General features: G+C 57.5%; 104 protein-coding genes and 1 pseudogene (1 of these 105 running past the window's edge). 39 read left to right on the forward strand and 66 right to left on the reverse strand.

Features of this window, described 5'->3' with window-relative positions; translation table 11 throughout:
- The 3 genes from JFT66_RS01090 to JFT66_RS01100 form a co-directional block, all read right to left on the reverse strand.
- On the reverse strand, positions 1-217 hold the 5' portion of the coding sequence (locus JFT66_RS01090) for a L,D-transpeptidase family protein (protein ID WP_198858617.1). The gene continues 746 nt to the left of window position 1, outside the view; only the first 217 of its 963 coding nucleotides appear in the window; its start codon is at positions 215-217; its stop codon lies beyond the left edge, outside the window.
- A 96-nt stretch (positions 218-313) separates the two neighbouring features.
- Entirely contained in the window at positions 314-607 is a 294-nt protein-coding gene (locus JFT66_RS01095) for a hypothetical protein (RefSeq protein ID WP_016972348.1), read from the reverse strand.
- A gap of 58 nt (positions 608-665) precedes the next feature.
- Positions 666-1,271, reverse strand: coding sequence for an arylesterase (locus tag JFT66_RS01100; protein ID WP_034118845.1), 606 nt, complete (start codon positions 1,269-1,271; stop codon positions 666-668).
- Positions 1,272-1,281: 10 nt separating this feature from the next.
- Between JFT66_RS01100 and JFT66_RS01105 the strand changes: the two genes are divergently transcribed.
- Both JFT66_RS01105 and JFT66_RS01110 read left to right on the forward strand, forming a co-directional pair.
- Positions 1,282-1,965, forward strand: a complete 684-nt coding sequence (locus JFT66_RS01105) for an ABC transporter ATP-binding protein (protein ID WP_005786391.1) — start codon at positions 1,282-1,284, stop codon at positions 1,963-1,965.
- Positions 1,965-4,475 (forward strand): ABC transporter permease, encoded by a 2,511-nt coding sequence (locus tag JFT66_RS01110; RefSeq protein WP_153870577.1) that lies wholly within the window; start codon positions 1,965-1,967, stop codon positions 4,473-4,475. Before JFT66_RS01105 ends, JFT66_RS01110 begins: the two co-directional genes overlap by 1 nt.
- 44 nt (positions 4,476-4,519) lie before the next feature.
- Here the strand turns inward: JFT66_RS01110 and greB are convergent, their stop codons facing one another.
- Both greB and JFT66_RS01120 read right to left on the reverse strand, forming a co-directional pair.
- Positions 4,520-4,993 (reverse strand): transcription elongation factor GreB, encoded by a 474-nt coding sequence (greB, locus tag JFT66_RS01115; protein WP_034118843.1) that lies wholly within the window; start codon positions 4,991-4,993, stop codon positions 4,520-4,522.
- A gap of 112 nt (positions 4,994-5,105) precedes the next feature.
- Positions 5,106-6,104: a hypothetical protein gene (locus JFT66_RS01120; RefSeq protein WP_198858618.1), complete on the reverse strand. Its 999-nt coding sequence runs from the start codon at positions 6,102-6,104 to the stop codon at positions 5,106-5,108.
- Between the two features lie 241 nt (positions 6,105-6,345).
- On the opposite strand from JFT66_RS01120, the gene JFT66_RS01125 reads away from it, so the two are divergent.
- The 3 genes from JFT66_RS01125 to JFT66_RS01135 are packed head-to-tail and all read left to right on the forward strand — an operon-like array spanning position 6,346 to position 9,752.
- On the forward strand, positions 6,346-7,272 hold the full coding sequence (locus JFT66_RS01125) for an ABC transporter ATP-binding protein (protein WP_153837799.1): 927 nt from the start codon (positions 6,346-6,348) through the stop codon (positions 7,270-7,272).
- The gene (locus tag JFT66_RS01130; RefSeq protein ID WP_034118840.1) at positions 7,269-7,994 is read left to right on the forward strand and encodes an ABC transporter permease; all 726 of its coding nucleotides are present in this window, start codon (positions 7,269-7,271) and stop codon (positions 7,992-7,994) included. The genes JFT66_RS01125 and JFT66_RS01130 overlap by 4 nt, the downstream gene beginning before the upstream one ends.
- 15 nt (positions 7,995-8,009) lie before the next feature.
- Entirely contained in the window at positions 8,010-9,752 is a 1,743-nt protein-coding gene (locus tag JFT66_RS01135; RefSeq protein WP_153837797.1) for a Gldg family protein, read from the forward strand.
- A 4-nt stretch (positions 9,753-9,756) separates the two neighbouring features.
- Here the strand turns inward: JFT66_RS01135 and JFT66_RS01140 are convergent, their stop codons facing one another.
- From JFT66_RS01140 to JFT66_RS01150, 3 genes are all read right to left on the reverse strand, one after another.
- Positions 9,757-10,065, reverse strand: coding sequence for a hypothetical protein (locus tag JFT66_RS01140; RefSeq protein WP_034118951.1), 309 nt, complete (start codon positions 10,063-10,065; stop codon positions 9,757-9,759).
- A 261-nt stretch (positions 10,066-10,326) separates the two neighbouring features.
- Positions 10,327-10,761 carry a DoxX family protein gene (locus JFT66_RS01145; protein ID WP_034118838.1) on the reverse strand — a complete coding sequence of 145 codons (435 nt, stop codon included), beginning with the start codon at positions 10,759-10,761 and terminating at the stop codon, positions 10,327-10,329.
- A 102-nt stretch (positions 10,762-10,863) separates the two neighbouring features.
- Complete coding sequence (locus tag JFT66_RS01150; RefSeq protein ID WP_198858619.1) at positions 10,864-12,285, reverse strand: transglycosylase SLT domain-containing protein; 1,422 nt, start codon at positions 12,283-12,285, stop codon at positions 10,864-10,866.
- A 236-nt stretch (positions 12,286-12,521) separates the two neighbouring features.
- Between JFT66_RS01150 and JFT66_RS01155 the strand changes: the two genes are divergently transcribed.
- From JFT66_RS01155 to JFT66_RS01195, 9 genes are all read left to right on the forward strand, one after another.
- Positions 12,522-13,328, forward strand: a complete 807-nt coding sequence (locus JFT66_RS01155) for a TatD family hydrolase (RefSeq protein ID WP_034118836.1) — start codon at positions 12,522-12,524, stop codon at positions 13,326-13,328.
- Between the two features lie 96 nt (positions 13,329-13,424).
- Positions 13,425-14,906, forward strand: a complete 1,482-nt coding sequence (locus JFT66_RS01160; protein WP_034118835.1) for a methyl-accepting chemotaxis protein — start codon at positions 13,425-13,427, stop codon at positions 14,904-14,906.
- Positions 14,907-15,104: 198 nt separating this feature from the next.
- The gene (locus JFT66_RS01165) at positions 15,105-19,799 is read left to right on the forward strand and encodes an RHS repeat-associated core domain-containing protein (protein ID WP_198858620.1); all 4,695 of its coding nucleotides are present in this window, start codon (positions 15,105-15,107) and stop codon (positions 19,797-19,799) included.
- Complete coding sequence (locus JFT66_RS29695; protein WP_233096979.1) at positions 19,799-20,431, forward strand: hypothetical protein; 633 nt, start codon at positions 19,799-19,801, stop codon at positions 20,429-20,431. Before JFT66_RS01165 ends, JFT66_RS29695 begins: the two co-directional genes overlap by 1 nt.
- A gap of 47 nt (positions 20,432-20,478) precedes the next feature.
- Entirely contained in the window at positions 20,479-21,120 is a 642-nt protein-coding gene (locus JFT66_RS01175) for an Imm50 family immunity protein (RefSeq protein WP_198858621.1), read from the forward strand.
- A 151-nt stretch (positions 21,121-21,271) separates the two neighbouring features.
- Positions 21,272-21,697, forward strand: coding sequence for an Imm50 family immunity protein (locus JFT66_RS01180; protein ID WP_153837791.1), 426 nt, complete (start codon positions 21,272-21,274; stop codon positions 21,695-21,697).
- 144 nt (positions 21,698-21,841) lie between these two features.
- On the forward strand, positions 21,842-21,946 hold the full coding sequence (locus JFT66_RS30130) for an HNH/endonuclease VII fold putative polymorphic toxin (protein WP_198858684.1): 105 nt from the start codon (positions 21,842-21,844) through the stop codon (positions 21,944-21,946).
- Positions 21,947-21,996: 50 nt separating this feature from the next.
- The gene (locus tag JFT66_RS29700) at positions 21,997-22,233 is read left to right on the forward strand and encodes an Imm50 family immunity protein (protein ID WP_233096992.1); all 237 of its coding nucleotides are present in this window, start codon (positions 21,997-21,999) and stop codon (positions 22,231-22,233) included.
- A gap of 229 nt (positions 22,234-22,462) precedes the next feature.
- Positions 22,463-22,825 (forward strand): Mpo1-like protein, encoded by a 363-nt coding sequence (locus tag JFT66_RS01195; protein ID WP_198858622.1) that lies wholly within the window; start codon positions 22,463-22,465, stop codon positions 22,823-22,825.
- Between the two features lie 3 nt (positions 22,826-22,828).
- Here the strand turns inward: JFT66_RS01195 and JFT66_RS01200 are convergent, their stop codons facing one another.
- The 3 genes from JFT66_RS01200 to JFT66_RS01210 form a co-directional block, all read right to left on the reverse strand.
- Positions 22,829-23,626, reverse strand: coding sequence for an acyl-CoA thioesterase (locus tag JFT66_RS01200; RefSeq protein WP_034118774.1), 798 nt, complete (start codon positions 23,624-23,626; stop codon positions 22,829-22,831).
- A 90-nt stretch (positions 23,627-23,716) separates the two neighbouring features.
- Entirely contained in the window at positions 23,717-24,478 is a 762-nt protein-coding gene (locus JFT66_RS01205; RefSeq protein WP_034118773.1) for a CHAD domain-containing protein, read from the reverse strand.
- Between the two features lie 44 nt (positions 24,479-24,522).
- Positions 24,523-24,801, reverse strand: a complete 279-nt coding sequence (locus tag JFT66_RS01210; protein ID WP_012722962.1) for a hypothetical protein — start codon at positions 24,799-24,801, stop codon at positions 24,523-24,525.
- A gap of 216 nt (positions 24,802-25,017) precedes the next feature.
- Here JFT66_RS01210 and JFT66_RS01215 point away from each other — a divergent pair, with 216 nt between their 5' ends.
- Entirely contained in the window at positions 25,018-26,055 is a 1,038-nt protein-coding gene (locus tag JFT66_RS01215) for a patatin-like phospholipase family protein (protein WP_043047421.1), read from the forward strand.
- A gap of 138 nt (positions 26,056-26,193) precedes the next feature.
- Here JFT66_RS01215 and JFT66_RS01220 read toward each other — a convergent pair whose 3' ends face one another.
- The 6 genes from JFT66_RS01220 to kdpF form a co-directional block, all read right to left on the reverse strand.
- Complete coding sequence (locus JFT66_RS01220; RefSeq protein WP_034118771.1) at positions 26,194-26,883, reverse strand: response regulator; 690 nt, start codon at positions 26,881-26,883, stop codon at positions 26,194-26,196.
- Between the two features lie 46 nt (positions 26,884-26,929).
- Positions 26,930-29,581, reverse strand: a complete 2,652-nt coding sequence (locus JFT66_RS01225) for a sensor histidine kinase (protein WP_034118770.1) — start codon at positions 29,579-29,581, stop codon at positions 26,930-26,932.
- Positions 29,582-29,662: 81 nt separating this feature from the next.
- Entirely contained in the window at positions 29,663-30,208 is a 546-nt protein-coding gene (kdpC, locus tag JFT66_RS01230) for a potassium-transporting ATPase subunit KdpC (RefSeq protein ID WP_153837786.1), read from the reverse strand.
- A 40-nt stretch (positions 30,209-30,248) separates the two neighbouring features.
- Positions 30,249-32,306, reverse strand: coding sequence for a potassium-transporting ATPase subunit KdpB (gene kdpB, locus JFT66_RS01235; RefSeq protein WP_198858623.1), 2,058 nt, complete (start codon positions 32,304-32,306; stop codon positions 30,249-30,251).
- Between the two features lie 20 nt (positions 32,307-32,326).
- Positions 32,327-34,027: a potassium-transporting ATPase subunit KdpA gene (kdpA, locus tag JFT66_RS01240; RefSeq protein ID WP_153837784.1), complete on the reverse strand. Its 1,701-nt coding sequence runs from the start codon at positions 34,025-34,027 to the stop codon at positions 32,327-32,329.
- 10 nt (positions 34,028-34,037) lie between these two features.
- Positions 34,038-34,127, reverse strand: a complete 90-nt coding sequence (gene kdpF, locus JFT66_RS01245) for a K(+)-transporting ATPase subunit F (protein WP_003218754.1) — start codon at positions 34,125-34,127, stop codon at positions 34,038-34,040.
- Between the two features lie 398 nt (positions 34,128-34,525).
- On the opposite strand from kdpF, the gene eat reads away from it, so the two are divergent.
- Together eat and JFT66_RS01255 are read left to right on the forward strand one after the other, a co-directional pair.
- On the forward strand, positions 34,526-35,890 hold the full coding sequence (gene eat / locus JFT66_RS01250) for an ethanolamine permease (protein WP_198858624.1): 1,365 nt from the start codon (positions 34,526-34,528) through the stop codon (positions 35,888-35,890).
- 111 nt (positions 35,891-36,001) lie between these two features.
- Positions 36,002-36,169 (forward strand): DUF2897 family protein, encoded by a 168-nt coding sequence (locus tag JFT66_RS01255; protein ID WP_153870561.1) that lies wholly within the window; start codon positions 36,002-36,004, stop codon positions 36,167-36,169.
- Between the two features lie 8 nt (positions 36,170-36,177).
- Here JFT66_RS01255 and JFT66_RS01260 read toward each other — a convergent pair whose 3' ends face one another.
- From JFT66_RS01260 to JFT66_RS01270, 3 genes are all read right to left on the reverse strand, one after another.
- Positions 36,178-37,026 carry an urea carboxylase-associated family protein gene (locus JFT66_RS01260; protein WP_198858625.1) on the reverse strand — a complete coding sequence of 283 codons (849 nt, stop codon included), beginning with the start codon at positions 37,024-37,026 and terminating at the stop codon, positions 36,178-36,180.
- A gap of 14 nt (positions 37,027-37,040) precedes the next feature.
- On the reverse strand, positions 37,041-37,685 hold the full coding sequence (locus JFT66_RS01265) for a GntR family transcriptional regulator (RefSeq protein ID WP_153837782.1): 645 nt from the start codon (positions 37,683-37,685) through the stop codon (positions 37,041-37,043).
- Positions 37,686-37,826: 141 nt separating this feature from the next.
- The gene (locus JFT66_RS01270; protein WP_034118763.1) at positions 37,827-38,159 is read right to left on the reverse strand and encodes a ComEA family DNA-binding protein; all 333 of its coding nucleotides are present in this window, start codon (positions 38,157-38,159) and stop codon (positions 37,827-37,829) included.
- Between the two features lie 623 nt (positions 38,160-38,782).
- On the opposite strand from JFT66_RS01270, the gene JFT66_RS01275 reads away from it, so the two are divergent.
- Positions 38,783-39,343, forward strand: a complete 561-nt coding sequence (locus JFT66_RS01275; RefSeq protein ID WP_034118762.1) for an acyltransferase — start codon at positions 38,783-38,785, stop codon at positions 39,341-39,343.
- A gap of 258 nt (positions 39,344-39,601) precedes the next feature.
- Here the strand turns inward: JFT66_RS01275 and JFT66_RS01280 are convergent, their stop codons facing one another.
- From JFT66_RS01280 to mtnA, 23 genes are all read right to left on the reverse strand, one after another.
- Positions 39,602-41,596 carry a polysaccharide biosynthesis protein gene (locus JFT66_RS01280; protein WP_034118761.1) on the reverse strand — a complete coding sequence of 665 codons (1,995 nt, stop codon included), beginning with the start codon at positions 41,594-41,596 and terminating at the stop codon, positions 39,602-39,604.
- Between the two features lie 128 nt (positions 41,597-41,724).
- A complete protein-coding gene (locus JFT66_RS01285) occupies positions 41,725-42,903 on the reverse strand; it encodes a DegT/DnrJ/EryC1/StrS family aminotransferase (protein ID WP_198858626.1) in 1,179 nt (392 codons plus the stop codon).
- 106 nt (positions 42,904-43,009) lie between these two features.
- Positions 43,010-43,633, reverse strand: coding sequence for an acetyltransferase (locus JFT66_RS01290; RefSeq protein WP_153837779.1), 624 nt, complete (start codon positions 43,631-43,633; stop codon positions 43,010-43,012).
- A complete protein-coding gene (locus tag JFT66_RS01295) occupies positions 43,630-44,226 on the reverse strand; it encodes a sugar transferase (RefSeq protein WP_034118758.1) in 597 nt (198 codons plus the stop codon). The genes JFT66_RS01290 and JFT66_RS01295 overlap by 4 nt, the downstream gene beginning before the upstream one ends.
- An 85-nt stretch (positions 44,227-44,311) precedes the next feature.
- Positions 44,312-45,463, reverse strand: coding sequence for a glycosyltransferase (locus tag JFT66_RS01300; RefSeq protein WP_153837778.1), 1,152 nt, complete (start codon positions 45,461-45,463; stop codon positions 44,312-44,314).
- A gap of 17 nt (positions 45,464-45,480) precedes the next feature.
- Positions 45,481-46,455: an NAD-dependent epimerase/dehydratase family protein gene (locus JFT66_RS01305; protein ID WP_198858627.1), complete on the reverse strand. Its 975-nt coding sequence runs from the start codon at positions 46,453-46,455 to the stop codon at positions 45,481-45,483.
- A gap of 55 nt (positions 46,456-46,510) precedes the next feature.
- On the reverse strand, positions 46,511-47,563 hold the full coding sequence (locus JFT66_RS01310) for a hypothetical protein (protein WP_198858628.1): 1,053 nt from the start codon (positions 47,561-47,563) through the stop codon (positions 46,511-46,513).
- A gap of 52 nt (positions 47,564-47,615) precedes the next feature.
- Positions 47,616-48,878: a glycosyltransferase gene (locus tag JFT66_RS01315; RefSeq protein ID WP_034118755.1), complete on the reverse strand. Its 1,263-nt coding sequence runs from the start codon at positions 48,876-48,878 to the stop codon at positions 47,616-47,618.
- Positions 48,879-48,911: 33 nt separating this feature from the next.
- Entirely contained in the window at positions 48,912-50,144 is a 1,233-nt protein-coding gene (locus JFT66_RS01320; protein WP_153837911.1) for an O-antigen translocase, read from the reverse strand.
- Positions 50,145-50,211: 67 nt separating this feature from the next.
- Positions 50,212-51,348: a dTDP-4-amino-4,6-dideoxygalactose transaminase gene (gene rffA / locus JFT66_RS01325; RefSeq protein ID WP_153837775.1), complete on the reverse strand. Its 1,137-nt coding sequence runs from the start codon at positions 51,346-51,348 to the stop codon at positions 50,212-50,214.
- A 180-nt stretch (positions 51,349-51,528) separates the two neighbouring features.
- Entirely contained in the window at positions 51,529-52,401 is an 873-nt protein-coding gene (rfbA, locus tag JFT66_RS01330) for a glucose-1-phosphate thymidylyltransferase RfbA (protein ID WP_034118752.1), read from the reverse strand.
- A gap of 540 nt (positions 52,402-52,941) precedes the next feature.
- Positions 52,942-54,252, reverse strand: coding sequence for a Wzz/FepE/Etk N-terminal domain-containing protein (locus JFT66_RS01335; RefSeq protein ID WP_198809593.1), 1,311 nt, complete (start codon positions 54,250-54,252; stop codon positions 52,942-52,944).
- A gap of 348 nt (positions 54,253-54,600) precedes the next feature.
- Positions 54,601-54,831: a LapA family protein gene (locus JFT66_RS01340; protein ID WP_034118751.1), complete on the reverse strand. Its 231-nt coding sequence runs from the start codon at positions 54,829-54,831 to the stop codon at positions 54,601-54,603.
- Positions 54,832-54,855: 24 nt separating this feature from the next.
- The gene (gene ihfB / locus JFT66_RS01345; protein WP_003189779.1) at positions 54,856-55,152 is read right to left on the reverse strand and encodes an integration host factor subunit beta; all 297 of its coding nucleotides are present in this window, start codon (positions 55,150-55,152) and stop codon (positions 54,856-54,858) included.
- 131 nt (positions 55,153-55,283) lie between these two features.
- Complete coding sequence (locus JFT66_RS01350; RefSeq protein ID WP_034118750.1) at positions 55,284-55,568, reverse strand: lipoprotein; 285 nt, start codon at positions 55,566-55,568, stop codon at positions 55,284-55,286.
- A 160-nt stretch (positions 55,569-55,728) separates the two neighbouring features.
- Entirely contained in the window at positions 55,729-57,414 is a 1,686-nt protein-coding gene (gene rpsA / locus JFT66_RS01355) for a 30S ribosomal protein S1 (protein ID WP_034118749.1), read from the reverse strand.
- 119 nt (positions 57,415-57,533) lie between these two features.
- Complete coding sequence (gene cmk, locus JFT66_RS01360) at positions 57,534-58,223, reverse strand: (d)CMP kinase (RefSeq protein ID WP_198858629.1); 690 nt, start codon at positions 58,221-58,223, stop codon at positions 57,534-57,536.
- Complete coding sequence (locus tag JFT66_RS01365) at positions 58,220-60,430, reverse strand: bifunctional prephenate dehydrogenase/3-phosphoshikimate 1-carboxyvinyltransferase (protein ID WP_233096993.1); 2,211 nt, start codon at positions 60,428-60,430, stop codon at positions 58,220-58,222. Before JFT66_RS01365 ends, cmk begins: the two co-directional genes overlap by 4 nt.
- Before the next feature lie 28 nt (positions 60,431-60,458).
- Positions 60,459-61,571, reverse strand: a complete 1,113-nt coding sequence (gene hisC / locus JFT66_RS01370; RefSeq protein ID WP_034118748.1) for a histidinol-phosphate transaminase — start codon at positions 61,569-61,571, stop codon at positions 60,459-60,461.
- A 9-nt stretch (positions 61,572-61,580) separates the two neighbouring features.
- Positions 61,581-62,675 (reverse strand): prephenate dehydratase, encoded by a 1,095-nt coding sequence (pheA, locus tag JFT66_RS01375; protein ID WP_003172650.1) that lies wholly within the window; start codon positions 62,673-62,675, stop codon positions 61,581-61,583.
- Entirely contained in the window at positions 62,675-63,760 is a 1,086-nt protein-coding gene (gene serC, locus JFT66_RS01380) for a 3-phosphoserine/phosphohydroxythreonine transaminase (RefSeq protein WP_034118747.1), read from the reverse strand. The genes pheA and serC overlap by 1 nt, the downstream gene beginning before the upstream one ends.
- 110 nt (positions 63,761-63,870) lie before the next feature.
- Positions 63,871-66,525, reverse strand: coding sequence for a DNA gyrase subunit A (gyrA, locus tag JFT66_RS01385; protein WP_034118746.1), 2,655 nt, complete (start codon positions 66,523-66,525; stop codon positions 63,871-63,873).
- Between the two features lie 424 nt (positions 66,526-66,949).
- Entirely contained in the window at positions 66,950-68,020 is a 1,071-nt protein-coding gene (gene mtnA / locus JFT66_RS01390; RefSeq protein ID WP_153837773.1) for an S-methyl-5-thioribose-1-phosphate isomerase, read from the reverse strand.
- A 109-nt stretch (positions 68,021-68,129) separates the two neighbouring features.
- On the opposite strand from mtnA, the gene JFT66_RS01395 reads away from it, so the two are divergent.
- The 4 genes from JFT66_RS01395 to JFT66_RS01410 all read left to right on the forward strand — a co-directional run bounded on the left by JFT66_RS01395 (position 68,130) and on the right by JFT66_RS01410 (position 71,830).
- Positions 68,130-69,461: a TRZ/ATZ family hydrolase gene (locus tag JFT66_RS01395; RefSeq protein ID WP_198809591.1), complete on the forward strand. Its 1,332-nt coding sequence runs from the start codon at positions 68,130-68,132 to the stop codon at positions 69,459-69,461.
- A 64-nt stretch (positions 69,462-69,525) separates the two neighbouring features.
- Complete coding sequence (gene ubiG, locus JFT66_RS01400; RefSeq protein ID WP_003172645.1) at positions 69,526-70,224, forward strand: bifunctional 2-polyprenyl-6-hydroxyphenol methylase/3-demethylubiquinol 3-O-methyltransferase UbiG; 699 nt, start codon at positions 69,526-69,528, stop codon at positions 70,222-70,224.
- Positions 70,225-70,228: 4 nt separating this feature from the next.
- The gene (gene mupP, locus JFT66_RS01405) at positions 70,229-70,900 is read left to right on the forward strand and encodes an N-acetylmuramic acid 6-phosphate phosphatase MupP (protein ID WP_162524826.1); all 672 of its coding nucleotides are present in this window, start codon (positions 70,229-70,231) and stop codon (positions 70,898-70,900) included.
- A 189-nt stretch (positions 70,901-71,089) separates the two neighbouring features.
- Positions 71,090-71,830 (forward strand): YciK family oxidoreductase, encoded by a 741-nt coding sequence (locus JFT66_RS01410; protein WP_198858631.1) that lies wholly within the window; start codon positions 71,090-71,092, stop codon positions 71,828-71,830.
- A 69-nt stretch (positions 71,831-71,899) separates the two neighbouring features.
- On the opposite strand, the gene JFT66_RS01415 is transcribed toward JFT66_RS01410, so the two are convergent.
- From JFT66_RS01415 to JFT66_RS01440, 6 genes are read right to left on the reverse strand one after another with little or no spacing between them, the layout of a single operon-like run.
- Positions 71,900-73,414: an ABC transporter substrate-binding protein gene (locus tag JFT66_RS01415; protein WP_153837770.1), complete on the reverse strand. Its 1,515-nt coding sequence runs from the start codon at positions 73,412-73,414 to the stop codon at positions 71,900-71,902.
- Positions 73,415-73,446: 32 nt separating this feature from the next.
- The gene (locus tag JFT66_RS01420) at positions 73,447-74,418 is read right to left on the reverse strand and encodes an ABC transporter ATP-binding protein (protein ID WP_153837769.1); all 972 of its coding nucleotides are present in this window, start codon (positions 74,416-74,418) and stop codon (positions 73,447-73,449) included.
- On the reverse strand, positions 74,415-75,371 hold the full coding sequence (locus JFT66_RS01425) for an ABC transporter ATP-binding protein (RefSeq protein ID WP_034118739.1): 957 nt from the start codon (positions 75,369-75,371) through the stop codon (positions 74,415-74,417). The genes JFT66_RS01420 and JFT66_RS01425 overlap by 4 nt, the downstream gene beginning before the upstream one ends.
- Positions 75,368-76,225: an ABC transporter permease gene (locus JFT66_RS01430; RefSeq protein ID WP_034118738.1), complete on the reverse strand. Its 858-nt coding sequence runs from the start codon at positions 76,223-76,225 to the stop codon at positions 75,368-75,370. The genes JFT66_RS01425 and JFT66_RS01430 overlap by 4 nt, the downstream gene beginning before the upstream one ends.
- Complete coding sequence (locus JFT66_RS01435; RefSeq protein ID WP_153837767.1) at positions 76,222-77,169, reverse strand: ABC transporter permease; 948 nt, start codon at positions 77,167-77,169, stop codon at positions 76,222-76,224. Before JFT66_RS01435 ends, JFT66_RS01430 begins: the two co-directional genes overlap by 4 nt.
- A 3-nt stretch (positions 77,170-77,172) precedes the next feature.
- Positions 77,173-78,060, reverse strand: a complete 888-nt coding sequence (locus JFT66_RS01440) for a proline iminopeptidase-family hydrolase (protein WP_153837766.1) — start codon at positions 78,058-78,060, stop codon at positions 77,173-77,175.
- A gap of 183 nt (positions 78,061-78,243) precedes the next feature.
- On the opposite strand from JFT66_RS01440, the gene JFT66_RS01445 reads away from it, so the two are divergent.
- Both JFT66_RS01445 and JFT66_RS01450 read left to right on the forward strand, forming a co-directional pair.
- Complete coding sequence (locus JFT66_RS01445) at positions 78,244-79,008, forward strand: LuxR family transcriptional regulator (protein ID WP_034118735.1); 765 nt, start codon at positions 78,244-78,246, stop codon at positions 79,006-79,008.
- 92 nt (positions 79,009-79,100) lie between these two features.
- Positions 79,101-80,033, forward strand: a complete 933-nt coding sequence (locus JFT66_RS01450) for a proline iminopeptidase-family hydrolase (RefSeq protein ID WP_198858632.1) — start codon at positions 79,101-79,103, stop codon at positions 80,031-80,033.
- A 37-nt stretch (positions 80,034-80,070) separates the two neighbouring features.
- On the opposite strand, the gene JFT66_RS01455 is transcribed toward JFT66_RS01450, so the two are convergent.
- Positions 80,071-81,573 carry a nucleobase:cation symporter-2 family protein gene (locus JFT66_RS01455; protein ID WP_034118733.1) on the reverse strand — a complete coding sequence of 501 codons (1,503 nt, stop codon included), beginning with the start codon at positions 81,571-81,573 and terminating at the stop codon, positions 80,071-80,073.
- Positions 81,574-81,731: 158 nt separating this feature from the next.
- On the opposite strand from JFT66_RS01455, the pseudogene JFT66_RS01460 reads away from it, so the two are divergent.
- Positions 81,732-82,565: pseudogene (locus JFT66_RS01460) on the forward strand (nucleoside-binding protein).
- Positions 82,566-82,694: 129 nt separating this feature from the next.
- Here the strand turns inward: JFT66_RS01460 and punC are convergent.
- Positions 82,695-83,879 carry a purine nucleoside transporter PunC gene (gene punC, locus JFT66_RS01465; protein WP_198858633.1) on the reverse strand — a complete coding sequence of 395 codons (1,185 nt, stop codon included), beginning with the start codon at positions 83,877-83,879 and terminating at the stop codon, positions 82,695-82,697.
- Positions 83,880-84,001: 122 nt separating this feature from the next.
- Between punC and punR the strand changes: the two genes are divergently transcribed.
- Entirely contained in the window at positions 84,002-84,916 is a 915-nt protein-coding gene (punR, locus tag JFT66_RS01470; protein ID WP_034118730.1) for a DNA-binding transcriptional activator PunR, read from the forward strand.
- Between the two features lie 121 nt (positions 84,917-85,037).
- Here the strand turns inward: punR and JFT66_RS01475 are convergent, their stop codons facing one another.
- Positions 85,038-86,207, reverse strand: a complete 1,170-nt coding sequence (locus tag JFT66_RS01475; RefSeq protein WP_198858634.1) for an acetylornithine transaminase — start codon at positions 86,205-86,207, stop codon at positions 85,038-85,040.
- A gap of 102 nt (positions 86,208-86,309) precedes the next feature.
- Between JFT66_RS01475 and JFT66_RS01480 the strand changes: the two genes are divergently transcribed.
- Positions 86,310-87,215: a LysR family transcriptional regulator gene (locus tag JFT66_RS01480; protein WP_198858635.1), complete on the forward strand. Its 906-nt coding sequence runs from the start codon at positions 86,310-86,312 to the stop codon at positions 87,213-87,215.
- Here JFT66_RS01480 and JFT66_RS01485 read toward each other — a convergent pair.
- Positions 87,212-87,835 carry an HAD family hydrolase gene (locus tag JFT66_RS01485; protein WP_198858636.1) on the reverse strand — a complete coding sequence of 208 codons (624 nt, stop codon included), beginning with the start codon at positions 87,833-87,835 and terminating at the stop codon, positions 87,212-87,214. The two genes, JFT66_RS01480 and JFT66_RS01485, sit on opposite strands and share 4 nt — an antisense overlap.
- Before the next feature lie 226 nt (positions 87,836-88,061).
- Positions 88,062-89,255, reverse strand: coding sequence for an enoyl-ACP reductase FabV (gene fabV, locus JFT66_RS01490; protein WP_198858637.1), 1,194 nt, complete (start codon positions 89,253-89,255; stop codon positions 88,062-88,064).
- A gap of 275 nt (positions 89,256-89,530) precedes the next feature.
- Here fabV and JFT66_RS01495 point away from each other — a divergent pair, with 275 nt between their 5' ends.
- From JFT66_RS01495 to JFT66_RS01510, 4 genes are all read left to right on the forward strand, one after another.
- Positions 89,531-90,355, forward strand: a complete 825-nt coding sequence (locus tag JFT66_RS01495; RefSeq protein ID WP_034118726.1) for an aspartyl/asparaginyl beta-hydroxylase domain-containing protein — start codon at positions 89,531-89,533, stop codon at positions 90,353-90,355.
- Between the two features lie 148 nt (positions 90,356-90,503).
- Positions 90,504-91,877, forward strand: coding sequence for a nucleotide 5'-monophosphate nucleosidase PpnN (gene ppnN / locus JFT66_RS01500; RefSeq protein WP_034118725.1), 1,374 nt, complete (start codon positions 90,504-90,506; stop codon positions 91,875-91,877).
- 175 nt (positions 91,878-92,052) lie between these two features.
- Positions 92,053-92,310 carry an AbrB/MazE/SpoVT family DNA-binding domain-containing protein gene (locus tag JFT66_RS01505; protein ID WP_034118724.1) on the forward strand — a complete coding sequence of 86 codons (258 nt, stop codon included), beginning with the start codon at positions 92,053-92,055 and terminating at the stop codon, positions 92,308-92,310.
- Complete coding sequence (locus JFT66_RS01510; protein WP_034118723.1) at positions 92,307-92,702, forward strand: PIN domain-containing protein; 396 nt, start codon at positions 92,307-92,309, stop codon at positions 92,700-92,702. Before JFT66_RS01505 ends, JFT66_RS01510 begins: the two co-directional genes overlap by 4 nt.
- A gap of 199 nt (positions 92,703-92,901) precedes the next feature.
- Here JFT66_RS01510 and mqo read toward each other — a convergent pair whose 3' ends face one another.
- Positions 92,902-94,548 (reverse strand): malate dehydrogenase (quinone), encoded by a 1,647-nt coding sequence (mqo, locus tag JFT66_RS01515; RefSeq protein WP_034118722.1) that lies wholly within the window; start codon positions 94,546-94,548, stop codon positions 92,902-92,904.
- A 482-nt stretch (positions 94,549-95,030) separates the two neighbouring features.
- Between mqo and JFT66_RS01520 the strand changes: the two genes are divergently transcribed.
- Entirely contained in the window at positions 95,031-96,218 is a 1,188-nt protein-coding gene (locus JFT66_RS01520) for an MFS transporter (protein ID WP_034118721.1), read from the forward strand.
- Between the two features lie 100 nt (positions 96,219-96,318).
- On the opposite strand, the gene JFT66_RS29705 is transcribed toward JFT66_RS01520, so the two are convergent.
- The 3 genes from JFT66_RS29705 to JFT66_RS01525 all read right to left on the reverse strand — a co-directional run bounded on the left by JFT66_RS29705 (position 96,319) and on the right by JFT66_RS01525 (position 98,795).
- Positions 96,319-96,537, reverse strand: a complete 219-nt coding sequence (locus JFT66_RS29705; protein WP_167524249.1) for a hypothetical protein — start codon at positions 96,535-96,537, stop codon at positions 96,319-96,321.
- 144 nt (positions 96,538-96,681) lie between these two features.
- Positions 96,682-96,975, reverse strand: coding sequence for a DUF6124 family protein (locus tag JFT66_RS29710; protein WP_332875110.1), 294 nt, complete (start codon positions 96,973-96,975; stop codon positions 96,682-96,684).
- 176 nt (positions 96,976-97,151) lie between these two features.
- Complete coding sequence (locus JFT66_RS01525) at positions 97,152-98,795, reverse strand: ABC1 kinase family protein (RefSeq protein ID WP_153870537.1); 1,644 nt, start codon at positions 98,793-98,795, stop codon at positions 97,152-97,154.
- Positions 98,796-99,352: 557 nt separating this feature from the next.
- On the opposite strand from JFT66_RS01525, the gene JFT66_RS01530 reads away from it, so the two are divergent.
- Entirely contained in the window at positions 99,353-101,683 is a 2,331-nt protein-coding gene (locus tag JFT66_RS01530) for a TonB-dependent siderophore receptor (RefSeq protein WP_233096981.1), read from the forward strand.
- Positions 101,684-101,893: 210 nt separating this feature from the next.
- Here the strand turns inward: JFT66_RS01530 and JFT66_RS01535 are convergent, their stop codons facing one another.
- The 3 genes from JFT66_RS01535 to JFT66_RS01545 form a co-directional block, all read right to left on the reverse strand.
- The gene (locus JFT66_RS01535; RefSeq protein WP_034118718.1) at positions 101,894-102,907 is read right to left on the reverse strand and encodes an AraC family transcriptional regulator; all 1,014 of its coding nucleotides are present in this window, start codon (positions 102,905-102,907) and stop codon (positions 101,894-101,896) included.
- A gap of 14 nt (positions 102,908-102,921) precedes the next feature.
- Positions 102,922-103,749 (reverse strand): oxidoreductase, encoded by an 828-nt coding sequence (locus tag JFT66_RS01540; protein WP_034118717.1) that lies wholly within the window; start codon positions 103,747-103,749, stop codon positions 102,922-102,924.
- A 482-nt stretch (positions 103,750-104,231) separates the two neighbouring features.
- Positions 104,232-105,146 (reverse strand): LysR family transcriptional regulator, encoded by a 915-nt coding sequence (locus JFT66_RS01545; protein WP_198858638.1) that lies wholly within the window; start codon positions 105,144-105,146, stop codon positions 104,232-104,234.
- A 64-nt stretch (positions 105,147-105,210) separates the two neighbouring features.
- On the opposite strand from JFT66_RS01545, the gene JFT66_RS01550 reads away from it, so the two are divergent.
- A complete protein-coding gene (locus tag JFT66_RS01550; protein WP_034118716.1) occupies positions 105,211-105,834 on the forward strand; it encodes a LysE family translocator in 624 nt (207 codons plus the stop codon).
- Positions 105,835-106,032: 198 nt separating this feature from the next.
- Complete coding sequence (locus JFT66_RS01555; RefSeq protein WP_198858639.1) at positions 106,033-106,536, forward strand: GNAT family N-acetyltransferase; 504 nt, start codon at positions 106,033-106,035, stop codon at positions 106,534-106,536.
- 230 nt (positions 106,537-106,766) lie between these two features.
- Here the strand turns inward: JFT66_RS01555 and JFT66_RS01560 are convergent, their stop codons facing one another.
- Entirely contained in the window at positions 106,767-107,216 is a 450-nt protein-coding gene (locus tag JFT66_RS01560) for a GNAT family N-acetyltransferase (protein ID WP_198809589.1), read from the reverse strand.
- Between the two features lie 897 nt (positions 107,217-108,113).
- On the opposite strand from JFT66_RS01560, the gene dusA reads away from it, so the two are divergent.
- On the forward strand, positions 108,114-109,109 hold the full coding sequence (gene dusA / locus JFT66_RS01565; protein WP_034118713.1) for a tRNA dihydrouridine(20/20a) synthase DusA: 996 nt from the start codon (positions 108,114-108,116) through the stop codon (positions 109,107-109,109).
- Between the two features lie 79 nt (positions 109,110-109,188).
- On the opposite strand, the gene JFT66_RS01570 is transcribed toward dusA, so the two are convergent.
- A complete protein-coding gene (locus JFT66_RS01570) occupies positions 109,189-109,938 on the reverse strand; it encodes a hypothetical protein (RefSeq protein ID WP_034118712.1) in 750 nt (249 codons plus the stop codon).
- Between the two features lie 404 nt (positions 109,939-110,342).
- Between JFT66_RS01570 and tal the strand changes: the two genes are divergently transcribed.
- Positions 110,343-111,269, forward strand: coding sequence for a transaldolase (gene tal / locus JFT66_RS01575; protein ID WP_034118711.1), 927 nt, complete (start codon positions 110,343-110,345; stop codon positions 111,267-111,269).
- Positions 111,270-111,465: 196 nt separating this feature from the next.
- Here the strand turns inward: tal and rssC are convergent, their stop codons facing one another.
- Entirely contained in the window at positions 111,466-111,948 is a 483-nt protein-coding gene (gene rssC, locus JFT66_RS01580) for an anti-sigma factor antagonist RssC (protein WP_010566476.1), read from the reverse strand.
- Entirely contained in the window at positions 111,948-113,129 is a 1,182-nt protein-coding gene (gene rssB, locus JFT66_RS01585) for a two-component system response regulator RssB (RefSeq protein ID WP_014717527.1), read from the reverse strand. Before rssB ends, rssC begins: the two co-directional genes overlap by 1 nt.
- Positions 113,130-113,405: 276 nt before the next feature.
- Here rssB and JFT66_RS01590 point away from each other — a divergent pair, with 276 nt between their 5' ends.
- A complete protein-coding gene (locus tag JFT66_RS01590; protein ID WP_162524825.1) occupies positions 113,406-113,702 on the forward strand; it encodes a PilZ domain-containing protein in 297 nt (98 codons plus the stop codon).
- A 62-nt stretch (positions 113,703-113,764) separates the two neighbouring features.
- Here the strand turns inward: JFT66_RS01590 and JFT66_RS01595 are convergent, their stop codons facing one another.
- Entirely contained in the window at positions 113,765-114,454 is a 690-nt protein-coding gene (locus JFT66_RS01595) for an MlaA family lipoprotein (protein WP_034118708.1), read from the reverse strand.
- 194 nt (positions 114,455-114,648) lie between these two features.
- On the opposite strand from JFT66_RS01595, the gene JFT66_RS01600 reads away from it, so the two are divergent.
- Positions 114,649-115,257, forward strand: a complete 609-nt coding sequence (locus tag JFT66_RS01600) for an HAD family phosphatase (RefSeq protein ID WP_153837753.1) — start codon at positions 114,649-114,651, stop codon at positions 115,255-115,257.
- The last annotated feature ends 86 nt before the right edge of the window (positions 115,258-115,343 follow it).

Consider the following 115,343-nt stretch of genomic DNA (forward strand, 5'->3'; position numbering starts at 1 on the left):
CACCCGGGTTGGCCGCGACCATTTCCGAATAGCCCAAGTCGTAGGTGGTGCCCAGGTCGGCAAAGGTGTCTTCGTACTTGGCCTTGATCACCTGGACCTGACCGACAATGTCCTCGCCTGGCGGCGGCAAGGGCAACTGCAAGGCTGCCGCCGACCCGGCCGCACAGAGCGCAGCGAGAGACAGGCAGCAGGTGACGACGGAAAGGCGCGACAACATCCGGAAAATCCTTCGCAAGACGACGGGTAGGTTAAAACAAGCTGCAAGCTACAAGCCGCTAGCTTACAGCTTATAGCTTAAAGCTTGCAGCTGCTTCTATAGCTCGAAACGCAGCTCCGGCCAGATTGGCGGCGTGCCGCGCTTTTGTGATTCGAGAATCGCCCGGCACAACGGGCACAGGCGCTGGTCCTGGAAAATCGAACGATCTACCGAGGACCAGCGTGGCTGTGCAGGCAATAACGTGCCGCAAAGCGTGCGGTCGATCGAGCCGCCCAACTCCAATTGGCGCGCCACCAAATGCACCCGCACTTCCTGGCAGGCAAACAGATCCAGCTGCTCGTCCGGCTCGATCAGTTGGTAGTTAAACAGGGACCAGGCAGGGCGCGACATCGAGGGCTCCAGATCAGGGGGGCGCCACCTTAGCCGAAAGCCTGCCGGTAGAAAAGCGTCATAGCAGCGGTTTTAGCGTCGGCCAGACATTTTCCAGCAACTTGTCCTGGGCTGCGACCGCCGGGTGCAGTTGATCAGCCTGCATCAGTTCCGGGTGACCCCCCACGCCTTCAAGGAAAAACGGTACCAGCGGGATATTTTTTTCCTTGGCCAGCGCGCCAAAGACGTCGGCGAAGGCCGTGGTGTATCGCGGGCCATAATTAGGCGGCAACTGCATGCCCAACAGCAGCACCTTGGCACCGCCAGCCTTGGATTGGTCAATCATCGACGCAAGATTTTGTTTCAATTGCGCCGGCGGTTGCCCGCGCAAGCCGTCATTGCCCCCAAGCTCGATAACAACCACGTCGGGCTTATGCTCTGCAAGCGCCGCGGGTAGCCGCGCGAGGCCTCCTGCACTGGTGTCGCCGCTGAGCGAAGCATTGACGACTTTATCGTCAAACCCCTCCTTCCTGAGGCGTTGCTCCAGCAGTGCAACCCACCCTTTGCGGGTATCCAGGCCGAAACCGGCACTGATACTATCGCCAACGATCAGGACTGTACCCGCCGCTGCGTTCTGGGCCATGCACATCAAGGCCAGGCCAGCACTCAAAAACCACATTCGCATCGGATTCTCCATGGGCGCAAGCATTCTCACCGCGCGGAACCTTAGCAAAGTGGTTCCCAGCGCGGAAGGTGAACTGACTATCCTGCACGAACTGAGCCTGGAACTGAACAAGGGCGATAGCCTGGCTATCGTAGGCAGTTCCGGTTCCGGCAAATCCACACTCCTGGGCCTGCTGGCCGGCCTTGACCTGCCCAGCAGCGGCGAAGTCACCCTGGCCGGGCAAGCCTTGAGCACCCTTGACGAAGACCAGCGTGCGCGCATCCGTGCCGAACATGTGGGTTTTGTATTTCAATCCTTCCAATTGCTCGACAGCCTTAACGCACTGGAAAACGTGATGTTGCCGCTGGAGCTGGACGGCCGCAAGGACGCCCGCGAGCGTGCCAGGCATCTACTGGAACGTGTCGGCCTGGGTCAACGCCTGACCCACTCGCCACGCCAGCTGTCCGGTGGCGAGCAGCAACGGGTGGCCATTGCCCGCGCGTTCGCCGCCGAACCGGACGTGCTGTTTGCCGACGAACCCACCGGCAACCTCGACAGCCACACCGGCGAGCGCATCAGCGACCTGCTGTTCGAGCTCAATAAAGAGAGCGGCACGACCCTGGTACTCGTCACCCACGACGAGCGCCTGGCCCACCGTTGCCGACGCCTGATCCGCCTTGAAGCCGGCCTGATGGTCGCGCCCCTGGAGCCTTGATGGCACGCCTGCCGCTGCTACGCCTGTTCAGCCTTGCCATGCGCCAGTTACTGCGCGATGCCCGCGCAGGCGAACTGCGCGTATTGTTCTTTGCCTTGCTGGTGGCCGTGGCGGCGAGCACCGCCATCGGCTACTTCGGTGCCCGCCTCAACGGCGCCATGCTGCTGCGCGCCACCGAGTTCCTGGGCGCCGACCTGGTGCTCGAAGGCAGCTCCCCAGCCCGCCCCGAGCAAATCAGATCGGGAACCGAACTGGGTCTGGATCACGCCCGCATCGTGGAGTTCTCCAGTGTTATCGCCACGGACAATGGTATCCAGCTCTCCAGTATCAAGGCAGTCAACGAGCAGTACCCATTGCGCGGCGAGCTGAAAAGCAGCGCTGAGCCCTTCGGAACACAAACTCCGGGCGGCGGCCCCAAACCCGGCGAAGCCTGGGTGGAAGCAAGGCTGCTGACCGCGCTGGACCTGAAAGTCGGCGACAGCATTGATGTCGGCATGAAGACCTTGCGCCTGGCGCGCATCCTGACCTATGAGCCTGACCGCGCCGGCAACTTCTACAGCCTCACGCCCAGGGTGATGATCAACCTTACTGACCTGGACGCCACCGGTGTGGTCCAGCCGGGCAGTCGTGTGAGCTACCGCGAACTGTGGCGCGCACCGCAAGGCAGCACCGCACTGCAAACCTATCGCGACCTGGTCAAGCCAGGCCTTGCCGCCAACCAGCGCCTGCAAGACTCCCGTGATGGCAACCAGCAGATCGGCGGCGCCCTGGGCAAAGCCGAGCGCTACCTGAACATGGCCAGCCTGGTGGCGGTGCTGCTGGCTGGCGTGGCCGTGGCGCTCTCGGCCAACCGCTTCGCCAGCCGACGTTTCGATGCCAGCGCGTTATTGCGTTGCCTGGGGTTGTCGCGGCGTGAAGCCATGTTGCTGTTCAGCCTGCAACTGAGCGTACTCGGCCTGCTGGCGAGCCTGGCCGGCGCCCTGCTCGGCTGGCTTGCTCAATTTGGCCTGTTCTACTTCCTGCACGATCTGCTACCCGCCGACGTGCCTGCGGGTGGGCTGCTGCCGGCGGTTGCGGGGATCGGTACCGGGCTCGTTGCCCTCGCCGGCTTCGCGCTGCCGCCGTTGGCTGCGCTGGGTCGCGTACCGCCGCTGCGGGTATTGCGCCGCGATTTACTGCCGATTCCATCAAGTACCTGGATGGTCTACGGCGCGGCGCTCTTCGCCTTGGGCCTGATCATGTGGCGCCTGAGCCTGGACCTGGTATTGACCTTCGCTTTGCTGGGTGGCGGCGTGGTGGCGGCGTTGATCCTTGGTGGCTTGCTGCTGTTGCTGTTGCAAAGCCTGCGACGGTTATTGGCTCGCGCCTCCCTACCCTGGCGCCTGGGCCTGGGCCAATTGCTGCGCCACCCGCTGGCGGCGGCAGGCCAATCCCTGGCATTTGGCTTGATCCTGCTGTCGATGGGGTTGATCGCGCTGTTGCGAGGCGAGTTGCTCGACACCTGGCAAAACCAATTGCCCAAGGACGCGCCGAACTACTTCGCGCTGAATATCCTGCCCGCCGACAAGGACGCCTTTGGCGCCCGCCTGTTGGAGGTACAGGCGCAAGCAGCGCCGCTGTACCCGGTGGTGCCGGGGCGGTTGATCAGCATCAATGGCGAGCCCGTGCAGGAAATCGTCAGCAAGGACTCCAGCGGCGACCGTGCCATTCAACGCGACCTGAGCCTGACCTGGGCTGCCGACCTGCCGCCGGGTAACGTCCTGACGGCAGGCGCCTGGTGGTCGGCGCAACCGAGCGATGAAATTCCTGGCGTGTCGGTGGAAGCCAAGGTAGCCGAGAGTCTGAAACTCAAGCTCAACGACCACCTGTTATTCACCATAGGCGGGGAAAACCGCGAGGCACGGGTCACCAGCCTGCGGACCATCAACTGGGATAACTTCCAGCCCAACTTCTTCATGATTTTCCAACCGGGCACCTTGAAGGATCTGCCCGCTACCTACCTGACCAGTTTCTATCTGGCGCCCGGGCATGACCAACAGATCGTCGACCTGTCACGGGCCTTCCCGGCCGTCACCATCCTGCAGGTGGAAGCTCTGCTGGAGCAGTTGCGCAGCATCCTGGCCCAAGTGACCCTGGCGGTGGAGTACGTACTGTTGTTTGTGCTGGCGGCGGGAATGGCGGTGTTGTTCTCCGGCCTGCAGGCCACCCTGGATGAACGAATCCGCCAAGGTGCGCTACTACGTGCACTGGGTGCCGAGCGCAGGTTGCTGGTCAAGGCGCGCCGCATTGAGTTCGGCCTGCTCGGCGCCGTCAGCGGCCTGCTGGCGGCACTGGGGACGGAGCTGGTGACCTGGGTACTGTACCGTTACGCCTTTGACCTGGCGTGGCATCCCCACCCGTGGCTGTTGCTGCTGCCCGTGATCGGTGCCTTGCTCATCGGTGCAGCCGGTGTATTCGGGACCCGCCGCGCACTGAATGCCAGCCCGCTGACCGTATTGCGCGAAGGCTGATACGCAGAGGGTCCGTACCCTGCCCAGAGCACGGACCCTCACCGCTATTTCACATATTCGATCTTAGTGATCCACCAACACACTTCACCACCGGGTGTCTGTACGATTGCCTCGTCGTCCACCTCCTTGCGCAGCAGGGCGCGGGCCATGGGTGAGTCGATGGAGATGTAATCCATACGGTCGTAAATCTCGTCATAGCCCACGATGCGAAAACGCTTGGTATCACCCGCTTCGTTTTCGATTTCGACCCATGCACCGAAAAACACCTTTCCCTCCTGCTCGGGCATGTACTCCACCACGCGCATGTCTTCCAGGCGTTTACGCAGGTAGCGCACCCGCCGGTCGATTTCACGCAGCAGCTTCTTGTTGTACTGGTAATCCGCGTTTTCGCTGCGATCCCCCAGGGACGCCGCCCACGTCACTTTACGAGTAGTGTCTGGACGCTTTTCACGCCATAGGTAATCCAGCTCTTTTTTAAGCGCTTCATGGCCTTCTTTGGTAATCAGCTTGGTACTCAAACGCTTGCATCCCCAGGCAGTGTCCAATGGTGCCAATACGCCAAGGCGTCATGCCCAGGTGTTGGCTGGAGGGGAGTGATGATAAATGAACCCGGGCGGCGAGCCCATCGGCTTATCCCTGGCCATCCAGGACCTGATTCAATCCGAGGAGCGTACCCTGCAGGTGCTGGCGCATGCCTGACAGTTGCGACATCATCATCGCCAACTTTTCAGCCTTCTGGCTAACCTCTGACTCCTGATCCTGCAGTTGAGTATGGAGCTGCTCCAATTCACGATGCTTTTCATCCAACTGGTTTTGCTGCTGTTGCAGCCGAGCCTGCCACTGTTCAAGCATCTCTTCTTTTTCCAGGACAGCACGCCTTTTCTGCGTCAGCTCCTGAGCGACCTTGGCGAGATTACTCAACGTGCTGTCCATCTCAAGCAAAGACTCTTGCTCCAATGGCGCAGGTTCTTTGGGCAGTTCTATTTCGGGTTGCTCAACCTGAAAAGGCACGGTACTGGCCTCAACTTGCGACTCCGGTATCGCGACAAACGATCGCACCGGCTCTTCTACGTAATCTTCATCCACAGGCGGTGGCGCGATCTTCGGGTGACTCGTGTTTCTGGGCGGTGCAACCATTTGCGATGAAAAGCGAATAGACGGCACGATCACCGTATTGCTTTCGATTGCGGGCAACGCGGGGGCTGACATGCCCAACGTGATCACCTTCATGACCAGTGCTTTCTTGATAATGACCGAGTGATGATCCTCGGGTCGGGCAGGCGGTAACCTGCACCCCTTCAAGTCAATGAAATGAAAGGGAACCTGTGGTTCGGCCATCGGGCTTGTCCTGGAGCCCGATGCAGCCGCCGGCATCAGAATTTGCTTGAAGACTTGCATCGCAACCTGCAAATCCTCTTTCGAATCAACGCCGCTCAGGAAGTAGCGCTCGAGCTTTTTACGCAGAACGGCGATGTAGACCCTGGAGTGACCGGGTTCGGCCTCTTCATCGAGGCTATACACAAGAAAGTTCGAGGCCGTTTGAGCGACAGCAAACCCACAGAGCAGCGCGCCGTTCACGGGCGCCTCCTCATTGTCGCGTTCAAGAACAAGGGTACGTAGAAGCATCATGGCAATCAGGCCTCATTACAAAAGATAGAACTTTATATAAACACCAGATAAACATCCGAATATTAATAAGCGTTCAAAACGAAACAATTGTTTCAGCGAATTATCGATCCGAACGTAGGATTCTTCTTATTAGTCGCGCCTCGCGTTCCCAAGCACAACTATTAAACGTACCCTTTTTAAAGCTCCTCCTAATACAACAGGCACCTTCTAACGCGCCCCGGCAAACTTATTCGGTAAACATATGATCGAGATAAGCAACCTGACAAAAAAGCTGGGCAGAACAAGCGTAATCAACAACTTCTCCTTCAGTGCCAAGCGCCAGGAGTGTCTGGGCCTGCTGGGAGAGAGTGGTGCAGGCAAAACAACCCTGCTGAGCTTGATCGCCGGTGTGATCAAACCGACTTCAGGGCAAATCAGTATCCAGGGTTTCAACACCCAGACCCATTCACTTCAAGCCAAAAAAGCCGTTGGCTACCAACTCCAAGGCGGCCTCAACCATCACACGATGTCCGTCAAAAGTGTGATCAATTTTATTGCTGGCATTCGAGGTTTGAGCGGTGTCGAAAAGCGCAGCCAAGTAGAGCGGGTAGCCACGCGGCTGGAGCTGCTGCCCGTGCTCAACTGCCCCCTCGGCGTACTTCCCCTTGGCGTGAAGCGCAGAGTTGCAATTGCTCAGGCTCTTCTGCATTCCCCAACCCTGCTGCTGCTGGATGAACCCACAGACGGGCTATGCCCTGACCAGCGGCTTAAATTCAGGACTCTCGTCCAGTCCCTGACCGAGGACATGACGGTCATTATCGCGTCCCGCCAGTACAACGAGCTGGCGGACATCTGCACCCGTGCCTTGGTTATCGCCAGTGGGCGCATGGTGGCCGACGCCTCACTGCCTGATTTGCAGCGCAGCTCCCGGCATTACCAGGCGGTGACCCTGGCAGCAGACACCCCTCTGGATCTGCTGGCACTTGCCGTGTTGCCCGGCGTTGCAGGAATCGAAGAAGACCGGCACTCACCAGGCAGGGTGACTGTTCTGGCCATGCCCGGGCACAACATCTTCCCGTCAATCAACGCGCTCATCACACACAGAGGCTGGAACATTACGTCACTGAATCTAGAGCCAGGTCGCCTGAACGACGTCGTTCATCATCTGAGCCAAGAGGTAACATCTTGAGACTGCTACCCATCATTTTCACACGACAACTCGCCAGCTACGCCTCTTCACCCACCACTTATCTGAGTGTGGCGGTTTTCCTCGTGCTGAGTGCGACGTTGGGACTACACACCAATCACTGGATGGAGCGAAACAGCAGTGATTTGCAGGCATTCTTCGAGCTACACCCCTGGCTCTACCTACTGCTGGTACCCATTTTATCGACGCAATTGTGGTCGGATGAATACAACACCGGTTTTGACGACACGCTCAAATCCTTGCCTGTCACCTCGATGGAACGGGTAATTGGAAAGTTTATGGCGGCATGGACCGTATGTGGCATCGCGTTGCTGTTTAATTTCCCCTTGGTGATCGCCGTCAATTACCTAGGCACGGCTGACAATACCGTTATCGCGTCACAGTTCCTGGCCAGCTGGTTACTGGCCGGAAGTTATCTGTCTGTAGGTTGCCTGATATGTGTGATTGCGAACCAACGCATCATGATTTTCCTGTTCACGCTGGGCTTGTTACTGACCGCCAGTGGGCTTTCCTCAATGCTGGATGCACTTGAATACCAAACACCGATTTGGATCGTCGAGAGCTTGATGTCCCTTGACCCTATTGCCCGCTTCAGCACGATGGATAACGGCAAGCTGACACTGCATGACAGCCTGTATTTCATAAGCCTGATCATTGCTTTTCTTTCTGCGACGACCATCACACTCAACTACAAAGACAGCTGAGAAGGAAAGCCACTGATGGGATCCGCTATTCGCGCGGGTATGACATTGATTGTCATATCACTACTGTTCCTGGCCTTCAATCTAGTCTGGGTACCTAAACTACCCAATATACGCTGGGACTTTTCACAAGAAAAAATCCACACCTTATCGCCAGCGGCGCGGCAACTGCTCACAACACTTGAAAGCCCACTGGACCTGTATTACTTCAACGCGCTCAATGCCCCTCAAAAAAACCAGGTTTTGAAACGTTATGGCCGACGCGTGGAAGACTTGCTCAAGACGTTCGAAAAAGCTGCCAACGGCATGATCAATCTACATATTATCGACCCCACTCCGTTTTCCGAAGACGCGTACAAAGCCGGCCTGTTTGGTCTTGATGGAGCACAAGGGTTCCTTGGCCTTATCGGTACGCGTGCCGGCCACGGCACCCAACGCATCGAAGTGTTCAGCCCCGAGCATGAGTCGCTTCTTGAATATGAAATCAGCCACCTTATCCATAAATTAATGCACCCTGAACGCCCCACCATCGGCCTGTTGTCGGGGTTGCCGTTAGATCAACCTGCCGGCGAGTTGTTGGAACAGATGCGCGAACAATTCAATGTGGTGGAGCTGGCATCGGACATCGTTCAAGTGCCTCCATCGATAAGTACCTTGATGGTCGTACAGCCACGCGCCCTACCCCAGCGGGCGCTGTACGCCATCGATCAATCGGTATTGAGAGGCACCAAGCTGATGATCTTTATCGACCCCGTGAGCGAGATAGGAGCGGACGCCGTATCGGCTAACACCCTGCTGGAGGGGCTGCTGACCGCTTGGGGCATACAAATGCCTGCGGACAAGCTGTTGGTCGATAATCTCTATGCCTTATCAGCCACGCCAGGCCCCGGAATGCCGACGGTACTGCACCCGGCCAGGCTAGAACTGCCACGACAGGCAATGACCGCGACGGATATCAGCGCCTGGAGACTGGGTGCCGTAACCGTATCAAGCAGCGGTGCGCTCTCCTTGACCACAAAGAACCGTATGCGATTCACCCCCCTGCTACAGAGCTCCCGGCAGTCCGCGCTGTTGGACGCAAAGCGCTTTGCGTCTGCTACCTCGTTTGATTCACTTATCGATGAAACCGCTACTTCAGGGCAGCACCATGTGATCGCCGCCCGCCTTGAGGGGCCCGCCTATTCGGCGTTCCCCGACGGGCTCAAGGGCCAACCGCCGAGCCTGCAAAGGGCTGAGCAGATCCAGATGGTGGTCGTGGCCGACACCGACTTGCTCGCGGACGCTGTCAGCAACGCCCGTCCCAACAGCAACGTGCAGTTTGTATTGAATACATTGGATAACCTGGCGGCGCCCGAGGTACTCAGGCGTATTCGACCCCGTGTCGTGACCCAACCACTGCACAGGCTCGATCTCATGCGCGACGCCGCTGCCCAAAGTTATCGAAAAAGTTCGGGTGAGCTGGAACGACGACTCGAGCATTCAGAGAAAGCCTGGGAAAGGTTGAATCCACCGCATGCAAGCCTCGTCACGCAGGTTGTGGATACCAATACCCACTTGCAGGCACTCAACAAGGAGCGCCTGCAACTGCCCATCGAGTTGCATGCACTCAAGACCGAGGCATACGCGTCGTTGCACCGCTTCGAACAAACGCTGAAATGGCTGCTGGTCACAGCGATGCCGCTACTGTCAGGCCTGATCGCCTTGTTCCTGTTTCTGTATCAACGTCGACGTCGGGCCTTTGCAATCGCAGCCGTCCACTGACTCCTCAGCGACGAGCAATCAGCCCTTGCCGGGCAATGCGTGTCAATTGGCGGATTACCTCATTGGCTTCGTCAGCACTGGGCGCCTGGATGACTGCAAGGTCGAAACTGTTCGTGGCAAAACGCGCCAGGGAGTCGCCGTCTTCAACAAACTGGATCAGGAAGGCCGAAGGCCGACCGGAGCGGCGTGGCCAGCCGTCCAGGTAACGCAGCAATGTCGGCTGGTGCTTACCGCCCAGCAGGATTTTCGGATTGCGTTGTGTCAGGTCCGCGGTGATCGGGGCCAGGCGTATGAGGGGGCGTAGTGCATTCATCATCTCGTGTCTCTGCCTCAAAAGTCTGCGGGCAGGTGAGAGGCAACACCGAACCAGCGCTTTAGCGGTATTTCAAAGTGTTCCCTGCAGGAGGGAGCGTACTTCTGTCGGGGCTGCATCGAGTCCCAGTGGCGCCCCGCAATTAGCTGTTTAAATCGGCGCATGAGCAGCATCCTAGAGAAGCCGGTGGGGCAGTGTCACGAATCCCGAGCAACGAAAAGGCCCGCACATGCGGGCCTTTTTGCGCAGCTTGCGAAACGATCAGTGAGCGATCGCGCGGTCGACAGACAGTTTACCGGCGCCTTCCAGCAACACCGCCAGCGCCCCGCCGAGCAAGGCCAGTGCGAACTCATAACCGTTGTTGGCCATGAACAAACCGTTGTGGATGTGCACCGAGAAGATCGCTACCAGCGTCAGGAAGGTCAGGCCCAGCGCCGCAGGGCGAGCGAGTAAACCGATGATCAGGGCCAGGCCGGCGAAAAACTCGGTACCGCCGGACAGCACCGCCATCAGGGTGCCCGGCGCCAGGCCGATGCTTTCCATCCATTGTGCGGTACCCGCCAGGCCGCCACCGCCAAACCAGCCAAAGAGCTTTTGCGAGCCGTGGGCGGCGAATATGATGCCGACAAAAATGCGCAGAATTGTCAGGCCGTAGCCAGCGCGGGTGGACAGAACGCGTGTGATCATTGGGCTCATGTCGTAAATCCTTTTCCAGGTAGGGTTGGTTGGCCGCTATATTAATCAGTTTAAGCAATAACAAAAGCCGAAATAATGCCTTATTAATATCGATAAAATCGATTATTTGCGAGAGGCGATTTTCGGCGCTGGCGGTTCCAGGGACTCTCGCTCCCGATCGAACGCCAAGTAATACTTGTTGACGCTATTAACATAGCTGACACCGCCCATCCCTACCTGCTCCATGGCGATACGTTCAACCTGGAAGAACCACTGATTAGGGTTGAGCCCGCGGCGCTTGGCCTCGGTACGCATACCCTGCACCCGCTCCGGCCCCATGTTGTAAGCCGCCAGCACAAAGGCCATGCGCTCGCGCTCGTTGAGCTTGGGGCTGGAGAAAAATTTACGCCGGATCATCGCCAGGTAACGCGCGCCAGCTTGCACGTTAGTGTCGAGACTCTCGATATTGTTGACCCCCACCCGCTGCGCCGCCGAAGGCGTGATCTGCATGAGGCCGGTCGGGCCGCCGCTATTGCGAGCACCAGGGTCCAGGGAAGACTCCTTGAACGCCAATGCAGCCAGGTTCAACCAGTCCATGCCTTGCTCACGCGCATGTTTTTGCAGGACCGGGCGCAGTTTTTCCAGGCGCTGGCGGTCGGCGCGCGCCAGCGGGTTGCGCACCTGGTAGAGGCGTCGATAGATACGCTGGAATGCCACATCCTGATCGGAAGGGGTTCGATAGGTCTTGAGGAATCGATCGATGCTGGCCCTGAGCATCGACGCATCCTGACGCACAAACCAGAACTCGTCGCCCGGCTCGCTGATCACGACCTGTTTGTCAAAGCGCAACTTGGGCAGGATTTTCGACCAGCGTTCGGCAATCGGTTTTTCCACGATGGTCAGGTGAAAGATGCCGGCCTGGACCATCTCCAAGACGTCTTCCACCGCCAGGCTCGGGTCCACCCATTCGACTTTCACTGGCGGGCGCTTGTGCAGCGCCAGTTTCTGATTGACCTGACTGATGGCATCCGCCGCCGCACTGCCAGTGGTCAGGGTCAGCGTGCGACCAGACAGTTGCTCCAGCTTGGTAAACCGTCTCTCCCCCTTCACCCCGACCAACCACAGCGGCACATCGCTGACAATCGGGTCGCTGGTACTGATCTTGTGCGCAGCCTTCACATCCAGCAACTCACCAGGCGCCACCAGGTCGCCTTCGCCACGGGCCAACGCGCCGAGCAGTTGGTCCTTGGCCTTGGGGATGATCTTGAGGTTGATTTCCTGCCCATCGCGGGCATGGCCATTGAGGTATTGCTCGAAGGCGCGCAACCGATGGTATTCGACACCGATGGCCTGGCCCTGCACTTCACCGGAGCTGTTGCGGCTCTGGTTGACCAACACCCGCAGGGTACGACTGGAACGAATTTGCGCCAGGTCACGCACCTTACCGGGCTTGGTCACTTCCAGCGGCCCGTCCAGACGTGCGACCGCCGCCATGGGCAGCACCAACGTCAAGCACAACACAAACAACGCCGAGAATCGGATCATCCGCTCTCCGGAAAGAAAACTGGCCAGCGCCTTCGCGAATAACGGAGTGCTGGAGGTCAGAAACAGAGCGCTTCATGCGCTGGCAAGGCACGCAATGGCGGCACGGTGACGAGCAACAGGCTAATCACAATGTCGCTTGCGACGTTCAAAGACAGCGATAACGCGTTGTAGTTCTTGGTTTTTCTTATAAATCTACAGCTCTGATATGCTTTCCGGCCGCAGGCGGAGATAGCACCATGCAACTCATTGATATCGGCGTCAACCTGACCAACCCCAGTTTCGACGAGAGGCACCAGGCCGTTCTCGAGCGTGCCTACGCCGCTGGCGTGCAGCAATTGGTGCTCACGGGTACCAGCGTCGAGGGCAGCGAACAGGCGTTGGAGCTATGCGTAAAACTCGATGAAAGCGGCCAGCGCTTGTTCAGTACCGCCGGCATCCACCCTCACTCCGCCAGCGACTGGAATGGCGACAGCGCCCAACGCTTACGCGGCTTGCTCGGTGAAAGCCGAGTGCGCGCCGTGGGTGAATGCGGGCTGGATTTCAACCGGGACTTTTCCCCTCGTCCACAGCAGGAAAAGGTTCTCGAAGAACACCTGGCCCTGGCCGTCGAGCTGAAACTGCCGGTGTTTCTTCACGAACGCGACGCCAACCAGCGCCTGCTGGATATCCTCAAGAGCTACCGCGACCACCTGCCAGCCGCCGTGGTGCACTGCTTTACCGGCGAACAAGCGGCGCTGTTCAGCTACCTGGACCTCGACTTGCACATTGGCATTACCGGCTGGATCTGCGACGAGCGCCGTGGGACACACCTGCATCCACTGGTCAGGGAAATCCCCCGGGGCCGTCTGATGCTGGAAAGCGACGCCCCCTACCTGCTGCCACGCACCCTGCGCCCCAAGCCAAAGAACGGCCGCAATGAACCGGCGTACTTGCCGCAGGTACTGCGCGAGGTTGCCCTGCACCGCAACGAAACCATGGAAGACCTGGCAGCCCATAGCACCGCCTGCGCCCGTCGCTTTTTCGGCTTGCCTGCCGTGGCGTGATGGGGCGCATTGACCCATGTCAAAACCCCTTTCCTGAGTAGCGGCACAATAATGGCACCTTGCCAATACTGTTTCCGCTATCAGAGAAAACCTTCCATGGGTGCCTGGCTTAGCAATATCTCGCTCAAGTACAAATTCTGGGCCGTCAACGCGGTCGCCTTCATCACCACTCTGTTGCTGGTGCTGTACGCCGTACAGCTCGAACAACAGGCGCGCAGCCATGCGTCCCAGGCATCGGCCCAGGCCCAGGGGCGATTGCTCAGCGCGTGGCCAGCCGACCAAGCCCTGCCCGCTGGCGAGCATTGGCTCACCTATGCCCAAGGGCAAATCCCACAACTTGCCGACCTGGATCTTTCAGCCTTGAGCACTGCCAGCGGTTGGGTCGAAATCAATCACATGCCATTGTTCGGCGAAAACCCACTGATGGGCGCCGAGGTGATCAGCCGCGCCGACGGTCAACACGTCGCCGTACTGGCCTACGCGCCAAGCCTGAGCCAAGTGTTCAGTGAACGCTTCGCCAACTACGCCGTCGCCGTGGCTGTTCTGATGCTGGCCATGCTCGGCGCCTCGCAGTTGTTGATCCGCTTCCTGCTCAGCCAACTCAACACCCTCAAGGACGTGATGCTGCACGTTGAGAAAACCGGCGACCTGTCGGCGCGCGTGCCCTTGGCCTGCAAGGATGAAGTCGGCCAGATGGCCAGCGCCTTCAATGCCATGCAAGCCGGCTACCAGCGGGTGGTCAATACCGTGGCACGCACCGCCCGGCAACTGGATGACGGTGCCGCACGCCTGGCCAGCAGCATGAACGAGGTTCAGCACGGCATGCTCGGCCAGCAAAGCGAAACCGACCAGGCCGCCACTGCCATCAACGAGATGACCGCCACCGTTTACCATATCGCCCAGCACGCCGGCGCCACCCGCGACTTGTCCCAGACCGCCGACACCCTCGCCGGCAGCGGCCAGGAAGTGGTGACCCGGGTACAGCGCTCGATCGCCGGGCTGTCCACCGGCGTGCAACAGACCGCCGAAATGATCCAGAAACTCGCCGAAGACAGCCAGAAAATCAACGGCGTGGTGGGGGTGATCCACAGCATCGCCGAACAGACCAACCTGCTCGCCCTCAACGCCGCCATCGAAGCCGCCCGCGCCGGGGAAATGGGCCGAGGTTTTGCCGTGGTCGCCGACGAAGTACGCAACCTGGCCAAGCGCGTACAAAGCTCCACCGACGAAATCACCCGCATGGTCTCGGCACTGCAAGCCGGCACCCGCGACGCAGTGGACTTCATGCAGGAAAGCTCGTTCAAGGCCGATGACTGCGTGCAACAAGCACAGGAAGCGGGTGCCGCACTGGCTGAAATCACCGCTGCCGTGGCGCAGATGCGCGAGAGCAATACCCAGATCGCCGTGGCCGCTGAACAGCAAAGCCATGTCGCCGAAGAGATGAACCGCGCCGTGGTGAGCATTCGCGATGTGACCGAAAACACCGTGCAGCAGACCGTGGCGTCGGCAACCACCAGCAATGAACTGGCGACGTTAGCCGGGGAGTTGAGCAAGGCGATTGGGCAACTGAAGCTGTAAGACCAATCAGCCTGTAATCCAACTCCTACGTTTACCCCTCTGTTTATCCGAAGCTTTAGCGAAACCTCCTAGCCTTCTCAGCGGATAACGCCGGCTTCTTTTACCCGCCAACCTCTCCAAAGTCTCTCGCCTGATCATTCAGTGCGAGGGACCGCCGATGTACTTCTCTGTCAATGCCTTGCCCCCAGGGGCCGACGTTTGATCCCGGTCATTGGCAAGTTCGTCCTGACCCCGATGAACGCCAAAACGCCGGATGTTGAAAGCGTTTTTCGAGACTTGCGCGATTGCCTGAATACGTTTGACCAATGGGCCGAGAGCTTCTGGAGCTTTTCTGCGCTAGAGGTCGAGCAGGTATTCATGGTCGGGGATGAGGTGGCGCTGGTTGCGCCTATTTCTTCCACCACTCCAAGTCGCACCACCGCCATGTGCAAGGCCCAGGGCTCGTTGACTCTGGTGCATCTGTTCGAAAGTGCGCAGTTCGTACCGATCGGCAACACGCCAGTGATGTTGCAAGCCATTGCCCGGAATGGCAGCCCAGTGGGCGCACCGATCCACCGGACCATCGGCCCCAGCGGGATTCTTGAAGTCAGCGACTGTAGCCGCGACCAGCAATACCAAATCACCTTTTACCCCAACGTCTCCAAGGATCACGTCAAGGCGCTGTATGCGTCTTATCAGTCAGTGATTGGCGAGTTGGAAGTGCGTTTGCGCGAGGAATGGACAAACACCTTCCAAGCCCAATGGGTAGATTTTTCCAAGGCCCCGCCCTTCAAGCGCAGTGCGATGCAAGGTGTGGCCTTTTCAACCGGGCTTGCCAAGGCCCTCTACAACCTGTGGGACAACCTCACACAGTTGCATGACCTGCTGGCAAACCTTAAGCCCAACAGCGAGAAGCTGCTGCACTACCTCTCTCAAGCTGAACTCGATGAGCTGCTGAAGCTCGGCAAAGATGCGGTTGCCAATGGCCTGCTGATACTCAGTGATGAGCCGCTGCTGTTCATTTATCTGTCGGCGGTGGTTGGCTGGATACGCATGCTACCGCCGCCAGAGATGTATGAGCTGCTGGGTGAGATAACCGGCGAAGTCTTGATCAACTTGTTGCTGATCTGGGCGACCCGGGGAATGGGCGTGCAGGTTCGTCTGGGCACGCAGGTGCTGGGGCATATCAAGTCCGGACGCGCGCGGGCCTTGCTGGAATTGCTGGCCAAGCAGCTTGTAGGGCCGGGGTTGGGGCCGCATGTGGAGGCGGCCAAGCCGTTGTTGTTGGGGAGTGCGGTGACGCCGGTCAAGGTGGTGCCGGCTGTACCGTTGAAGGCTGGAGATCAACTGGTTTCGAACCCGGTGCCGGCGGTACGCAGCAAGGCCAGGCAAACCGTATTGGTCCGGCAGGAGCACGTCGACGATGCGCCTGTCATGGCTTCGAATCCGAAGGGAGATGCGGCGGCCCCAGCAGATAAGACGCTCACTAACGGCTGCCCGGTGTCGATGGTTACCGGCGAGGAACTGCTGACCCTCACCGATGGTTCGCTGGACGGGATCTTGCCGTTTGAGTGGACGCGGTTGTATCGCACTAGTGCGGTGGAACTGGATCGTGGGTTGGGGTTTGGGTGGAGTCATTCGCTGGCCCATCGGCTGGTCGTTTCTGGCGACTCGGTGGTGTGGACCGACCACGAGAATCGCCGTACTCAGTTTCCATTGCCCACCGATTCTCGACCCGCGATCACCAATAGCCTGGCGGAAGCGGCGATCTACTTGGGCTCGGCTCCTGATGAACTGGTGCTGGCCCAGGCGTCGCGGTTTTATCACTTTCGCGATGGTGTGCTGGTTTCGATCAGCGATGCGTATGACAACCGCCTGCGCATTGGCCGTGATCGTTCAGGGCGGATTGAGCGGCTGGATAACGGCGTCGGTCGCTCGCTTTTGTTGCGCTATGAACTGGATCGCATCGTCGCGGTGGACTACCAGGTTCATCGCGCAAAAGGGCGTGAGCCCTACGTCTGGGTGACCGAGCGAAACGTTGTTTCCTACGCCTATGACGAAGATGGACGACTGGTTTGCGCGACCAATGCCGTCGGTGAAAGCGAGCGTTACCGGTACGACGAGCAGCACGTCATTGTTGAGCGGCAGTTGGCCGGTGGGGCGAGTTTCTGTTGGGCGTGGGAAGGCTCCGGCAAGGCGGCGCGCTGTGTCCGGCATTGGGCGAGTTTTTCGCAGATGGACACGCGCTATGCCTGGGGTGATGACGGGCGCGTCACCGTGCATAACGCCGATGGTAGCCAGGAAGTCTATGTTCACGATGACCGGGCGCGGTTGGTACAGCGCATCGATCCCGACGGCGCCCAGCATTTCAAATCCTACGATGAAAAAGGCCGGCTGACTGTCGAGCAAGATCCGCTGGGGGCGGTGACGGCGTATCAGTACGACGAAGCTGGGCGCTTGGTGGCGTTGTTTCCGGGGGATGATGAGCCGACGTCCTACGAGCATGACAACGGCTTCGTACGGGTTGTACGGCGTGGCGAGGCGGTCTGGAAATATGAGCGTAATAACCAGGGCGACGTTACGCGCAGGACCGATCCCGATGGGCAGGTTACGGACTACAGCTACAACAAACATGGGCAACTGACCGGGGTTTGGTATCCCGATCACAGTTGTCATCGGTTGGTGTGGAATGAGCGTGGGCAGCTCGTTGAAGAACAACTGCCCAATGGCGCGATCAAGCGCTATCGCTATGACGACCTTGGACGGCAGATTGCCCGTGAGGATGAGCATGGCGCGCTGACCCAGTATCAATGGGACGCCGCAGGTCGCCTGCTGAAACTGACCCAGCCCGGCGGTGCTTGCCGAGAATTCAGCTACAACCCCTACGGAAAAATCATCGCCGAACGCGATGAACTGGGCCACGTCACCCGCTACGAATACGCCGACGGCCTGCACCTGATCAGCCGCCGCATCAATGCCGACGGCACCCAGGTCAAATATCGCTACGACAATGTTCGGCTGCTGCTGACCGAAATCGAAAACGAAGTCGGCGAAACCTACCAACTCGACTACCACCCCAACGGCCTGATCCAGCAGGAAACCGGCTTCGACGGCCAACGCACCGCGTATGCCTACGACCTTAACGGCAATCTGCTGGAAAAGACCGAACACGGCGACGATGGCAGTCAGCTAGTTACCCGCTACGAGCGCGATCACGCCGGACGCCTCGTACGAAAAACCCTGCCCGATAACAGCGTTGTCGACTATGCCTACGACCGCCAAGGCAATCTCCTCAGCGTCGAGGACGGCCACTGGGCGTTAGCCTACGAGTACGACCGCCAAAACCGTCTCACCGCCGAACACCAAGGCTGGGGCACCTTGCGCTACGGCTACGACGCCTGCGGCCAACTGAAAAACCTGCGCCTGCCGGACAACAACCGCCTCACCTTCAACCATGACAAAGGCGGCCAACTCGCCACCGTCGAACTCAACGGTGAAGAGCTCACCTCGCATCTATTCCACAGCGGTCGCGAACATCAGCGCCAGCAAGGCCAACTCCTCAGCCACTACCACTACGACGACCAGAACCGCCTGCACGCCCACGCGGTTACCCAACAGCAAAACCACCTCTATCAACGCCAATACGACTACGACAAAAGCGGCAACCTCACCCGCCTGCTCGACACCCGTAAAGGCCAGCACGACTACCGTTACGACCCGCTCGCCCGCCTGACCCGTGCTAATCATTCGCAGGACGTGCAGGAACGCTTCGGCCACAACCCGGCGGGCAACCTGCTCATGCAAGATCGCCCCGGCCCGGACATCGTTGCCGCTAACCGCCTGGTGATCCAAGGCGACCGCCATTACGACTATGACGCCTTCGGCAACCTCATCCGCGAACGGCGCGGCAAGGGCCATCAACTCGTCACTGAATACCGCTACGACTGCCTGCATCGGTTAATCAGCATCACAAAGCCGAACGGCGAAACCGCCAGTTACCGCTATGACCCGTTTGGGCGGCGCATCAGCAAGACCGTAGATGACAAAACCACGGAGTTTTTCTGGCAAGGCGACAAGCTGATTGCCGAGCATCATGCGGACTGTCATCGCAGCTACATCTACGAACCAGACAGCTTCCGCCCGTTGGCACTGCTGGAAGGGTTTGGTCCAAAAGAAACAAAGCCCTACCACTACCAACTCGACCACCTCGGCACACCGCAAGAACTCACCACGCCCGAAGGCGAAATCGCCTGGTCCGCCCACTACCGCGCCTACGGCCAGATCGCCCGTCTCGACGTAGGCAAAATCGACAATCCACTGCGTTTTCAGGGTCAATACTTCGACCAGGAAAGCGGACTGCACTACAACCGCCATCGCTACTACAATCCGGATATTGGTCGTTACCTGACGCCGGACCCGGTGAAGTTGGCAGGTGGGATCAACGGGTACCGGTATGTGCCCAATCCCACGGGGTGGGTGGATCCGCTGGGGTTGAACTCGTGTCCTGGCAGGGATGGCTGCAAACCAACTCATAATGTCGATGATTCGACAAAACACGCGAAAGCTAACAACGGCGAGCCAACGCTGCCCGCACCAGCCTCAACGCCAGAGAGAACGGTTCGGGTTAGGCACTACACAAACAGGAAAGGATCGAAAGGAATTGAAAAAGATGGCGTGATATTGGCTCAAGATAACAATAGAGTGTATCTCGAGCCTGCGAAAAACAAGATACTTAGTCCTGTCGATGCCCAAGACAAATACCAAATCGAAAAAAGCAAGGGCCGAGACTACATTGAGATGGATGTACCTGAATCAAGATTAGAATGGGTGAAAAACCCTAGGTATAACGTCATGGAGCTAACCGTAAGAGGGAATTTAGAAATAAACAACCCTAAGTTCACGAGAAGAAAGTAATGCTAGAGAAAAATAAAGAAATAGTACTTGCAGGCGAAGAAGCGCTTGAAGCATTGAAAGAAATTGAATTCGTATTGATATCCCTTCACAAAATTGGCAGCTTTTATGCTAACAAACCTGGCGCGGTGGAAGAGTATAGAAGAACAACTACTGACTTCATCGACAACTGCGAGATCACAAAACGTCTTGCAAGGGTTCGCACGATAATTTCTCATCATTTTGACGACTCTATCGGCGACGATGATATGGATGACATGGAAAGACATTTCCTAGACTTGAAATTCTGGAAGCCAGCATCAACAGAAAGAAATCATTACAACGCAGAAAACTTCTCTTTCTCAGATGGAGTCATCGATCAACTAACCGCTAAACGAGATGAGCTATTAATGGTCTTTACGGACCAGCAAGAACAACTTTTCCTGATTACCTTCCACAGATTAATTTCCTTTCATGGATTAAGCCCAGCGGGTAGTGAAGTATGCGATATGCATGAGGAAAAAGCCTCTACTCTTTCACAGAAGAACGTGTGTATTGACCCAAATGAAAAAGTTACAACTTACTATTTCAAGTCTGGCAGTGGTGAGACTGTTCTTGCAGTCGTTGCAAGCGGCTACAGCGTTGAACGCATATGACAACAGTGGGTACTTTTAAGAAATGATTAGTAAGGCACCCCTAGTCTTTGAGCCAAATCCGGCAACGACCGGAATTACCCGACAGATCTATTGACACAAAAATTTATCAATTTACGAGATCAAACGGCTCAAACATTTTTATCCAAGACTACTCAGCAGGCCATAAATTTTGGAAAGCAGATGGCATTGTGGATCAGTCATCACGCTTCAACTTAAGACCCATTAAAAAGCCTCGACAAGGTTATCTTGAAGACGCAAAAAATATCTATTCAGGAAATAATATGAAGCACTGGAACGAATTAGATGGAAGCATATTTCTTAGCAAAATCTTCAGCTATCCTGTCGAAATTGGAAAGATAGCGCTTTTTTCTTTTACGATAGAAAATGACCAACCTAGTATTTCCATGGATTTCGACATACCCGAATTCCCAGACAATTTACCTGAAAAATGGAAAAGCACAGCGTACAACATGTGCAGAACTGGTATCACTTGCAATGATATTAAAGACCTAAAAATCTTAAATCTCCCTGTACATGAGGTGTTCACGGTACAAATCAATAGAGAAAATGACTACTTCACATTCGAAGCCATCAGCGACGGCGCCTCCATCAAATTCAATACAAAATTCATTTCAATTACCGAACCCACTGTTTACATCAATGGACCGAACGACTACTACTTCAAATAATACAAAAACATGATTACGACTCGCAGAGACACATCCATGCGTGCCATACCAACAATCCACCTTGAAAAAGAAATACAGCTTTAATACATCCGCCCTCTTACATCGGCAAGGCACCAAGAACAAAAGACCATTATGTATTCAAGGATAAAAAATGAAAAACTGGAATGATCTTGATGGCTCTATCTTTTTCAACAAAGTATTCAGTCAGCCTACTGAAATCGGGAAAGCTTACATTCATTCACTGGGAATAGAAAATGACCAACCCTCTTTTGGAATAGGTTTTGACATACCAGATTTCCCTGATGTTCTGCCTGAAAAATGGAAGAACAAAGGATATAACACGTGCAGAATTGCACTGAGCTGTTCCGAAATTAGCAACTTAAAAATAGTAAATCTCCCGCGCAGGGAGATTTTCAGAATAAATATAAAGCGAGAAAATGGGTACTTCTTTCTCAGCGCAAATTCAAAAAACGCTTCTATGGAACTCAAAGCCAAGTGGCTTTCCATGAAGGGGCCGACAGTTTATATAAATAGCCCCGAACCAGGAGACCATAACTGGGCAGACAATACTCTATAAAAATCAAAAACGTGATTTACGCAACCGTTTCTATGAATGCTATAGCGAGTTCCTCACGAGCAAGTACGAGTTCACTCGCGAGAACAGTCAGAGAGTTGTTATCCAAGAGCACAGCGAGGACATAAATTTGGAGCGCCCGGAGGCATCGGAGATCAGGAAGCCCATTTTAATTTACGCCCAATTGGAAACACACGTCACGGGAAGCTAAAGGATGCAAAAGACCACTATAATTTTCGAGGTGAAAAATGAAATTTTGGAATAACTTCGACAGAAGCATTTTTTTCAATAAAGTTTTCTCCATGCCGATCCCAATTGGGGAGATAGTTTTATTTTCTATCGATATAGACAACCACAGGTCTCATATAACCCTGGCATTTGACATACCTGAGATCCCAGATAAACCACCCGAAAAGTGGACCTCAGAAGGGTTCAACACTTGCCGTATTGGCCTTAGCTGTGGTGAGCTAAGTGATGTAATTATAAAAAACATCCCCACTCTCAATAGTTTGCATATGACTGTACAAAAAAAAAGATGATTTTTTTCTCGTCAGAGCTGAGTCAGCAGACTCGTTGATCGAATTTAAAACCAAATATCCGTCCTTGTGCGGGCCCTCTGTCTACATTAACGATCCTGACTCAGCCTGCTGTTAAACAAGCGTTACAAAAGCGGGGCTATGAGCCCCATAGCCAGGCCCAATTCGCCACCCTGCTCACCTCAACCTAAACTCTGTCCAAGTCATTTCAACGGACAGAGGATTCACCACCATGGGCAAACGTCACCCCAATCTCCCCGCCTGGCAATGGCGTCAGTACCCACAAAACCATCAGCACCCGACCAACCTGGCGTTGCACCTGATTGCCGTGCCGCTGTTTATCGTCGGCTTCCTGCTGATCGTTTCGGGAATGTTCAGCCTGAGCCTGGCCAGCTTCGCCGTCGGCGTGGTTGGTATCGTGGCAGGCCTGGCGTTGCAGCGTCACGGCCATAGCCTGGAAGCCCAGGCCAGTGAGCCGTTCAGTGACCGTAAAGATGCGGTGCAACGCCTGGTGGTCGAGCAGTTCGTGACCTTCCCGCGCTTTGTGTTGAGCGGTGGCTGGTGGCGCGCCTGGCGCCAGCGTCACCGGCACTGAGGCTCAGGCGAACACCACCACGGTCTGGCGGCTGAGGGCAATCAACTCGCCGGTCGGGCTCCACAGCGCAGCAGCCGCATGGCCGTAGCCATCGCGGGCGTGCTCGATGTTGACGTGGTACTGGCACCAGTCGAGGGTGGTCAGGTCTTGCAGCGGCTGGATGAACTCGATAGTCCACGTCAACGTGCTGCCCGGTGCGGGCTTTTTCAGGTGTGGCAGCAAGGCCGGCGGCCAGGCGTCGACCAATGCGAGGATATGCGCCTCGGTGAGCGGCTCTTCTTTCACATCTCCGCGCAACCGCACCCAGCCACCCATGTCGCGGGATTTATTGCCGGTAAACGGCAGGCCGCCGACGCTCCAGCGCATCGCCAGATGGCGCATGAATTCGGGGGTGACGCCCTTGATATAGGGCAGTTCCTGGCACTCATCCCAATGTTTGAACAGCGGCGGCGGTTCGCTCGCCACGTCAATTTCTGATGATCGAGGCGCGCCGAAGCTGGCCTGGACCAGCGTCGCCACTTCGCCGTTCTGTACCACGCGACCGAGCAACTGGCTGACCGCCTTGCCTTCGCGCAACACTTCGACTTGATAACTGGCGGGCACATCCGGCGCTACCGGGCCGACAAAAGTGATGGCCAGGGAGCGCAGGGGGCGATCCGCCGACACTTGGGCGCGCAAGGCCTCGTATTGCAGGGCGGCGACCAGGCCACCAAAGGTGGCACGGCCCTGAGCCCATTCGGCGGGGATGGTGACATCCAGCGGGTTGCTACGGGCAGCGTCGAGCAAATCACTAAAGCGCATGGCGACCTCACATCAAGAAAATCGATGGGGGGATCTTAACCATCGAGCTAAGCAGGCACAGCGCCTATTCCGGCCAAAAGCCGGACCGGGTTAAAAACAATCGGCGCTGAGTTTGTCCAGCACACGGTCGGCCTGGCCTTGCGCCTTGAGCATGGTGCGATGCCATACCGCTACGCAAGGTTGCAGGTCCGGCTGGTGCCCGGCCTGGGCCAACCATTGCCAACAGTCATGCCAGTCACCCAGGGCACTCTGGGCTTTCTTCAATCGCGACATCGCGTTGGGGGGCAACTTGTCCAGCTCGGGGTAAGCCTCGGCGGCATAGCGCACCCGCTTGATCAGCAAGCGCAGTCGGTGGCGATCATGATCAGGATCCTTCAAAGCGTCGTCGAGTTTCTGCCATTGCTTGGCCAGGCGCTTCTCGATGCGCGGGCGCAGGCCCTTGAGCAACTTCTGGTGCTGGGCCGCGCGGATAAACCGTGGGAAGGCATCCAGGATCAGCAACAAGTGCGCCAGCTCCGGGCTTTGCGCCACTTGGCGGTAAGCCTCGGGCTGCAGGCGCAGGCGCCGACCAGCCGCGTCGTGATAACCGTGCTGATGCAAATACGCCGCCAGGACCTCTCGGTCACGCAGCGGCGTGGTCAGTTGGCCGACCGTGCTGGCAGCCAACTCAAGTTGCTCGACACCGGGCAGCCCGCGCAGAGGGCGCAACAGGCTGCGCAGGCGACGCACGGTGGTGCGCAAATCATGCAGCGCTTCATCGTCAGTGACGGCGGCGAGGCGAGCCTGGCAGCTCAGTAACCCTACTTCCAGGCCTATGACCTGAGCGACTAACTGATTGACCAACGCTGACATCCTGCCCCCACTCTCCGATGAATAATCCTACTCGCCGCTACAGGTCAACGCCCGGCGCGAGACTCACGAATATAGAACCGCGCCTTCTCGGCTTTGTTGGAGCAGCCTTCAAACGCTTCGAATTGCTGCTGGGTCTTGGCGCCGGTCAACAATGACAATGCCTTGGAGTAACTCACGGTACCAGCGAAGCCTTCAGCCTTGGCCAGATCGAGTTCTTTCCAGGCGGCATCCAGTTGCGAACCGCAGCTGTCGCGGTAGGCAGTTTTGCCGGCACAGCCGGCCAAGGCCAGCACGATCACAGGCACACACATCCAGGCTTTCATCGATGACACCTCAAAATAAGCAAAATCATTCGTAGCCTGTAGACGTTGCCTACAGGAAAAAGTGCCTTGTCCTTAGCCTGAAATCGGTAGTACCTATTGCCAGAGCATACCCGAGCGCAAACGTTATCCTCGAAAAATAACGCAGGCCCAGCCGAAGATTGAAGCTGGCCCCCTGATGGGTGCATTGTGGGCACCTGTTTTGCGAAGGATCTAGTCATGAAGAAACGTGTTGCCTTAGTGCTGGGCTCCGGGGGAGCCAGGGGCTATGCCCATATCGGGGTGATCGAAGAAATCGAACGACGCGGCTATGACATTGCTTGTATCGCCGGCTGTTCCATGGGCGCCGTGGTGGGTGGTATCTACGCCGCCGGCAAGCTTGACGAGTACCGCAACTGGATCGAAAGCCTGGACTACCTCGACGTGCTGCGCCTGGTGGATGTGAGTTTTCGCCTCGGGGCCATTCGCGGTGAAAAGGTCTTCGGGCAAATCCGCAAGATCGTCGGCGAAATCAATATCGAAGAACTGCGCATCCCCTACACCGCCGTCGCCACCGACCTCACCAACCAGCAGGAAATCTGGTTCCAGGAAGGCTGCCTGCACCAGGCCATGCGCGCTTCGGCGGCGATCCCCAGCCTGTTCACCCCGGTAATGCAAGGCAACCGCATGCTGGTGGACGGTGGCCTGCTCAACCCGTTGCCCATCGTGCCGGTGGTGTCGAGCCATTGCGACTTGATCATCGCGGTCAACCTCAATGCCACCAACCAGAAGCACTACCAGTTGCCGGTGATCCCACGCCCGCCGGCGTTCAAGAGCCGCTTCAACAGCCTGGCCAAGTCACTGGGCTCGCACTTGCCGTTTCGCCGCAAGCAGGCCGAGCAATTGATGAAGCTCGAGCAGGAAGCCTTGCAGGCCCAGGCGGCGGAGATCAACCCGTGGCTGGAATCGGCCGAACCCGAATCCCAGCAACCTGCCGCCGCGCCGGAGAAAGCCGGCGCACCAAAGTCGGCGACTGGCTCGTTCATCATTGATAACGTCGGGCCTGCGTCGCTGCTGGACCTGATCAACCAGAGTTTCGAGGTGATGCAGACGTCATTGGCGCAGTACAAGATCGCCGGGTACCCGCCCGATATCCTGATCAACGTGCCGAAGCGGGTGTGCCGGTTTTTCGAGTTTTACAAGGCGCCGGAGTTGATCGCGTTGGGGCGGGAGATTGCCAGGGATACGCTGGATCGGTATGAGAGTGAGCAGGCCTGAAATTCTGGGTGTTGTTGATGGCCTCATCGGGAGCAAGTCGAATCGTCGCACCGCCCCTCCCACATTTTGATCTGTGAATACATTCAAAGTGTGGGAGGGGGCTTGCTCCCGATGAGGCCAGTTCAGACAACTGTGAACTCAAGCATTCAGCAACCGATACCCTACCCCCGCCTCGGTCACGATAAACCGCGGCTGGGTCGGGTCATCCGCCAGCTTCTGGCGCAGATGGCCCACCACGATACGCAGGTAGTGACTGTCCTCGGTATGGGTAGGCCCCCAGATGTCCTTGAGCAACTGCTGTTGGGTAATCACCCGCCCGGGATGGCGTGCCAGTTGCGCCAGCACCGCGTACTCCTTGCGGGTCAGCGCCACTTCGGCACCGTCCAGCAGCACGCGGCGATAGGCCAGGTCCACCGTCAGCGGGCCGAAACTCAAAGCCGCTTCCTGGGCCTCTCCTGCCGGAGCCTGACGCAACAGCGCACGCACACGGGCGAGAAACTCCTGGATGCCGAAGGGCTTGGTCACATAGTCATTGGCGCCACCGTCGAGGGCCTCGACCTTCTGACCTTCGCTGGCTCGCACCGACAGCACCAGCACCGGCACCGTCGACCACTCGCGAAACTCGCGCAGCACTTGCTGGCCGTCCATGTCGGGCAAGCCCAGGTCGAGCACCAGCAAGTCCGGTTTGCTCAGGGCTGCCTGGGCCAGGCCTTCGTTGCCGGTGCCGGCCTCGATCACCTTATAGCCCTGGGAGGCCAGGCTGATCCGCAGGAATTTGCGGATCTGCGGTTCGTCATCAATGACTAGAATCGTCGCGGTCAGGCTCATGGTGTCCGTCAAAATCCATTAAAAAATCACCCCATTCAGGAGCCGTTCAAAGGTCAGTGTCTAAGCCAGGTTGAGATTGTAGCGGCAGAAACAACGTGATGCAGGTACCCCGCCCGTCAATGCCATCAGCCACGCTGATATGCCCGCCATGCGCGCCGACCATGCCCTGGCAGATCGCCAAGCCGAGGCCGGTGCCCTGCCCGCCCCGGTCTCCGCGGGCTGCGGTGTAGAACATGTCGAAGATCTTCGCACGTTCATCTTCGGGAATCCCCGGCCCCTCATCGGCCACGGCAAAAAACAGCTGGTTTTCCGCCACGCCCGCACTTAACTGCAAGCGGCCCTGGGGCGGTGAAAAGCGTGCGGCGTTTTCCAGCACATTGACCAATGCCTGTTCGATCAACGCTGCATGCACATACAACAATGGCAGTTCCGACGGCACCTCGGTACTCACCTGCAAGGGCGCCAGCACCGCGCGCAAACGCCCCAGGGCACTGCCGACGATATCGCCTGGCGACACCCAATCGCGCGCCAGTTTCAGCGCGCCGTGGCCCAGGCGCGTCATGTCCAGCAGATTCTGGATATAACGGTCCAGGCGCTCGGCTTCATCGCGGGTGCCTTCGAGCAATTCACGGCGATCCTCCAGGGGGATGGCTTCACCGAGGGCCAGCAGGCTGTCGATGCTGCCGCGCATGGAGGTCAACGGCGTGCGCAGATCATGGGACACCGAAGCGAGCAAAGCGCTGCGCAGTTGTTCGGTTTCACCATGCAGGCGCGCCGACTCCAACTCCTGCCCCAGCTGTGCTCGCGCCAAGGCCTGGGCCAGCGGCTGGCTCAAGGCGATGAGCAAGCGTCGACGCTGCCCGCTCAACTCCAGGCCCGGTTTGGCGCTGACACCGAGCAAGCCCAACGGCCCCTCCTCACCCGACAGCGGCCACCACCACCAACGCCCAAACGGCAAGGTCCCGGTGCCCATGCCGGCGGGCTGATCATGCTGCCAGGCCCAATCGGCGGCAGCGCGCTCGGCTTCAGTGAGCGTCAACGGGCCACCGGTCTCGACCTTCCAGCCACCCTGGCCGTCGCGATTGACCAGGCACAGGTCGAGGTCGCTCCAGCCTTGCAGGTGATGAGCCGCAGCACTGATCACCGCTTGGCGATCGGTGGCGGCGGTGAGCTTGCGCGACAGGTCGAGCAGCTCGCTGGTTTCTTCCTGGGTATCGCGCAATGCCTGCAACTGGCGGCGCTGGCGTGCGGCGAGGTTGCCGGTCAACGCCGCCATCAGCAGAAAGAACAGCAGGGTCAGCACATCCTCTTCGCGCTGGATGGCGAAGGAAAAATTCGGCGGAATAAACAGAAAATCGTAGGTCATGAACGACAGCGCCGCGCACACCAGCGACGGCCCCAGGCTGCTGCGCACCGCCACCAGCAGCACGGCGGCGAGAAACACCAGCGAGATATTCGGCAGCGGCAAGACGCTGGACACGGCCCAGGCCACAGCCGCAGCGACCACGGTGGCGACCACGGCCAAGGCGTAATCGAACCACACCAAACCGCGCACATCCGGCAGGCGCGGCGGCGCGGGCATGTCATCGCTGTCGAGGACGTTGATTTCCAGGCCTCGGGCATTGCGCAACAGGCGTGCCGCCAAGCCGCCACCGAACAAGCGCCGCCGCCAGCGCATGCGTGACTGCCCCACCAGCAACAAGCTGGCGCGGCGTTCGGCGGCATGCTGGATCAGCGTCTTGGCCACTTCCCCCGCGCGCAGCAACACCACTTCACCGCCCAGCCGCTCTGCCAGTTGCTGGGCGTTTTGCAGACGCAGCCGCGATTGCTCATCCCGCACACCGCCGTTATCGACATGCACCAGGCTCCAGGGCAAATGCCGACGCTGGGCCACGCGGCTGGCATGGCGCACCAGGCGTTCGGCGTGTGCATCGCCATCCACGCCCACCAGCAAACGCCCGCGTACCGCTGGCGCGGCCTGGCCGAGTTGGCGGTAGCCCTGGGCCAGGTCGTCGTCGACGTGGGCCGCGGCGGTTTGCATGGCCAGCTCGCGCAGGGCCATGAGGTTGGTCTGGGTAAAAAATGCATCGATGGCCGCACGCGCCTGCTCCGGCACATACACCTTGCCGTCACGCAGGCGCTCCAGCAACTCGCGGGATGGCAGGTCGATCAGCAGCAGTTCGTCAGCCTCTTGCAGCACCCAGTCCGGCAGGGTTTCGCGCACTTGCACGCCAGTGATGCCGCGCACCTGGTCATTGAGGCTTTCCAGGTGCTGGACGTTGACCGTGGTGAACACGTTGATGCCGGCGGCGAGCAATTCCTGGATGTCTTGCCAGCGCTTTTCATGGCGGCTGCCGGGAGCATTGCTGTGGGCCAGTTCGTCCACCAGCACCAGCTTGGGCTTGGCGGCGAGCAGGCCGTCGAGGTCCATTTCTTCGAGCATTACGCCACGGTATTCGCTGCGCAACAGCGGTTGTTGCGGCAGGCCGCTGAGCAAGGCTTCGGTCTCGGCGCGGCCATGGGTTTCCACCACCCCGGCGATCAGGCGTACACCTTGGCGCAGTTGGGTGTGAGCCGCCTGGAGCATGGCGTAGGTCTTGCCCACGCCCGGCGCGGCGCCGAGGAAAACTTTGAGCCGGCCACGGCCATCCCGGGGCAGATCGGCTAACAGGGCATCGGCGCGGCCGGAGTCGCTCATGCTCGGGGGTTCCTTCAGGCAGGTATTTTCAGGTCAATGAAGATCAACTGTGGGAGGGAGCAAGCCCCCTCTCACTAGGGGTCAGAGTTTTTCCAGGGCCATGTTGAGGGCCAGGACGTTTACTACTGGCGGCCCCACCAACGGGCTTTCGATGTGCTCATCCAACAACCGCTGCAAGGTCGATACCGGCACATTCCGCGCCGCCGCTACCCGCGCCAGTTGATAGGCAATCGCCGATGGTGGCAAGTGTGGATCAAGACCGCTGCCAGAGGTAGTCAGCGAGGCCAGTGGCACCGGCCCCTGGCCAGACACCAGTTGCTTGCTGGCATCCTCGAATATGCGGGTCGCCAAGGCCGGATTGCTTGGGCCCAGGTTACTGGCACTGCTGGAAACCGTCGCAAACGCCCCGGCTGACGGGCGCGGGTGGAACCAGCTGTCGCCAGTAAAATCCTGGGCAATCAGGCTCGAGCCGCGCACCTTGCCGCTGGCGTCGTGCACCAGGCTGCCATTAGCCTGGTCGGGGAAGGCGACTTGCGCCACGCCGGTGACTACCAGTGGGTAGGCCACGCCGGTGATCAGGGTCATGAGGACCAGCAGGCTCAGGGCCGGGCGGATCATATTAGTCATCGTCAAATCCTCAATAAATCAGCAAACCAATGTCGCCCGTTCAAACCAGGTGCAGCGCCGTCAGCAGCATGTCGATGGCCTTGATGCCCACGAACGGCACCAAAAGCCCGCCCAGGCCGTAGATCAGCAGGTTGCGCCGCAACAACGCCGCCGCACTCGCCGCCTGTACACGTACACCGCGTAATGCCAGGGGAATCAGCACGACGATGATCAGGGCGTTGAACACGATAGCCGACAGGATTGCGCTCTGCGGGCTCTGCAAGTGCATGACGTTGAGCACGCCCAATTGTGGGTAGATCGAGGCAAACAGCGCCGGCAGGATCGCGAAGTACTTGGCCACATCGTTGGCGATGGAGAAAGTCGTCAGCGCACCACGGGTCACCAGCAACTCCTTGCCGATCTGCACCACGTCCAGCAGCTTGGTCGGGTCGCTGTCGAGGTCGACCATGTTGGCGGCTTCGCGAGCGGCCTGGGTACCGTCGTTCATCGCCATGCCGACGTCGGCCTGAGCCAGTGCCGGGGCGTCGTTGGCGCCGTCGCCGCACATGGCAACCAGGCGACCATCGTTCTGCTCATGGCGGATACGTGCGAGTTTCTTCTCCGGGGTGGCTTCGGCCAACACGTCGTCCACACCCGCTTCAGCGGCAATGGCGGCGGCGGTCAACGGGTTGTCGCCAGTGACCATCACAGTGCGGATCCCCAGCTTGCGCAGCTCGGCAAAACGCTCGCGGATGCCGGGTTTGACGACGTCCTTGAGATGGATCGCACCGAGCAGCTTGCCATCGGCACACACCAGCAAAGGCGTGCCGCCGCTTTGGGCGATCTTGTCGATTTCCCGCGACAGTGCAGGTAACAGGTCGCTGCGTTGTTGACCGATAAACGCCAACAGCGAATCCACGGCGCCTTTGCGGAACACGCGGCCCTGGTAGTCGACACCGGACAAGCGGGTTTCGGCGCTGAAGGGTACCGCGGTCAACTCGTCCAGGCTCGGCTCGGCCTGCGGATGCAGGGCGCGCAGGTATTCGACGATGGACTTGCCTTCCGCCGTGTCATCCGCCAGGGACGCCAGCAGCGCGCCTTCGGCCAATTCCCGGCCAGTGACGCCAGGCGCGGCGACCACGGCCGAGCAGCGACGGTTACCGAAGGTGATGGTGCCGGTCTTGTCCAGCAGCAACACATGCACGTCCCCCGCCGCTTCCACGGCGCGACCGGACTTGGCGATCACGTTGAGGCGTACGAGACGGTCCATGCCGGCAATACCGATGGCCGACAGCAAGCCGCCAATGGTGGTCGGAATCAGTGTCACCAGCAGTGCAACCAGGAACACCAGGGGCAAGCTGCCATTGGCGAAGTGGGCGAACGGCTGCAGGGTCACTACCACCAGCAGGAAGATCAGGGTGAGGCCGATCAGCAGGATATCCAGCGCGACTTCGTTGGGGGTTTTCTGGCGTTTGGCGCCTTCCACCAGGGCGATCATGCGGTCCAATGTGGACTCACCCGGGTTGGCGGTAATGCGGATCAGCAGCCAGTCCGATACCAGCCGCGTGTTGCCTGTGACGGCCGAGCGGTCACCGCCGGACTCGCGGATCACCGGGGCGGACTCGCCGGTAATCGCCGCTTCGTTGACCGCCGCGATACCTTCGACGACCTCACCGTCACCGGGGATCATTTCGCCGGCGGCGACACGCACCACATCGCCCTTGCGCAGGCTGGTGGCCGGCACCCTCTTGAAGCTGCCATCAGCTTCTTGGCGACGTGCGCTCAAGCCTTCGCTGCCAGCCTTGAGGCTGTCGGCGCGGGCCTTGCCACGGCCTTCGGCCAGGGCTTCGGCGAAGTTGGCGAACAGCACGGTGAACCACAGCCACACGGCGATTTGCACGGCGACAAAGGTCGGCACACTGGTGTCGGGTACAAAGCACAGCACGGTGGTGAGGATGGCGGTCAGTTCGACCACCAGCATCACGGGCGAGCGTTGCAGTTGGCGCGGATCCAGCTTGACGAAAGCCTGGACCAGCGCCGGGCGCCACAGAGCCGAGATAGCGGTTTTGGCAGGCTCCTGGGTTTTGACCGGGGCCGCGTTTTTTGCAGGCATATTCATTTTCATATCCCTTCAGCTCTTTATTTAGGAGCAGCCATACTCAGATGTTCAGCAATGGGCCCGAGTGCCAGCGTCGGCAGGAAGGTCAGGCCGCCCACCAGCAAAATGGTCACGGTCAACAGCGTTACGAACAACGCGCCATGGGTGGGGAAGCTGTTCTGGCCAATCGGTGCGGCCTTCTTCATCGCCAGGCTGCCGGCCAGGGCCAGTACCGGGAGGATGTAGCCAAAGCGGCCGATCAACATGCCCACGCCCAGCATCAGGTTGTGGAATGGGGTGTTGGCGCTGAAGCCACCGAACGCCGAACCGTTGTTGGCACTGGCAGAGGTGTAGGCGTAGAGCAACTGGCTGAACCCGTGAGGACCAGGGTTGCTGATGGCACCGGCTGGACCAGGCAGGCTCGCAGCGATGGCGCCCAGTACCAGCACGCCCACCGGCATCACCAGCAAGGTCACTACCAGCAATTGCACTTCCTTGGCCTGGAGTTTCTTGCCCAGGTATTCCGGGGTGCGGCCGATCATCAGCCCGGCGAGGAACACCGCGATCAGCACGTTGAGCAACATGCCGTACATGCCGGCACCCACACCGCCGAAGATCACTTCGCCGACCATCATGTTGACCAGTGCCACCATCCCACTCAGGGGGCTGAGGCTGTCCTGCATGCCGTTGACCGAACCGTTGGACGCCGCGGTGGTGGTCACCGACCACAGCACGGTGCCGGTGGTGCCGAAGCGCGCCTCCTTCCCTTCCAGCGGTGCGGTTTGCTCCACGGCCGGATTGTTCAGGGTTGGATTGGGTTGGTATTCAGACCACAGCGACGTCGCGCCACCGATCAGGAATAGGGCCAGCATGCAACCGAGGATCGCCCGGCTCTGACGCAGGTCCTTGACGTAATGACCGAAGGTAAACACCAGCGCCACCGGGATCAGGATGATCGAGGCCACTTCGAACAGGTTGGCCCAGGCCGTCGGGTCTTCGAACGGATGCGCCGAGTTCACACCGAAGAAGCCGCCGCCGTTGGTGCCCAGTTGCTTGATCGCAATCTGGCTGGCGGCCGGGCCCAGGGGAATCACTTGATCCACGCCCTGCATCGTGACGGCATCAACGTAATGGGCGAAGGTTTGCGGCACGCCCTGCCACACCAGGAACAGCGCCAGCACCAGGCACAACGGCAGCAGGCCGTAGAGGGTGGCGCGGGTCATGTCGACCCAGAAGTTACCCAGCGTCTGAGCGGATTTGCGACCGATCCCACGGCATAAGGCGACCAGGACTGCCAGGCCGGTGGCGGCGCTGACAAAGTTCTGCACGGTCAGGCCGACCATCTGGCTGAGGTAGCTCAGCGACGCTTCACCGCTGTAGTTCTGCCAGTTGGTGTTGGTCATGAAACTGACGGCGGTGTTGAACGCCAGGGTCCATTCCTGGCCCGGCAGTTTCTGCGGGTTCAGCGGGAGGGAGCCCTGGAATAACAGAATCGAGAACAACAGCAAGAAGCCCGCCAGGTTGAATGCGAGCAAGGCCAGCATGTATTTCTGCCAGCTCTGTTCCTGCTGCGCGTCCACGCCCGCCAGGCGATAGCAGGCGTTTTCCACCGGCCCCAGCACCGGCGTCAACCAAGTGCGCTGGCCTTCCATCACCTTGTAGTAGAACCGCCCCAGGAACGGTGCCGGCACCAGTACCACGGCAAAGAAGGCGATGATCAGCCAATAGTCATAACTGTGCATAGCCCTGCTCCTAGTTCCGATCCGCGCGTAACAGCGCAACCAGCAGATAAATGAACAGCGCCACGGCCAATAGCAGTGACACCCCGTCCAGAACGCTCATGGAAGTTTCTCCGTTTAACGGCGAGTGCCGCGTGTGGGGCAATTGTCCGCAGGAGTGGTGTAAAGGAACGAGAGCGAGGCGGTGGGTGGGGCGTAAAGATGGCGTAAAGAGTGGCTTTATGCGGGGCTTACAGTGGCTGGGAGGGCCTCTTCGCGAGCAAGCCCGCCCACATTCGACTGCGTTCTTTCAGTTAAAACTCGGTCAAATGTGGGAGCGGGCTTGCTCGCGAAAGCGCCGGCTCACTCACCACCGCACTTATGTGGTGCAACTCAAGCCACATTCAAACGCCAAACCGTTCCCCAGACGACACAGCTACGGCTTTACGACACAGTTCCACAGCCTGGCACAACCGCTGCAACACCCTGAATCATTCCAACCCCTTCAGGGAGCACCGCACAATGAACACACAACTCAAACCCACCCTGGGCACCCTGCATCTGTGGGGCATCGCCGTCGGGCTGGTGATTTCCGGCGAGTACTTCGGCTGGAGCTATGGCTGGGGCGTGGCTGGCACCTTGGGTTTCCTGGTGACCTCGTTGATGGTCGCCGCCATGTACACCTGCTTTATCTTCAGTTTCACCGAGCTGACCACCGCGATTCCCCATGCTGGCGGGCCGTTTGCCTACAGTCGTCGCGCCTTTGGCGAGAAAGGTGGCTTGATTGCCGGATTGGCGACCCTGATCGAATTCGTGTTCGCGCCGCCTGCAATAGCCCTAGCCATTGGCGCCTATCTGAATGTGCAGTTCCCGGCCCTGGACCCGAAACACGCGGCCGTTGGCGCCTATATCGTGTTCATGGGCCTGAATATCCTCGGTGTAAAACTTGCCGCTACCTTTGAACTGGTGGTGTGCGTACTCGCCGTCGCCGAACTGCTGGTGTTCATGGGCGTGGTCGCCCCGGCGTTCAGCTTCAGCAATTTTGCCCTCAATGGCTGGGCCGGTTCCGACACCTTTGGCGCCCCGGCGATTGCCGGGATGTTCGCGGCAATCCCTTTCGCCATTTGGTTCTTCCTCGCCATCGAAGGTGCGGCCATGGCCGCCGAAGAGGCCAAAGATCCCAAGCGTACTATTCCAAAAGCCTACATCAGCGGCATCCTGACCCTGGTGATCCTGGCCATGGGCGTAATGTTCTTCGCCGGCGGCGTGGGCGACTGGCGCACCTTGTCGAACATCAACGACCCACTGCCTCAAGCGATGAAAACCGTGGTAGGCGAAAGCTCCGGCTGGTTGCACATGCTGGTGTGGATCGGCCTGTTCGGCTTGGTGGCGAGCTTCCACGGGATCATCCTCGGTTACTCGCGCCAGTTCTTCGCCCTCGCCCGCGCCGGTTACCTGCCGCCCTTCCTAGCCAAACTGTCGCGTTTTCAGACACCCCACCGCGCCATCATCGCCGGCGGCGTCGTCGGCATCGCAGCCATCTACAGCGACGGCCTGATCAACCTGGGTGGCATGACCCTGACCGCCGCGATGATCACCATGGCGGTGTTCGGTGCCATCGTCATGTACATCATGAGCATGCTCAGCCTGTTCAAACTGCGTAAGGCCGAACCGCTGCTTGAACGCACGTTCCGCGCACCGGGCTACCCCATCGTGCCAGGGATTGCACTGGTACTGGCGGTGGTGTGCCTGGTGGCGATGGCCTGGTTCAACACCCTGATCGGGCTGATCTTCCTCGGCTTCATGGCAGTGGGTTTCATCTACTTCCAGATGACCGCGCAAGACCGCGCCGATGCCCCGGCAGATGCGATGTTGACGGGACTATAGGGCCAGCGAGGCAGAACGGGCCTACACTGAACTACTCAGAAAGCCCGTCACTCAAAGCAGTCATTACCGTGGGAAAAATCTCCCACGGATGTCTGCCTCAAGGAGAGCCTTATGCCGTGGTATGCGTGGTTGATTATGTTAGTAGCGATAGGGTCGATCGTCGGTGGGCTGATGATGCTGCGTGACAGCGCCAACAAGGTGGAACTCACCGACGAACAACGCAAACGCGTGGCCGAGCGTAATGCGCAGGCGGATGCCAAGGATGCGCAGGATCGCTGAACCCTGAGTTACTCCCAATCCGCCTTGGCAATATGCAACCCGTGCTGCCCCTTGTAGGCAGCACGTTCCGGTTGGCTCCAGCCGCTCAGCAACTCATCCTCCAGCCTGTAGATTTCCACCCCCAACGGACGACACACCGTCAGCGGATCCTGCGCGTCCGGCCCCCACATCGGCAGCGACAAATCCCCGCCTGGGCACGTCGACAGCGCACACAGCAGATCAATCTCGGCGAAGAACTCCAGGTAATCGCCCTTCTGCGCCGGACAGGCTTTCATAAAGTACATGTCATCGTGATTGAGGCCGGTGCACTGGAAAATATTCAGTACATCATGCACATCGAACTCAGTCAGGCCATGGGGCAATACCGCACGGGTCAGGTTCGAGTGGCAGTGGTGATGGAAGTCCTCACCGGTCAGCATACGGTTCACATAAGGGTCGCAACGCGTGCCAAGCAAATCGTGCAGGCGGCCGCCGTGCCCATCAATGCCGTAGCTGGCCAGGCTGTCATCGGTGATGGTCACCAGGGGCCGTAAGAATGGCAGATTCGACCACAGCCGGTCATGGGTACTGACATGCGCGCCCTGTAGCTGCCGGGTACGCGCAGCCCATAGACGCTCGCGAGGATCATTGGCGTTCCACACGTTGAAGTCGCCCACCTGTGGGCCCACCGGTGTGGTCACACGAAACACATGCCCGGCCGGAACCTTCCACGCCCTCCCCGTGCGAATCGGTACTTGGAACTGCTCGATCAACGTGCGCTGATCCTTGTGATCACGAATACGCTCATAGAACGCCGTATCCACCTGCAACGCTGAACCTTTACTGACCTGGTAAGCGGCCGGATAGTCTTTGTACATGGGGCAATCCTCCATCAAGAGTGATCAAACAAGGCAAGGGAAAGGCGTTCCGAATCATCCAGGTACAGGCTCATCGCCGCACTAGCGGCCATGGTGTGGTTATTGACCAGGAGCGTGTAAATCTCGTGGTCCCGCTCCAGCCAGGGTGACTGAAAACGCTGCTCATCAGGCGCAGCGCAGAACACCAGGCGCAACTGCGCAATCACCTGAGCGAAAAACTCATCGAACAACGGGCTGCCCATTAACCCGACAATCTGCTGGTGGAACACCAGGCTGTGGGTGGCCACCGCTCGCCAGTCCTCGCGCTCCCGGGCCAGAGTCGTGGCCTCAATGGCGCTTTGCATACGGTCTGATTGAGCGTCCGCCAGCGGGCCACTCTGGGCAATCGCCTGCAACTCCAGGGTACGACGCACTACGAACAGGTCACGCACTTCTTCTCGCTCCAAGCGCCGAACCATCACGCCCTTATTGCGCACATAGCGCGTGAGCCCCTCCTGGCCCAAGCGATGTAGCGCCTCACGAATCGTATTGCGCGATGCGTTGTACGCTTTGACGAGATCTACCTCGATCAACGGCATACCTGGCAATAACCGCCCACCGATAATGTCGGCACGTAGCTCCAGAGCGATCTGGTCGGCTAAAGACAAATTGAGCGTCATCACCACCTCAAGATTGTTGAACAATCACTGAGTTAGATGTAATCACGTTTCATGCCAATGGCACCTGAGGTTTAAAAGGCGCGAGCCCCGAATAACGGAAAGGCCGGTCGACGACCGGCCTTCTGGACCCTATTCACATCCTCAATTGATAACCAGCCTGTCGCGATTCTTCTCCAGCAACGCCTTGCCGATGCCTTTGACTTCCAACAACTCATCCACCGCCGTGAACGGGCCGTTGCTTTCGCGATAGGCGACGATCGCCTTTGCCTTGGAAGCGCCGATACCGAACAGATCGCGACGCAGGGTTTCGGCGTCGGCGGCGTTGAGGTTGACCTTGGTGGATTGTTCGGTCGTGGTCGTTTGAGTGGAGATCGGTGTCGGGGCTTCGGGTTTGATAGACGGCGCTGCGGTGGTGGCAACGGAGAGGCTGGTGAGGAAGGCAAAGATGAGGGATGAAATGTAGAGGTTTTGCATTGGTGACGCTCCATGACATCGGTAAGAGAAAAGCAGCTTTTCCGAAGCTGCTTTTCTACGTTAGGCGATGGTTGGAGGGTGTCAAAAATGGGTGAGTAACAGCGTGTGAACAGTGCCAAATTCACTGTTGTACACCTTGCACAGCGTGTGGATTCGCTAGGTTTTCATTACGCGCCATAGAATAGCTAAGTCAGCTTCCAGACCTTGGGAAGTTCCATCCTTATACCTGTACAGCCCGCTACTCAGGGATTTTGAGGCACGGATGCCCCCGAGCCTCAGTTGTTCCCTGATATCAGCTACGGACATAGAAGCGCTCATAGTCTAGAATCGCAGTCGGAGGACGCCATAGATCTGTGCTCAAAAGGCCCGAAATGAATGTGTGAACGTTTTTTTCAAACGGATGAAAACCACCGATCAAACCGTGCAGCGCCCAGTAAAGCCTTGGCGCCCCTGATGCGGTGTAGTTTTGTACATGCCAATGGAATTTCATGGCTAAAGAATTCACAACGTTGGACGCCGTTGCTCGCGTTAGACATACGAGTCACTCTAACTACCGAAAAGACATGTGCGTTCAACTGAGCAACTTTGCAACACCACCAAATCAAACCAAATGAGTTACCAAAATGGCTTTTATTTCAGAAGCAAAGTTAAAAGAAATGGGTTTTAAAAGCCTCGGAAAAAATGTAAAGATAAGCGACAAGGCTTCTATATATAACTGCGATAGAATTTCAATCGGTGACAACACTCGCATTGATGATTTTTGCGTTATTTCAGGGACTGTCACTTTAGGGCGAAATGTCCATATCGCCATTTTCAACAATGTGGCGGGTGGTGAGCTTGGCATCACCATGGAGGACTTCTCAGGCCTGGCATATGGTTGTCATGTTTTTGCTCAATCCGATGACTACAGCGGAAAAACCCTGACCAATCCAACTGTACCCAGCCAGTACAAGAACGAAGCAAAGTTACCGGTACATATCGGTCGTCACGTCATCATCGGAACCTCCTCCATTGTTTTGCCAGGTGTAACGCTGGCAGAAGGTTGTTCAGTAGGGGCAATGTCAATGGTTACGAAGTCTACAGACCCTTGGGGCATTTATTTTGGCGTACCCGCGAAGAGGCTTAAAAATCGAAGCCAAGAACTTCTGGAGCTCGAAAAACATTATTTAGATTCGGAAAAATAATGGTGCTCCAGTCTGATGCCAGAAATCTGGCATCAGATTTTCCGAAATAAAATACGCTCTCCAGTTATCCGCACTATCACGAATATAACCGCCGATGGGTAAGCGTCTGGGTTTGCCATGGCACCGGGGGGGGTTGATCAGGTTACCGTTGATGAGCATAAGCCCGAAGAAGGCGCCGATGGCCAGGTTCTCGTCCCCATGCTCATCAACGCCGGCCTCTAGGCGGCATTTGCGCCGCGCGCCATAAAGGTCACGTTCTTAAGGTTCAAGGCGACGCTGCTGGTAGATCCAGTCAACAATTTCGCCATCTGGCGCATAGCCGCTGACGGTATCGCGCAGCAATTGCCGAACTCGCGTGTAATCGTCCTGATCCACAGCAGAAAGCAACTCCGTCAATTTGACCTTGAGTACGTCCCAAGCAAGATTATCTTCATCAGCACTCATGATCATCGGGTGCCGGGTAGCCACCACGTTGTCACCGATCAGCAACTCTTCGTACAGTTTCTCGCCAGGACGCAAGCCGGAAAACTCGATGGCGATGTCGCCATGAGGATTCTTCTCAGAGCGCACACTCAGACCTGACAAGTGAATCATCTTCTCAGCCAGCTCGATGATTCTTACGGGCTCGCCCATATCCAGCACAAATACATCTCCCCCTTGGCCCATGGAGCCGGCTTGAATTACCAACTGGGCCGCTTCGGGGATTGTCATAAAATAACGGGTGATCTTCGGGTGAGTCACCGTCAACGGCCCACCCGACTTGATTTGCCTATGGAATAGCGGGATCACAGAGCCCGAAGAACCCAGTACGTTACCGAAACGCACCATGGTAAAGCGCGTTTTATTGACCCTGGGTACACAGGTGTTGTCGCCGAACAACACGGGAGCGACTTCACGGCTTAGTGCTTGCAAAACCAATTCAGCCAATCGTTTCGTGCTACCCATGATATTGGTCGGGCGTACGGCCTTGTCTGTGGAGATCAGTACAAAGTTGGCAACGCCAGTCTGTAAGGCAGCCTGTGCCGTATTGAGCGTACCTATTACATTATTGAGCACGCCCTCGGCTATATTATGTTCGACCATCGGAACATGCTTATAGGCAGCGGCGTGATACACAGTATCCACCCGCCAGGTGTTCATGACGTCGACAAGCTTGGACGGATTACGTATGGACCCCAGGATTGGCAACAGCTTAACCGGCAATGACTCACGGGTAATGCGCTGCTCAAGCTCGGAAAGAATGCTGTAAAGGTTGAACTCACTGTGTTCGAACAACAGCAGTGTCGTAGGGTGCAAGGAAAGTATTTGTCGACAAAGCTCAGAGCCGATTGAACCACCGGCGCCTGTCACTAAAACGCACTGCCCTTTGATGCAATGCTCCAACAGTTCGTCTTGAGCAGGCACGGCATCACGGCCCAGAAGGTCAGCGATATCAACTTCCTGGATATCGTCGACCTTCACCCTGCCGCTGGCCAAATCCATAAAGCCAGGGACACTGCGCACATGCAGGGGGAAGCCTTCAAGAAAACCGAGGATCTCCCGGCGGCGCCCTCGATTAGACGAGGGTATAGCCAAAAGAATTTCCTGAGCGCCTGTAGCGTCGATCATCCGCTGAATATGTTTGGGCTTGTAAACCTGAAGGCCGGAAATAACACGATCAGAGATACTGACGTCGTCGTCGATGAATGCTACCGGGCGCATCACTCTACCCATACGCAGGGCTGCGACCAACTGATTACCCGCTGCGCCTGCTCCGTAGATAGCGACACGGGGCAAGCCATCTTCCCGATTGGTGAACGGCACGTGTTGTGCGGCGGCGAACCAATCGCCGAGGAAATATTGACGCATCCCTAACCGCAGACCGCCCACCATGATGAGGCTTAGCCACCAATAGTTGAATATGATAGAACGCGGGACAACATTTTGGTGGTTGCTGTACCAATAGACAACAACACCCAGTATGAGCGACGAAAGGCTCACAGCCTTGATAATCGCAATCAGCGCATCATTACCGAAATAACGCATCACCGCACGATACATGCCAAAGCGGATAAACAAGGGAATGGCAACGACTGGGGCGCAGATAAACAACCATAAGTGCATCGCGACAGGATTGATCATCTCGTCTACGCCAAGACGTACTACAAAAGCCATCCATAACGCAAACCAGACCACTAACACGTCGGTTATCAGTTGCAGAACGCGTTTTTGTCGTCGGGGCAATCCCACCAAGTACGCACGTATCTTATCCATAACCCCTCTAAACACCCTTGCTAAAACTGAAACGGTTCATGTGCAGCAGTTGAACATTTGGATACGGCTGTGATTTTTCATCACATGCCGTACCTATGGACCCTTAATTACTTCCGGGCCTCCAGCGGCTATATTGTTGCTGCCTCGCGCATTACCTGCGTCAACGTCTCACAAGTCCACTCAATTTCCTTGCCCGTCAGCGTGGGATGAACCAGGAACATCAGGCTGGTCTCACCAAGCTCGACCGCATTAGGTAATCGAACGGTAGGGCGCCACCCGGTATTGTCGAAAGCTTTTTCCAAGTAAACCTCGGAGCATGAACCGGAGAACGCCGGAACACCTCGAGCGACCAGCGCTTCGATAATTCGGTCGCGGTTCCATCCATCCTTCAGAGACGATGGCTCCACAAAGACATAACATTTATATGCCGCATGAGTGATGTGCGATGGCACTTGGGGTACACGCAAGCCTACAAGCTGACTGGCTGTATCCCAGATACGCGCCGCATTAGCCTTACGGCTCGCTTCCCAGTCAACCATGCGCCGCAGTTGGATCCTGCCTATCACAGCCTGCACTTCCAGCATCCGCCAATTGGTGCCGAAGCTTTCGTGCAGCCAACGGAAGCCGGGGGCGTGCTGGCGTTCATAGACTGCCTCCCAACTCTTGCCGTGATCCTTGTATGACCACATTGACGACCATAAGTCGCGGTCATTGGTGGTAACCATGCCCCCCTCACCGCCGGTGGTCATGATCTTATCTTGGCAAAACGACCACGCACCGATGTGGCCAATAGAGCCGACGCGGCGCCCTTTGTAGAAAGCACCGTGCGCCTGCGCGCAATCCTCGATTACCTTGATGTCATTTTCTGCGGCAAGATCCATGATCGGATCCATATCACATGGCCAACCGGCCAAGTGAACACAAACGATAGCCCGAGTACGAGGCGTCAATACGGCACGAATGGTTTCGGCGGTAATGTTTTGCGAATCCAGGTCAACATCAGCGAATACAGGCACGGCCCCTGCATTGACGATACTCGAAACAGACGCAAGAAACGTACGGGATGTAACAACGACTTCATCACCGCTACCTATGCCAAGCGCCTTGAATGCCACATCCAGAGCTACAGTGCCGTTAGCCAGCGCAACCGCGTACTCCGTTTCCGACCACGCCGCGAACTCTTTCTCGAAGGTTCGGGCTTCCTGCCCAGTCCAATAGTTGACTTTATTGGAAAGAATCACATCGCGGACGGCATCGGCCTCTTCGTGACTGAACGATGGCCAAGGAGAAAAAGGTGTATTTAGCACTGTGAGTACCCGTCGAAATGACAATTAAGTAAAGAGTAAGAACTATCAAAGGCTTAGCAAGAACGACATTATCGTCCTGAGCAGCCATTTAGGACAGCGTGAGTGCTCATGTCTTGAGAAGAGCGCGGGCAGGCACTCCGACCACCGTCAAAGCGTCAGCGATATCAGTCACCACCGCTGCACCGGCACCAACTACCACCCCTGTGCCTATGCGTAGCGACTGTCGAACGCAGGACCCAATCCCAACCCAACTCAGCTTGCCAACCTCGACCCCGCCAGCAAGTCGTGCACCTGGGCAGATATGCACACCATCGTGCAGGACACAATCATGATCGACACTGCAGCCGGTATTGAGTATTACGCCACGACCGATCACGGTATCAACATTCACGACGACGCCTGCGAGAACCAGCGTACCGATACCAATGGAGGCATATTGACTGATGACAGCCTGGGGATGAATGAGCGAGACAATCTTTGCGCCGGCTGACTCCAATTCAGTCAACTTGCCATAGCGTATCCGATTATTTCCGATAGCGACGAACACTCCATCATAATCGTCCAGCCGAGGTAACAGCTGGGCTAAACCGCCGGTAATTTGCCAATGGCCATTCTGCTGGCGAGTGGGCCAGGCGTCATCAAAAAAATCTATTTGTTTCCAACCGCAAGCTTGGGCTGTGTCGGCCACCACCTTGCCATGGCCACTGGCACCGAGTACAGCCAATTTCATCGGGAGTCACCTCCTGTGAATTTGGACATGGTCGCCTCGCCTTCAGCACTGATACCGTCCTTAACAATCACCTTCTTTACAGTCAGGTAGATGATCTTGAGGTCGAGGAAAAAACTGGCGTTGTCCACGTACCACACGTCCAGCTTGAATTTTTCTTCCCAACTGATCGCATTGCGACCATTTACTTGCGCCCAGCCGCTAACGCCTGGGCGAACTTCATGACGTCGCAACTGCTCAGGCGAATAAAGGGGGAGATACTCCATCAACAATGGGCGCGGCCCGACGAGACTCATATCGCCCTTGAGCACATTCCACAACCCTGGCAATTCGTCCAGGCTAGAGGAGCGCAAAAACGAGCCGAAAGGCGTCATACGCTCCGCATCAGGCAACGTGTTGCCTTGGGCATCCGTCGCATCGCGCATGGTTCGAAACTTTATCATCTCGAAAGGGACGCCGTTGAGGCCGGGCCTTACCTGCCTGAACAGGACTGGCGAGCCGAGGTTTTTCTTGATTCTCCAGGCAACCAGTGCAAGCACAGGCCACAGAAAAAACAACGCGGCAAAAGAAGCGACAAAATCAAAACACCGTTTCATCCATCTACCCACATTAAATCATGCCATTGAATTACTAGAGCCTTGAAGCCCACGTTAACCTCAACAGAGGACGCGCCAAAGCGACTTAGCCGACCTTGTTCAATAAGGATGTTATATAGAGATGCATTTCTTGAACAATGAATGCTTGGGAAAAATCCTTATGAGCCCTGAGTTCCGCGGCCTTGGACATTTGATTTCGCATTGGCTCATCGGAATAGAGCTTCAAGATGGCAGCACTCAGTTCATCAACCGCGCCCGCCCGATGAAAGATCCCTGTCACGCCCTCTTTCACCGCATCAGTCAGGCCATAGATCCGGGATGCAATGGCTGGCAGGCCGACACCGGCAGCCTGTATCGTCGCCAGGCTGAAGCCTTCGCGATAACTGGGAATACAAAAAACGTCCGCAGCCGCCATGTAGCTTTCCGGCACCTGCGTGTAACCAATTCGGTGGTATCGGTTACCAAACGGCAGCATCAATTCCGCCAGACGGCCATCAAGGCCATCTTCATCGGGACCCACTACCAGTAGGTGCGCGTCAGGCAGATCAGCCGCTACAGCCCTGAAAGCCTTGCCCAGTTCCGGAACACCCTTCACATGTGTCAGGCGAGCCATGAACAGAAAAACCACATCCGACTCAGGAATACCAAGGGTTTCACGTATCTCCTGGCGCAATTGCGCGCTCGGCTTGAAGCGCGCAATGTCGACACCACTGATGGAACCTTGACCCAAAACACTGATCTTGCTCGGGCTGACTACTCGTTCCGAAACTAGAAATGCCCGCTGAGAAGGGCTGTCGGCTAATAAACTTGTAGCGCAGAAGGATAACAATCGATCTAGGTTTTTCAGGCCGATACGAGCAATTCCCTGCTTGGTAAACCACACTTGGCCCGTGAAAATATGCACACGCACCGGCGTACGCGCGAAGAATCCCGCCAACATGGAAAGCAGGCCCGACTTGGGCATGATCGACAAAACGCAGTCGAACTTCTCTTTAGAAAATATCTGGTACAGCTTGATCAATGACTTCACGTCGCTGAGCAAGGACACCTGGCGCTCTATCGGAAGCGGTAAGAATCGAACGTTTTCACCCAACATTCCGGCCACGTCAGCCTCTGTGCCATTTGCCATAAGCGTAACGCTGTGGGTTTCTGCCAGCTTATTCACATGCTCAAGCATGAACGCTCGGAGGGCGACAGGCACTGTTGCGACAATACAGATTTTTTTGATATGAGCCATACGCTACCACCGTAAATTCAAGAAACTTGCTCAGTTCGAGCTGAAATCAAGCCAGGAACAGCTTCAGGAATAGAACTATTAAACTCAAAGCCCAAAGTGCTTTTAATATGTGCAGCGCTGTAACCAACACGTTTGGTTAACGCATCCACACGCTCTTGGGTCAAAGGCAATCGCACCAAGGGGGAAAGTACACGAGTCAACATGCGTACCGCGCCTTCGGGCATCCTCAAACGCGGGGCCGGTACCCCCTGGCTTCTAGCCATCTGATCAATGACCTCCTTCAAGAGGCAATCATTTGACACTATGAACGTCTCCCCCACCGCCCTACGATCGGTTGAGCATATCAACAGCGCACGGACCACATCGTCCACATGAACATAAGTCGACAATGCGCTTTGCTCGCCAATATAGAAGAACAATCGCTTGCGTACGATATTCGCCATTTGAAAGAAAGACTGATTGGACATGTCCTTCCCAATGACAATCGAGGGCCTGATGATCGTGTAAGTAAATAGCGGTTGCATAGACGCCAGGGCGACAACCAGTTCATCGGCTATCGTCTTTGTCACTTCATATTCCCCGACCGGCGCGGGAGTGAAGTGTTCGTCCACATTGGAGGGAAGGGACGCAGCCTTGGCCTGTGGGCCGTACGCACCTGTGCTACTGAGCTGGACCCAATGGATCGCGCGGCCCGTACGCATGATTTCTTCGCTCACAGCTTTGAGCAGATTTCTCGTACCCCCTACATGCAGAGCGTACATCAAAGCTGTATTTTTGACTTCTCCCGCGCAATGGTAGACAACGTCGCAGTCCTGGACAAACTCCACAAGCGCATCCCCTCCTGTGACAAGATCCCCCTTTACGCACCTTGCAGAACGCTCCGGCATGCCATCACGACGAGAAAGCTGAGTAATGCGGTCACCGCGCGCAGCTAATGCTGCTGACAGCAGCTTTCCGATAAACCCGCTCCCTCCCGTTATTGAAACATTCATGCACACGACTCCGCTGTTGTGAGGTCCAAATCAAACGAACTGCGCCATTCAGATATCAGCTGGCAGTTTGCTCTTGTAGAAATAGCTTTTTACGCTGATAAATAATCACACTACAAATAATAAAACTGACATACGCGTACATACGCAGCCTCATAGCTGTACCAAGATTATCATTACCCAAAAGCCATATAACTGAATATACAATTGAGAACGCAACCATGAAATTCACGAAAGAATCTGCATACGACCGATTCTTAACAAGGTAAACAAATGCTATCGCAAAAGGAATACTTTCCAGAAAAAAAACGAATATGGCCATGATATTCGGAAAGTAGAGACCAAACAGCTGATACAGAAGGTTCAGCGTAAAATCCGGGATAAACATCAATGCAGAGTCAAAGCGAATCCCCAAACTCGCACCGCCCTCCACACCATCAAACAACCCTCGATAAGCCATCAACGGTTCAAACAAACCCAATATATAGAAAACATTCAATACAATAAGCATAGGAACAACATGCAGAAAAAACGATAGCTTCCGCACGCGAAACATAAAAAAACCTAAATAGGAAATCAAAAACGCAAAACCCAGGTACCCTCGAAACAAGTAAAGCAAGTAGCTATGAGCAAATACAATCAGCACATAGAATGTTTTTTGCAACGGAGACACCGCGTAAATTGACCACTTTACAAATAGCAAACCCGACAAAAAAACAAACAGCATGAATACATCTCGATAAATATCAAGCGTATAGTAAAAAAGTGTCGGGTACATACTGATTGCTATGGCAATGCCCAAGCAAATCCTTGTCTTGTAAGGGTAACCTTTAACCAAAGCCAGGCGACCACACAAAACAGGAATAACTATGACTCCCAGCACCATCAGGAAAATGCTGACGCCCACCCGTGAGTAAAGCCCTACCTCATTCAGCGCTCTCAGCCAGTCAGGCCAGACACTCGACGTCAGAGATTCCTCACCCAACGCATAAGCATCATAAAAGTCGGCATCGCTGCCACCAGAAAAAAGTGTTGTCGGGTTGGAAATGAACACAAAGAAAAAACCGACTTTTACAATGACGAGCGCGATAAAGACAAACAACCTCATCATGCAACAACACTCCAGTAGACCGGCGAAGAACAGCGCACTGAATCGTTAGCACTCACAGAACATGCTCATATTTTTTGCTGTATTTTTCTCCAGAAGTCACTGTCGCAATTAACTCACAGGCAACAAAGCGCAGCATGAACGAATAGAAAATAAACGACGACTTCTTGATGAATGGAGCCGTTTCGAAAGCCTCGACAAAGTTATCCGCACAAGCATTCATGTCGAACGCCTTGCTTCTCACAAGATGGCGCTGTGACAACGCTTCTCTGCCCGAAAGATCAAGGACACTGTATTGCGCGATCAAGTCATAAAATTTATATTTTTCGAAATCCATACCCTGCTCATGGTAATCGTAACCAGGCAATTCGGAAAAATACCCATAAGAGGTGGAGTCCTGCTCATTCTCAATAGCTGTAATGCACGCAAGACCATTCGCCGCCGCGTGCAGCAATGCGGTGCCGGTGCCAATAAAAAGATGATGCGTGGAGAGCTCCTCATCTAGCCGCGAGTACTCCAGGTCGCCCTCGAGAATTACATTTTCCTGCAATCCCAACTCTGCAATCCTGGCAGCCATGACGTCGCTTAAAGGTCCAGAACCGAAGATACTATAGGTGAAATTGATGCCATTATCTTTTAACTCACGGGCAACATCCAACATATACAAATTGTAGGTCTTAAATTCTACAAGTCGCCCTACTGATACAAGCCGAAGTTTATCGCCTGACGTTTGAGTTGGTTCGCGACATACACTAGGCATATCCACACCCAGTGGGAATAGCATAGATGGATAACCAGCAAAATTATTTGCTTTCGCGGTTTTGTCTACAGAGGCCTGATTGAAAAATAACAGCATTGGCGGGGTGCCAAATAATTTTTCTCGAAAGTAACCCTCATAGGCAGGAAGTTTCTTCCCGCCCCAGGCAAGTTCGTTAGCATGATAAATCCCAAAAACGCATTTAAGCTCTTGGGGTAAACAGGAAGCGAGACGTTGAGCACAGAGATAAGTCAAAGCATTGGAGACGTGTATGGCCTCACAATCAGAAAAAAGTGCTTCGACCTTTTTAGAACTCAGCGGAAGCATTAGCTTCGCCTTTTCCCCTAATGCGTCGGTGGACAGGCCCACCAGATCTTGCCAATAATAAACATCGGAGTACTTTTGGATTTCAATCAACAGCTTTGGATTAATCAGTTTTTTGTATAGAAATACAAACTGGGGACGCACTCCTTTTGCACTGAGCTCTTTTACCAGGCGCACAAAGAAAGTCTCAATACCCCCTAAACCCAGTGACGACTGTACAAAAAGAACCTTTTTCATGTTATCTCCAACATTAATTTAGTGTCTAAGGCGCTATGCTGCTTTTCCTAGATAGATCCGAAAGCTGACAACGCAAACAATGAAATAAATTATATACGTTGCCATGTATCCCAGCATCACCCCCTGTACACCGCTGTACAAAAATGACACCGCGAACACGGCAGTTAAAAATACAAGACTTTGGAAAAACTCAGCTACTACATAAAGCTTTGTGGCGGCCTTAGCCACGGCCACATAGCCAATAACATAAGCAGATATTCTAAAAAAGTCACCCGACAGTTGATAGATAATTAATTCTTCAAGCTCTTTGAAATCGGACGAGAGCGCCAGCGGTAGAAAAAAAGAACGCCCAATATATAAAACAGTGCCGCCAACAACAAACAATATCATCACAAACGCCAGATACTTAAAAACCAAGCGTGCTATAACAGACTTGTCATGCTGCTCAGATATCATGGGCATAAAATAATACCCAAGAAACATGCTGAAAAAACCAAGGTATGCACTGGAGAGTTTTATCGCACCCTGCCAAAGACCCGCCTGATGGTATCCCTCACTCGTAATAAGATAATTCCTTACCACCATCTCCACGACTGGAAAAGCAACCGCACTGGTAAATAACATAAGCGAAAATGGCGCCAACAACTTTACCGGCAACTTACGTAACGACAGAAACTTTACTTGGCCATTGAAGCGTGATTTGAGAAAAACAATCACACCCGGGACCAATGGAAAAACCACTATCACGCAGAGCGCGATGACGGCACCCTCCCATCCAAACTTCGCGATAAGCGCCCATGCAATCGGAATGGCCAGAAAACCACCAACGATCTGTATGATCGCGAAAACTTTCGTCTCCTTCAGACCGTTAACTACGCCTACTATCAAATTTGTTAACGCAAAGCCACATTGTGCGACGCCAACGAAAATCACTACCCAGGCGTATTCCGCCCCACCCATGATAACCTTGGCAAGTGGCGCTGAGAAAATCAGGCAAATGGCCAACAGCGCGATAGAGAAATATGACGCATACGAAAATGCTCCAGATACAAAATGGAGCATCTTCGGCGGCAGGCTTTTGTATTCAGCTACATATTTAATGACGCCATTGGTTATCCCACCGCCCGCAATCAGGGATAAGATGGTAATTAAACTCATCAACTGGCCCAAGCTACCCAAGCCTTCAGCCCCCAGATACACCGCGACTAATTTTAGCACGATGAATCCCGCGAGTATTTTCGTTAGATGAGCGAACCCTGTCCACATGGCACTATATAAACCAGACACAAAACCCACCTGAGCACTTTAAGACTACAATTTACATAAACCCGCTTCAGAGGGTACCGTAAAAGCTTTTTACTGCTGCAATAACAGTTTGGATCTGTTGATCGCTCAAGCCATACCATACTGGCAGGCGAATTAAGCTTTCGCTTTCAGCCGTAGTGAAACGATCTACGCCTGCAAACCGACTGAACTTCTCGCCGGCAAGAGCCGAGTGAAGCGGCACATAATGGAACACCGCGCCAACACCCTCAGACTTTAAGTGGGCCAGCAGCGCTGCCCGCGTATCGAGGTCGCAGACTTTGATATAGAACATATGACCATTATGTTCACAATCGACTGGAATGGTAGGCAATCTCAATTTGCCAGCCACCATCAAGCCTTCTAAACCGGCTTTATACGCATTCCATATTTTCAATCTTGTTTCGTTGATCAGGTTACAATTATCCAGTTGCCCCCACAGATAGGCGGCTTGGATATCTGATGGAAGATAACTACTTCCTACATCGACCCAGCTGTATTTATCAACCATGCCCCGGAAGTATTGATTGCGATTAGTACCCTTTTCACGAATGATTTCGGCCCGTGAAGAAAAGCGCTCATCATTGATAATCAGGCCCCCACCCTCGCCCGCGCTCGTATAGTTCTTGGTTTCATGAAAACTAAAGGCAGCCAAATGGCCGATCGTCCCCAGCGGACGCCCTTTATACGTTGACATCATCGCCTGCGCTGCGTCTTCAATAACGAAGAGGTCGTGCCGCCGAGCGATATCCATGATCGTATCCATTTCACACGCTACGCCGGCGTAATGAACAGGGACAATCGCCTTGGTCTTTTCGGTAATGGCCGCTTCAATAAGCGTCTCGTCCAGATTCATGGTATCGGCGCGTACGTCTACGAAGACAATGCGTGCGCCGCGCAACACAAAAGCGTTCGCGGTGCTGACAAACGTATAACTGGGCATGATGACTTCGTCACCGGGCTGAATATCCACCAGCAATGCCGCCATTTCCAACGCCTGGGTACAGGAAGGCGTCAACAGGAATTTTTTGCAGCCCAGCGTTTCCTCAAACCATTTTTGGCAAAGCGCAGAATACTTGCCATCACCAGATATTTTTTCACTTCTCATCGCAGCGAGAACATATTGATCTTCGCTGCCGGTGTAGGGTGGTCTATTAAATGGAATCATCATTCATCTCTTAAAAGCGTCAAAAAGCCCAGCTTTTTTCTATACTCAGCAGACTAGTATACGACTAGCTCGCTTCTCGACTCAGAATTTTCAGGATACGGCCCGAGAAATGCCCTATGAGCCAGCGCCTGGAAAATTATGCCACATAGCCAGCCTGATCTGAGTTGATCAACGTAAACCTTATTTTTTTTCTCGTGCAATGCTTAGCAAATACTGACCGTAGGCATTCTTACTGAGGCTTTCTCCGATCCGGACCAACTGATCGACCGTCAGCCAGCCGTTATGAAAGGCGATCTCTTCAAGGCATGCGACCTTGTACCCTTGACGTTTCTCCAGGGTTTCTACGAAGTGGGCAGCCTCAAGCAGGCTCTCATGCGTACCCGTATCGAGCCACGCAAAACCACGCCCTAGAAGCTCGACCCTAAGGTCACCCCGCTTCAGATAGGCTTCATTGATGCTAGTGATCTCCAGCTCACCACGAAGGGACGGCTTCACTTGCTTAGCTATCTCCACAACATCATTGTCGTAAAAATAAAGCCCCGTCACGGCGAAATTGGACTTTGGTTCAGACGGTTTTTCTTCGATCGAGATCGCACGCTTTTGTTCGTCAAACTCCACTACACCGAAGCGTTCCGGGTCTTTTACCTGATAACCGAAGACACTTGCACCATTCGCTTGCCCGGCAGCCGAACGGAGCATCGGGCTGAAACCCTGACCATAAAATATGTTGTCGCCCAGCACCAGGCACACCGAATCATCGCCAATGAACTCTTCACCGATAATGAAAGCTTGAGCAAGGCCATCAGGCTGTGGTTGAACCGCGTAGCTGATATTCACGCCAAAATCACTGCCGTCGCCGAGCAAGCGCTTGAAGCCATCAATATCCACCGGCGTGCTGATAAGCAAGATGTCGCGGATGCCTGCCAAAAAAAGAACTGACAATGGATAATAAATCATTGGCTTGTCATATACAGGTAACAGCTGCTTGGAAACACCCTTGGTTATCGGGTAAAGCCGCGTCCCGGAACCACCAGCCAAAACAATACCTTTCATTGGATTAAAATTTCCCTTTCATGCCGATAAAATTAACGGGCAGCGGAGGCGCTGGCCTTGAGGATTACTAATATTGACGCAGTTGACCGACCCCAGCAGCGCCAGGTTCCATGATAAAGGTGTGAATTTCATCACGCCTGCGCGCAGCCATGCCTCCATCAATCTGACCCTGACCCGCCAAATCTCTCATTCTCCTAGCGGGCCAGAGCCAGTCATACCTTTTTGCGGTGCATCGAAACACAAGCGTAGTTGAGGGGTGGGAGCTTCGTTCGCATACCTGGAAAATCCGACAAAGCGAAGGCTGCCGAGCGCTTTGCATGCATAGATAAAGCTTCAACAAGCACTGAATGACAGGCACGAAGCCTGATTAAAGTTAACACGTTGGCTAAACACATCGCCTACAGGGCACGCTATACGCCTGAGCCAATAACGGAACAGCCAAAAGGTACGCGCCGCACCGCAACCAATAATCGAGCCAGCCTGGAAGGAGCACACACTTTTTAAGCTGATAGCTCCAGGCAATGCAATACGCTACGAACTTCAAACCATCGAATTATTTACCAACGATACAGGTACTGGTACTGCTGCTCGCTGCTGGCTAAGAATAGAGCGGAGGGCGACAATCGCAACACCGAGCCCGAGCCCGAACAACAAGCCGAATATGATGATCAACTTTCTATTGGGCTTAATCGGGTTAAGAGGCTCCAAGGCCTGCTTATCGATTGTGACCAGTTTCAAACGACTCATGTCAATATCGAGCCCCTGCAACCGCACAGCTTCAGCGCGCAACGACTGGACACCGGCGAGAAACACGTCTTCATTCTGGCGACTATTTAAAATTTCAACTTCGCGATTATTTTCAAGCAACTGCAGTTCCTTGGCAATCTCCCCAATCCTCCTAGCAGTGAAGTCGTCGGATTTCCTCTGCTGCAGAGCACTACGTTCAGCCTCTAATGCCTCCGATCCCATGAAGTAAAGCGGGATCTGCTGATTATTGACTTCGGTTCGCATAGTGGTAGGCGTGCCCACTCGATCCGCCTCACCCAATGAGGTTGGTGTAGTGGGTTTACGGATCCCTAAAGATTTGGCGATGCCGATGGCTTCGTTTAGCTGCGCAACTCGGTCGGCGCGCTCAGTCTTCAACTGGGTACGTAAAGCCTTGAGCTCATCACGCAGTTGAGCACGACGTAGATTGTTGGATTCTTGCAGCGAGACAATCTTGGCTTCTTTGTCATTATCATAACTAGAACGCGCAGCCTTAAGCTTTCCATTCAATTCGTTCAGTCGGTTTTTGACAATAACATTTAGGTCGGCCGCAATATGCTCTCTTTCCGTTGCTATCGCGTAATTCACAAATCCATTGAGGATAGTTACCCCATCAACATCTTTGGGATAATTCATTTCAATTCGAATAAAAGAACTCAGGATGTCTGCTTTCTTTGGGTCTGGGAGGGACAGACTAATCGAGTTACGGTTGAACTCTTCGAAGCTCTGCTCGAGCGTCCGACCCGGGCGCTCAAACTCTTTGAAGAGCTTCTGGTTTTCACGAAAAAAACCAAGCCTGGTTTCATAGGACTCCAACGCAGCACCAACTCTGGTCAATGCCTCCCCAGGAGGAAGGGCGTAAATCTCAGAGCGATTAAGCGCATCCAGCTCGTTAATAGCCGCAGGCCTCAACACGCTGCTCACCTGATACTCAGGAGTGGCGATAAACGCATATGCCACAGCGATCAAGCCTACTGCGGCAGTTACTAGCGCTATGAATTTCTTCTGTTTGCAGACGGCCTCAGAGACTGCGATGAGGCTGATCTCAAATGGCGGTACCGGGGGCGCGCGGAAGCTACTACTCACAACAAAAACCTGCCTTCAAAGAGAAACTGCGGGCTCGTTATGCAGGCAGAAATTGTGTATTTTTTATTTTAATTGGATGACCGCCAAAAACCCGGCGTCTCTGCCAAATTTTGAGCGCACAAAATGCCTGTTATCGAGAACAGATTCCATTTTGCCATCTCTCTGACATATTACAAGTCTTGACACGTATGTAGGATGATTCTGATTAACCTGTGCGTGCAATCTGAACCATCGGAGCAATGTGAACAGGCCTCCGCGCGAAACTCAAAAAGCGTTGCATCATAAGGTTTCTGACAAACGGTCATCAAAGCCATTAAGACGACGTCACCTTTGCAACAGAACCTATCGCTAGGCAATCGACTTATATCGGCTTCTACGCACAAATACCCCTAACAGCGGCCCTATCAGCATCCCCACAATCAAAGCCGCCACCACAAATACCGCCACCGGCATTTGCGCAGTACTCCACCCCAGGAATGACAGCACAACGCCCTGCTGATTCTCGAGCACGAATGCCAAAACCACCAACGCCGCAAGCACTGCAATCAATACCGCAACAACGCGCTTAACCCCACGCATAACTTTCTCCTACCCCAAAAACACTCAGACGCCTTCTTCCTCTTCTTCGTTCACCCGATCGCGCAATTCCTTGCCCGGCTTGAAGTGGGGCACGAACTTGCCGTCGAGGCTCACGGACTGGCCGGTTTTTGGGTTGCGACCTACGCGCGGTGCGCGATAGTGCAGTGAGAAACTACCGAAGCCGCGGATCTCGATACGATCCCCGGTAGCCAGGCACTGGGACATTTGCTCAAGCATGGTCTTGATAGCTAGCTCTACATCCTTGGATGAGAGCAGCCCTTGATGGGTGACAATTCGTTCGATCAACTCCGACTTCGTCATATTTTTCCCTTCTTTTTCAAGCAGCTAGGAAAAGCGCTTCGAAGGTTTTAGCATGACTTGACGATTTTGAACAGCCCATGAGCGAACTAATCTGCTGAGAGAATAAACACCTACGGCGAACACAAACGCCCTCACTTACAGATCACCAACATCGTCCGAGTCACCGCACCTGCAGGGTTCCAACCAAACAGGTAGTCACCCTCTTCATCCTGGGCATCACTGGAGCGGGCGACGACCTTGTAACCCTGCATCTTGCACTCACGGGCAGCACGCTTCTCGCACTTCTCCCATTTATTGCCCAAGCCGGAGCAGTCGATCTCGATGCCACTGGCGCCGCGCTTGGCGTGGGTCGTGGCACTGGTGGAGGAACAGCCTGCAAGCACCACTAATGCGAGTATTACAATAATCCTGTTCATTCAAACCCTTACTGAATCAGCAACGCGAAATAGCATCTTTAACGACTATAGTCAGTTCTGACAGCGAGCTGAACGCCATGGTTCTATGTTGTTGATTCATCAAATTTCAGGCGCAAAAAAGGGCGACCGGAGTCGCCCTTTTTCTATAGCTTTACAGAACTTAGTTCTGCTTAGCCATAGCCTGGCGCAGCAGTGCCGCCATGGTGGTATCAGCAGCAGCTTCCGGGGCCGATTCTTTCAGGCTCTGGATAGCTTCTTTCTCTTCAACTTCGTCTTTCGACTTGATGGAGAGCTGGATTACGCGGCTCTTGCGGTCAACGCTGATGATCTTGGCTTCTACTTCCTGGCCTTCTTTCAGAACGTTGCGCGCGTCTTCAACGCGGTCACGGCTGATTTCGGAGGCTTTCAGAGTCGCTTCGATATCGTCGGCCAGAGTGATGATGGCGCCTTTAGCGTCAACTTCTTTCACAGTGCCCTTAACGATTGCGCCTTTGTCGTTCTCTTGAACGTACTCGGAGAACGGATCGCTTTCCAGCTGCTTGATGCCCAGGGAGATGCGCTCGCGCTCTGGGTCAACCGACAGGATAACGGTGTCCAGCTCGTCGCCCTTCTTGAAACGACGAACAGCTTCTTCGCCAACTTCGTTCCAGGAGATGTCGGACAGGTGAACCAGGCCGTCGATGCCGCCGTCCAAACCAATGAAGATACCGAAATCGGTGATCGACTTGATGGTGCCGGAGATTTTATCGCCCTTGTTGAACTGGCCAGAGAAATCTTCCCATGGGTTAGATTTGCACTGCTTGATGCCCAGGGAGATACGACGACGCTCTTCGTCGATGTCCAGAACCATAACTTCCACTTCGTCGCCGACTTGTACGACTTTCGAAGGGTGGATGTTCTTGTTGGTCCAGTCCATTTCGGAAACGTGCACCAGGCCTTCCACGCCTTCTTCCAGCTCTGCGAAGCAGCCGTAGTCGGTCAGGTTGGTAACACGCGCGGTAACGCGAGTGCTTTCTGGGTAACGAGCCTTGATAGCAACCCATGGATCTTCGCCCAGCTGCTTCAAGCCCAGGGAAACGCGGTTACGCTCACGATCGTACTTCAGAACCTTGACATCGATCTCGTCGCCAACGTTGACGATTTCGGAAGGATGCTTGATACGCTTCCAAGCCATGTCGGTAATGTGCAGCAGGCCATCGACGCCACCCAGATCGACGAATGCGCCGTAATCGGTGAGGTTCTTGACGATACCTTTGACTTGTTGGCCTTCCTGCAGGGATTCCAGCAGAGCTTCACGCTCGGCGGAGTTCTCTGCTTCCAGGACGCTGCGACGGGAAACGACAACGTTGTTGCGCTTCTGATCGAGCTTGATGACCTTGAATTCGAGTTCCTTGCCTTCCAGGTGCGTGGTGTCGCGCACTGGACGAACATCGACCAAAGAACCTGGCAGGAACGCACGGATGCCGTTAACGTCGACAGTGAAGCCGCCTTTAACCTTACCGTTGATAACGCCCTTGACCACTTCTTCAGCTGCGAAGGCTGCTTCGAGAACAATCCAGCATTCAGCGCGCTTGGCTTTTTCACGGGACAGCTTGGTTTCACCGAAACCGTCTTCAACCGAGTCCAGAGCAACGTGAACTTCGTCACCGACATTGATAGTCAGGTCGCCAGCATCGTTGTAGAACTGTTCCAGCGGGATCAGAGCTTCAGACTTCAGACCAGCGTGAACGGTTACCCAGCGAGCTTGGTAATCGATATCAACGATAACACCGGTGATGATGGAGCCTGCCTGAAGGTTCAGGGTTTTTAGGCTTTCTTCAAAGAGTTCCGCAAAGCTTTCGCTCATTTTAATTCCTGTTGATGAGGGCGAAGAATACGCCCATCTCCACACCCCAGACGGTGTGGGTTAGTTTCAATTAGAAGAAGCACCACAGGACTATGACTGGTCCCCTGCGGCCCTCTTGGTCACCCGGCGATATCGCGAATGGCGATTTCACTCATGATGCGTTCCAGCACCTGCTCGATGGACAACTCCGTGGAATCCAGCTGTATTGCGTCAGGCGCCGGCTTGAGCGGGGCTACCGCACGCTGGGTATCACGCTCATCGCGTGCACGGATCTCATCTAGCAGACTCGACAGACTAACACCATCGACTTTGCCCTTCAACTGCAAGTAGCGGCGGCGCGCCCGCTCCTCGGCGCTGGCGGTCAGGAAAATCTTCAGCGGCGCCTCGGGAAATACCACCGTGCCCATGTCGCGGCCATCGGCCACCAGGCCCGGCGGCTCCTGAAACGCCCGCTGGCGCTGCAGCAAGGCATCACGCACGGCCGGCAGCGCGGCAACCTGGGACGCCCAGGAGCCGACTTGTTCGTTACGCAGGTCGTCGGTCACATCATCGCCTTCCAGGATGATGCGCTGAGGATGACCTTCCGTCGCGCCGACGAACTGCACGTCAAGGTGCGCCGCCAGTAGCTTCAGGGACTCTTCGTTGGTCAGGTCGACGCCATGGTTGCGTGCAGCGAACGCCAGCAGGCGGTACAGCGCGCCGGAATCGAGCAGGCACCAACCCAGGCGCTTGGCCAGGATGCCGGCGATTGTGCCTTTGCCCGAACCGCTTGGCCCGTCGATGGTAATCACCGGTGCTTTGATATTCACAATTGAGCCTCTTGGGCAACACGGATGCCGACTTGGGCACACAGTGTAAGAAAGTTCGGAAAAGATGTAGCAACGTTGGCGCAGTCACGGATACGAATCGGCGCTGCCGCCCGCAAGGAAGCCACGCTGAACGCCATGGCAATCCGGTGATCGCCATGGGCGTGCACTTCACCACCGCCCATCGGGCCACCGTCAATGATAATCCCATCGGGGGTGGGTTCACACTTAACACCCAGGGCCAGCAGACCATCGGCCATGACCTGGATGCGGTCGGACTCCTTGAGACGCAGCTCTTCGGCGCCGCGCAGCACGGTACGGCCTTTGGCGCAGGCAGCCGCCACAAACAGCACGGGAAACTCATCGATCGCCAACGGCACCAGGGCCTCTGGAATCTCGATGCCTTTGAGCACGGCAGCCCGGACACGCAGATCGGCAACCGGCTCGCCACCCACTTCACGCGGGTTTTCCAAGGTGATATCCGCGCCCATCAGCCGCAGGATATCGATCACCCCGGTGCGGGTCGGGTTGACACCGACATGCTCGAGCAACAACTCGGAGCCCTCGGCAATCGACGCCGCCACCAGGAAAAACGCCGCAGACGAAATATCCCCCGGCACCTCAATATGAGTAGCGGTCAATGTATGGCCGGATTCCACCGACGCCGTCGCGCCCTCCACCGCCACCGGATAACCAAAACCGCGCAACATGCGCTCGGTATGGTCGCGGGTCGGTGCAGGCTCGGTCACCGCGGTTTTACCTTGTGCATACAGGCCAGCCAGCAACAGGCAGGACTTGACCTGCGCACTGGCCATCGGCAGCGCGTAAGCCAGACCTTTCAGCACCTGACCGCCACGAATGGTCAGTGGCGGACGGCCTTCCGGCCCGGTGTCGATCACCGCGCCCATTTCCCGCAGCGGCTTGGCCACGCGGTTCATCGGGCGCTTGGACAGCGATGCATCGCCCGTCAGCACACTGTCGAAGCTCTGCGCAGCCAGCAAGCCAGCCAACAGGCGCATCGACGTACCGGAGTTGCCCAGGTAGATCGGCCCAGGCGCTGCCTTCAAACCGTGCAGGCCGACGCCATGGATAGTCACACGCCCATGGTGCGGCCCTTCAATCACCACGCCCATGTCGCGAAACGCCTGCAAGGTCGCCAGGGCGTCTTCGCCCTCAAGAAAACCTTCGACTTCCGTCACGCCCTCAGCCAGCGAACCGAGCATGATCGACCGATGGGAGATCGACTTGTCACCCGGCACCCGGATACGCCCGCTCAAGCGGCCACCCGGGTTGGCGATGAAAGTCAGCTCATCGGTATTCACTGCGGTTTCCATATAGGCCCGGCGCGCCAGGATCTTGCTGAAATGCTCACGCGCCACCCGCGCACGGGTGAACACGCCCAATAATTGATGACCATCGCCGGCATCGACCGCGTCGCGCAAGGCGTCGAGATCACTGCGGAAAGTGTCCAGGGTACGCAACACCGCTTCGCGATTGGCGAGGAAGATGTCGTGCCACATCACCGGGTCGCTGCCGGCAATCCGCGTGAAGTCGCGGAAGCCGCCGGCGGCGTAACGGAAAATCTCGAGGTTCTCGTTGCGCTTGGCCAACGAATCTACCAAGCCAAATGCCAGCAGATGGGGCAGATGACTGGTCGCCGCCAGCACTTCGTCGTGGCGCTCGACTTGCATATGCTCCACATCCGCCCCCAACTCGCGCCAGAGACGATCCACCACAGCCAACGCCGCAGGATCGGTTTGCGCAAGCGGCGTCAGGATCACTTTATGCCGACGGAACAACTGCGCATTGGAAGCTTCCACCCCGCTCTGCTCGGACCCCGCAATCGGGTGGCCCGGCACAAAGCGCGGCGGCATGGCGCCAAACGCCCGCTGCGCAGCACGCACCACGTTGCCCTTGGCACTGCCGACGTCCGTGAGAATCGCCTGCCCCAGGTCCATGCCAGCCAGTACCGCCAGCAGTTTCTCCATGGCCAGGATCGGTACGGCGAGCTGGATCACGTCCGCGCCCTGGCAAGCGATGGCCAGGTCCGCCTCACAGCGGTCCACCACACCCAACTCCACCGCCAACTTGCGCGACTGCGGGTCCAGGTCCACACCCACAACTTCGCCACACAGCCCGCTTTCCCGCAGGCCTTTGGCGAAGGAGCCACCGATCAACCCCAGGCCCACTACCACCAGGCGACCGATCATAGGCACAGCAGGTTGCAATGCAGTGACATCAACCACGGGCCAGAACCTTGGCCAGCGCCTCGAGGAAACGGCTGTTCTCAGCCGGCAAACCGATGGTGATTCGCAGGTGGTTCGGCATACCGTAGTTGGCCACCGGGCGCACGATCACACCTTCGCGCAGCAAGCCCTGGAATACCGGCGCAGCTACTTGGCCGAGGTCGACACAGATAAAGTTGCCCTTGGACGGAATCCAGCCCAGGCCCAACTCGCGAAAGCCTTCCTGCAATTGCAGCATGCCGCTTTCGTTGATGCGACGCCCTTCTTCCAGGTATTCGGCATCCTTCACCGCCGCACAGGCGGCCGCCAGGGCCAGGCTGTTGACATTGAACGGTTGACGCACGCGGTTCAGCACGTCGGCAACCACCGCCGTGGACAAGCCGTAGCCAACCCGCAGCGAAGCCAGGCCATAGGCCTTGGAGAACGTACGCGACACCAGCAGGTTCGGGTACGCCGCCAGGAAATCCAAACCATCCGGCAGGTCGCTGCCTTCGGCGTACTCGATATAGGCTTCGTCGAGCACTACCAGCACATGCTCCGGCACATCCTGCAGGAATTCATTCAGCGCCTGCTCATCGAACCAGGTGCCAGTCGGATTGTTCGGGTTGGCGATAAACACCACGCGGGTTTGTGCATCGATTGCCGCCAGCATCGCCGGCAGGTCATGGCCCCAGTCTTTCGCGGGAATGACACGGGCATCAGCCCCCACGGCCTGGGTGACAATCGGGTAGACCGCAAAGGCATGCTCGCTGAACACGGCATTCAGCCCAGGCGCCAGGTAGGCACGACCGACCAACTCAAGGATGTCGTTGGAACCATTGCCCAACGTCACCTGATCCAGTTCGACCCGACACTTGCTCGCCAACAGGGACTTGAGCGCAAAGCCGTTGCCATCGGGGTAACGGGTCAACTCAGCCAATTCTTCACGAATCGCCGCCACTACTTTAGGGCTCGGGCCCAGCGGGTTTTCGTTACTCGCCAGCTTGACGATTTTGGACGGATCCAGATTCAACTCACGGGCCAGTTCGTCCACAGGCTTGCCTGGAACGTAAGGCGAGAGTTGTTGCACGCCCGGCTGCGCCAGGGCGAGGAAGTTGCCGCTCATGTCAAAGCCTCACAGAACCGCTTTCGGGTAGGAGCCCAGCACCTTGAGTGCCACGGCTTCCTGACTGATTTTCTCCAGCACGCCCTTGACCAGCGGGTCGCGGTGATGGCCGATGAAGTCGATAAAGAACACATAAGTCCATTTACCGCTGCGCGAAGGACGAGTCTCGATGCGCGTCAGGTCAATCCCGTTATCGTGGAACGGCACCAGCAGCTCATGCAGCGCGCCGGGCTTGTTGCTCATGGAGACGATGATCGAGGTCTTGTCGTCGCCGGTTGGCGGCACTTCCTGACTGCCGATCATCAAAAAGCGCGTGGAGTTGTCCGGGCGGTCCTCGATCTTTTCGGCCAGGCGCGTCAGGCCATACAGGCCCGCAGCCATATCACCGGCAATCGCCGCCGAGTTCCACTCACCCTTGACCCGCTTGGCGGCCTCAGCGTTACTGGAGACCGCCACGCGCTCGACATTCGGGTAATGCGCATCCAGCCACTTGCGGCACTGGGCCAGGGACTGTGCGTGGGAGTAGATACGGCTGATGCTGTCGGTCTTGGTGTTCTCACCCACCAGCAGGTGGTGGTGGATACGCAGTTCGACTTCGCCACAGATCACCATGTCGTGCTCGAGGAAGCTGTCCAGCGTGTGGTTAACCGCGCCTTCAGTGGAGTTTTCCACCGGCACCACGCCAAAATTCACCGCACCGGCCGCTACTTCACGGAACACTTCGTCGATGGCTGCCATCGGTTTGCTGATAACCGCGTGGCCGAAGTGCTTCATGGCCGCCGCCTGTGTGAAGGTGCCTTCAGGGCCGAGGTAGGCGACTTTCAGTGGCTGCTCAAGGGCCAGGCACGACGACATGATTTCACGGAACAACCGCGCCATCTCTTCGTTACCCAATGGCCCCTTGTTGCGCTCCATCACGCGCTTGAGCACCTGGGCTTCGCGTTCAGGCCGGTAGAACACCGGCACTTCGCCTTCCGCCAGGGACGCCATTTTCACCCGTGCCACTTCCTGGGCGCAGCGCGCGCGCTCACTGATCAGCTCCAGGACTTTCTCGTCCAGGCTGTCAATGCGTACGCGCAGGGCCTTGAGTTCTTGCTCAGACATTAGCCGTGTTCCTTTTCGAACTCTGCCATGTAGGCAACCAGCGCATTGATAGCGTGGATGTCGACAGCATTGTAGATAGAGGCGCGCATGCCACCCACCGAACGGTGACCCTTGAGGTTCAGCAGGCCGCGCGCGTCGGCACCGGCCAGGAACGGCTTGTCCAGGCGATCATCGGCCAGGCGGAATGGCACGTTCATCCACGAACGGTCAGTGAGGTTGATCGGGTTGCTGTACAAACCGCTGGCGTCAATGAAGTCGTACAGGGTGCGCTTCTTCTCTTCGTTGCGCTTGCCCATGGCAGCCACACCGCCCTGCTCTTTCAGCCATTCGAACACCAGGCCCGACAGGTACCAGGAAAACGCCGGCGGCGTGTTGTACATCGAGCCGTTATCGGCCGCGACCTTGTAGTTGAGCATGGTCGGGCACAGCGAACGGGCGCGACCGAGCAGGTCTTCGCGAACGATATTGACCAGGATGCCGCTCGGGCCGATGTTCTTCTGCGCACCGGCATAGATCATGCCGTACTTGGATACATCTATCGGGCGCGAGAGGATGTCCGAAGACATGTCGCACACCAACGGCACGTCACCCACTTCCGGCACCCAGTCGAACTCCAGGCCGCCGATGGTTTCGTTCGCGACGTAGTGAACGTAGGCCGCATCCTTCGACAGCTTCCACTCGTTCTGGCCTGGAATGGCGAAGTAGTCGTAGGGCTTTGCAGTGCCTGCCACATTGACATGACCGTAACGGGAAGCCTCTTCGATGGCCTTCTGGCCCCAGATACCGGTGTCGATATAGTCGGCAGTGCCGTCTTCCGGCAGCAGGTTCAGCGGGATTTGAGCGAACTGCTGGCTCGCGCCCCCTTGCAGGAACAGCACTTTGTAGTCGGATGGGATGGCCAGCAAGTCACGCAGGTCCTGCTCGGCCTTGGTGGCGATGGACACGAACTCATCGCTGCGATGGCTCATTTCCATCACGGAGAGGCCTTTTCCATGCCAGTCGAGGAGTTCACCCTGCGCACGCTGCAGGACTGCTTCAGGAAGCGCCGCGGGACCGGCACAGAAGTTATAGGCTCTCTTGCTCACATCCAATCTCACTCTGATCTGGTGGGGTGGTGCAATAAATCGGGTTTCAATACTTTCATAAGGGACAAACAACAAGGGGGCGAATCTTCATCCGCCCCCTGTGTGTCCGCTTATTCCTGCGGTTCTTCTTCGTCTGCGGCAGCATCGAGGGTTGGCTCGTCGACGTTGTCATCGCCGGCTGCGATCACCTCGCCTTCAAATTCCTCTCCTTCCAGCTCTTCGCCTTCGACTTCCGATGGCTCCTGGACACGCTCCAGGCCGACCAGTTTCTCGTCCTTGGCCAGCTTGATGAGGGTCACGCCCTGGGTGTTACGGCCCAGGCTCGACACTTCAGCCACGCGGGTACGCACCAGAGTGCCCTGGTCGGAAATCAGCATGATCTCCTCGCCATCAAGCACCTGGACCGCGCCGACCAGACGGCCGTTGCGATCGTTGCTGACCATGGCGATCACGCCCTGGCCGCCACGCTTGTACTCCGGGAACTCGCTGATGGCAGTGCGCTTGCCATAACCACGCTCGGAAGCGGTGAGGATCTGGCTGCCTTCTTCCGGGATCAGCATCGAAATCAGCTTCTGCCCTTCCGGCAGGCGCATGCCGCGCACGCCGCGGGCGGTACGGCCCATGGCGCGAACGTCGGATTCCTTGAAGCGTGTCACCTTGCCGCCGTCGGAGAACAGCATGACTTCGCGCTCGCCATCGGTAATGGCGGCGGAAATCAGTACGTCGCCTTCATCCAGCTCCAGGGCGATCAGGCCCACGCTGCGTTGACGACTGAAGGATTCCAGCGGGGTCTTCTTCACGGTGCCTTTGGCGGTCGCCATGAAGATGTAGTGACCTTCGGTGTATTCCTCGACCGGCAGCATGGTGGTGATGTATTCATCACTGTCCAGCGGCAGCAGGTTGACCAACGGACGACCACGGGCGGCACGGGAGGCTTCCGGGATCTCGTAGGTTTTCAGCCAGTACACCTTGCCCTTGCTGGAGAACAGCAGCAGCGTGGTGTGGCTGTTGGCGACCAGCAGGTGAGCGATGTAGTCCTCATCCTTCACGCCGGTGGCCGATTTACCTTTACCGCCACGACGCTGGGCCTGGTAAGCAGCCAGCGGCTGGGTCTTGGCATAGCCACCGTGGGAGATGGTCACCACGCGCTCTTCTTCCGGGATCATGTCACCCAGGGTCAGGTCGAGGCGCGCATCGAGGATCTCGGTGCGGCGCACGTCGCCGTATTCGGCGCGGATCACTTCCAGTTCTTCGCGGATCACTTCCATCAGGCGCACGGCGCTGCTCAGGATGCGGATCAACTCGCCGATCTGGTTGAGGATCTCCTGGTACTCGGCCAGCAGCTTCTCGTGCTCCAGGCCGGTCAGACGGTGCAGGCGCAGTTCCAGGATGGCCTGGGCCTGTTCCGGCGACAGGAAGTACTTGCCTTCGCGCAGACCGTATTGTGGGTCCAGGGTCTCTGGACGGCACGAGTCGGCGCCGGCACGTTCAACCATGGCCACCACGGCGCTGGATTCCCAAGGTGTGCTGATCAGCGCTTCCTTGGCTTCCGACGGGGTTGGCGAAGCCTTGATCAAGGCGATCACCGGGTCGATGTTCGACAACGCAACGGCCTGGCCTTCCAGGATGTGCCCGCGTTCGCGGGCCTTGCGCAGTTCGAACACGGTACGGCGGGTCACCACTTCGCGGCGGTGACGTACGAAGGCTTCGAGCAGGTCCTTGAGGTTCAGGATGCGCGGGCGGCCATCGATCAACGCAACCACGTTGATACCAAACACGCTTTGCAGCTGGGTCTGGGCGTAGAGGTTGTTGAGGATCACCTCGGGCACTTCGCCACGACGCAGCTCGATCACCACGCGCATACCGTCTTTGTCAGACTCGTCGCGCAGCTCCGTGATGCCTTCGAGCTTCTTCTCTTTAACCAGCTCGGCGATCTTCTCGATCAGACGCGCCTTGTTCAGCTGGTAAGGGAGTTCAGTGATGACGATCTGCTGGCGGCCACCGACCTTGTCGATGTCTTCGATCATCGAGCGGGCACGCATGTAAATGCGCCCGCGGCCGGTGCGGTAGGCTTCGATGATGCCGGCGCGACCATTGATGATCGCAGCGGTCGGGAAGTCCGGGCCCGGGATGTATTGCATCAGCTCATCGACAGTCAGCTCAGGGTTGTCGATAAGGGCCAGGCAACCGTCGATGACTTCACCGAGGTTGTGCGGCGGGATGTTGGTGGCCATACCCACGGCGATACCGCTGGAACCGTTGACCAGCAGGTTGGGGATCTTGGTCGGCATGACAGCCGGGATCATTTCGGTGCCGTCGTAGTTCGGCACCCAGTCCACGGTTTCTTTGTGCAGGTCGGCCAGCAGCTCGTGCGCCAGCTTGGTCATGCGCACTTCGGTGTATCGCATGGCCGCGGCGTTGTCGCCGTCCACCGAACCGAAGTTGCCCTGGCCGTCTACCAGCAGGTAGCGCAGGGAAAACGGCTGGGCCATCCGAACGATGGTGTCGTACACCGCAGTGTCGCCGTGAGGGTGATACTTACCGATCACGTCACCGACAACACGGGCAGATTTCTTGTACGGCTTGTTCCAGTCGTTACTCAGCTCGCTCATCGCGAAGAGCACACGCCGGTGCACGGGCTTCAAGCCATCGCGCGCATCAGGCAGTGCCCGACCGACAATTACGCTCATCGCGTAGTCGAGGTAGGACTGTTTCAGCTCGTCTTCGATATTGACCGGGAGGATTTCTTTGGCCAGTTCGCCCATGAGAAGCCTGATTCCTTTTTCGGGTGAAACTTCGTCACATCCATATGGGACGAACGAAGCTCGCCGCTGCCGGCACGGTGCCTGACAACGACTTACGACAAATCAACGAGTTATGACACGGATCTGCACGTTATAGGCCACCCCTCGGGGCAACCCTGGAAACCGCCGGATGTTATCACAATCGCCGCCACGCACCTATCCCCCTGATGCGCATGGAGGCTAGTAATTTGACGGATGACAGGCTTGAGGGCGACGAGAGAGGCTCAGAAGTGGGGTGGTACTGTTTTATGAGGGTAGATCCGGATGTTTTGTTGACTTTAAGGGCCAATCGGGAGCAAGCCCCCTCCCACATTTGATTTGTGAACACATTCCAAATGTGGGAGGGGGCTTGCTCCCGATGGCAATCTGATAGACACCCAAGCACTTAATGCAAGCGCTTACGGCACATCAGCTTGGCCAACTTTGCGGTGTCCGGCCGCTCGACAATGCCCTTCTCAGTCACGATCACATCGATCAAATCCGCCGGCGTTACATCGAACACGGGATTGAATGCGTTCGCGCCCAACCGCTGCCCTACAATTTCCAGCAGCTCGGCCGGGTCACGCTCTTCCAGCGCGACGTCATCGCCAGTGGCCATCATCATGTCAATGGTCGAACTCGGCGCCACCACCATAAAGCGCACGCCATGATGCATGGCGCAGACGGCCAGCTGATAAGTGCCGATCTTGCTGATCACATCGCCGTTGGCCGCAATGCAGTCGGCGCCGACGATCACCCAGGTCACGCCCTTGGTCTTGAGGATATGCGCGCCCGCCGAGTCAGCATTCACCGTCACCGGGATGCCCTCACCCGCCAGCTCCCAGGCGGTCAGCCGCGAACCTTGCAGCCAAGGCCGGGTCTCGTTGACATAGACTTGTTCGACCAACCCGTCCAGGAACGCTGCGCGAATAACCCCGAGGGCCGTGCCGACTCCCCCCGTGGCCAAAGCGCCAGTGTTGCCATGAGTCAGGATCGCCTGAGCGTTACCCTGGTGCTTGCGAATCCGCTCTACGCCCAGTTGGGCCATGACGAAATTGGCCTCCCGGTCGCTTTCATGGATCGCGATAGCTTCGGCTTCCAGCACTGCCAGCGGGTCGGCGTGCTTCTTGAGGCGGTCCAGGCGGTCGCGCATGCGCTTCAAGGCCCAGAACAGGTTCGACGCAGTAGGTCGGGTATCGGCCAACAGTGCGTAATCTTCTTCCCACGCAGCCTGCCAGTCGCCACCTTCGGCGAGGCGCTCACGGGCAGCCAGGACCAAGCCATAAGCGGCGCAGATGCCGATGGCCGGTGCGCCCCGCACCACCATCGAGCGAATGGCCTCGGCCACAGCCTCGACGGTATCGCAGGCCACCCAGCTCTCCCGGGACGGCAAAACACGCTGATCGAGCAGGTGCAGCGCGCCATCACGCCAAACGATGGCCTTCACTTTCTCTGCAGCTAACAGTCGGTCGCGCATCCCTTACCCCGCACTCATGAACAAAAGCCGCGGATTATAGCGATCCGCCAGCCAGGACGCTCGGGTATACTTCGCCCTTCTTTTATAGCTGCCTGGGAAGAAGCCTGCGATGACCTCCACTGCCGCCCCGCTCGACTTGTTGCTGCTGCCGACCTGGCTGGTACCCGTCGAACCCGCAGGCGTGGTGCTCAAAGAGCATGGCCTGGGCATCCGCGATGGGTGCATTGCCTTTATCGGCCCACGGGCCGCGGCAATGAAGCTTGCAGCCAATGAAGTTCGCGAGCTGCCGGGCATGCTGCTCAGCCCCGGCCTGATCAACGCCCACGGCCATGCGGCGATGAGCCTGTTTCGTGGCTTGGCCGACGACCTGCCACTGATGACCTGGCTGGAAAAACACATCTGGCCGGCCGAGGCCAAGTGGGTCGATGAAGCCTTCGTGCGCGACGGCACCAACCTGGCCATCGCCGAACAGCTCAAGGGCGGCATCACCTGTTTCTCCGACATGTATTTCTACCCCAAGGTCGCCAGCGATTGCGTGCATAGCAGCGGCATGCGCGCGCAGATCGCGATGCCGATCCTCGACTTTCCCATTCCCGGCGCCAGCAGTGCCGATGAAGCGCTTCGCCAGGGCATCGAACTGTTTGGCGACCTCAAGCACCACCCGCGCATCAAGATCACCTTCGGCCCTCACGCGCCCTACACCGTGTGCGACGCCAACCTGGAAAAGATCCGCGTGATCGCCGAAGAGCTGGACGCCGCGATTCATATGCATGTGCATGAAACCGCCTTCGAAGTGCAGCAAGCCGTGGAGCAGACCGGCGAGCGCCCGTTGGCGCGCCTGGCTCGCCTCGGGTTACTGGGGCCGCGCTTCCAGGCCGTTCATATGACCCAAATCAGCGAGGACGACCTGGCTTTGCTGGTAGAAAGCAACACCAGCGTTATTCATTGCCCGGAATCGAACCTGAAACTGGCCAGCGGCTTTTGCCCGGTAGAGCGCTTGTGGCAGGCTGGGGTCAATGTGGCCATCGGCACCGACGGCGCCGCCAGCAACAATGACCTGGACCTGCTGGGCGAAACCCGTACCGCCGCGATGCTGGCCAAGGCCGTCGCCGGTTCGGCCACCGCCCTGGATGCGCACCGCGCCCTGCGCATGGCTACCCTCAACGGTGCGCGGGCCATGGGCCTGGAAAGCCAGATTGGCTCGCTGGAAGTCGGCAAGGCGGCGGACATGGTCGCCTTTGATCTGTCGGGGCTGGCGCAACAACCGATCTACGATCCGGTCTCACAACTTATATATGCCACCGGACGCGATTGCGTGAAACACCTTTGGGTCGCCGGCAAGCAATTGCTCGACGACCGGCAATTGACCCGCATGGATGAACAACAGTTGACCGCCACGGCCATCGCCTGGGGCCAACGCATCAGCGGGCACAGCGAATAACGAAGGTGCTGAACCCCGGTGTTCAGCCCCGACCCACCGATTTATCAGATTTAGAGGATTCACCATGAGCAACGTCGACCACGCCGAAATCGCCAAATTCGAAGCCCTGGCCCACCGTTGGTGGGACCGCGAAAGCGAGTTCAAACCTCTGCACGACATCAACCCGCTGCGGGTCAACTGGATTGACGAGCGCGTCAACCTGGCCGGCAAGAAGGTGCTGGACGTGGGTTGCGGCGGCGGCATTCTCAGCGAAGCCATGGCCCAGCGCGGCGCTACCGTGATGGGTATCGACATGGGCGAAGCGCCCTTGGCGGTGGCACAGTTGCATCAGCTGGAATCCGGGGTGAGCGTGGAGTACCGGCAGATCACCGCCGAAGCCCTGGCCGAGGAAATGCCCGAGCAGTTCGACGTAGTCACCTGCCTGGAGATGCTGGAACACGTGCCCGATCCATCCTCTGTGATTCGTGCGTGCTTCCGTATGGTCAAGCCCGGCGGCCAGGTGTTCTTCTCCACCATCAACCGCAACCCCAAGGCTTACCTGTTCGCAATCATCGGCGCTGAATACATCATGAAGCTGCTGCCCCGCGGCACCCATGACTTCAAGAAATTCATCCGCCCCTCCGAGCTGGGCGCGTGGAGCCGCCAGGCCGGGCTGACCGTCAAGGACATCATCGGCCTGACCTACAACCCGCTGACCAAGCACTACAAGCTGGCCAGCGACGTTGACGTCAACTACATGATCCAGACCCTGCGCGAGGAGTAAGCCTGTGAAGTTGCGAGCGGTTCTCTTCGACATGGACGGTACCCTGCTGGATACCGCGCCGGACTTTATCGCCATCTGCCAGGCCATGCGCGCCGACCGTGGCCTGGAGCCGATCAACCCGCAGCACATCCGCGATGAAATTTCCGGCGGTGCGCGGGCGATGGTTGCCGTGACCTTCTCGATGGACCCGGAGTCCCCAGGCTTTGAAGCATTGCGCCTGGAATTCCTCGAGCGCTACCTCAAGGACTGCGCGGTTCACAGCAAGCTGTTCGACGGCATGGCCGAGCTGCTGGAAGACATCGAAAAAGCCAAGCTGATCTGGGGCGTGGTCACCAATAAGCCGGTGCGCTTTGCCGAACCGATCATGCAGCGGCTGGGCCTGGCCGAGCGCTCGGCCGTGCTGATCTGCCCGGACCACGTGAAAAACAGCAAGCCGGACCCGGAGCCGATGATCCTGGCGTGCAAGCTGCTCGACCTGGACCCGGCCAGCGTGTTGTTCGTGGGCGATGACCTGCGCGATATCGAATCCGGCCGTGACGCCGGCACCCGCACGGCGGCGGTCACCTACGGCTATATCCACCCGGACGACAACCCGCGTCACTGGGGCGCGGATGTGGTGGTGGATCACCCGCTGGAATTGCGCAAAGTGCTGGATAACGCGCTGTGCAGTTGCTGATTGCTCCCCGATCTTGCTGACCGATGCAGGGCCAAAATGTGGGAGGGGGCTTGCTCCCGATGGCGGTGGGTCAATTAATAAATGCAGTGACTGACACTCCGCTATCGGGAGCAAGCCCCCTCCCACACTTGGATCTTCACTGCTCTCAAGACTGGTGTTGTGACCTACTGAATTTTGTCGAGGCTATTTATGTTTGATTACCCTGCACCTCCAGAACTGCTCAAAGGCCGGATCATCCTGGTAACCGGCGCCGGTCGCGGGATTGGCGCAGCAGCGGCGAAGACCTATGCCGCCCATGGCGCTACCGTGCTATTGCTGGGCAAGACCGAAGCCAACCTGGCCCAGGTCTATGACGAGATCGAAGCGGCCGGCCACCCGCAACCGGTGGTGATCCCGTTCAACCTGGAGACCGCCCTGCCCCATCAATACGATGAGCTGGCGGCGATGATCGAAAAGGAATTCGGCCACCTTGACGGCCTGCTGCACAACGCCTCGATCATTGGCCCGCGCACGCCCATCGAGCAGTTGTCCGGCGAGAATTTCATGCGGGTGATGCACGTCAACGTCAACGCGATGTTCATGCTGACCAGCACCTTGCTGCCGTTGCTCAAGCTGTCCCAGGACGCATCGGTGGTGTTCACCTCCAGCAGCGTCGGGCGCAAGGGCCGCGCCTATTGGGGTGCCTATGGTGTGTCGAAATTCGCCACTGAGGGGCTGATGCAGACCCTGGCCGACGAGCTCGAGGATGTGGCGGCGGTCCGCTCGAACAGCATCAACCCGGGCGGCACGCGCACCAGCATGCGGGCCCAGGCATATCCGGGGGAAAACCCGATGGAAAGGCCGGCGCCGGAAGAGATCATGCCGGTGTACCTGTACCTGATGGGGCCGGACAGTGCTGGCATCAACGGGCAGGCGTTTGATGCGCAATAACAGCTGACACACCGCAAAACCAAATGAGGGAGGGGGCTTGCCCCCTCCCACATTGATACTCAGTGTTCTTTAGTTTTTCACCACTTCCTCAAGGGTGAAGCGCCCCAACGGGTTCTGCAGGAAGTTGCTCACATTCTTGCGTGAAATATTGATGTACGGGCTGTAATACAGGTCAATCCAGTTCACATCCTGTTTCGCCAGTTTCTGCAACTCGACATACATCTGCTCACGCTTGGCCGGGTCTGCCTCGACTCGCGCAGCCCCGACCAATGCCTTGACCTTGTCGTTCTTATAACGGGTCATGTAGTTCTGGTTGGTGTCGTGGCCCAGCACGAAGGTGGTTTTCTGGTCCGGGTCGAGGATGTCGTTGGTCCAGTACATCACCGAAATATCGTAATCACCGTCCACCAGCATCTGCCAGCTTTGGGTCGGGTCGACCTTCTGCAGGTTCGCGGTCACACCGACCTTGGCCAACTGGTCCTTGATGATCACCGCAATCTGCTCGTCAGCTTCGTTGCCGGCGTTGACCACGTAGTTGAGCTTCAAGTCCTTGGCGCCAGCCTCTTCCAGCAGCTTTTTGGCCGCAGTAGGGTCATACGGGCGTTGCAGGTTGTTGGCGTAGTGATACAGCGAGCCTTTGGGGATGTAGGAATAGGCCACGGTGCCTTGACCGTAAGTGGCGGTTTTCACCAACGATTGCTTATCGATGGCCATGTCCAAGGCCTCGCGCACTTGCGGCTTGGCCAGCAGGCCGTGCTCGTGGTTGATCAGCAGGTGATCTTCACGGGTGGAAGGGTCGGAGTGGATGACCACGTTCTGGTCTTTCTTGAGTTCTTCAACCCGGGAAAACGGCACGAAGATCGCCGTGTCGAGTTCGTTGTTCTGCACCATGCGCATGCGGGTGTTGTCGTCGGTCACCGAGACCCATTCCACGCCATCCAGGCTGACGGTGTTGGCCTGCCAGAAATTCGGGTTCTTCTTCAGGATCACCCGGTCGCCCTTGCGCCATTCTTCCACGGTAAACGCACCGGAGGTCACCGGGTTTTCCGAGTAGGCGTCTTCGCCCATTTTGGTCATGGCTTTTTCCGACAGAATCGACACCGTCGGCGACGCCAGTTGCGAGAGGAAGGCCACTGCCGGGGTTTTCAAGGTGACCACCAGGGTCTTGGGATCGCTGGCCTTGGCGGTGTTGATCAGGCTGAACGGGTCGCTCCACAACGACGCCTTGTTGTCGCGGATGCGCAGCAGGCTGAATGCGGCATCGTCGGCGGTGATCTTTGATCCGTCGGAGAACTTCGCCTCGCGCAGCTTGAAGGTGTAGGTCAGGCCATCCTTGGAAATCTCCCAGCTTTCAGCCAGGCCCGGCTCCATCTTGGTGCCCAGGTTATCCACGCGCACCAGGGTGTCGTAGACGTTGGCGAATACCCAGGTGTCGCGGTTCTGCGCGCTTTTGATCGGGTCGAAGGTAGTGCTGTCTTCACGGCAGCCGATGGTCAGGACGCCAGCGGCGTGGGCCAGGCCAGCGGTCAACGACCAAGCGGTGAGCGTCGCGGCGGCGAGTAGTTTCAAGTGGCGCGATTGCATATCACAACTCCTTGTTAATGAATGGCAGAGGGTTAAAGCAAAGGTTCTTCAAGCACGCAACTGTACCGATGCTCGTGCAGGAAATGGGTCGGCGGCAACACCACCGAACACATCGTTCGGGCATGCCGGCAACGCGGGTGGAAGGCGCAGCCAGTAGGCAGGTTCAGCGGGCTCGGTGGCTCGCCGGGCAACGGCAGCGCAGGCAACGGGCGCTGCGGATCAATCTCGGGGATCGCCTCGATCAATGCCGCCGTATACGGATGACGCGGCGTGGTAAACACCGCTTCCACCGGCCCTTCCTCGACGATCTTGCCCAGGTACATCACCGCTACGCGGTCGCACAGGCGCCGCACGATGGCCAGGTCGTGGGCGATAAACAGGATCGCCAGGTTCATGCGCTGTTGCAGTTCCAGCAGCAGGTTGATGATCTGGCCCTGGATCGACACATCCAGCGCCGCCACGCATTCATCGGCGATGATCAACCGCGGCTCCACCGCCAGCGCCCGGGCGATGCCGACGCGCTGGCACTGGCCGCCGCTGAGGGAGCCCGGCTTGCGTGCGGCCAACTCGGGACGCAGGCCAACCAGACCCAGTAGCTCGTTGACGCGCGCCGGGATCTGCTCCACAGCCACCTTGCGCTGCACGCGCAGCACCTCGGCAATGATCTCGCCGACGCTCTGGCGTGGGTTCAACGCGGCGTAAGGGTCCTGGAAAATCATCGCGGTCTCATGGCGCAGGCGGGCGATGTCGATGGCGCTGCCATGGGCCATGTCGATACCGTCAAACAACACCTGCCCGGCGCTGATCGGGTTGAGGTGCAGAATCGCCCGGCCCAGGGTGCTCTTGCCGCTGCCGGACTCACCCACCAAACCGAGGGTTTCCCCCGCGGCAAGGTTCAGCGACACACCGTTCACCGCCCTCACCCACTGCTTGTTCAGGCCGAACAGGCCACTGCCGGACGCGGCAAAACGCACCTCCAGGTCCTTGATCTGCAATAGGCTCATGGTCGCCCTCCCAACGGATAGTGACAGGCCACGCGTGCGCCTTGCGGCAGCAACTCAGTGCACAAGGCACCGGCCTGCGGACAACGCGGGTTGAAGCGGCAACCAGCGGGCAACTCATCGAGCAACGGCGGCTGGCCGGGGATCGTGCGCAGCAAGGCATGGCCGCTGCCATGGGCCGGCTGGCAGTCGATCAGGCCAGCGGTGTACGGGTGTTGCGGGTGGGCCAACAGCGCGTATTTACTGCCGTGCTCGCACAGGCGCCCGGCGTACATCACGGCGATGGAGTCGCAGGTTTGCGCGACCACGCCCAGGTCATGGGTGATCATGATGATCGACAGGCCACGCTGGTCGCGCAGGTCGAGCAACAGGCGCAGGATTTGCGCCTGCACCGTCACATCGAGGGCGGTGGTCGGCTCGTCGGCGATCAGCACTTTCGGGTTGCAGCCCAGGGCGACGGCGATCATCGCGCGCTGGCGCATGCCACCGGAAAACTCATGGGGGTAGTTGTCGACCCGCGCCTGGGGGTCAGGAATCCCGACCTGGCGCAGCACCTCGATGGCCTGCAAGCGGGCGTCTTTTTTCGAAGCACCTTGATGCAGGCGAATGCCCTCGGCAATCTGCTCACCGATGCGCATCAGCGGGTCCAGGTGGCTGCTGGGGTTCTGGAAGATCATGCCCAGTTGCCCACCTCGTACCGCACGCATGCCGGCATCATCCAGTTGCAACAGGTCCTGGCCGGCAAGCCGCACGGTGCCGCCCTGGACCCGCAGGTTTGGCGATGGGAGCAAGCGCATCAAGCCGCGACAGGCCATGGTCTTGCCCGAACCGCTCTCGCCCACCAGCCCAAGGATTTCACCTTCGGCCACGTCGAAGGACACGCGGTCTACCAAGGTAACATCACGCCCGGCGTTGTTGGCGATCACACTGAGGTCGCGCACTTGCAGCAGGCTCATGCGCGATCCCCCAACACCTGTGCGACGCCGTCAGCCAATAGGCTGAAGCCCATCGCCAGGGTCACGATGGCCAAGCCCGGGAAGGTGCAGATCCACCAAGCCGTGGTGATAAAGGCTTGCCCTTCGGCCACCATCGTCCCCCACTCGGCGGTGGGGGGTTGCACGCCCAGGCCCAGGTAACTCACGGCGGCGCCATTGAGCAGCACCAGCACTGCGTCGGACATGGAAAATACGACGGAACCAAACAGGGCATTGGGCAGCAAATGCCGGAACAAAATGCGCCCATGGCCAAAGCCCAGGCTCTTGGCGGCCAGGGCAAACTCGCTTTCCTTGAGCACCAGGATCTGCGAGCGAATCAGCCGCGCATACGACACCCAGCCCACCAGCGCCATGGCGATATAGAAACTCTTCAAGCCCGGCCCGAGAATGGCCATGATCGCCAGCATCAGCACCAGGAACGGAAACGCCAGGACGACATCGATCACGCGCATGCAGAAACTGTCGAAACGCCCGCCTACATAGCCGGACACCGCACCGACGAAAGTGCCGATGATGAACGGGAAGATCACCCCGACAATCGCCAGTTGCAGGTCGATCCGCGCGCCCCAGATCACCCTCGATAAAACATCCCTGCCGTAATTGTCCGTACCAAACGGATGCGCAAGGCTGGGCGCCAGCAAACTCATGTCGGTGTTCTGCGCGATGGGGTCAAAAGGTGCGATCCACGGCGCAAACAGCGCCAGGGCCAACCATGCAAGCAGGATCAACAGGCCCCACGCGGCGGTCCGTCGACCATTGCGAAACCCGAAGCGCAGGCGCAAACGCCATGGGGCGATCAGTGGGCGGCTGCTCATTGCATCTTCACCCGCGGGTCGAGGGCCACCGTTACCACGTCGGCAACGAAGTTGACCACCACCGTGGCACACGCCAGCACCATCGCCACGCCCTGAACCACCATGTAATCGCGGGTAAAAATACCGCGCACCAGCAACTGGCCGATGCCCGGAATGGCGAACAGACTTTCGATGACCACCGTGCCGCTGATCAGCCAGCCGATGTTGACCGCCAGCAGGTTGACCGCCGGCACCAGGGAGTTGGGCAACACATGCCGACGAAACACGGCGGCTTCCGACAAGCCCCGCGCACGGGCGGCGGTGACATGATCGGCCTGCAACTCCATCAACATGCTCGCCCGCAGGTTGCGCACCAGCACCGCCGACAGCGCCAGGGCGATGGTCAGGCAGGGCAAGACCATATGGTGCGCCTTATCCACCCAGGTGCGACCGTAGCCGGACACCGGAAACAGGCCCCATTGCACGCTGAGCAGCAGGATCAGCATCAACCCCAGCCAGAATGCCGGCATGCCCAGGCCGACCGTGGTGAATACGCGGATCAGGTTGTCCGCCCAACCGCCCTTATTGCGTGCCGCCACTGTCGCCAGCGGCACCGCGATCAGCAACGCCAGGACTACGCTGCCCAGCACCAGCACCAGGGTCGGCTCGATACGGGTGACGATCAGTTTCAGGGCGTCAACCTTGTACAGCAGCGATTGGCCGAGGTCGCCCTTGAGCAGGTTCTTCAGGAAATAGAAATATTGCAGCCACAAGGGCTGGTCGAGGCCGAACTGGGCGCGGATTTTCAGCAGGGCATCCGGCGTGCTGCGCGAGCCCAGCAGCGCCCGCGCCGGGTCACCTGGGATCGAGCGCACCAACACGAACGTAATCAGGCTGATGCCAAACAACACCGGCAACAATTGCAGCGGCCGGGACAAGACAAAACGGTAACGCGCCAGGTTCATGCGTCAGCCTCGGTGGCGGGCGAGAAAGTCCAGCAGCACGGGGAAGTACGCCTGGGGCTCCTCATAAAACGGCATATGGCTGCTATTGGGAAATACGTGCAGTTCGGCGTGAGTGGCCGCGAGCTTCATGCGCATGGCACAGGCCGGGGTGAGTTCGTCGTGCTGGCCGGTGGTGATCAGGATCGGCATCTTGAACTCGGCCATTTCGTTGAGGCGGTTCCAGTCCTTGAGGTTGCCGATATAGAGGAACTCATTGGGGCCTTGCATGGTTTCGTAAGGCCCCATGTTCCAGTCGCCCAGGGAGCGCTTGAGCGGCTCCGGCCATTCGTCGAGGCGGCACACGTGGCGATAGTTGAGCAAGGTAATGGCGGCTTGGTATTGCGGGTGGTCGAGGGTACCCATGGCTTCGTGGCGTTGCATCATGGCCACGGTTTCGCTGCCCAGGGCGCCACGCAGGCGTTCGAGTTCCTGGGACAAATGCGGAATGTCGCCGACGGTGTTTTCCAGGATCAGGCTTTTCAGCGCATCGGGGTAATGAATGGCGTATTCGATACCCAGCCAACCGCCCCAGGAATGCCCGAGCAAATGCACGCGGCCCAGATCCAGCGCTTGGCGCACGGTCTCGACTTCTTCGACATAACGGCGGATTTCCCACAGGGCAATATCGGTCGGTCTGGCTGATGCGCCCGTGCCAAGCTGGTCGAATGCAACCACTCGCAGGTTATGCGCTTTGAGCCAGCCATGGGCGTCACGCAGATAGTCACACGGCAGGCCCGGCCCGCCGTTGAGACACAGCAGTACCTCATCGCCTTCGCCGAAGCTGTAGACCACGAGGTTATGGCCGTCGACTTGCACGTTGTACTGCTGGTCGGGGGCAATTTCACGCCACATGCATACATTCCTTGTGTTGTATCGGCCTGGCGGGTAGCGGCCGTTTATCAGGTCAACACTACCGAGGATGCCGTGCGTCCATAACCTAGTATTTCTTATAGGTTTGGCCTGGCAGTCCTTCGCCGGGGCGTGGCATTCTACTTGCCGCAAGTCGAGATTCAAATGAATTCGGGAGCAGAACGGATGCTGGCCAAGCTGACCGCCTTCAATAATCGTCTCATGCCAGGCAGGAGCCTGGATGAACAGATGGACAATACGTTTATCCTTGCCCAACAACTGGGCTTCGATGCACTGGTGTATGACTACACCCCGGTGCCCATTGACCTCGATGGTGCACTGATTACGCCCTCGCTACTGCAACTGCGTAACACCCCGACCGACTGGCACGCCTTATGGTGCAGCGAAGGGTTTTACCAGATCGACCCGGTGCAGCACCTGGCGTTGAGCACGGTATCGCCGTTTGTCTGGTCCTATGAAGCGAAGACCGAGACTGCCCTGCAAAAAATCATCGACCCCTGCCACGCCCCCGTGTCCTCGTACCTGCATGAACGGCAATTGACCTGCGGCGTCAGCGTACCGATTCATCTGCCCCGGGGCGGCTTCGCGTCGCTGACCGGGTTGCGCACCGGCAAGGCGCGCACGGTATTGAAGGACGCACAACATACGCTGGCCGATTTCAGCCTGATTACCCATGCCTTGCAAGAAGCGGCGTACCCGCTGTTCAGCAAGGAGCTACGCGCCTACCCGCATATCCACCTGACCAAGCGCGAACGCGAATGCCTGAAATGGGCCGCCGATGGCCTGACCGCCGCCGAAATCGCCACGCAATTGAGCCGGTCACTGGCTGTGGTCACCCTGCACTTGGCCTCGGCCATGCACAAACTGGGGGCCAAGAACCGTGTACAGGCGGTTGTGCGGGCCACCCACTACCGCTTGCTGGAAGGTTGAGCTTTAGAAAAAACCTAGCTGTTTTGCTAGTTACCTAAACTTTTTGTTCAGACTATCGTAACCCTGATCCTTTTTTCAGAGCGGGGCACGAAATGGAATTCATCGAGAAAGTTCGCGAAGGCTACGCGCCCTTTGGCGCCTATCAGACCTGGTATCGCGTCACGGGCGACCTGACCACAGGCCGTACGCCGTTGGTGATCATCCATGGTGGCCCGGGTTGCACCCACGATTACGTGGATGCCTTCAAGGATGTCGCCGCCAGCGGCCATGCGGTGATTCACTACGACCAACTGGGCAACGGCCGCTCTACGCACTTGCCAGAGAAAGACCCGTCGTTCTGGACCATCGGCCTGTTCCTCGAAGAGTTGAACAACCTGCTGGACCACCTGCAGATCAGCGAGAACTATGCAATTCTCGGCCAATCCTGGGGCGGCATGCTGGGCAGCGAGCATGCGATCCTGCAACCCAAGGGCCTGCGCGCGTTTATTCCCGCCAACTCACCCACCTGCATGCGTACCTGGGTCAGCGAAGCCAACCGTCTGCGCAAACTGTTGCCTGAGGGGGTGCACGAAACCCTGCTCAAACACGAGCAGGCTGGCACCTATCAAGACCCGGAATACCTGGTCGCTTCGCGGATTTTCTATGACCAGCACGTGTGCCGGGTCAACCCTTGGCCGGAGGAAGTGGCGCGCACCTTTGCCCAGGTCGATGCAGACCCGACTGTGTACCACGCCATGAGCGGCCCGACCGAGTTCCACGTGATCGGCAGCTTGAGGGACTGGAACGTGATCGGCCGCCTGTCGGCGATAAAGGTACCGACCCTGGTGATTTCCGGCCGGCATGACGAGGCCACGCCATTGGTGGTCAAGCCTTTCCTGGATGAGATCGCGGACGTGCGCTGGGCACTGTTTGAAGACTCCAGCCACATGCCCCATGTGGAAGAACGCCAAGCGTGCATGGGGACAGTGGTGAAGTTTCTGGATGAGGTGTGTTCACTGCCGCACACAGCTCTCAAGGCTGGCTGAATTCCCAATGTGGGAGGGGGCTTGCTCCCTCCCACATTTAGACCTCAGTGGTTTCAGGTTTTGCGGCTTTCTTCAAGGTATCCGATACCAAAGGAATCTCCTTGCCCTCGGCATCGAACAACTTCCCACCCCGGTAGTAATCTCCGTCGCGCAACGCGGCCACGTCACGGAAGCACAAGCTGCGCTCAGTCCCCGCTACAAACACTGACTGCTGGTCAGAGTTGCCGGCGGTGAAGTGGTTGAACGCCAGGTTCAGCAGGATCGCCATGATCGCCGACGAACTGATGCCCGAGTGGAAAATGGTCGCGAACCAGGTTGGAAAGTGATCGTAGAAGCTCGGCGCGGCGATGGGGATCATGCCAAACCCGATACTCGTCGCAACGATGATCAGGTTCATATTGTTGCGGTAGTCCACCTTGGACAGCGTGCGAATACCGCTGGCCGCCACCGTGCCGAACAACACGATGCCGGCGCCGCCCAGCACAGAGGTTGGCACCGCTGCGATCACCCGGCCCATGAACGGCAGCAAGCCGAGCACCACCAGGAATACCCCACCGGTAGCCACCACAAACCGGCTCTTCACCCCGGTAACGGCCACCAGGCCGACGTTCTGGGCGAACGCGCTCTGGGTGAACGAACCGAAGATCGGCGCAAACATGCTCGATAACATATCGGCGCGCAGGCCATTGCCAAGGCGCTTGGAGTCAACCTTGGTGTCGATGATCTCGCCAACGGCCAGGATATCCGCCGAGGTTTCCACCAGTGTCACCATCACCACGATGCACATGGAAATGATCGCAGCCACATGGAAGGTTGGCATGCCGAAGTGGAAAGGTGTGGGGAAGCCGAACATCGGCCCCTGGGTCACACTGGAGAAGTCAGCCATGCCAAGCAGCACCGCGATCACCGTGCCGATCACCATCGCCAGCAGAATCGACAAGCGCGAAATGGTTGCGCTGCCGATTTTGCTCAGCAGCAGCACCAGCACCAGGGTCAACGCGGCCAGGCCGATATTCGACATGCTGCCGAAGTCCGCCGCACGGCTGTTGCCACCCATGGCCCAGCGCGCTGCCACAGGCATCAGGGTCAGGCCGATGGTGGTAATCACAATGCCCGTCACCAGCGGCGGGAAGAATTTGGTGATCCGCGAGAACACCGGGGTGATCAACAGGCCGATTAACGACGCGGCCATCACCGCGCCGAGAATCGCTGGAATCCCTCCGGCACCGTCACTGCCGACAATCGCCACCATCGTCGCCACGCCCGCGAACGACACGCCCTGCACCAGCGGCAACTGACAGCCGAAGAACGGCAGGCCAAGGGTTTGCAACAACGTGGCCAGGCCGCCAGCAAACAGCGAAGCGGCGATCAACAGGCCGATATCCGCCGGCGACAACCCGGCTGCCTGGCCGACGATCAACGGCACGGCGACGATGCCGCCGTACATGGTGAGCACATGCTGCAGGCCGTAAGCCATGTTGGCGGCGACGCCCAGATTCTCATCTTCGGGCCGCTGCGGTGACGCCTTCGGGATAGTCATGGTGAGGGGTTCTCTGTTTTTGTTGTGCGCTCACTGTATGCAATGTACAGACTGTATGTCCATAGAGTTGTATACAATCAATCGAACAAGATACCCTCCAACGGCGTTACAAAAACAATTCGGCCGTCATGAGCCAGAACGCCAAAGGACTAAAAATAATGAAAAAGGCACTACAGGGCGCCACCGTTGCTTTAACCCTTCTCGGCGGCGGGGAGGCTGTCGCGGTGGAATGGATGAACAACAGCCTAGGTTTTCGCTACGGCCAGCACTTCACCAACCCGAACAACCCCGACGATTTCAGCAAGCGCATCTAAAGCTTTACCCACGCCAGCGGCTACCGCTACGGCAGCAATTTCCTCAATCTGGATGTGTTCCTGTCCGACAGCCGCGACCCACGCAAAGGCACCGACCACGGCGGCAGCGAGGTGTACGCGGTGTACCGGCACCAGCTGTATGCCTCGCGGGTGTTCGACCTGCCGCCGGGCACTGGCCTGATCAAGGATTACGCTCTGACCCTGGGTTTCGATGCCAACCGCAACAACAACTTCGCGTCAGCCAAAAAGCGCGCCCTGGTGATCGGCCCGACCTTGAAGTTCAACACCGTCGGCGTACTGGACCTGAGCCTGATGTACTACAAGGAAAGGAACCACACCGGCATCCCTGGCGCGCAAGAGTCCAATCACACATTCGACGACACCTACATGCTCAACCTGACCTGGATGCGCCCGTTCGAGGTCGGCAACCATGCGGCGAAATTCCAGGGGTTTATCAACTACGTCGGGGAGAAAGGCGAGGACTACCACGGCCGCAATACTGCGCCAGAAGCGCTGATGCGCACGGCGTTGATGGTGGCGGTGCGGCCGGGTAAAAGCGTCAAGCCGAACCTGTACCTGGGGGTGGGGTACGAGTACTGGCATAACAAATTTGGCGTGGATGGTGGCCGGGGAACCCGAACTTCAACGCCTACGCTGAATATGGAAGTCACGTTCTAACTGAAGAAACTCAGGACCCATGTGGGAGGGGGCTTGCTCCCGATAGCGGTGCATCAGTCACTATCTTCAGAGGCTGGCACACCGCTATCGGGAGCAAGCCCTCTCCCACATTTTGACCGTATTGTCAGCTCAGGCGCTGGCCAGTTCGGAAGGACTGGCCTTCGGCCGCGCCAACCAATAACCCAACACCGCCAACGGCGCAGTCGCCAACATCACAATCACCGTAATCAACAGCGGTTGCTCGATCATCGACGACACCAACAAGCTGGCCAGGAAGCACAGGCCCAACTGCAGGGTGTTTTGCAGCGCCGCCGCCTTGCCGGAGTTTTCCGCAAACGGCATCAGCGCATTCGCCACCACAATCGGGTAGCTGGCGCCGTTGCACAGGGCCATCAGGCAGAACGGAATCAGCAAAGTGGTGAGGGTCGGCACGCTCAAGGTGGCAACCAGGTACAACGCCACCATGCTCAGGCAATACGCCGCCAGCAGCCACGGCAGCAGGGTTTTGCCTGGTAAACGCTGCAAGGCGCTGCGGCAACTGTAGCCGCCGACGAGAAACGCCAGGGTCGGCAGCACGTAGCTGAGGCCGATGTCATTCGGGCTGTAACCCATGCCACCAAGGATGAACGGCGAAGCCGTGAGCCAAGCAAAAAAGCTGGCCGAACAGGCGGCGAAGATCATCACATTGCCGGTAAACACCCGGGAAGTAAGCAACTGCCCATAACCAAGGCGCGTGGGGCCGCCCTTCTGCTCCAGACGCTTGGGCACGCTGCGCAGGAACAAGGTCGGCAACAGCAGCAACAATGACACCACCAGCAACACGCCGAAGATCGCCTGCCAGCCAAAGTGATTCAGCACCAAGGCGCCCAACAACGGTGCGAGGGCCGGTGACAGCGACATCAACGGCATGATGCTGGCGAATACGCGGTGGGCCTTGTCGGCCGGGTAGCGATCGATCACCAATGCCTGCCAGCTCACGGCGGCGGCACACACGCCAATCGCCTGCATAAAGCGCAGGGCCAGCAGTTGCGGCGCGGTCTCGACCCAGAACATGCCCAAGCAACCGAGCACAAACAGGCTCAAGCCCGCGAGCAGGATTGGCTTGCGCCCCAGGCGGTCCGAGAGCGGCCCCCACAGCAACTGCCCCACCGCAAAGCCGGCGAGGAAAATACTCAAGCTGGCGCCTACCGCGCCGGCACCAATCTGCAACTGCTCACCCATGGCGCCAAACGCGGGCAAGTACATGTCCATGGCGAGATAACCGAGCATGCTCAGCCCCGCCAGATACCAGGTAAAACCAAAAGAATTTTTCATCGAAGCCTTGTGAATACTGCCATCAAACTATTTGCTGACTGGCGCCCATTATGAAGCTGACAAAATGTGTGTGAAGCGATAATAATTGGACACTTCTATCAATAATTTTGAAGTCTAGCGCCATGTGGTCCGAATATTCCCTGGATGTGGTCGATGCGGTCGCCCGTCACGGCAGCTTCAGCGCCGCCGCCCAGGAACTGCACCGCGTGCCGTCGGCCATCAGCTATACCGTGCGCCAGCTCGAAGAATGGCTGGCCGTGCCCCTATTCGTGCGCAGGCATCGCGACGTGGAGCTGACCCCCGCCGGCCGCCTGTTTATCGACGAAGCCCGCGCCGTGATGAAAAAAATGCTCGGCACCCGGCGCTTGTGCCAGCAGGTGGCCAATGGCTGGAGTGGCCAATTGAAGGTCGCTGTGGACTCCATCGTCAAACCCCAGCGTTGCCGCCAACTGGTGCTGGACTTCTACCGGCAGTTTCCCGAAGTGGAATTGCTGCTGGAGTACGAGGTGTACAACGGCGTGTGGGATGCGCTGGCCGATGAGCGCACCGACATCGTGATCGGCGCCACCAGCGCGGTGCCGGTAGCCAGCCACTTTACCTTCCGCGACATGGGCCTGTTGAACTGGCTGTGTGTGGTCAGTGCCCGGCATCCGCTGGCGGCAGTGGAAGGGCTGCTCAGTGATGACCAACTGCGGCCTTTCGCCTCGCTGTGCATGACCGACACCTCGCGCAACCTGCCCAAGCGCGACACCTGGACCCTGGATAACCAGCGCCGCCTGGTGGTGCCCAACTGGGCTTCGGCGCTGGATTGCCTGCGCGATGGCCTGTGTGTCGGCATGGCGCCGGCCCATCAGGTGCTGCCGTGGGTTGAGCGCGGTGAGTTGGTGGCGTTGCAGTTAAGCCGGCCGTTTCCGGCCAGCCCGTCGTGCGTGGCGTGGGCACAGAACAAACTGTCGCCGGCCATGGCGTGGTTGCTGGAGTACCTGGGAGATACCGAGACCATGAACCAGGAATGGTTGAATGGCCCTTCTCCCTGAACCCAACACAGAACCACTGTGGGAGGGGGCTTGCTCCCGATAGCGGTGTACCAGTCAATATCTTCAGTGGCTGACACACTGCTATCGGGAGCAAGCCCCCTCCCACACTCTGATTGCATGTTCAATCCAGCAGTCTGGTGATAGCGCGCACAATCATCTCGACTTCCTTGGCATCCAACGTCAGCGGCGGCAGCAGGCGAATAATCTTGCCCCGCGTGACGTTAATCAACAGCCCATGCTCCTGAGCGGCACGTTGGGCCAGGTCGCGGTAAGGGTTGGCCAGTTCAATCCCGATCATCAGCCCCTTGCCACGAATCGCCCGTACCTGCGGGTGCTCATCCAATTCCATGCGCAACCGCGCCAGCAGGTGTTCGCCCTGGCGTGCCGCGTTCTGTAGCAAGCCTTGCTGCTGGATAATCTCCAGCACCGTACAACCAACACGGCAAGCCAGCGGGTTGCCGCCAAAGGTGCTGCCATGACTGCCTGGCGTGAACAGCTCGGCAACGGCGCCGCGGGCCAGGCACGCGCCGATGGGCACGCCATTGCCGAGGCCCTTGGCCAGGGTCATCACGTCCGGCACGATACCTTCGTGCTGGAAAGCGAACCAGGTGCCGGTGCGCCCGATACCCGTCTGGATCTCGTCGAGCATCATCAGCCAGCCGTGGCGCGTGCAGTAGTCGCGCAGGGCTTTCAGGTAACCCGGTGGCGCGACCAGCACGCCACTTTCGCCCTGGATCGGTTCCAACAGCACCGCTGCGATGCGTGTACCGAACTGCGCGGTGATTGCCTCCAACGCGGTCATATCGCCAAAACCAACCTTGATAAAGTCCCCGGGCAGGCGCTGGAACCCCAGGCGCACTGAAGGCCCGTCGCTGGCAGCCATGGTGCCGAGGGTCCGGCCGTGAAAGGCGTTCTCCATCACCACCACCAGCGGCTGTTCAATGCCTTTTTTCCAGCCGTGCAAACGCGCGAGTTTCAGCGCCGTCTCGTTGGCCTCGGCCCCGGAGTTGTTGAAGAACGCGCGATCCAGGCCGGACAACTGGGCCAGGCGCTCGGCCAGCCGTTGTTGCCAGTCGATGCTGTAGAGGTTGGAGGTATGCAGCAGCAGGCCGGCCTGCTCAGTGATGGCCGCCACCAGCCGGGGATGGGAATGGCCGACATTGGTCACCGCCACACCGGCGACGGCGTCCAGGTATTCGCGGCCCTGCTGGTCCCATAGGCGCGTGCCCAGCCCACGGGTGAAGCTCAGGGCCAGGGGTTGGTAAGTACTCATCAGGCAGGCGGCGGTCATGGTGGCGGCTCCAGTGCATCGTTGTGGTTGTGGAAGTATCGTTAGCCACCTGAGCTGGATAAACTGCGATTTTCTGCAATGACTTTAAATCAGGACTTGATAATGGACCTGTTCCAGGCGATGTCGGTGTACGTGAAAGTTGTCGAAACCGGCAGCATGACCGCCGCCGCTCAGGAGTGCGGGATGTCGACCACCATGGTGGGCAACCATTTGCGTGCGCTGGAGCAACGGCTAGGCGTCAGCTTGCTCAAACGCACCACCCGTAAACAGCACCTGACGGAATTTGGCGCGCAGTATTATCAGCGCTGCCTGGAAGTGCTGGGGCTGGTGGCCGACTCCGAGCTACTGGCGGAGCAGATCCACAGCGAAACCCCAAAAGGCAGCCTGCGTATCACCGCGCCCCCCGTGTTCGGCACCGAACGCCTGGTACCGGCCTTAAGCGAGTTTTCCCAGCGCTACCCGCTTATCGACTTGTACGTGGTGCTGAGCAATGAGCGGATGGACCTCATAGACAGCGGCTTCGACGTGGCGATCCGCCTTGGCGAACTGGAAACATCCAGCCTGATCGCCAGGCCAATGCAGCCCTACACCCTCACGCTCTGCGCGTCACCTGCGTACCTGGCGCGACGTGGCGTGCCGCAGACCCCAGATGATCTGCAGCAGCACGATTGTCTGGCGTTTGCCTATCCTGCGAACGATAACTGGCGCGACACCGACAAACTGTGGCGCATGACCGGGGATGACGGCGAGGTGGAGGTTCCTGTGGCCGGCTCATTGACCATCAACAGCTCGCAAGGCTTGCGCCAGGCGGCCGTCAACGGCATGGGAATCATCATGCTGGCCGATGCTCTGGTGCAACCGGATCTGGAGAGCGGCAAGCTGGTGGCCTTGTTAACCACCTATAAACTGCCCAGCCGCCCCATGCACCTGCTGTATCGCCAGGACCGCTATCGCCTGCCCAAGCTGCGGGCGTTCGTCGATTTTGTCATGGAGAAATGGGCGCGCTAGAAAGCCACGCCCAACTCCCGCAAGCGCGCAGCGGTACGCTCGGCCGACACATGGTGGATACCTTGCCAACCCAAGGCGACGGCAGCCTCGATGTTGCCGGCGACATCATCGATAAACACCACTTCACCCGGCTGGATATCCGGTAGATGGGCGCGGACCTGATCAAGGCTGGCGTGGTAAATCGCCGGGTCAGGCTTGATCAACTTCAACTCGCCGGACACAACAATGTCGCGAAAACGTTGCAGGAATGGGTAATTGGCCAGGGCGTAGGGGAAGGTTTCAGCCGACCAGTTGGTGAGCCCGAACAACGGCACATCGGCCTGGTGCAGCGCCTCGAGAATCGCCACGCCGTCGGGTAATTCACCGCGCAGCATCTCGTGCCAACGCCCGTAATAAGCCTGGATCAAGGTGTGATGATCGGGGTGTTGGTCAATCAGGCTGCGAGTGGCTTCAGCTAAAGTACGACCGGCATCCTGCTCGGTGTTCCAGGCTTGGGTGCAGATGTTGTCGAGGAACCATTGCCGCTCTGCATCATCGGCAATCAGCTTGCGGTACAGGTGCTGCGGGCTCCAATCGAACAGGACACCGCCGAAATCAAAAACTACTGCACGAATCGTCATCAGATCCTCCGTTAGCGTGGCTTGATAGCCGTAGGAGTCTGGCAGATTAGGAGCGGTAGTGGGAATGCAATGGTAGATAGGACGCGTCTCAAAAAGAATGGTCTACGCAGATCAAATGTGGGAGGGGGCTTGCTCCCGATAGCAGTGTGTCAGTCACTGAAGATATGGACTGGTACACCGCTATCGGGAGCAAGCCCCCTCCCACATGTTAGGCCTGGAGCAGGCCTTAGGCTTGGATCAGGCCGTTGATTTTAACGGTCGGGTTCACGTCTGCTTCGTAATCCACGCCGTCGATCTCGAAGCCGAACAAGCGCAGGAACTCCGCCTTGTAGCCGGCAAAATCGCTGATCTCGTTGACGTTGTCGTCGGTGACCTGGTTCCACAGCGCAGCCACGGCGTCCTGGACCTTAGGCTCCAGCTCAGCCAGGTCGGCACGCAGGCGGCCATCGGCGTCGAGCTTAGGCTCGTTGCCGTACAGGCTGTCCTTGAACAGGCCGTAGACCTGCTCGATGCAGCCTTCATGGGTGCCCTGCTCTTTCATCACCTTGAACAGCAGCGACAGGTACAACGGCATGATCGGGATTGCCGAGCTGGCCTGGGTGACCACGGCCTTGAGCACCGACACACGGGCGTCGCCCTTGAGCGCAGCGAGGTTTTCGCGCAGGGTCAGGACTTTCTTGTCCAGGTCTTTCTTGGCTTCGCCGATGGAACCGTTCCAGTAGATGTCCTGGGTCAGCTTCTCACCGAGGTAGGTGAACGCAGTGGTCTTGGCGCCTTCGGCCAACACATCGGCGTCACGCAGGGCGTCGATCCACAACTGCCAGTCTTCGCCACCCATGACCTTCACGGTGCCGTCGATTTCTTCCTGGGTCGCAGGCTCAAGGGTGGTGTCGACCACGACGCCCTTGTCGGTGTTGATACCGCGCAGGGTCACGGCCTTGCCGATTGGCTTGAGGGTGGAAGTGTGCACCACGCCTTGCGGGTCGGTACGGCGTGGCGCGGCCAGGCTGTAGACCACCAGGTCGATCTTGCCCAGGTCTTTCTTGATGGTGTCGATGGTCAGGCGCTTGATCTCGTCGGAGAACGCGTCGCCGTTGATGCTCTTGGCGTACAGGCCTTTTTCCACGGCAAACTTCTCGAACGCCGCGCTGTTGTACCAGCCGGCGGAGCTCAGCTTGCCTTCCTCGCCTTCTTTCTCAAAAAACACGCCCAGGGTGTCGGCGCCGCAGCCAAACGCGGCACTGATGCGCGCGGCCAGGCCGTAACCGGTGGAAGCACCGAGGACCAGCACCTTCTTGGGGCCGCCCTCGATTACGCCATTCTTGGCTACGTAGTCGATCTGCTCTTTGACGTTCGCTTCACAGCCAACAGGGTGGGCGGTCACACAGATAAAGCCACGAACCCGCGGTTTGATGATCATAAAAATTTCTGCCTCTTCCAAGGTGCCGAAGGCCAATGGTGGCCATTCAACTTCAATCGTACCGGTCTATGACGCCTGAAAAACCGAAGCGTCACGATAGTCGCAAATCTTCTGTTCTCAAAATTCAATCCACAAACCCCGGACGGTGCGGGGCGATGGTTACAAATTGTGCAGGGGCTTCACAATTTCGCACTATTTAAAAACGCCGGTCGGCTCCAGAACCCCCTATCATGACGAGATTGTTTCACTATGTTTCAAGTTTGGAGCCGTGTTTCATGAGCAAAAGTGCTGTTGGCAAAAAGCTGGTATCCCTGGCCTGGGTACTCGGCGTTCTGCTGCTGATCTACTGTTTTCCGCGTACGTGCCTGGTATTTCTGCTGCTGGTGGTGTTCTGCGGTGTTTATGATTTCCTGCGCAACGGCCTGTACGACCGAGACACCATCAAGAAATATTTTATCGGCAACGGTCGCAATACCTGGGTGCTCGCCCCCTTCAACACCTTGCTCGACCTGCTGAGCAGCCGCAATCGCCATGTCTACACGATGCAAGACCTGCCGCCCGCATGGCGCGAAGACCTGCAGCAAGTGATAGACGACGCCATGGCCCGCAAGGATGAAATCATCGGCTACCTGGACGAACGCATGGCGGAGAAGAAACGCGGCATGTTGTTTTTCCAGTGGTACGGTCGCCCGATCGAGACCACTCTGGATATTCCGCAACTGCGCAAGAAGCTACCATTCGTGAAGACCATCGGTGTCTCGGTATTTAACGAGAACCGCTCGACCTCCTTCCACTTCGGCCCCCTGCGCATGATGTTTCGCGTGCTCTACAACATGGCACCAGCGCCGCATCACGAGGGTGTGTATATCCAGGTGGGCAAGCACAAGCACTACTGGCATGACGACCCGCTGTTTATCTTCGATGACACGCTGATGCATGCGTCCTTCAATAAAAACGATGCAAAACGCTACTGCCTGTTCATTGATATCGTGCGCCCAACCTTGCTGCCGTCGTTGCTCAACGCCGTGATCGCAGGGTTTGCCGGCCTGGTCTTTACACTGCGTCGGGTTTTCTACAAAAACTGGAAGCTGATTCAGTAAGTTCTGCGGCATGATGGTGCTGGACGGTGTTTGCGCTTGGCCCGGTGCCTGAGGTAAATAACCGTCTCGTGCGACCGTAATCGGCGCCCACCATTCTCAAGCCATCGCCTCTCAATGGGCGCGATGGCTGTGCTTTCAAGGAATCAGAATGCCCCAACGTCAAGTCATCAACGCCTCCGTCAGCCCCAAGGGCAGCCTAGAAACCCTGTCCCAACGTGAAGTCCAGCAACTGAGTGAAGCCGGCAGCGGCAGCATCTATACCCTGTTCCGCCAATGCGCCTTGGCCATCCTCAACACCGGCGCACACATCGACAATGCCAAGACCATCCTCGACGCCTACAAAGACTTTGAAGTGCGTATTCACCAGCAGGACCGCGGCGTACGCCTGGAACTGCTCAACGCCCCGGCCGATGCCTTCGTCGATGGCGAAATGATCGCCAGCACCCGCGAGATGTTGTTCAGCGCCCTGCGCGACATCGTCTACACCGAGAACGAGCTGGACAGCCAGCGCATCGACCTGAGCAACTCCCAAGGCATCACCGACTACGTGTTCCACCTGCTGCGCAACGCTCGTACGCTGCGCCCGGGTGTCGAGCCGAAGATCGTGGTGTGCTGGGGCGGCCACTCGATCAACACCGAAGAATACAAATACACCAAGAAAGTCGGGCACGAACTGGGCCTGCGCAGCCTCGACGTGTGCACCGGCTGCGGCCCCGGCGTGATGAAAGGCCCGATGAAAGGCGCGACCATTTCCCACGCCAAACAGCGCATTACCAACGGCCGCTACCTGGGCTTGACCGAGCCGGGCATCATCGCCGCCGAAGCGCCGAACCCCATCGTCAATGAGCTGGTGATTCTGCCGGATATCGAAAAGCGCCTGGAAGCCTTCGTGCGCGTAGGCCACGGCATCATCATCTTTCCGGGCGGCGCCGGCACGGCCGAAGAGTTCCTGTACCTGCTGGGCATCCTGATGCACCCGGACAACCGCGACCTGCCGTTCCCGGTAGTCCTCACCGGGCCGAAACACGCCGCGCCGTACCTGGAACAATTGCATGCGTTCGTCGGGGCCACCCTGGGTGAAGCGGCGCAGAAGCACTACCAGATCATCATCGACGACCCAGCCGAAGTGGCGCGCCAGATGACCGCCGGCCTCAAGGCCGTGAAGCAATTCCGCCGCGAGCGTAACGACGCGTTTCACTTCAACTGGCTGCTGAAGATCGATGAAGGCTTCCAGCGCCCGTTCGACCCCACTCACGAAAACATGGCGAGCCTGCAACTGAACCACGCGCTGCCACCCCACGAACTGGCGGCCAACCTGCGCCGGGCGTTCTCAGGGATCGTGGCGGGCAACGTGAAAGACAAGGGCATCCGCCTGATCGAGGAAAACGGCCCGTATGAGATCCATGGCGACCCGGCGATCATGAAGCCATTGGATGAGCTGCTCAAAGCATTTGTCGCCCAGCACCGCATGAAGTTGCCGGGCGGCGCGGCGTATGTGCCGTGTTATCGCGTGGTGCAGTGAACTAGCGGCGGTCGGTCATAGTTTGTATCTGTTTGAAGTGCGGCCAAAGGTGTGAGGATCAGGAGTTCGGACTAGGGTTTTTACTAGTACGACTCACCCACACCTCTGCGAGCAACCTATGGACCAACGGATATTGTGCTCCATCACTCCTTACCCTAAGGTAAGGAATATCACGATGGAGATCTTCACTATGGCGACCGCCACGCTGACCTCGAAAGGTCAAATCACCATTCCTGTCCAAGTCAGGGCAGCCCTGGGCCTGGAAACAGGCGATCGGGTTGAATTCGTCGAAACGGAAGATGGAAAGTTCTCCATCATTGCCGCGAGCAAAACGGTGCACGACCTCAAAGGCTTGATCCGCAAACCGGTCAAGGCCGTCTCCATCGAGGAGATGAACCAGGCCATCGCCACCCGGGGGGCAAAAGCCCGATGATTGGCCTGGATACCAATGTGCTGGTGCGCTACGTCACCCAGGATGATCCCGTTCAATCAGCCAAGGCGTCCGAGCTGATCGAATCACTGACCACTGCTTCGCCGGGCTTTGTAAGCCTGGTTTCAATCGTTGAATTGGTATGGGTGCTGCAAAGCTGCTATCAGTCGGCCAAGAGTGAAGTGGTGACGGTGCTGGAAACCCTACTGCGCACCCGCGAACTGACCGTGGAACATGCCGAGGTCATCTGGCAGGCGCTGCGTAAGTTTGTGGCGAACAAGGCCGACTTCGCCGACTGCCTGATCGAGCGTTGCGCCCATGCGGCCGGCTGCGAGTACACCGCCACCTTCGACCTCAACGCGGTCAAGGCAGCGGGCATGAAGCGGCTTGGTTGAGCTACTTGGCAACATACAACCCCCTCGAGCTAGAACGCCCAACACCTGAGTAAAATTGCCCCCTTGTTTCAGCTGCGCTCCTGCTTGGCCCTGGGTACTTTTTAACAGGTGGTGTCTGTCGGCTTGCTGAACTGCTCTCGTAGCCACAAAAAAGCCCGCTGACCGTTACCGGTTCAGCGGGCTTTTTCGTGGGTGTTGCTTACAGCGCCAGGTCAGACGCCGGCTTGCTCGGCTCAGCCGCAGGCTTGGCAGCCTCGGTAGCCTTTGGAGCGGTCAACTGCGGAATCGCAGGCGGTGGGGTCAGTTGCAGGATACCGGCGGTGTAGGCCCATTCCTTGGCAACAGCCTCAGGGCTGTCGTTCAGCTTGGTGCCGTAGCTTGGCACGATCTGGTGCAGTTTTTCCTGCCAGGCTGGGCTTGCCACCTTGTCCTTGAACACTTTCTGCAGCACGGTCAGCATGATCGGAGCCGCGGTGGACGCGCCTGGCGATGCACCCAACAGGCCAGCGATGCTGTTGTCGGCGGAGCTGACCACTTCGGTACCGAGTTTCAGCACGCCGCCCTGCTCTTCATCACGCTTGATGATCTGCACGCGCTGGCCGGCTTGCCACAGGCGCCAGTCGGATTGCTTGGCGTTCGGGAAGTACTCTTGCAGCGCCTTGAAGCGGTCGTCATCCGACAGCATCAGTTGGCCGGCGAGGTACTCGACCAGAGGGTATTCACGAATACCGACTTTGGTCATTGGCCAGATGTTGTGGGTGGTGGTGCTGGTCAGCAGGTCCAGGTACGAGCCTTCTTTCAGGAACTTGGTCGAGAAGGTCGCGAATGGGCCAAACAGGATCACGCGCTTGCCATCCAGCACGCGGGTGTCCAGGTGCGGAACCGACATCGGTGGCGAACCCACCGAAGCCTTGCCGTAGGCCTTGGCCAGGTGTTGTTCGGCGATGGTTGGGTTATCGGTCACCAGGAACGACCCCCCTACCGGGAAGCCAGCGTATTCCTTGGCTTCAGGAATGCCCGACTTTTGCAGCAAGTGCAGGGCACCGCCGCCGGCACCGATGAACACGAACTTGGCGTCGGTTTCAGTCTTGGTGCCGTCCTTGAGGTTTTTGTAGCTCACACGCCACGAACCGTCGTCGTTGCGGGTGATGTCCTGCACTTCGCTCGACAGTTTCAGGTCGAACTTCGGCGTGGTTTGCAGGTGAGCGACGAACTGGCGAGTGATCTCGCCGAAGTTCACGTCGGTGCCGATCGGGCTCCAGGTGGCCGCGATTTTCTGGTTCGGGTCACGCCCTTCCATCATCAGCGGAACCCACTTGGCGATCTGCGCCGGGTCTTCGGAGTACTGCATACCGGCGAACAGCGGGCTCGCTTGCAGGGCTTCGTAGCGTTTTTTCAGGAACTTGATGTTGTCATCGCCCCACACAAAGCTCATGTGCGGAGTGGAGTTGATGAACGAACGCGGGTTCTTCAACACACCCTGCTGGACCTGCCAGGACCAGAACTGACGGGAGATCTGGAATGCTTCGTTGATCTCGACCGCTTTGGGGATCTCAACGTTGCCGTTCTTGTCTTCCGGGGTGTAGTTCAGCTCGGCCAGGGCCGAGTGACCGGTACCGGCATTGTTCCAGCCGTTGGAGCTTTCTTCGGCCACGCCATCGAGGCGCTCGACCATCTCCATGGACCAGTCCGGTTCCAGCTCATTGAGCCAGACACCCAGGGTCGCACTCATGATGCCGCCGCCGATCAGCAGCACATCGACTTTCTTTGCCTCTTCCGCGTGAACGGACGTGATCCCCATCGACAAAGCCAGCCCCAGCAGGGCAGTGTTTACTTTTTTAAACATCAGTAGCACCTATGATAAAACGCCATCCGCCCCACCGCCCCTGGTCATGAGCGACCCTCGATCACGCTACGTCAGGCAACGTACCGCGGGGTCTGCACATTCACATAAGGACTGCAGGGTGGGCACACAAGGCCGATTGATCGACCTCACTGTTATGTCCCTTCTGCGCTGACTTCTTATCATTATTGGCTTCAGCTACCTGGGCGACAGCCAACCGCTGGGACGTATACGGGTGTACGCACCATGGAAAGACTAGACCAAGACGGCGCGCAGAATATCACGCTGAACGGCGTTTATGCGCCGTTTGGCCAATTGACAGCCCTAAATCGCGGGTTTTAATGCCCCCGTGTCAAGCCTGGCAGGCGCGACCTGCGGTCACAGGCCTGGAACTCTCGCGCAAATGGCGGTTCTAGACACCTTCGTCGCCGTTTGCGTAGCATCGGCGACTGTCCTTCGTGCACGCCACCCCAACAGAGTTACCCATGACTATCCAGCAAACACCCGGGCACGTACTGCCCGTGCGCAGCGCCGCCAAAATGGAAGCAGCCATGGCCGTGGGCGCCTTCGCGATCGGCACCGGCGAATTCGCCATCATGGGCCTGATGCCCGACATCGCCCAGAACCTGGGTTTGAGCGAACCCCAGGTCGGCCACGCCATCAGCGCCTACGCCCTGGGCGTGATGGTCGGTGCCCCGCTGCTGGCCATCCTCGGCGCCAAGCTGCTACGCAAACACATGCTGCTGTTGCTGATGGGCCTGTATGCCCTCGGCAACTTCGCCACCGCCTTCACCCCGACCTTCGGCTCGCTGGTGGCCTTCCGCTTTATCAGCGGCCTGCCCCACGGCGCCTACTTCGGCATCGCCGCCGTGGTTGCCTCCAGCATGGTGCCCAACGACAAACGCGCCGGCGCCGTAGCGCGCGTAATGATGGGCCTGACCCTGGCCATGCTGCTCGGCAACCCCATCGCCACTTTCCTCGGCCAACACCTGGGCTGGCGGTCGGCGTTCGCCCTGGTCAGCGTGATCGCCCTCATCACCATCGCCCTGGTCTGGCAGTTCGTACCCCACCGCCACGACGAACAACGCAGCGACCCACGCAAGGAACTGCGCGCCTTCACCAAACCCCAGGTGTGGATGGCGCTGTCCATCGGCGCGATAGGTTTTGCCGGGATGTTCTGCGTATTCAGCTACCTCGCGCCGACCATGCTCGAAGTGACCAGAGTCTCGCCACAGTGGATTCCGTTCGGCCTGGCCGCATTTGGCGTCGGCGGCATCATCGGCAATATCGCCGGCGGCAAGCTGTTCGATCGCATGCAATTTCGGGCGGTGGGCTTGATCTTGGTGTGGTCGATGGCCGTGTTGTTGTTCTTCCCCTTCGCCGCATCGTCGCTGTGGGGCGTGCTGCTGAGCATGGGGTTGGTGGGCACCATGGTCGCGTTGGCGGCACCGTTGCAGATTCGCCTGATGGATATTGCACATGAAGCGCCGAGCTTGGCGGCGGCGTCGAATCATGCGGCGTTTAACCTGGCGAATGCACTGGGGCCGTGGTTTGGCGGGATGGCCATCACTGCCGGCCTGGGCTGGACCAGCACCGGCTACATCGGCGCCGCTACGGCACTGGTGGGCTTGGGCCTTTACCTGATCGCCCGGCGCATGAAAGGCGGTCACTAACGCCACAAGTTTTGCGCCGATCATAAATCCAATGTGGGAGGGGGCTTGCTCCCGATTGCAGTGGGTCAGTCAACACACCACAGACTGACCCACCACCTCATCAATCATCATGCAACAACCCCGAACCATAGTCCCCATAACTACTCCCCAGCCCGTTGCCACCGAAATTTAGCTTGGTGGCTTTGTTGGGGCTGTGGTCACCGAATGCCTGGCATCCACCTGAAAAGCACGGGTCACTGCTCACGGCTGGTGAGGATGAACAAGCACTCAACATCAACGTACCGGTGATCATCACAACTTTGACGAGGTTCGAGACCATGGTTTCAGCTTCCTGTGGGCTGGAGGCGTAGAGGCCTCTCTTGTTGGGATCGTAGACCTCAAAGGTGCAGCGGATTATGAAACTTTGCAGCGGGACAGGATGAGTTCAGGTTGCCGCCTTGGGGTAAGGCGGCGGGGCTGATTGTCAGGCTTTGACTGAGGCCGCTACAGGCGCAACTTGTTCCTGGGCTCGGTCAACAAGCAGCGAGCTCAACTCGATTAACTGCTGAATGCCCAGGGCGATGGCGCGTTGGGAGTCGTCGAGATCGAAAGCCAAGGTAGCGGCCATTTCGTTGGCGGATGCGAGATTTTCGGCGGCGTTGGCCAGGAGGGTGTCGGGGTCGATGGTTGGGTTTACGAGGTATAGGTTGTTGCTTGGACGTTCGGCGGGCGCAGCGTCGTAGGTGTGATCTTGTACATGGCGAAGCTCCTTAACTATTCAGGAACTACCAATCTCACTTCCACATGAGAGGTGGCAGCTGTACGCAGGTGTGGAAGACCAGGGCTAAGGACCCGGCGCACCGAGGTGCCCTGAGTACCGAATACTCCGTGCATCCAAGAAAGGAGAGGACTGTTACTGATCAACGGGATCAGTCCCTGAGCTTCGTAGTCCAATTAAGAACTTTTAAACAAACTCCACAAAAACGCCACCAGACCACCCGCCGTGGCAATCGCCGCCAGCCAACTGAGCATCGGCAAGCCCGCCCACACTGGCCCCACTGCAGCGATCTGCGGACCGAAGGTAATCACCAAGGCGCTGATCAGCAACGCTAAGGACAGCCTTGTGGAGGCCAGGCGCAATGAGCGCTCCAGACGCTCTAGCCCAGGCAGATCCATGCGCACTTCCAGGACTCCGTGCTTGAGCCGGTTGACTAGAAGTCGCGCCAGTTGCGGCAACTCACCCAACAGGCCGCGTCCCAATTCAAGGCCATCGAGGCCCAGGCGCTTAGTCATCCTCCAACTCAATTGCTCCCGGAGCATTTTGACGATGGCCGGCTTGGCTGTGGCGATAAGGTCTAATTCCGGGTCCAGACGCGTCAGCACACCATCGGCAGTCACCAGTGCCTTGAACAGCACCAACAAATCAGGCGGTAAGAGCAATTGGTGCTCGCGCATCAAATCAAGAAAGTCTTCAATGAGCGCACTCATGTTCAATGCCTTGCCACCATGGCGCGCAATGTATTCGCGAGCGGCCTGTTCAATGGCGGGTACGTTCTGCACACCATTGCCGCTCCAGTCGATTAGCACAGTCACCAGCGCATCACTATTGTTCTCGGTCAATGCGCGCATGAAGCTCATCACCTCCAGGCGTCGGCGCTCATCGAGACGACCAACCATGCCAAAGTCGATAAAACCGACACGGTTACCACTCATGGCCTTGAGGTTGCCTGGGTGCGGATCACCATGGAACACACCGTCCTCCAAGAGCATTTTTATAAATGCACTTGCGCCACGGCTGGCCAGCAGGCTCGGGTCCAAGCCTTGCTCGATCAGAGCTTGGCGCTCCAGTGGGGTATAGCTGGGAAGGTATTCCTGTACAAGCAGCCGCTCGCTGCTATGGGCCCAATAAATACGCGGGATGACAATGTGCGGCTGCTGCGAAAAATTAGCCGCTACGGCGTCACAGTTAAGGCCTTCCTGAGTGAAATCCAGCTCTTCCAACATCGCTCGAGCCAGTTGTCGGACCATCTTGCGCGGTTGGTACTGCGCCAAAGCACCGTTGTCTTCAATCAGTAGGGCGACGCTTTCCAGCAGTTGCAGGTCGGCAGTCATTTTACGTCGCAACCCAGGACGCTGAATTTTGACCACCACGTCCTCACCACTGAGCAGGCGCGCGCGATAGACCTGGGCAATCGACGCTGCCGCAAGAGGAGTGGTATTGAACTCGGCGAACACCTGATCAAGCTCAGCACCAAGGTCTTCAAGAACCTGGCCTTGCAACTGCTCCCAAGTCAACGTTGCCGCGCCGCTGTGCAGGTTTTCGAGTTCTTCGATCCACAATGCCGGCAAGATGTCGCCGCGACTTGCAAGGATCTGCCCAAGCTTGACAAACGTTGGCCCCAACGCCTCCAATGCTCGCCTCACGCGCTGTGGGGTGCCCTCGTCAGTTGGTTGGCTGGCGACGGGCTCAGCCCCCCCCACCAGCCGTCCCAGGCCCAGACGGAATAGCACATCCTGAGCCCCGAAACTGGCGAGGACAGTAACAATTTCACGCACTCGTTGATGGTGCTTGAGTGCGGTCCAAGTCGATTCGAGCATAGCGGGTAGCCCCCAGGTTTTTCTATCGTGTCGTGCAAACAGCGAAATTCCAGCACTCGGTGCCTGGATGCACCTTTGGACACTCGCAGCTCATTTTCGATCAGTTGATTGACCGCTTGGGCTTTGAATTTTCGGGTAATACGGGGGGCTGCAAGGCAGCGTTCATTCGCGTTTGCCAGCCCAGAAGCTCGCATTAGCCACATGAGCTTTTCCGACTCCGAGTACGCCGGTACAGCGTCAGTGACATCGGCCATCGCCCTGTGTGGGAGCGTTGACCAAGCCGCTGGCGGTGGATGTGTTGGGGAGGCAGGTTTCTAGCGGTGTGCTGCTAGCTGCGCGCCGTCCTTATGAACCTCGAGCACTGCACGAACCGCCGTCTCTAGCGACCACCCAAAATATTACAATTATTTTTTACGGTTGTTGGTGCCTGGTCCGTCTCACTACCTAGAACGATAATTCTTCGTATTTAGGGGGAGGCGCCGATGTACCGTCCGCTGTATAGAGCTTCGCGCATAAAATTTTTGCCCGTAGCGCCGCTTACCATGCTGTGTGTGCTGATGTCCGACCTGGCGGCTGCCGATCCTCATCAGTTCAATATCACACCACAGCCCTTGGCAAGCGCGCTGAATCGCCTGGCCGCTCAGAGCGGTTTGCGGGTGATAGTGGATGGCTCGTTGGTATCGGGCAAGAACAGCCCCGGCGTAGTCGGCTCCAAAGAACCGGAGGCCGCACTGGCTGAAGTGTTGAGCGGCAGCGGCTTGACCTGGCGGCCTACCGCTGAGGGTAGCGTGACGCTGGAGAAGGCTGTTGAATCAGGCGGCGCCTTGCAGCTGGGTGAGACCGCAATCACCGCTCAGCAGTTGGGCGAGACCACCGAGAACAGCGGTTCCTACACGACGGGGGCCATGCAAACTGCCACCAAGCTGCCACTCACCTTGCGTGAAACGCCGCAGTCGGTCAGCGTGGTCACGCGCAAGCGCATGGACGACAAGGCCATGACCACCCTCAGCGATGTCGCCAAGAGTGCGCCGGGTGTATTTCTGAATACCTCCGGCGGCGCCGGGCGGCCCACGTTCAGCGCGCGTGGTTTCGACGTCGATACCATCTTGTACGACGGTTTCCCCACCAGTTTCCTCACCTACATACCCAGCAGCGAAGCCAACCTGGCGATGTATGACCGCGTCGAGATCGTTCGCGGTGCCACCGGCCTGGCTCAGGGCGCCGGCAGCCCCGCTGGCGCCATCAACTTGATACGCAAGCGCCCGACCCATAAGTTCCAGGCCACGCTCACCGGCAGTGCCGGTAGCTGGGACAATTACAGCAGCACCCTGGACGTCGGCGGCCCGCTCAATGACAGCGGCACCTTACGCGCCCGGACCGTGCTCTCAAAGCAGGACTCGAAAAGCTTTCGCGAGTCGGTCGAGAGTGATGCCGACCTGTACTACGGCGTAGTCGACGCCGACCTGACAGATACCACCACCCTGACGCTGGGTGCCTACCGGCAGAAGGACTACACCAACTACGTCTGGGGTGGGCTGCCTATGGCCCGCGGTGGCGGCCATCTAGGCCTGCCACGCGACACCTTTCTGGGCCATGACTATGAATACATGGACAACCGCACCACCGGTTATTTCGCGACCCTGGAGCATGGCTTCGCCAATGACTGGAAGCTGCGCATGGCCGCCATGCAGGCGACGACCAACACAGACGTGCTGGCCTCTTCCATCTGGGGGTACAACCGCCACTACCTGTGGACGCAAGCCATGGAGCAGAAGGAAAAAGGTTACGACCTGGCGCTCAGCGGCCCCTTCCAGCTACTGGGTATGGAACATGACTTCACCGTGGGCGCCAGCAAACGTCAGCTGGACTACCGCACCGGCAAGCTTTGGGAGCGTTTCATCGACAGTAACGTCGATCTCTTCGGGTGGGATCCACGGGGTCATACCAAGCCGGAGATCACCAAGGGGCGCACCCTGCGTCCCGAGACCACGACTCAGGACAGCTTCTATACCAGCACCCGCCTGCGCCTGACCGAGCCGTTGTCGCTGATTCTCGGCGGCCGCCTGGACTGGTACGAATTCGAAAGCCGGGAAACTCCCGAAAGCAACTACAAGGTCACGCGCAACCTGACCCGTTATGCCGGCCTGGTCTATGACCTGGATGCCAATCACTCGGTCTATGTGAGCTACACCGATATCTTCAAGCCGCAGACCGAAAAAGGCCTCGGCGGACAAGTGATCAAGCCTATCGAGGGTGAGAACTACGAGGTGGGCATCAAGGGCGAATACTTTGGTGGTGCGCTGAACGCCAGTGCCGCAATCTTCCAGATCGATCAGAACAACCGCGCCCAGGAACTGCCTGATGTCAAAGGCTGCGGTACCACCCCTGTCAGTTCGTGCTACCAGGCTTCCGGCCTGGTGCGCAGTCGAGGCATTGACCTGGAAGTCCAGGGCGCCCTAACCGAAAACTGGCAACTGGCCGGCGGGTACACCTACACCCAGACCAAATATGTCACCGATGCCGACACCTCCCTGGAAGGCCAGGACTTCAACCGCCGACTGCCGCGTCAGATGTTCAAGGTGTCCACGATCTACAACCTGTCCGGCGACCTGAACCGCTGGCGCATTGGCGGTGATCTCTACCAGCAGAGCCAGATCCGCACCTCGGGTGGCAGCGGTACCAGTGCATGGAAAAACCGGCAGGGCTCGTACACAGTCGCCGGCCTGGTGGCGGGCTACAAGGCCAACGAGCATCTGGATCTGCAGTTCAACGTAAACAACCTGTTCGACCGTAAGTACTACTCCAGCGTCGCCAATGGCGGCTATGAGCCTTACGACATCTACGGCGACCCACGCAATTTCAAGCTGACTGCCCGCTACAGCTTCTAAGCGGCAGCCCCTCGCTCGCGTCCAGGGATGGACGCGGGCAGGTCGCGCAGGCGGAAAACAGCCCCTTGCTGCGCATAGCAGGGGACAGATGTATTTAGCGAAATGCTCAATCCATGCAGGGTTTTAACCACGATATACGGCGCAATTATCTCCTTGAGATCTGAGGTGTTATCCAAACGACAAGATGTAGAAAATCATCTTCTAAAAACACTAGGAGTAAAAAACGTTGCCTGACCATTGAGAACGGTAGACTCCAGGTGTGATGCCTGACCACGATTTGAACGCACGGTGGAAGGTGTTTCCGTCCTCAAAACCCAACAGATACGCTACTTCAGCAACGCTGATTTGCGAACGGCTCAAGTAATGCTCGGCAAGTCTGCGCCTCGTCTCCACCAGCAACTTTTGATAGCTGCTGCCTTCAAGCTCCAGCGCACGCTGCAAGGAGCGTTTGCTCGTCGCTAGCCGTTGCGCGACCGCATCGATGTTCGCCTGGCCGCTTGGCAATAACTCAAGCAGCACCCCCTGCACACGCTTGCGTACGCTGGCCGCGGCGCCCAATTCACTTAAGCGCTTGTCCAGCAGCGGCTGAAAAAACACCCACATGGGTTGGTTCGCGGTCAGGAAAGGCCGCTTTGAATCACTGTCGCTAAACCTGATTGAAGGCTTGGGGCCCACCGTGACAGCGCAGCCGAAAAACGCTTCGTAAGGGCCGCAATCATCGGGCGGCGTCGGTAATTGCACACGTATTGGGCAGATCCGATGACGGGTTGCCAGGCGAGCCAGTTGAGTAAAAAACACAAGCTCCGTCATTACGGTGCTGGCAGGCCATGACGGCACACCCCTCGGAAACTCTACACTCACCGCCATGAAGGCCGCTTGCTGCTCAATGCGCAACACCAGAGGCCCTATCAGCGCTTTATAGCCGGCAAGTCGCCGCAGGGCGACCTCCAGGTTCGGGCTGCACAAGCTTGCAAATATGGGAGGGTCAAACGCTTCGGCGGTAATCGCTTTGCCTATGATCAATGGCAGTTCTTGCCCTTGGGTCAACTGCTCCAGTGCGAGCCAAAGCTGGTAATACTCTATCGGGTCCACGCTCGCATCTGGCCTGGCAAAAAGGTCATCGGGAAGCTTGGCAAGCCTCAGCACATCGGCAACGTTCGCACCGAGATCAGCAATGAGCAACGCCCACCCCGGATGCACCGAAAACTGCGTAGCAGGCCTCATAGGTCTCGCTCCTGTCACCGCACCATAGCTATCATTAGCTTGTCGTAAATCCGGTCACCCAGCCATTTGCGGATGGTCATCAGTGGCCGCGCATATTTACCCCCAACATAGCGTGTTTTGGGATGGGCGCTACGCACAGCCTTCAACACCAGGTCGACGATTACCTGGGGCTTGGACAGCGACCCGGGTTTATACGACTGCCGCGTGGCAGCGGCGACCTTTTGGGCCATGGCATGGTAAGCACCGTTTTCCGAGCGGCGAAGCATGGGTTCCAGCATGACAGCCCCAAACTCGGTGTCGATCGCGCCCGGTTCAATCAAGACCACGTTGATACCGAACTGTCGAAGCTCCAGGCGCAAACAATCCGACCATCCTTCCAGAGCATGTTTGGTGGCGTGATACCAACTGCCTAGCGGGGTGTAGACCTTGCCCCCCATGGAGGAGATATTGATGATGAGACCTTTGCCCTGGCTACGCATACCCGGCAGCAGGGCCTGCGTCAGTCGTGCAAGCCCGAACAGGTTCACCTCGAATTGGTAGCGGGCGTCATCGATCAGGGTGTCTTCCATCGCCCCGTATAATCCAAAGCCGGCATTATTCAGAAGCACATCTACCGTACCGTGCTGACTTTTAATGTGGGCAACGACTCGCTCCACATCCTGCTCGCTAGTGATATCCATCGCGAGTGTAATCGCCCCCAACCGGCGCAGTTCCGTCATCTGATCCACGCGCCGGGCGACGGCGTAAACGACCATGCCCTCCCCCAACAAAGCCTGCGCGAAAGCCTTCCCCATCCCGGAAGAAGCGCCCGTTACCAGTACTACTCGACTTGATTGCTTCATGGAACAAACCTGCGCCTGACTCGATGTGAGTGAAGGTTATCGCCAGGTCAGGAGAGAGGCATTGGTAAGACACGCCAGTTGGCATGCCAATGACGCCAACTCGAAGTCGTCGACACTAAAGCTCCGCTACTTCCCCCCACAAACAACCGACATCGGCCCCAACCAAACATAGGTGTAGTACGCGAACGCCTGTGAACTGTTCAAGTAATCTGGAGATGTCGGGGGTCAAACCGTATTATCTGACGAAATAGCGCCTTCGGATCCTTGGCATATTCCACACGCTGCACCGCTAAGTGCGAAGTGGTGAGAGACACGGCTCACGCCTCTCCCACACCCAAGATCCATCCCTGATGCACTGCACCCCATTCGCCTCATTGACTCAGATTCCCCAGGCCCCTACAAACCGCTCCCTCTCCCGCCGCTTTTCCGTCGCACCGCGGTAATAGCGGTAGCTAAGCAAGCCAACCAATTCTCGTATCCAGCTATGCCAACGTCCGCAGCCATTCCAGCAGGTCGGCCTGAGGGCTATCAGGCCGCAACGGCTCAGGGGATAACAGGCAGTAGCGTGAGCCATCCTCCACGAAATCCAATGGAGCAGTTAAGACACCCGTCTCCAAATCGTCTCGCACTAGATGCCACGGCCCGATTGCCACACCCAGGCCTGCCACAGAAGCCTGCAAGCTAAAATAGAAGTGCTCAAAGGTTTGCCCTGTCGTATCGGGTGGAGACTCGCCTACAGCTGACGCCCATTCATGCCAAGCACTTAGACGCGAGCGGGTATGCAGACGCGGTGCGGTCGCCTTAATCACGGTGCCCGTCTTCTTCTTGGTGAACCAAGCTGCTGCCTTATCGGAGCGGCAAACTGGTCCCACTTTTTCCGCGAAAAGAGGCTCGACGTGGTAGCTGTTGGGCCAAGGAAAATCATCACGCCGGATGGCGAGGTCGATACCGTTGGCGAAGCTGAACGGCCCCCCGCCAGCTACGAGGTGTACGTTGATGTCGGGGTGCCGAGCCTGGAAGGTTGACCAGCGTGGAACTAGCCATCGCATTAGCAGTGTCGGCTCACAAGACAGTACCCAGCGCCGCTCTTGTCGAGCACTGACACGTAGTTCGCTAATAGCCTGGCGCATCAGATCCATGCCTTTGCCGACAGCTTTCGCCAACTTGCAACCCGCATCGTTCAGGTACACACGCCTGCTCCGCCGATCGAACAACGGAATGCCAAGCTCGTCCTCCAGCAGACGTACAGCGCGACTGATCGCGCCCGGAGTCAGATGTAACTCCTCTGCTGCCCTGCTGAAATTCTCTAGGCGAGCCGCTGCTTCGAAGCAGCGCAATGCAATCAGCGAAGGCATGCGTGGTTGTGAGTCTGGCTCACCATTTCTATCAGGAATCATCGTTATCAACTAAGCATGGGGTTCAGTATTATCTCGTAAATCCTGCAATTATACAGAATACGACATGACCGAATTGTTAGCCGTAATCACGATAACCCTACTCGCCGTTATCAGCCCAGGCCCGGATTTTGCCATGGTATCGCGCAACAGCCTTATTCTCTCGCGGCGCGCTGGGGTACTGACAGCATTAGGCATAGGGTTGGGTGTCCTTGTGCATGTTACGTACACCCTCGTGGGCGTGGGTCTGGTAATTCAGCAATCACTCTGGCTATTCAATGCTATCAAGCTCATCGGGGCGGTCTACCTGGTTTATCTAGGCGTGAAGATGCTTCGATCCAAGCCCAGCCGTGTATCAGTCGACAGAGGCTTAGCATCGCTATCGGATCTAGCTGCAATGCGCACCGGCTTCCTGACCAACGTGCTAAATCCCAAGACCACCATCTTCATTATCAGTTTATTCATGCAGGTGGTTCGCCCTGATACGCCTTTGGCAGTACAGATAGGTTATGGGGCTATTATCTCAGTGGCGCATGTTGCGTGGTTCAGCCTAGTAGCGCTTTGCTTTTCCGCAGGCCCTGTACGGAATAGATTGCTGGCTGTGCGCCATTGGATCGACCGCGTGTTTGGCGGACTTCTGGTCGGGTTCGGTATTCTGCTGACAGTAGTAACCGGGCCGTCGCGTTTGTAATCTCGCACCTTGAAAGAATGTCTGCTTTTGGCCGATTGAGGGCTGTCGCAAAGGGCAGCAACCGGCCAAAAGCAGTCAGTGGGATCTATCTAAAAACTCGGGGTGACTCACGTTGACATTGTTGGCAGCAAAACTAGCCATTTATCACCTTAATTTACTACACTGCGCTGCCATACCCCCTCTAGAGGATGATGTAAAGTGACCACCTCGTTCGAAGAAATAGTTATTGAGCGATTTACAGAGGTGCACGTCGAAGGTGTAACAGCGCTCTACAACGAGCCAACGGTATGCCGTCAAGTACTTCAGATGCCTTATCAACCAAATGATATATGGCGAAGCCGTCTATCTGGCTGCGATGAACGTCGAGTCCAATTAGTGGCAGTCCACAAAGGCAAAGTCATCGGTAATATTGTGTTAGACCAGTATTCACGAATCCGACAAAGCCATGTCGGCTCAATCTATATGGGTGTCGCGCTAGCTTGGCACGGCAAAGGTGTAGGGAGCCAATTGATGGGGGCCGTTTTGGAGATTGCTGATAACTGGATGAATCTTCACCGGGTAGAGCTAACAGTCTACTCGGACAACAATGCCGCTAAATCCCTCTACCAAAAATTTGGATTTGAAGTTGAAGGGACATTGCGAAAGTATGCGGTTCGTGACGGTGTCTTTGTCGATGCACTTGCAATGGCTCGTCTACGTTAGTTCGAGAGCTTTTAGTGTTGTGTGACGTCCGTTTCTGGATGGTTATCATCTGTCTCTACGGTGCCGAGTCGCGCAGCTGTGTGTGCTGACGTTCGACGCCGCTGGAGCCATTTTGAAGGCACGGTTCTTTAATTTTACGACCGAGCTTTGCAAAAGACTCTGCTGCTATTGGGCCCACTCAATGGTGCTGATGAAATCAACTGTGGTTGAGTGGCATACGGCGAGACAATCTAGCACTTGGAAGTGTTGAATAACAACAGTACATAAGGGGCTTCGCCCGGCTCTTCGATGCGACTAACTGGCGTATCCGCTGGCACGACTGCCCGCCAAAATTTTAATCCGTTCATATTGTCAATCATGGTTGAAACTCGCCAGGCTCCTGCGTGTAATTTGAAGAGTGTACGCACCGCCGCTCTTCCGACTGAGTCGCCGCGATATGATTCTGCTACAAAAAACTCGGCCATCTCAAACAAGGGCGCATCGCTCAATGTTCTCACAAGAGCAAATCCAGCAACCTTGCCATTCACAAGAATAAAATAGGGGTGCCTCTCAGGCTCCTCCCAGTAAAGTGGGAGGTACGGATACGCTGTATCTACGCCCAGCTCATGTAAGTAATCGACCAGCATAGCGGTCAAAATTCCTTGCGAGTTCTTTGCCACAACGCTGACTTCAATATTCACTATTTACCCTTTAGTTATGATTAGCAGAGCAGTTTCCTGGAGAACAGAAGCACTCCCAGCTTACCCATTGAAGTCACAATGGATTTGCATGCTCTCTGTTTGGTTGTGATGAATACTGAAGCCGCACTGCTCAAGTTCTCCTTTGACGTGTTTAATAACAGCGAGGTGCTCCTCCGCTCTACGCTGTTGAAGACTCAACGATGTAAAGACTCCCAGGGGCAAGAATCGCAGTCTTTTTCCATTCAGAACGATTGACACATCTACATGAGAACCATCCACGTCATGCCCATTGGAGCCAAATATATCACCCACCTCGCTCTTTCGACTGGGGTAGCATGTGCAAAATAGCTTGATACCTAGCCATCTTGACATGTGCCTAAATATACCAAGCCTGCTACTTTTATTTTCATATCCACGAACGAGCAATAGCTTAACGGATGATGGAAGTTTTGACTGGACTTCAAGCAACTTAAGAAATACATTTTTTTCAATTAATACTTTAGAGGATGGCCAGCGAGGCGCAACCTTTAAACCTTGGGATTCCCCTTTAAAAAATGTCAGCATGCTGTTCGAACTCTTATCGTTTATCTGTGTGACTTCCTAAGAGTTTATCATGCGTCAGCGTATTTAGTATTGTCCTCACAATTCGATACTCCGGGAAACCAGCCCCTCCAGAACTTAAAAGAACCCCGAGCGTTTTTTTGTTGCAAGTGCCTGTAGCGCCAATCCCGACACCCACTGCCAACGCCGACATCTGACGCTGTGCAAAAAAGGGGACCAAAAAGAGGACAGATTTATTTAACATTTGGGTCTCGCGACGCACGATCAACACCCAGCCCCCCTCCGACCCATTCCTGATAAACTGCCCACCCTTCGCATTATCCATCCCAGATCCCAATGCCCTCAGTCATAGCTCCACCGCAAGCCCTGTCCCGCCGCTTCTCCGTCGCTCCCATGATGGACTGGACCGACCGCCACTGCCGGTTCTTCCTGCGCCTGCTCTCCAAACACGCCCTGCTCTACACCGAGATGGTCACCACCGGCGCGATCCTGCATGGCGATCATGACCGCTTCCTGCGTCACAACGAAGCCGAGCACCCGCTTGCGCTGCAGTTGGGTGGCAGTGTTCCGGCTGATTTGGCCGCGTGCGCCCGCATGGCCGAGGCCGCGGGCTATGACGAGGTGAACCTGAACGTCGGTTGCCCCAGCGACCGGGTGCAAAACAACATGATCGGCGCAATCCTCATGGCTCACCCTGCCCTGGTAGCGGACTGCGTGAAGGCCATGCGCGATGCGGTGTCGATTCCGGTGACGGTGAAGCACCGTATCGGGATCAATGGCCGGGACAGTTATGCCGAGTTGTGTGATTTCGTCGGGACGGTGAAGGATGCGGGTTGCACCAGTTTTACCGTGCATGCGCGGATTGCGATTCTGGAGGGGTTGTCGCCGAAGGAGAATCGGGACATTCCGCCGTTGCGCTATGACGTGGCGGCGCAGTTGAAGCAGGATTTCCCTGAGCTGGAAATTAATCTCAATGGCGGCATCAAGACGTTGGAGCAATGCCGTGAGCATTTGCAGACGTTTGATGGGGTGATGCTGGGCCGGGAGGCTTATCACAATCCGTATCTGCTGGCAGAGGTGGATCAGCAGTTGTTTGGCAGTGAGGCGCCGGTGATCAGTCGGGCGCAGGCATTGGCGCAGTTGCGGCCGTATATCGCGGAACATCTGGCGACCGGTGGTTCAATGCATCACGTCACGCGGCATGTGTTGGGGCTGGGGACGGGTTTCCCTGGTGCACGCAAGTTTCGGCAGATGTTGTCGGTGGATATTCACAAGGCGGCGGATCCGTTGGCGTTGTTGGATCAGGCGGCGGGGCTGTTGGAAGGGCGGTGAGTGTCAGTGGGGCAAGCCCCCTCCCACACTTTTATCACGTGCAAGGGCACGGCATTAACTGCCGGCCCTTGCTGCGGTTTTACAGTTTTTCCGGCACTGTTCCATTGGGTACGGCTATCCATGTGTCGGTCTTGCGGTCATATCGTTTCCAGACACTCTCCGTTCTAAGTTTTCGATAAAGCGTGTCGAACGTGGTGCCACCAAGAATTTGAACTTGAACTTCGCCACCGGCAGTCTTGCAGTTAACCAGCCCTAGAATGGGTGAATTCGGATTCACCTGAAGTGCATACACCGCCTCTCCAAAGGTTCCTGTGGTAGCGTAATCCAGTGCAAAACTTACAAACTGGCTTTGCGGAGTGTCGCTGGACTGTAACGCGAGCAGGCGCATTGTCGTGTAAGTGGCACTGGGGAAATCTGGTTGGTGCAGGTCAGGCCCATCGATTGCCCAGTACTTTTCCGGTGTACCGCCGTTTTTAATATATTTGTCCAGGTCATTCTGGGCCTTGGCATAGATCACGCCTGCCTTCAGCTTCTGGACGTGCCAATTGTTGGTGTCTGCCCCTTCGTACGCGCGGTACACCCAGGTAGCAGGCGCCGTCACTCTGGAATCAGTGATCTTCGCCCCATAGGTTGAGGTCAGTTCATTTTCCTTCTCAAGGGTGCGACTCCCTATGGGTTTGCCAGCTTTGGCGGTATCAATGATTTCACGCATTTGTTGGTTATCGTAGCAACCGGCGTTAAGGGCCTGCTGCACTGTTACGTCGGCAAATACCGCTGTTGAACATATAAAACCCATGGCAGCGACTAGCGTTGATACATTCCGTTTCATCACATCTCTCCTTTGCTTTTTCACTAGCGAACAAACAGATTATTAATGGGAAGGCACACACACGCTTCGCCGCGAACAGTTAAGTCTTCAGAGTTTTTATCGGCATATTTAGCGTCTGCGAATCAGGTATAGCACAGGCAAAAACAGGAACAAGCAAACTTAAAGAAAATAAAGTTTTCACAACTTCAGAATATTGAAAATCATTATATAAAAGCTGTCATACGCCTGACCTCGACTCAAATTGAACCTCCCCCCGATTTTGCCCTCCTATTTAGCAGCACAGCCGGTCTTTCAAACGGCCGTTTCCAGGTTATTGCCCTCGCAAACGACCTAACGCATTTGCGCCCTTGAGCGCCTGCCAGCGCTCGGGTAATGTCATCAGACCCACAGGACAGAGCACGCCCATGACTTCCAAGCTGGAACAACTCAAGCAATTCACCACCGTCGTAGCCGATACCGGCGATTTTTCCACCCTCGCCAAGCTCAAGCCGCAAGACGCGACTACCAACCCTTCCCTGCTGCTCAAGGCTGCGTCGATCCCTGGCTATGCCAAGCTGCTGGATGAGTGTGTACAGGACTGCAACGGCGACGTGGGCCTGGCCAGTGACCGTTTCGCGGTGGCGGTAGGCCAAGAGATCCTTAAAGTGGTGCCAGGCCGTATTTCCACTGAGGTGGATGCGCGCCTGTCGTTCGACGAAGCCGCCATTCTCAAGCGTGCGCACCGTCTGATCGACCTGTACGACAAAGCCGGCGTTAGCCGTGACCGCGTGCTGATCAAGATCGCCTCCACCTGGGAAGGCATCCGCGCCGCAGAGAAGCTGGAAAAAGAAGGCATCCAGACCAACCTGACCCTGCTGTTCTCGTTTGCCCAGGCCGTCGCCTGTGCCGAAGCAGGCGTGTTCCTGATTTCGCCGTTCGTGGGCCGTATCTACGACTGGTACAAGAAAGCCAACGGTAACGACTACACCGGTTCCGATGACCCGGGCGTGCAGTCTGTGACGCGCATCTACAACTACTACAAGGCCAACGGCTACAAGACCGTGGTGATGGGTGCGAGCTTCCGCAACCTGAGCCAGATCGAGGAGCTGGCCGGGTGTGACCGCCTGACCATCAGCCCGGACCTGCTGGAAAAACTCGCGGCGGATGAAGGCAAGCTGGAGCGTAAGTTGTCGCCAGGCCATGCCGGTGAGGCCCGTGTGCATCTGACTGAAGCGCAGTTCCGTTGGGAGTCCAACGAGGATGCGATGGCAACTGAGAAGCTGGCGGAGGGGATTCGCCAGTTTGCTCGGGATCAGGAGAAGCTGGAAGCGTTGCTGACTGCCAAGCTGTAAAGGCAGATAGCAGCAAAAAGGGCGGCACCTGTGAGGGTGCCGCCCTTTTTTGTGTGCCAGTCTCGAGCCAATCGCAGGTCAATTGTGGGAGGGGGCTTGCTCCCGATAGCGGTGGGTCAGTTATGAATTTACTGACTGTCACTCCGCTATCGGGAGCAAGCCCCCTCCCACATTTTGATCATATTTCAATTGGGGATCAGTGGCGCTCGAGGGCGTTCACGAGGTCGTGGAAGGCTTCGCGGTTGGACTCGTTGAGGCCCATGAGGATTTTGTGCGCTTCCAGCACCTTGATTCGTACGACTTCCTCGGACTGGTCCTGGGACGGCAGGTCGGTGAGGCATTCCGGGCAGGGGATCGGGCGGTCAACGATGTTGAACACCTGGTCGAAGCCCATGGACTGCAACAGGCGGGTGATGTCTTCGTGGGTGGTGACCACGGTCGGCAACAGGCCGACCTTCTGCCGCGACAGAATGGACAACTTGGCCAAAAGGCCCAGGGTAGTGCTATCGATGCTGCGGGTTTCGGTCAGATCGATCACGATCGCCGAAAAGTTCAGCGCTGTGAAGATCCGCTCAATCGTCGCATCCAGCGCCGAACACAAGGTCAGGCGCACTTCACCGACAAACTTCAGGACGAAGGTCCCGTCTTGCTCGGCGAATTGGATTCTTCCGGTACTCATCAAAGATTCCTGCTCAACACCAATAGGGCGATATCATCCGGCATCTCCCCTAGCGTGGCCAATCCAAAAACCTGCCGCAGGCCATCCAGGCTGCCGCCCGCCGACTTGACCTTTTGGGGCAAGGCGGCTTCTTTCTCTTTGAGTGTAGGCTCTGGAAGAAGGTCCAGGATACCGTCGGACATCAGCGTCAGGCTGAACGTCGGCGGCAGTTCCAGGATGTGGTCTTCGTAGGTGGCTTCATTGAACAAGCCAACCGGCAAACCACGCCCCTCCAGGTAACGCACACTGTCAGGAGTGTACAAAACAGGCATCGGCAGGTGACCGCCAATGCTGTAGGTCAAAAGACCGGTTTCTTCATCGATCACACCGCCGACCATCGTCACGTGCTTGCCCAGCTTGCAGCTGATCAAGCCTCGGTTGATGTGGCCCAGCACCTCGGAGGGGGTGAACTCCGGCAAGGTGCCATTGCGCTTGGACTCGAACAACAGCCGTGTGGTCATGAACTTCAACAACACGGTGACAAAAGCAGAAGAAGCCCCGTGGCCGGAAACGTCGGCCAGGTAGAACGCCACTCGTCGCTCATCGACACGGAAATAGTCGACAAAATCACCCGACAGATACAACGACGGGATGATCTGGTGCGCGAACTTGAATTCGTCGATGGTCCATGGGCTGACCGGCAGCATGTTCATCTGCACCTGGCGACCGGCGTTCTGGTCTTCCTGCAGCAGGTTCAGGCTGGCTTCGAGCTCGCGGTTGGCGGTCTCGAGCTTTTCCCGGTAGCGCTGGTTTTCCAGGAGCAGACGTGCACGGTCCAGGGCGCGGCGCACCGAGTGCTCCAGCACGGCCAGGTCTTCCAGGGGCTTGATCAGGTAATCGGCGGCGCCCAGGCGCAGGGCTTCCACGGCGTCGTTCATGACCCCGGCACCGGACACGACAATCACCGGCGTCTGCGGGGCAAGGTCGGTCACCTGGCGAATCAGCTCGAGGCCGCCCATCTGAGGCATGCGCAGATCGCAGATCACGAGGTCGGGCTTGTCGCGCTCGAATACCTGAAGACCCTGTTGGCCATTACTGGCCTGCAGGACGCTGAAGCCACTGTCTTCCAAATAGGCCGCGAGGCTCGCACGCACTACTTCGTCGTCATCGATTATCAGCAGCGTGGCACTGGTTTTCTGCATGTGGGCAAACGGCGCCAGAATTAGGTTGGCGTAGGCGGCCCGGCAATGGCCGGGCTCACGTACTGGATTCGCTTTCTAGCCTCTCTGTCCTACAAAGCATTGGGATTTAACCCATGCACAACGGTAAAGCAGAGGTGCCCTTCTAAGGCGCAGACGGTACTCCCATCCGTGAGGGGTTTCAAGCTCATGCCGATGGTCGCCGAGCGTCTTTACATCGCAAATCACCGGGAGTTATAAGAACTGTCACGACCCCAACGTAAAGTAAGGATGGATGCTGTGAGCGAACACGAGCGCGGCTACGACGAAAAACGCGATTTCATCCGCATGCGGGTGGACGCCAATGTGTCTTTGATCCACGCCGGGCAGGAGATTGAAGGTATATGCCTGGACCTTTCCAGCTCCGGCATGCAGGTGCAGGCACCGCGCCAGTTCAGCGTGGGCGACCAACTGACCGTGCGCATCGACTCAGAGCATGCGGCACTCAAGGGCCTGGAGGCGGATACTGAAGTCGTGTGGACCAAGACTGCAGGCGATGAACAACACCTGGGCCTTAAGATCTTGAACATGCGCTGAAAAGCGCGCACAAAAAAGGCGACCCTTCTCAGGTCGCCTTTTTCATTTCAAAACGTCACAGCTTAAAAGTCGTCAACGACCTTGCCATCCTTGACCTTGAACTCGCGGTTCTGCAGGTAGGCGTTACGAATGAAGGTGTACTTGTCACCGCTGATCAGCTTCTCGCTGTCGAGCAGGCTGGCGCGCACGTCGACGACGTTGAGGCCGAAGGTGCTGTTACGCCAGCCGATGTCGTTCATGTAGCGGTACGGCTGGGTGTAGCTGTCAACGTATTTGGACGGCGCATCACGCAAGGTGCTTGGGCCGAGCAATGGGATCATCACGTACGGGCCGCTGCCGACGCCCCAGTAACCGAGGGTCTGGCCGAAGTCTTCATCACTGCGATGCAGCCCCATTTTGGTGCCGACGTCGACGAAGCCCAGCACGCCAAACGTGGTATTGACCAACAGGCGAGCCGTGTCTACACCCGCATTGTAGGGCTTGAGCTGCAGCACGTTGTTGGCCAGGTTGCCGACATCGCCGATATTGCGGAAGAAGTTGTGAACGCCGTCCTGCACAAATTGCGGGGTGACGAACTGATAGCCCTGGGCGATTGGCTTGAGGGCATAGGTGTCAACGGTGTCGTTGAAGGTGAAGATCGGGCGGTTGACGCTTTCCCATGGGTCATCTTCCGACGCGGCTTGGGCGGCGAACGGTGCCAACAGGATGGTGGCACACACCGATAGCTGAGCGAAGTACTGGCTCCAGCGCATAGCTTTTGCTCCTTGAATGGTCTGTCATGGGCGCTATGCCCTGAATAAGACCGTCAGTATATGACGGAAGTGTCGATTAAGGCAGCCACTAGGAACTGACTTACGGAAAATGAACAAAATTCCTACAAGTACGCCAGTGTCATGCCCTTGTCATGCCAGCCCGATAGTGTTGCTGCTATTTCAGGGACGTTCAGATGCCACACGCCGAGATTGCCGTCGCCACTGCCCCCTCGTTGACCGCCGTGTTATTTGGCCTGAGTGGCTGCCTGGTAGATTTTGGTTCCCAGGCGCGCACCGATTCGCCCTGCCCCGATGCCGAGGTCACACCCGGCGCGTTGAAGATTCTGCGCAGCCTTAAAGAACAAGGCGTGCCCTGCGCCTGGCTGGACGAACTGCCCCCCTCAATCACCACGCCTCTGTCCACCGGCCTGCCGGGCTGGCTCAAGGCAGCCTCGCCCTCCTCCATCCGCTGGCCCGCGCCCCACGCTTGCTGGCAAGCCTTGATGGAGTTGAACATCGAACGCCTGGAAGGCTGCGTACTGGTCAGCGGCGAGCCGCGCCTACTGCAATCGGGCCTGAATGCCGGGTTGTGGACCATCGGCCTGGCCTCCTGTGGCTCGCTCTGCGGCCTGTCGCCCGAGCAATGGCAGGCTCTGACCGAGCAGCAGCGCGAATCCAAGCGTGGCAAGGCGACGATGGCGCTCTATGGCCTGGGCGTGCACTCGGTGATCGATCATCTGGGCGAGCTCGGCAGTTGCCTTGCAGACATCAGCCTGCGCCAGCTCAAAGGCGAGAAGCCCTGATCAAGATCATGCACGGTCGGCCCCAGTGGATTAATCTACAGGCCAGCTCGTAGACCTTTCACGGCGTGCCGCGGTCTATGCCAGTG

It is taken from the genome of Pseudomonas sp. MF6755, assembly GCF_016405635.1.
Taxonomy (GTDB): Bacteria; Pseudomonadota; Gammaproteobacteria; order Pseudomonadales; family Pseudomonadaceae; genus Aquipseudomonas; species Aquipseudomonas haemolytica.

Bases quoted from the DNA above. Each gene is read 5' to 3' on its own strand.
- JFT66_RS01095 (WP_016972348.1), bottom strand. From the start codon at position 607: ATGTCGCGCCCTGCCTGGTCCCTGTTTAACTACCAACTGATCGAGCCG.
- JFT66_RS01100 (WP_034118845.1), bottom strand. From the start codon at position 1,271: ATGCGAATGTGGTTTTTGAGTGCTGGCCTGGCCTTGATGTGCATGGCC.
- JFT66_RS01105 (WP_005786391.1), top strand. From the start codon at position 1,282: ATGGGCGCAAGCATTCTCACCGCGCGGAACCTTAGCAAAGTGGTTCCC.
- JFT66_RS01110 (WP_153870577.1), top strand. From the start codon at position 1,965: ATGGCACGCCTGCCGCTGCTACGCCTGTTCAGCCTTGCCATGCGCCAG.
- JFT66_RS01120 (WP_198858618.1), bottom strand. From the start codon at position 6,104: ATGATGCTTCTACGTACCCTTGTTCTTGAACGCGACAATGAGGAGGCG.
- JFT66_RS01125 (WP_153837799.1), top strand. From the start codon at position 6,346: ATGATCGAGATAAGCAACCTGACAAAAAAGCTGGGCAGAACAAGCGTA.
- JFT66_RS01135 (WP_153837797.1), top strand. From the start codon at position 8,010: ATGGGATCCGCTATTCGCGCGGGTATGACATTGATTGTCATATCACTA.
- JFT66_RS01140 (WP_034118951.1), bottom strand. From the start codon at position 10,065: ATGAATGCACTACGCCCCCTCATACGCCTGGCCCCGATCACCGCGGAC.
- JFT66_RS01145 (WP_034118838.1), bottom strand. From the start codon at position 10,761: ATGAGCCCAATGATCACACGCGTTCTGTCCACCCGCGCTGGCTACGGC.
- JFT66_RS01150 (WP_198858619.1), bottom strand. From the start codon at position 12,285: ATGATCCGATTCTCGGCGTTGTTTGTGTTGTGCTTGACGTTGGTGCTG.
- JFT66_RS01155 (WP_034118836.1), top strand. From the start codon at position 12,522: ATGCAACTCATTGATATCGGCGTCAACCTGACCAACCCCAGTTTCGAC.
- JFT66_RS01160 (WP_034118835.1), top strand. From the start codon at position 13,425: ATGGGTGCCTGGCTTAGCAATATCTCGCTCAAGTACAAATTCTGGGCC.
- JFT66_RS29695 (WP_233096979.1), top strand. From the start codon at position 19,799: ATGCTAGAGAAAAATAAAGAAATAGTACTTGCAGGCGAAGAAGCGCTT.
- JFT66_RS01180 (WP_153837791.1), top strand. From the start codon at position 21,272: ATGAAAAACTGGAATGATCTTGATGGCTCTATCTTTTTCAACAAAGTA.
- JFT66_RS29700 (WP_233096992.1), top strand. From the start codon at position 21,997: ATGCCGATCCCAATTGGGGAGATAGTTTTATTTTCTATCGATATAGAC.
- JFT66_RS01195 (WP_198858622.1), top strand. From the start codon at position 22,463: ATGGGCAAACGTCACCCCAATCTCCCCGCCTGGCAATGGCGTCAGTAC.
- JFT66_RS01200 (WP_034118774.1), bottom strand. From the start codon at position 23,626: ATGCGCTTTAGTGATTTGCTCGACGCTGCCCGTAGCAACCCGCTGGAT.
- JFT66_RS01205 (WP_034118773.1), bottom strand. From the start codon at position 24,478: ATGTCAGCGTTGGTCAATCAGTTAGTCGCTCAGGTCATAGGCCTGGAA.
- JFT66_RS01210 (WP_012722962.1), bottom strand. From the start codon at position 24,801: ATGAAAGCCTGGATGTGTGTGCCTGTGATCGTGCTGGCCTTGGCCGGC.
- JFT66_RS01215 (WP_043047421.1), top strand. From the start codon at position 25,018: ATGAAGAAACGTGTTGCCTTAGTGCTGGGCTCCGGGGGAGCCAGGGGC.
- JFT66_RS01220 (WP_034118771.1), bottom strand. From the start codon at position 26,883: ATGAGCCTGACCGCGACGATTCTAGTCATTGATGACGAACCGCAGATC.
- JFT66_RS01225 (WP_034118770.1), bottom strand. From the start codon at position 29,581: ATGAGCGACTCCGGCCGCGCCGATGCCCTGTTAGCCGATCTGCCCCGG.
- kdpC (WP_153837786.1), bottom strand. From the start codon at position 30,208: ATGACTAATATGATCCGCCCGGCCCTGAGCCTGCTGGTCCTCATGACC.
- kdpB (WP_198858623.1), bottom strand. From the start codon at position 32,306: ATGAATATGCCTGCAAAAAACGCGGCCCCGGTCAAAACCCAGGAGCCT.
- kdpA (WP_153837784.1), bottom strand. From the start codon at position 34,027: ATGCACAGTTATGACTATTGGCTGATCATCGCCTTCTTTGCCGTGGTA.
- kdpF (WP_003218754.1), bottom strand. From the start codon at position 34,127: ATGAGCGTTCTGGACGGGGTGTCACTGCTATTGGCCGTGGCGCTGTTC.
- eat (WP_198858624.1), top strand. From the start codon at position 34,526: ATGAACACACAACTCAAACCCACCCTGGGCACCCTGCATCTGTGGGGC.
- JFT66_RS01255 (WP_153870561.1), top strand. From the start codon at position 36,002: ATGCCGTGGTATGCGTGGTTGATTATGTTAGTAGCGATAGGGTCGATC.
- JFT66_RS01260 (WP_198858625.1), bottom strand. From the start codon at position 37,026: ATGTACAAAGACTATCCGGCCGCTTACCAGGTCAGTAAAGGTTCAGCG.
- JFT66_RS01265 (WP_153837782.1), bottom strand. From the start codon at position 37,685: ATGACGCTCAATTTGTCTTTAGCCGACCAGATCGCTCTGGAGCTACGT.
- JFT66_RS01270 (WP_034118763.1), bottom strand. From the start codon at position 38,159: ATGCAAAACCTCTACATTTCATCCCTCATCTTTGCCTTCCTCACCAGC.
- JFT66_RS01275 (WP_034118762.1), top strand. From the start codon at position 38,783: ATGGCTTTTATTTCAGAAGCAAAGTTAAAAGAAATGGGTTTTAAAAGC.
- JFT66_RS01280 (WP_034118761.1), bottom strand. From the start codon at position 41,596: ATGGATAAGATACGTGCGTACTTGGTGGGATTGCCCCGACGACAAAAA.
- JFT66_RS01290 (WP_153837779.1), bottom strand. From the start codon at position 43,633: ATGAAATTGGCTGTACTCGGTGCCAGTGGCCATGGCAAGGTGGTGGCC.
- JFT66_RS01295 (WP_034118758.1), bottom strand. From the start codon at position 44,226: ATGAAACGGTGTTTTGATTTTGTCGCTTCTTTTGCCGCGTTGTTTTTT.
- JFT66_RS01300 (WP_153837778.1), bottom strand. From the start codon at position 45,463: ATGGCTCATATCAAAAAAATCTGTATTGTCGCAACAGTGCCTGTCGCC.
- JFT66_RS01305 (WP_198858627.1), bottom strand. From the start codon at position 46,455: ATGAATGTTTCAATAACGGGAGGGAGCGGGTTTATCGGAAAGCTGCTG.
- JFT66_RS01310 (WP_198858628.1), bottom strand. From the start codon at position 47,563: ATGATGAGGTTGTTTGTCTTTATCGCGCTCGTCATTGTAAAAGTCGGT.
- JFT66_RS01315 (WP_034118755.1), bottom strand. From the start codon at position 48,878: ATGAAAAAGGTTCTTTTTGTACAGTCGTCACTGGGTTTAGGGGGTATT.
- JFT66_RS01320 (WP_153837911.1), bottom strand. From the start codon at position 50,144: ATGTGGACAGGGTTCGCTCATCTAACGAAAATACTCGCGGGATTCATC.
- rffA (WP_153837775.1), bottom strand. From the start codon at position 51,348: ATGATTCCATTTAATAGACCACCCTACACCGGCAGCGAAGATCAATAT.
- rfbA (WP_034118752.1), bottom strand. From the start codon at position 52,401: ATGAAAGGTATTGTTTTGGCTGGTGGTTCCGGGACGCGGCTTTACCCG.
- JFT66_RS01340 (WP_034118751.1), bottom strand. From the start codon at position 54,831: ATGCGTGGGGTTAAGCGCGTTGTTGCGGTATTGATTGCAGTGCTTGCG.
- ihfB (WP_003189779.1), bottom strand. From the start codon at position 55,152: ATGACGAAGTCGGAGTTGATCGAACGAATTGTCACCCATCAAGGGCTG.
- JFT66_RS01350 (WP_034118750.1), bottom strand. From the start codon at position 55,568: ATGAACAGGATTATTGTAATACTCGCATTAGTGGTGCTTGCAGGCTGT.
- rpsA (WP_034118749.1), bottom strand. From the start codon at position 57,414: ATGAGCGAAAGCTTTGCGGAACTCTTTGAAGAAAGCCTAAAAACCCTG.
- JFT66_RS01365 (WP_233096993.1), bottom strand. From the start codon at position 60,430: ATGATCGGTCGCCTGGTGGTAGTGGGCCTGGGGTTGATCGGTGGCTCC.
- hisC (WP_034118748.1), bottom strand. From the start codon at position 61,571: ATGAGCGGCAACTTCCTCGCCCTGGCGCAGCCGGGCGTGCAACAACTC.
- pheA (WP_003172650.1), bottom strand. From the start codon at position 62,675: ATGTCTGAGCAAGAACTCAAGGCCCTGCGCGTACGCATTGACAGCCTG.
- gyrA (WP_034118746.1), bottom strand. From the start codon at position 66,525: ATGGGCGAACTGGCCAAAGAAATCCTCCCGGTCAATATCGAAGACGAG.
- mtnA (WP_153837773.1), bottom strand. From the start codon at position 68,020: ATGCGCGACCGACTGTTAGCTGCAGAGAAAGTGAAGGCCATCGTTTGG.
- JFT66_RS01395 (WP_198809591.1), top strand. From the start codon at position 68,130: ATGACCTCCACTGCCGCCCCGCTCGACTTGTTGCTGCTGCCGACCTGG.
- ubiG (WP_003172645.1), top strand. From the start codon at position 69,526: ATGAGCAACGTCGACCACGCCGAAATCGCCAAATTCGAAGCCCTGGCC.
- JFT66_RS01410 (WP_198858631.1), top strand. From the start codon at position 71,090: ATGTTTGATTACCCTGCACCTCCAGAACTGCTCAAAGGCCGGATCATC.
- JFT66_RS01415 (WP_153837770.1), bottom strand. From the start codon at position 73,414: ATGCAATCGCGCCACTTGAAACTACTCGCCGCCGCGACGCTCACCGCT.
- JFT66_RS01420 (WP_153837769.1), bottom strand. From the start codon at position 74,418: ATGAGCCTATTGCAGATCAAGGACCTGGAGGTGCGTTTTGCCGCGTCC.
- JFT66_RS01425 (WP_034118739.1), bottom strand. From the start codon at position 75,371: ATGAGCCTGCTGCAAGTGCGCGACCTCAGTGTGATCGCCAACAACGCC.
- JFT66_RS01430 (WP_034118738.1), bottom strand. From the start codon at position 76,225: ATGAGCAGCCGCCCACTGATCGCCCCATGGCGTTTGCGCCTGCGCTTC.
- JFT66_RS01435 (WP_153837767.1), bottom strand. From the start codon at position 77,169: ATGAACCTGGCGCGTTACCGTTTTGTCTTGTCCCGGCCGCTGCAATTG.
- JFT66_RS01440 (WP_153837766.1), bottom strand. From the start codon at position 78,060: ATGTGGCGTGAAATTGCCCCCGACCAGCAGTACAACGTGCAAGTCGAC.
- JFT66_RS01445 (WP_034118735.1), top strand. From the start codon at position 78,244: ATGCTGGCCAAGCTGACCGCCTTCAATAATCGTCTCATGCCAGGCAGG.
- JFT66_RS01450 (WP_198858632.1), top strand. From the start codon at position 79,101: ATGGAATTCATCGAGAAAGTTCGCGAAGGCTACGCGCCCTTTGGCGCC.
- JFT66_RS01455 (WP_034118733.1), bottom strand. From the start codon at position 81,573: ATGACTATCCCGAAGGCGTCACCGCAGCGGCCCGAAGATGAGAATCTG.
- punC (WP_198858633.1), bottom strand. From the start codon at position 83,879: ATGAAAAATTCTTTTGGTTTTACCTGGTATCTGGCGGGGCTGAGCATG.
- punR (WP_034118730.1), top strand. From the start codon at position 84,002: ATGTGGTCCGAATATTCCCTGGATGTGGTCGATGCGGTCGCCCGTCAC.
- JFT66_RS01475 (WP_198858634.1), bottom strand. From the start codon at position 86,207: ATGACCGCCGCCTGCCTGATGAGTACTTACCAACCCCTGGCCCTGAGC.
- JFT66_RS01480 (WP_198858635.1), top strand. From the start codon at position 86,310: ATGGACCTGTTCCAGGCGATGTCGGTGTACGTGAAAGTTGTCGAAACC.
- JFT66_RS01485 (WP_198858636.1), bottom strand. From the start codon at position 87,835: ATGACGATTCGTGCAGTAGTTTTTGATTTCGGCGGTGTCCTGTTCGAT.
- fabV (WP_198858637.1), bottom strand. From the start codon at position 89,255: ATGATCATCAAACCGCGGGTTCGTGGCTTTATCTGTGTGACCGCCCAC.
- JFT66_RS01495 (WP_034118726.1), top strand. From the start codon at position 89,531: ATGAGCAAAAGTGCTGTTGGCAAAAAGCTGGTATCCCTGGCCTGGGTA.
- ppnN (WP_034118725.1), top strand. From the start codon at position 90,504: ATGCCCCAACGTCAAGTCATCAACGCCTCCGTCAGCCCCAAGGGCAGC.
- JFT66_RS01505 (WP_034118724.1), top strand. From the start codon at position 92,053: ATGGAGATCTTCACTATGGCGACCGCCACGCTGACCTCGAAAGGTCAA.
- JFT66_RS01510 (WP_034118723.1), top strand. From the start codon at position 92,307: ATGATTGGCCTGGATACCAATGTGCTGGTGCGCTACGTCACCCAGGAT.
- mqo (WP_034118722.1), bottom strand. From the start codon at position 94,548: ATGTTTAAAAAAGTAAACACTGCCCTGCTGGGGCTGGCTTTGTCGATG.
- JFT66_RS01520 (WP_034118721.1), top strand. From the start codon at position 95,031: ATGACTATCCAGCAAACACCCGGGCACGTACTGCCCGTGCGCAGCGCC.
- JFT66_RS29705 (WP_167524249.1), bottom strand. From the start codon at position 96,537: ATGGTCTCGAACCTCGTCAAAGTTGTGATGATCACCGGTACGTTGATG.
- JFT66_RS01525 (WP_153870537.1), bottom strand. From the start codon at position 98,795: ATGCTCGAATCGACTTGGACCGCACTCAAGCACCATCAACGAGTGCGT.
- JFT66_RS01530 (WP_233096981.1), top strand. From the start codon at position 99,353: ATGTCCGACCTGGCGGCTGCCGATCCTCATCAGTTCAATATCACACCA.
- JFT66_RS01535 (WP_034118718.1), bottom strand. From the start codon at position 102,907: ATGAGGCCTGCTACGCAGTTTTCGGTGCATCCGGGGTGGGCGTTGCTC.
- JFT66_RS01540 (WP_034118717.1), bottom strand. From the start codon at position 103,749: ATGAAGCAATCAAGTCGAGTAGTACTGGTAACGGGCGCTTCTTCCGGG.
- JFT66_RS01545 (WP_198858638.1), bottom strand. From the start codon at position 105,146: ATGATTCCTGATAGAAATGGTGAGCCAGACTCACAACCACGCATGCCT.
- JFT66_RS01550 (WP_034118716.1), top strand. From the start codon at position 105,211: ATGACCGAATTGTTAGCCGTAATCACGATAACCCTACTCGCCGTTATC.
- dusA (WP_034118713.1), top strand. From the start codon at position 108,114: ATGCCCTCAGTCATAGCTCCACCGCAAGCCCTGTCCCGCCGCTTCTCC.
- JFT66_RS01570 (WP_034118712.1), bottom strand. From the start codon at position 109,938: ATGAAACGGAATGTATCAACGCTAGTCGCTGCCATGGGTTTTATATGT.
- tal (WP_034118711.1), top strand. From the start codon at position 110,343: ATGACTTCCAAGCTGGAACAACTCAAGCAATTCACCACCGTCGTAGCC.
- rssC (WP_010566476.1), bottom strand. From the start codon at position 111,948: ATGAGTACCGGAAGAATCCAATTCGCCGAGCAAGACGGGACCTTCGTC.
- rssB (WP_014717527.1), bottom strand. From the start codon at position 113,129: ATGCAGAAAACCAGTGCCACGCTGCTGATAATCGATGACGACGAAGTA.
- JFT66_RS01595 (WP_034118708.1), bottom strand. From the start codon at position 114,454: ATGCGCTGGAGCCAGTACTTCGCTCAGCTATCGGTGTGTGCCACCATC.
- JFT66_RS01600 (WP_153837753.1), top strand. From the start codon at position 114,649: ATGCCACACGCCGAGATTGCCGTCGCCACTGCCCCCTCGTTGACCGCC.